Origin of the sequence: Sulfurospirillum cavolei (genome assembly GCF_001548055.1) — a bacterium.
GTDB lineage: Bacteria > Campylobacterota > Campylobacteria > Campylobacterales > Sulfurospirillaceae > Sulfurospirillum.
Map to the genome: position 1 here is coordinate 1 of NZ_AP014724.1, position 115343 is coordinate 115343.

At 44.5% G+C, this 115343-nt stretch carries 113 protein-coding genes, 6 tRNA genes, 3 rRNA genes and 1 other RNA gene (1 of these 123 running past the window's edge); 69 read left to right on the forward strand and 54 right to left on the reverse strand.

The features are described from left to right. Positions 1-159 precede the first annotated feature (159 nt). The 6 genes from dnaA (at position 160) to UCH003_RS00030 (ending at position 8047) form a co-directional block, all read left to right on the forward strand. The gene (gene dnaA, locus UCH003_RS00005) at positions 160-1485 is read left to right on the forward strand and encodes a chromosomal replication initiator protein DnaA (protein WP_060824922.1); all 1326 of its coding nucleotides are present in this window, start codon (positions 160-162) and stop codon (positions 1483-1485) included. A 154-nt stretch (positions 1486-1639) separates the two neighbouring features. Beyond that, entirely contained in the window at positions 1640-2707 is a 1068-nt protein-coding gene (dnaN, locus tag UCH003_RS00010) for a DNA polymerase III subunit beta (protein ID WP_060824923.1), read from the forward strand. Positions 2708-2732: 25 nt separating this feature from the next. Beyond that, positions 2733-5045 (forward strand): DNA topoisomerase (ATP-hydrolyzing) subunit B, encoded by a 2313-nt coding sequence (gene gyrB / locus UCH003_RS00015; RefSeq protein WP_060824924.1) that lies wholly within the window; start codon positions 2733-2735, stop codon positions 5043-5045. Further along, a complete protein-coding gene (locus UCH003_RS00020; protein ID WP_060824925.1) occupies positions 5045-6460 on the forward strand; it encodes a GGDEF domain-containing protein in 1416 nt (471 codons plus the stop codon). The genes gyrB and UCH003_RS00020 overlap by 1 nt, the downstream gene beginning before the upstream one ends. Beyond that, on the forward strand, positions 6447-6842 hold the full coding sequence (gene queF / locus UCH003_RS00025) for a preQ(1) synthase (RefSeq protein ID WP_039671798.1): 396 nt from the start codon (positions 6447-6449) through the stop codon (positions 6840-6842). The genes UCH003_RS00020 and queF overlap by 14 nt, the downstream gene beginning before the upstream one ends. After that, entirely contained in the window at positions 6836-8047 is a 1212-nt protein-coding gene (locus UCH003_RS00030) for an HD domain-containing protein (RefSeq protein WP_060824926.1), read from the forward strand. The genes queF and UCH003_RS00030 overlap by 7 nt, the downstream gene beginning before the upstream one ends. 20 nt (positions 8048-8067) lie before the next feature. On the opposite strand, the gene ffs is transcribed toward UCH003_RS00030, so the two are convergent. Continuing rightward, positions 8068-8165: signal recognition particle sRNA small type (gene ffs, locus UCH003_RS00035), an RNA gene on the reverse strand. A 51-nt stretch (positions 8166-8216) separates the two neighbouring features. Between ffs and UCH003_RS00040 the strand changes: the two genes are divergently transcribed. Then, positions 8217-8891 carry a uracil-DNA glycosylase gene (locus UCH003_RS00040; RefSeq protein WP_060824927.1) on the forward strand — a complete coding sequence of 225 codons (675 nt, stop codon included), beginning with the start codon at positions 8217-8219 and terminating at the stop codon, positions 8889-8891. Then, positions 8876-9862, forward strand: a complete 987-nt coding sequence (locus tag UCH003_RS00045; RefSeq protein ID WP_060824928.1) for an A/G-specific adenine glycosylase — start codon at positions 8876-8878, stop codon at positions 9860-9862. The genes UCH003_RS00040 and UCH003_RS00045 overlap by 16 nt, the downstream gene beginning before the upstream one ends. Here the strand turns inward: UCH003_RS00045 and UCH003_RS00050 are convergent. Continuing rightward, on the reverse strand, positions 9809-10999 hold the full coding sequence (locus tag UCH003_RS00050) for a multidrug effflux MFS transporter (protein ID WP_060824929.1): 1191 nt from the start codon (positions 10997-10999) through the stop codon (positions 9809-9811). The two genes, UCH003_RS00045 and UCH003_RS00050, sit on opposite strands and share 54 nt — an antisense overlap. Before the next feature lie 125 nt (positions 11000-11124). On the opposite strand from UCH003_RS00050, the gene UCH003_RS00055 reads away from it, so the two are divergent. Together UCH003_RS00055 and UCH003_RS00060 are read left to right on the forward strand one after the other, a co-directional pair. Next, on the forward strand, positions 11125-11793 hold the full coding sequence (locus UCH003_RS00055; protein WP_060824930.1) for a hypothetical protein: 669 nt from the start codon (positions 11125-11127) through the stop codon (positions 11791-11793). Between the two features lie 9 nt (positions 11794-11802). Next, positions 11803-12426 (forward strand): tetratricopeptide repeat protein, encoded by a 624-nt coding sequence (locus tag UCH003_RS00060; RefSeq protein WP_060824931.1) that lies wholly within the window; start codon positions 11803-11805, stop codon positions 12424-12426. Positions 12427-12508: 82 nt separating this feature from the next. Here UCH003_RS00060 and UCH003_RS00065 read toward each other — a convergent pair. The 4 genes from UCH003_RS00065 to UCH003_RS00080 form a co-directional block, all read right to left on the reverse strand. After that, positions 12509-12596 (reverse strand) — tRNA-Ser (locus tag UCH003_RS00065). A gap of 26 nt (positions 12597-12622) precedes the next feature. Then, positions 12623-12696: transfer RNA gene (locus UCH003_RS00070), tRNA-Cys, on the reverse strand. A 19-nt stretch (positions 12697-12715) separates the two neighbouring features. After that, positions 12716-12803, reverse strand: a tRNA-Leu gene (locus UCH003_RS00075). Positions 12804-12831: 28 nt separating this feature from the next. Then, positions 12832-12906, reverse strand: a tRNA-Gly gene (locus UCH003_RS00080). A gap of 128 nt (positions 12907-13034) precedes the next feature. On the opposite strand from UCH003_RS00080, the gene ilvD reads away from it, so the two are divergent. The 3 genes from ilvD to UCH003_RS00095 are packed head-to-tail and all read left to right on the forward strand — an operon-like array spanning position 13035 to position 15575. After that, a complete protein-coding gene (gene ilvD, locus UCH003_RS00085; RefSeq protein ID WP_060824932.1) occupies positions 13035-14717 on the forward strand; it encodes a dihydroxy-acid dehydratase in 1683 nt (560 codons plus the stop codon). Then, positions 14717-15355 carry a MarC family protein gene (locus UCH003_RS00090; RefSeq protein WP_060824933.1) on the forward strand — a complete coding sequence of 213 codons (639 nt, stop codon included), beginning with the start codon at positions 14717-14719 and terminating at the stop codon, positions 15353-15355. The genes ilvD and UCH003_RS00090 overlap by 1 nt, the downstream gene beginning before the upstream one ends. Positions 15356-15365: 10 nt before the next feature. Beyond that, positions 15366-15575: a hypothetical protein gene (locus UCH003_RS00095; RefSeq protein WP_060824934.1), complete on the forward strand. Its 210-nt coding sequence runs from the start codon at positions 15366-15368 to the stop codon at positions 15573-15575. Here UCH003_RS00095 and UCH003_RS00100 read toward each other — a convergent pair whose 3' ends face one another. From UCH003_RS00100 to UCH003_RS00145, 10 genes are all read right to left on the reverse strand, one after another. Beyond that, on the reverse strand, positions 15576-16244 hold the full coding sequence (locus tag UCH003_RS00100) for a TonB family protein (protein ID WP_060824935.1): 669 nt from the start codon (positions 16242-16244) through the stop codon (positions 15576-15578). It lies immediately after the preceding gene. Between the two features lies 1 nt (position 16245). Then, a complete protein-coding gene (locus UCH003_RS00105) occupies positions 16246-16626 on the reverse strand; it encodes a biopolymer transporter ExbD (RefSeq protein ID WP_060824936.1) in 381 nt (126 codons plus the stop codon). Then, a complete protein-coding gene (gene exbB, locus UCH003_RS00110; protein ID WP_039675416.1) occupies positions 16616-17041 on the reverse strand; it encodes a TonB-system energizer ExbB in 426 nt (141 codons plus the stop codon). The genes UCH003_RS00105 and exbB overlap by 11 nt, the downstream gene beginning before the upstream one ends. Next, the gene (locus tag UCH003_RS00115; protein ID WP_060824937.1) at positions 17041-17571 is read right to left on the reverse strand and encodes an FmdE family protein; all 531 of its coding nucleotides are present in this window, start codon (positions 17569-17571) and stop codon (positions 17041-17043) included. Before UCH003_RS00115 ends, exbB begins: the two co-directional genes overlap by 1 nt. After that, positions 17571-19778: a TonB-dependent receptor gene (locus tag UCH003_RS00120; protein ID WP_060824938.1), complete on the reverse strand. Its 2208-nt coding sequence runs from the start codon at positions 19776-19778 to the stop codon at positions 17571-17573. Before UCH003_RS00120 ends, UCH003_RS00115 begins: the two co-directional genes overlap by 1 nt. 130 nt (positions 19779-19908) lie before the next feature. Further along, the gene (locus UCH003_RS00125) at positions 19909-20697 is read right to left on the reverse strand and encodes an ABC transporter ATP-binding protein (protein ID WP_039675410.1); all 789 of its coding nucleotides are present in this window, start codon (positions 20695-20697) and stop codon (positions 19909-19911) included. Then, a complete protein-coding gene (locus tag UCH003_RS00130; RefSeq protein WP_060824939.1) occupies positions 20694-21737 on the reverse strand; it encodes a FecCD family ABC transporter permease in 1044 nt (347 codons plus the stop codon). The genes UCH003_RS00125 and UCH003_RS00130 overlap by 4 nt, the downstream gene beginning before the upstream one ends. Continuing rightward, positions 21734-22759 carry an ABC transporter substrate-binding protein gene (locus tag UCH003_RS00135; RefSeq protein ID WP_060824940.1) on the reverse strand — a complete coding sequence of 342 codons (1026 nt, stop codon included), beginning with the start codon at positions 22757-22759 and terminating at the stop codon, positions 21734-21736. Before UCH003_RS00135 ends, UCH003_RS00130 begins: the two co-directional genes overlap by 4 nt. Beyond that, complete coding sequence (locus UCH003_RS00140; protein WP_060824941.1) at positions 22747-23502, reverse strand: class I SAM-dependent methyltransferase; 756 nt, start codon at positions 23500-23502, stop codon at positions 22747-22749. Before UCH003_RS00140 ends, UCH003_RS00135 begins: the two co-directional genes overlap by 13 nt. Positions 23503-23586: 84 nt before the next feature. After that, positions 23587-25257, reverse strand: coding sequence for a methyl-accepting chemotaxis protein (locus UCH003_RS00145; protein ID WP_060824942.1), 1671 nt, complete (start codon positions 25255-25257; stop codon positions 23587-23589). A 269-nt stretch (positions 25258-25526) separates the two neighbouring features. On the opposite strand from UCH003_RS00145, the gene galU reads away from it, so the two are divergent. The 3 genes from galU to recJ all read left to right on the forward strand — a co-directional run bounded on the left by galU (position 25527) and on the right by recJ (position 29755). Beyond that, positions 25527-26396: a UTP--glucose-1-phosphate uridylyltransferase GalU gene (gene galU, locus UCH003_RS00150; protein ID WP_173636943.1), complete on the forward strand. Its 870-nt coding sequence runs from the start codon at positions 25527-25529 to the stop codon at positions 26394-26396. 139 nt (positions 26397-26535) lie between these two features. Continuing rightward, positions 26536-28179 carry a CTP synthase gene (locus tag UCH003_RS00155; protein WP_060826898.1) on the forward strand — a complete coding sequence of 548 codons (1644 nt, stop codon included), beginning with the start codon at positions 26536-26538 and terminating at the stop codon, positions 28177-28179. After that, a complete protein-coding gene (gene recJ / locus UCH003_RS00160) occupies positions 28172-29755 on the forward strand; it encodes a single-stranded-DNA-specific exonuclease RecJ (protein ID WP_173636944.1) in 1584 nt (527 codons plus the stop codon). Before UCH003_RS00155 ends, recJ begins: the two co-directional genes overlap by 8 nt. Here recJ and UCH003_RS00165 read toward each other — a convergent pair. The 3 genes from UCH003_RS00165 to UCH003_RS00175 are packed head-to-tail and all read right to left on the reverse strand — an operon-like array spanning position 29752 to position 32157. Next, on the reverse strand, positions 29752-30411 hold the full coding sequence (locus tag UCH003_RS00165) for a protein-L-isoaspartate(D-aspartate) O-methyltransferase (protein ID WP_060824943.1): 660 nt from the start codon (positions 30409-30411) through the stop codon (positions 29752-29754). The genes recJ and UCH003_RS00165 overlap by 4 nt on opposite strands. 2 nt (positions 30412-30413) lie before the next feature. Next, entirely contained in the window at positions 30414-31145 is a 732-nt protein-coding gene (locus tag UCH003_RS00170) for a nitrilase-related carbon-nitrogen hydrolase (RefSeq protein WP_060824944.1), read from the reverse strand. After that, positions 31135-32157, reverse strand: coding sequence for a ribonucleotide-diphosphate reductase subunit beta (locus UCH003_RS00175; protein WP_060824945.1), 1023 nt, complete (start codon positions 32155-32157; stop codon positions 31135-31137). The genes UCH003_RS00170 and UCH003_RS00175 overlap by 11 nt, the downstream gene beginning before the upstream one ends. Positions 32158-32450: 293 nt before the next feature. Here UCH003_RS00175 and UCH003_RS00180 point away from each other — a divergent pair, with 293 nt between their 5' ends. The 12 genes from UCH003_RS00180 (at position 32451) to UCH003_RS00235 (ending at position 46895) form a co-directional block, all read left to right on the forward strand. After that, complete coding sequence (locus tag UCH003_RS00180) at positions 32451-33149, forward strand: methyltransferase domain-containing protein (protein WP_060824946.1); 699 nt, start codon at positions 32451-32453, stop codon at positions 33147-33149. A 441-nt stretch (positions 33150-33590) separates the two neighbouring features. After that, the gene (locus UCH003_RS00185) at positions 33591-35930 is read left to right on the forward strand and encodes a molybdopterin-dependent oxidoreductase (RefSeq protein WP_060824947.1); all 2340 of its coding nucleotides are present in this window, start codon (positions 33591-33593) and stop codon (positions 35928-35930) included. A 2-nt stretch (positions 35931-35932) separates the two neighbouring features. Then, entirely contained in the window at positions 35933-36496 is a 564-nt protein-coding gene (locus tag UCH003_RS00190; protein WP_060824948.1) for a 4Fe-4S dicluster domain-containing protein, read from the forward strand. Positions 36497-36505: 9 nt separating this feature from the next. Continuing rightward, positions 36506-37678, forward strand: coding sequence for an NrfD/PsrC family molybdoenzyme membrane anchor subunit (nrfD, locus tag UCH003_RS00195; RefSeq protein WP_039675390.1), 1173 nt, complete (start codon positions 36506-36508; stop codon positions 37676-37678). Positions 37679-37704: 26 nt separating this feature from the next. Continuing rightward, complete coding sequence (locus UCH003_RS00200; RefSeq protein WP_060824949.1) at positions 37705-38925, forward strand: rhodanese-like domain-containing protein; 1221 nt, start codon at positions 37705-37707, stop codon at positions 38923-38925. A 101-nt stretch (positions 38926-39026) separates the two neighbouring features. Continuing rightward, positions 39027-39338: a cytochrome C gene (locus UCH003_RS00205; RefSeq protein WP_144440961.1), complete on the forward strand. Its 312-nt coding sequence runs from the start codon at positions 39027-39029 to the stop codon at positions 39336-39338. Between the two features lie 140 nt (positions 39339-39478). After that, positions 39479-40387 carry a LysR family transcriptional regulator gene (locus UCH003_RS00210; RefSeq protein ID WP_060824951.1) on the forward strand — a complete coding sequence of 303 codons (909 nt, stop codon included), beginning with the start codon at positions 39479-39481 and terminating at the stop codon, positions 40385-40387. A gap of 158 nt (positions 40388-40545) precedes the next feature. Continuing rightward, the gene (locus UCH003_RS00215; RefSeq protein WP_060824952.1) at positions 40546-40953 is read left to right on the forward strand and encodes a hypothetical protein; all 408 of its coding nucleotides are present in this window, start codon (positions 40546-40548) and stop codon (positions 40951-40953) included. Between the two features lie 377 nt (positions 40954-41330). Then, positions 41331-43715: a molybdopterin-containing oxidoreductase family protein gene (locus UCH003_RS00220; protein ID WP_231964789.1), complete on the forward strand. Its 2385-nt coding sequence runs from the start codon at positions 41331-41333 to the stop codon at positions 43713-43715. A 3-nt stretch (positions 43716-43718) separates the two neighbouring features. Further along, positions 43719-44384, forward strand: coding sequence for a 4Fe-4S dicluster domain-containing protein (locus UCH003_RS00225; protein WP_039676050.1), 666 nt, complete (start codon positions 43719-43721; stop codon positions 44382-44384). Then, positions 44372-45637 carry an NrfD/PsrC family molybdoenzyme membrane anchor subunit gene (gene nrfD / locus UCH003_RS00230; protein ID WP_039676048.1) on the forward strand — a complete coding sequence of 422 codons (1266 nt, stop codon included), beginning with the start codon at positions 44372-44374 and terminating at the stop codon, positions 45635-45637. The genes UCH003_RS00225 and nrfD (UCH003_RS00230) overlap by 13 nt, the downstream gene beginning before the upstream one ends. Positions 45638-45674: 37 nt before the next feature. Then, positions 45675-46895, forward strand: a complete 1221-nt coding sequence (locus UCH003_RS00235; RefSeq protein ID WP_060824954.1) for a rhodanese-like domain-containing protein — start codon at positions 45675-45677, stop codon at positions 46893-46895. Positions 46896-46999: 104 nt separating this feature from the next. On the opposite strand, the gene UCH003_RS00240 is transcribed toward UCH003_RS00235, so the two are convergent. Beyond that, positions 47000-47707 (reverse strand): Bax inhibitor-1/YccA family protein, encoded by a 708-nt coding sequence (locus tag UCH003_RS00240; protein ID WP_060824955.1) that lies wholly within the window; start codon positions 47705-47707, stop codon positions 47000-47002. A gap of 462 nt (positions 47708-48169) precedes the next feature. On the opposite strand from UCH003_RS00240, the gene UCH003_RS00245 reads away from it, so the two are divergent. The 10 genes from UCH003_RS00245 (at position 48170) to UCH003_RS00290 (ending at position 57247) form a co-directional block, all read left to right on the forward strand. Next, a 16S ribosomal RNA gene (locus tag UCH003_RS00245) occupies positions 48170-49678 on the forward strand. 95 nt (positions 49679-49773) lie between these two features. Continuing rightward, positions 49774-49850: transfer RNA gene (locus UCH003_RS00250), tRNA-Ile, on the forward strand. A gap of 1 nt (position 49851) precedes the next feature. Continuing rightward, positions 49852-49927: transfer RNA gene (locus tag UCH003_RS00255), tRNA-Ala, on the forward strand. A 327-nt stretch (positions 49928-50254) separates the two neighbouring features. Further along, positions 50255-53165: ribosomal RNA gene (locus UCH003_RS00260) — 23S ribosomal RNA — on the forward strand. A gap of 223 nt (positions 53166-53388) precedes the next feature. Further along, positions 53389-53504: ribosomal RNA gene (gene rrf, locus UCH003_RS00265) — 5S ribosomal RNA — on the forward strand. Together the 16S, 23S and 5S rRNA genes with 2 tRNA genes alongside form the textbook arrangement of a ribosomal RNA operon. Positions 53505-53837: 333 nt before the next feature. Further along, positions 53838-54176: a hypothetical protein gene (locus UCH003_RS00270; RefSeq protein WP_060824956.1), complete on the forward strand. Its 339-nt coding sequence runs from the start codon at positions 53838-53840 to the stop codon at positions 54174-54176. Positions 54177-54409: 233 nt separating this feature from the next. Beyond that, on the forward strand, positions 54410-54748 hold the full coding sequence (locus tag UCH003_RS00275; protein ID WP_039675552.1) for a hypothetical protein: 339 nt from the start codon (positions 54410-54412) through the stop codon (positions 54746-54748). A 37-nt stretch (positions 54749-54785) separates the two neighbouring features. Then, positions 54786-56315 carry a DUF3373 family protein gene (locus UCH003_RS00280; RefSeq protein WP_060824957.1) on the forward strand — a complete coding sequence of 510 codons (1530 nt, stop codon included), beginning with the start codon at positions 54786-54788 and terminating at the stop codon, positions 56313-56315. Positions 56316-56429: 114 nt separating this feature from the next. Next, a complete protein-coding gene (locus UCH003_RS00285; RefSeq protein ID WP_039675554.1) occupies positions 56430-56678 on the forward strand; it encodes a lipoprotein in 249 nt (82 codons plus the stop codon). A 59-nt stretch (positions 56679-56737) separates the two neighbouring features. Further along, the gene (locus tag UCH003_RS00290; protein WP_060824958.1) at positions 56738-57247 is read left to right on the forward strand and encodes a DUF4405 domain-containing protein; all 510 of its coding nucleotides are present in this window, start codon (positions 56738-56740) and stop codon (positions 57245-57247) included. A gap of 49 nt (positions 57248-57296) precedes the next feature. On the opposite strand, the gene UCH003_RS00295 is transcribed toward UCH003_RS00290, so the two are convergent. The 3 genes from UCH003_RS00295 to moaC are packed head-to-tail and all read right to left on the reverse strand — an operon-like array spanning position 57297 to position 59272. Continuing rightward, on the reverse strand, positions 57297-58550 hold the full coding sequence (locus UCH003_RS00295; RefSeq protein ID WP_060824959.1) for a DUF6781 family protein: 1254 nt from the start codon (positions 58548-58550) through the stop codon (positions 57297-57299). A gap of 13 nt (positions 58551-58563) precedes the next feature. After that, positions 58564-58821: an HP0495 family protein gene (locus tag UCH003_RS00300; protein ID WP_039676210.1), complete on the reverse strand. Its 258-nt coding sequence runs from the start codon at positions 58819-58821 to the stop codon at positions 58564-58566. Further along, complete coding sequence (gene moaC / locus UCH003_RS00305; RefSeq protein ID WP_060824960.1) at positions 58793-59272, reverse strand: cyclic pyranopterin monophosphate synthase MoaC; 480 nt, start codon at positions 59270-59272, stop codon at positions 58793-58795. The genes UCH003_RS00300 and moaC overlap by 29 nt, the downstream gene beginning before the upstream one ends. A gap of 242 nt (positions 59273-59514) precedes the next feature. On the opposite strand from moaC, the gene UCH003_RS00310 reads away from it, so the two are divergent. Then, positions 59515-59793: an RNA recognition motif domain-containing protein gene (locus tag UCH003_RS00310; protein WP_039675561.1), complete on the forward strand. Its 279-nt coding sequence runs from the start codon at positions 59515-59517 to the stop codon at positions 59791-59793. Between the two features lie 55 nt (positions 59794-59848). Here UCH003_RS00310 and UCH003_RS00315 read toward each other — a convergent pair whose 3' ends face one another. Continuing rightward, positions 59849-60901: a phospholipase A gene (locus tag UCH003_RS00315; RefSeq protein ID WP_231964790.1), complete on the reverse strand. Its 1053-nt coding sequence runs from the start codon at positions 60899-60901 to the stop codon at positions 59849-59851. Positions 60902-61001: 100 nt separating this feature from the next. Further along, positions 61002-61289 carry a Dabb family protein gene (locus UCH003_RS00320; RefSeq protein WP_039675563.1) on the reverse strand — a complete coding sequence of 96 codons (288 nt, stop codon included), beginning with the start codon at positions 61287-61289 and terminating at the stop codon, positions 61002-61004. A gap of 118 nt (positions 61290-61407) precedes the next feature. Between UCH003_RS00320 and UCH003_RS00325 the strand changes: the two genes are divergently transcribed. Beyond that, entirely contained in the window at positions 61408-62544 is a 1137-nt protein-coding gene (locus tag UCH003_RS00325) for a nitrous oxide reductase accessory protein NosL (RefSeq protein ID WP_060824961.1), read from the forward strand. Positions 62545-62547: 3 nt separating this feature from the next. Here UCH003_RS00325 and UCH003_RS00330 read toward each other — a convergent pair whose 3' ends face one another. From UCH003_RS00330 to UCH003_RS00345, 4 genes are all read right to left on the reverse strand, one after another. Further along, on the reverse strand, positions 62548-63717 hold the full coding sequence (locus tag UCH003_RS00330; RefSeq protein WP_060824962.1) for an EAL domain-containing protein: 1170 nt from the start codon (positions 63715-63717) through the stop codon (positions 62548-62550). Continuing rightward, positions 63714-64289: a molybdenum cofactor guanylyltransferase gene (gene mobA / locus UCH003_RS00335; RefSeq protein ID WP_060824963.1), complete on the reverse strand. Its 576-nt coding sequence runs from the start codon at positions 64287-64289 to the stop codon at positions 63714-63716. The genes UCH003_RS00330 and mobA overlap by 4 nt, the downstream gene beginning before the upstream one ends. Continuing rightward, positions 64289-65554 carry a 3-isopropylmalate dehydratase large subunit gene (gene leuC, locus UCH003_RS00340; RefSeq protein WP_060824964.1) on the reverse strand — a complete coding sequence of 422 codons (1266 nt, stop codon included), beginning with the start codon at positions 65552-65554 and terminating at the stop codon, positions 64289-64291. The genes mobA and leuC overlap by 1 nt, the downstream gene beginning before the upstream one ends. A 93-nt stretch (positions 65555-65647) precedes the next feature. Next, positions 65648-65872, reverse strand: a complete 225-nt coding sequence (locus UCH003_RS00345) for a YgaP family membrane protein (protein WP_060824965.1) — start codon at positions 65870-65872, stop codon at positions 65648-65650. Between the two features lie 156 nt (positions 65873-66028). On the opposite strand from UCH003_RS00345, the gene UCH003_RS00350 reads away from it, so the two are divergent. After that, on the forward strand, positions 66029-66736 hold the full coding sequence (locus UCH003_RS00350; RefSeq protein ID WP_060824966.1) for a peroxiredoxin: 708 nt from the start codon (positions 66029-66031) through the stop codon (positions 66734-66736). Here UCH003_RS00350 and UCH003_RS00355 read toward each other — a convergent pair. Further along, the gene (locus tag UCH003_RS00355; protein WP_039675577.1) at positions 66728-67135 is read right to left on the reverse strand and encodes a gamma-glutamylcyclotransferase family protein; all 408 of its coding nucleotides are present in this window, start codon (positions 67133-67135) and stop codon (positions 66728-66730) included. The two genes, UCH003_RS00350 and UCH003_RS00355, sit on opposite strands and share 9 nt — an antisense overlap. A 103-nt stretch (positions 67136-67238) precedes the next feature. Here UCH003_RS00355 and UCH003_RS00360 point away from each other — a divergent pair, with 103 nt between their 5' ends. The 11 genes from UCH003_RS00360 (at position 67239) to UCH003_RS00410 (ending at position 77243) form a co-directional block, all read left to right on the forward strand. Then, positions 67239-67700 (forward strand): GNAT family N-acetyltransferase, encoded by a 462-nt coding sequence (locus UCH003_RS00360; RefSeq protein WP_060824967.1) that lies wholly within the window; start codon positions 67239-67241, stop codon positions 67698-67700. Then, positions 67693-68148, forward strand: coding sequence for a methylated-DNA--[protein]-cysteine S-methyltransferase (locus UCH003_RS00365; RefSeq protein WP_039675581.1), 456 nt, complete (start codon positions 67693-67695; stop codon positions 68146-68148). The genes UCH003_RS00360 and UCH003_RS00365 overlap by 8 nt, the downstream gene beginning before the upstream one ends. Next, complete coding sequence (locus tag UCH003_RS00370) at positions 68145-69284, forward strand: glycerate kinase family protein (RefSeq protein ID WP_060824968.1); 1140 nt, start codon at positions 68145-68147, stop codon at positions 69282-69284. Before UCH003_RS00365 ends, UCH003_RS00370 begins: the two co-directional genes overlap by 4 nt. 4 nt (positions 69285-69288) lie before the next feature. Then, positions 69289-70614 carry an NFACT RNA binding domain-containing protein gene (locus UCH003_RS00375; RefSeq protein WP_060824969.1) on the forward strand — a complete coding sequence of 442 codons (1326 nt, stop codon included), beginning with the start codon at positions 69289-69291 and terminating at the stop codon, positions 70612-70614. Positions 70615-70720: 106 nt separating this feature from the next. Next, complete coding sequence (locus tag UCH003_RS00380; RefSeq protein ID WP_039675586.1) at positions 70721-71041, forward strand: hypothetical protein; 321 nt, start codon at positions 70721-70723, stop codon at positions 71039-71041. Positions 71042-71096: 55 nt separating this feature from the next. Continuing rightward, the gene (locus tag UCH003_RS00385) at positions 71097-71861 is read left to right on the forward strand and encodes a phosphatidate cytidylyltransferase (RefSeq protein WP_039675588.1); all 765 of its coding nucleotides are present in this window, start codon (positions 71097-71099) and stop codon (positions 71859-71861) included. Next, entirely contained in the window at positions 71862-72929 is a 1068-nt protein-coding gene (gene dxr, locus UCH003_RS00390; protein ID WP_060824970.1) for a 1-deoxy-D-xylulose-5-phosphate reductoisomerase, read from the forward strand. It begins immediately after the preceding gene. A gap of 45 nt (positions 72930-72974) precedes the next feature. Next, positions 72975-74228, forward strand: a complete 1254-nt coding sequence (locus UCH003_RS00395; protein ID WP_060824971.1) for a uracil-xanthine permease family protein — start codon at positions 72975-72977, stop codon at positions 74226-74228. A gap of 15 nt (positions 74229-74243) precedes the next feature. Continuing rightward, positions 74244-75575 (forward strand): alanine/glycine:cation symporter family protein, encoded by a 1332-nt coding sequence (locus tag UCH003_RS00400; protein WP_060824972.1) that lies wholly within the window; start codon positions 74244-74246, stop codon positions 75573-75575. Positions 75576-75585: 10 nt separating this feature from the next. Continuing rightward, positions 75586-76707, forward strand: a complete 1122-nt coding sequence (locus tag UCH003_RS00405) for a metallophosphoesterase (protein ID WP_060824973.1) — start codon at positions 75586-75588, stop codon at positions 76705-76707. Continuing rightward, the gene (locus UCH003_RS00410) at positions 76704-77243 is read left to right on the forward strand and encodes a hypothetical protein (RefSeq protein WP_060824974.1); all 540 of its coding nucleotides are present in this window, start codon (positions 76704-76706) and stop codon (positions 77241-77243) included. Before UCH003_RS00405 ends, UCH003_RS00410 begins: the two co-directional genes overlap by 4 nt. Here UCH003_RS00410 and UCH003_RS00415 read toward each other — a convergent pair. Further along, positions 77233-77844: a class I SAM-dependent methyltransferase gene (locus tag UCH003_RS00415; RefSeq protein WP_060824975.1), complete on the reverse strand. Its 612-nt coding sequence runs from the start codon at positions 77842-77844 to the stop codon at positions 77233-77235. The genes UCH003_RS00410 and UCH003_RS00415 overlap by 11 nt on opposite strands. A 404-nt stretch (positions 77845-78248) precedes the next feature. Here UCH003_RS00415 and UCH003_RS00420 point away from each other — a divergent pair, with 404 nt between their 5' ends. From UCH003_RS00420 to tsaD, 5 genes are read left to right on the forward strand one after another with little or no spacing between them, the layout of a single operon-like run. Further along, positions 78249-78848, forward strand: a complete 600-nt coding sequence (locus UCH003_RS00420; protein ID WP_060824976.1) for a hypothetical protein — start codon at positions 78249-78251, stop codon at positions 78846-78848. Positions 78849-78865: 17 nt separating this feature from the next. Then, positions 78866-79462 (forward strand): cache domain-containing protein, encoded by a 597-nt coding sequence (locus UCH003_RS13745; RefSeq protein ID WP_060824977.1) that lies wholly within the window; start codon positions 78866-78868, stop codon positions 79460-79462. After that, positions 79420-81753, forward strand: a complete 2334-nt coding sequence (locus UCH003_RS00430; protein WP_060824978.1) for an EAL domain-containing protein — start codon at positions 79420-79422, stop codon at positions 81751-81753. The genes UCH003_RS13745 and UCH003_RS00430 overlap by 43 nt, the downstream gene beginning before the upstream one ends. A gap of 31 nt (positions 81754-81784) precedes the next feature. Continuing rightward, positions 81785-82531: a M15 family metallopeptidase gene (locus UCH003_RS00435; RefSeq protein WP_041963161.1), complete on the forward strand. Its 747-nt coding sequence runs from the start codon at positions 81785-81787 to the stop codon at positions 82529-82531. Beyond that, positions 82532-83533 carry a tRNA (adenosine(37)-N6)-threonylcarbamoyltransferase complex transferase subunit TsaD gene (gene tsaD, locus UCH003_RS00440; RefSeq protein WP_060824979.1) on the forward strand — a complete coding sequence of 334 codons (1002 nt, stop codon included), beginning with the start codon at positions 82532-82534 and terminating at the stop codon, positions 83531-83533. It begins immediately after the preceding gene. On the opposite strand, the gene UCH003_RS00445 is transcribed toward tsaD, so the two are convergent. From UCH003_RS00445 to UCH003_RS00460, 4 genes are read right to left on the reverse strand one after another with little or no spacing between them, the layout of a single operon-like run. Then, positions 83530-84048, reverse strand: a complete 519-nt coding sequence (locus UCH003_RS00445; RefSeq protein ID WP_060824980.1) for an AAA family ATPase — start codon at positions 84046-84048, stop codon at positions 83530-83532. The genes tsaD and UCH003_RS00445 overlap by 4 nt on opposite strands. 21 nt (positions 84049-84069) lie before the next feature. Then, the gene (locus tag UCH003_RS00450; protein ID WP_060824981.1) at positions 84070-84843 is read right to left on the reverse strand and encodes a UDP-N-acetylmuramate dehydrogenase; all 774 of its coding nucleotides are present in this window, start codon (positions 84841-84843) and stop codon (positions 84070-84072) included. Then, complete coding sequence (gene fliQ, locus UCH003_RS00455; protein ID WP_039675611.1) at positions 84844-85110, reverse strand: flagellar biosynthesis protein FliQ; 267 nt, start codon at positions 85108-85110, stop codon at positions 84844-84846. Positions 85111-85121: 11 nt separating this feature from the next. After that, on the reverse strand, positions 85122-85985 hold the full coding sequence (locus UCH003_RS00460) for a menaquinone biosynthesis family protein (protein WP_060824982.1): 864 nt from the start codon (positions 85983-85985) through the stop codon (positions 85122-85124). Positions 85986-86141: 156 nt separating this feature from the next. Here UCH003_RS00460 and recA point away from each other — a divergent pair, with 156 nt between their 5' ends. From recA to UCH003_RS00480, 4 genes are read left to right on the forward strand one after another with little or no spacing between them, the layout of a single operon-like run. Beyond that, a complete protein-coding gene (gene recA, locus UCH003_RS00465; RefSeq protein WP_173636968.1) occupies positions 86142-87179 on the forward strand; it encodes a recombinase RecA in 1038 nt (345 codons plus the stop codon). Continuing rightward, positions 87176-88444: a phosphopyruvate hydratase gene (eno, locus tag UCH003_RS00470; RefSeq protein WP_039675617.1), complete on the forward strand. Its 1269-nt coding sequence runs from the start codon at positions 87176-87178 to the stop codon at positions 88442-88444. Before recA ends, eno begins: the two co-directional genes overlap by 4 nt. Then, positions 88444-88719, forward strand: a complete 276-nt coding sequence (locus UCH003_RS00475) for a hypothetical protein (protein ID WP_039675619.1) — start codon at positions 88444-88446, stop codon at positions 88717-88719. The genes eno and UCH003_RS00475 overlap by 1 nt, the downstream gene beginning before the upstream one ends. A gap of 13 nt (positions 88720-88732) precedes the next feature. Continuing rightward, complete coding sequence (locus tag UCH003_RS00480; protein ID WP_060824983.1) at positions 88733-89440, forward strand: AMIN domain-containing protein; 708 nt, start codon at positions 88733-88735, stop codon at positions 89438-89440. A gap of 84 nt (positions 89441-89524) precedes the next feature. Here UCH003_RS00480 and UCH003_RS00485 read toward each other — a convergent pair whose 3' ends face one another. The 3 genes from UCH003_RS00485 to topA all read right to left on the reverse strand — a co-directional run bounded on the left by UCH003_RS00485 (position 89525) and on the right by topA (position 94057). After that, a complete protein-coding gene (locus tag UCH003_RS00485) occupies positions 89525-90811 on the reverse strand; it encodes a citrate synthase (protein WP_039675621.1) in 1287 nt (428 codons plus the stop codon). A gap of 256 nt (positions 90812-91067) precedes the next feature. Beyond that, a complete protein-coding gene (locus UCH003_RS00490) occupies positions 91068-91910 on the reverse strand; it encodes a biotin synthase (RefSeq protein ID WP_060824984.1) in 843 nt (280 codons plus the stop codon). 74 nt (positions 91911-91984) lie between these two features. Next, positions 91985-94057, reverse strand: a complete 2073-nt coding sequence (topA, locus tag UCH003_RS00495; RefSeq protein WP_197653522.1) for a type I DNA topoisomerase — start codon at positions 94055-94057, stop codon at positions 91985-91987. 159 nt (positions 94058-94216) lie between these two features. On the opposite strand from topA, the gene UCH003_RS00500 reads away from it, so the two are divergent. Next, a complete protein-coding gene (locus UCH003_RS00500) occupies positions 94217-96637 on the forward strand; it encodes a flagellin (protein WP_060824986.1) in 2421 nt (806 codons plus the stop codon). A gap of 109 nt (positions 96638-96746) precedes the next feature. Here UCH003_RS00500 and UCH003_RS00505 read toward each other — a convergent pair whose 3' ends face one another. From UCH003_RS00505 to pseB, 13 genes are read right to left on the reverse strand one after another with little or no spacing between them, the layout of a single operon-like run. Then, positions 96747-98756, reverse strand: a complete 2010-nt coding sequence (locus UCH003_RS00505; protein ID WP_060824987.1) for a motility associated factor glycosyltransferase family protein — start codon at positions 98754-98756, stop codon at positions 96747-96749. Then, positions 98757-99380, reverse strand: coding sequence for a pseudaminic acid biosynthesis-associated methylase (locus UCH003_RS00510; protein WP_060824988.1), 624 nt, complete (start codon positions 99378-99380; stop codon positions 98757-98759). Between the two features lie 57 nt (positions 99381-99437). Beyond that, positions 99438-100082: a class I SAM-dependent methyltransferase gene (locus UCH003_RS00515; RefSeq protein WP_060824989.1), complete on the reverse strand. Its 645-nt coding sequence runs from the start codon at positions 100080-100082 to the stop codon at positions 99438-99440. Beyond that, entirely contained in the window at positions 100063-101130 is a 1068-nt protein-coding gene (locus UCH003_RS00520; RefSeq protein WP_060824990.1) for a hypothetical protein, read from the reverse strand. The genes UCH003_RS00515 and UCH003_RS00520 overlap by 20 nt, the downstream gene beginning before the upstream one ends. Then, positions 101127-102443: a DegT/DnrJ/EryC1/StrS family aminotransferase gene (locus tag UCH003_RS00525; RefSeq protein WP_060824991.1), complete on the reverse strand. Its 1317-nt coding sequence runs from the start codon at positions 102441-102443 to the stop codon at positions 101127-101129. The genes UCH003_RS00520 and UCH003_RS00525 overlap by 4 nt, the downstream gene beginning before the upstream one ends. A gap of 2 nt (positions 102444-102445) precedes the next feature. Beyond that, positions 102446-103402: a Gfo/Idh/MocA family protein gene (locus UCH003_RS00530; RefSeq protein WP_060824992.1), complete on the reverse strand. Its 957-nt coding sequence runs from the start codon at positions 103400-103402 to the stop codon at positions 102446-102448. Beyond that, entirely contained in the window at positions 103402-104397 is a 996-nt protein-coding gene (locus tag UCH003_RS00535) for a hypothetical protein (RefSeq protein WP_060824993.1), read from the reverse strand. The genes UCH003_RS00530 and UCH003_RS00535 overlap by 1 nt, the downstream gene beginning before the upstream one ends. Next, positions 104394-105431 (reverse strand): pseudaminic acid synthase, encoded by a 1038-nt coding sequence (pseI, locus tag UCH003_RS00540; protein WP_060824994.1) that lies wholly within the window; start codon positions 105429-105431, stop codon positions 104394-104396. The genes UCH003_RS00535 and pseI overlap by 4 nt, the downstream gene beginning before the upstream one ends. Further along, a complete protein-coding gene (pseH, locus tag UCH003_RS00545) occupies positions 105412-105900 on the reverse strand; it encodes a UDP-4-amino-4,6-dideoxy-N-acetyl-beta-L-altrosamine N-acetyltransferase (protein ID WP_060824995.1) in 489 nt (162 codons plus the stop codon). The genes pseI and pseH overlap by 20 nt, the downstream gene beginning before the upstream one ends. After that, on the reverse strand, positions 105863-106726 hold the full coding sequence (gene pseG, locus UCH003_RS00550) for a UDP-2,4-diacetamido-2,4,6-trideoxy-beta-L-altropyranose hydrolase (protein ID WP_060824996.1): 864 nt from the start codon (positions 106724-106726) through the stop codon (positions 105863-105865). The genes pseH and pseG overlap by 38 nt, the downstream gene beginning before the upstream one ends. Beyond that, entirely contained in the window at positions 106723-107412 is a 690-nt protein-coding gene (gene pseF / locus UCH003_RS00555) for a pseudaminic acid cytidylyltransferase (protein ID WP_060824997.1), read from the reverse strand. Before pseF ends, pseG begins: the two co-directional genes overlap by 4 nt. After that, positions 107409-108530, reverse strand: a complete 1122-nt coding sequence (gene pseC / locus UCH003_RS00560) for a UDP-4-amino-4,6-dideoxy-N-acetyl-beta-L-altrosamine transaminase (protein ID WP_060824998.1) — start codon at positions 108528-108530, stop codon at positions 107409-107411. The genes pseF and pseC overlap by 4 nt, the downstream gene beginning before the upstream one ends. Further along, positions 108527-109516: a UDP-N-acetylglucosamine 4,6-dehydratase (inverting) gene (pseB, locus tag UCH003_RS00565; protein ID WP_060824999.1), complete on the reverse strand. Its 990-nt coding sequence runs from the start codon at positions 109514-109516 to the stop codon at positions 108527-108529. Before pseB ends, pseC begins: the two co-directional genes overlap by 4 nt. 127 nt (positions 109517-109643) lie before the next feature. On the opposite strand from pseB, the gene UCH003_RS00570 reads away from it, so the two are divergent. From UCH003_RS00570 to UCH003_RS00600, 7 genes are all read left to right on the forward strand, one after another. Further along, entirely contained in the window at positions 109644-110363 is a 720-nt protein-coding gene (locus tag UCH003_RS00570) for a flagellin (RefSeq protein WP_060825000.1), read from the forward strand. An 11-nt stretch (positions 110364-110374) separates the two neighbouring features. Next, positions 110375-110965, forward strand: a complete 591-nt coding sequence (locus UCH003_RS00575) for a class I SAM-dependent methyltransferase (protein WP_060825001.1) — start codon at positions 110375-110377, stop codon at positions 110963-110965. Further along, positions 110962-111741 (forward strand): alpha/beta hydrolase, encoded by a 780-nt coding sequence (locus UCH003_RS00580; RefSeq protein WP_173636945.1) that lies wholly within the window; start codon positions 110962-110964, stop codon positions 111739-111741. The genes UCH003_RS00575 and UCH003_RS00580 overlap by 4 nt, the downstream gene beginning before the upstream one ends. Further along, positions 111734-112906: a class I SAM-dependent rRNA methyltransferase gene (locus UCH003_RS00585; RefSeq protein ID WP_060825002.1), complete on the forward strand. Its 1173-nt coding sequence runs from the start codon at positions 111734-111736 to the stop codon at positions 112904-112906. The genes UCH003_RS00580 and UCH003_RS00585 overlap by 8 nt, the downstream gene beginning before the upstream one ends. Positions 112907-112968: 62 nt before the next feature. Next, positions 112969-113217 (forward strand): type II toxin-antitoxin system RelB/DinJ family antitoxin, encoded by a 249-nt coding sequence (locus UCH003_RS00590; RefSeq protein ID WP_060825003.1) that lies wholly within the window; start codon positions 112969-112971, stop codon positions 113215-113217. Continuing rightward, positions 113204-113473, forward strand: a complete 270-nt coding sequence (locus tag UCH003_RS00595; RefSeq protein WP_060825004.1) for a type II toxin-antitoxin system YafQ family toxin — start codon at positions 113204-113206, stop codon at positions 113471-113473. Before UCH003_RS00590 ends, UCH003_RS00595 begins: the two co-directional genes overlap by 14 nt. A 25-nt stretch (positions 113474-113498) precedes the next feature. Then, on the forward strand, positions 113499-114125 hold the full coding sequence (locus tag UCH003_RS00600) for a DUF6988 family protein (RefSeq protein ID WP_060825005.1): 627 nt from the start codon (positions 113499-113501) through the stop codon (positions 114123-114125). 8 nt (positions 114126-114133) lie between these two features. Here the strand turns inward: UCH003_RS00600 and UCH003_RS00605 are convergent, their stop codons facing one another. The 3 genes in view from UCH003_RS00605 to dcd are tightly spaced (at most 11 nt apart) and all read right to left on the reverse strand, a layout consistent with a single transcriptional unit that may run on beyond the window. Continuing rightward, positions 114134-114589 carry a hypothetical protein gene (locus tag UCH003_RS00605; RefSeq protein ID WP_060825006.1) on the reverse strand — a complete coding sequence of 152 codons (456 nt, stop codon included), beginning with the start codon at positions 114587-114589 and terminating at the stop codon, positions 114134-114136. Positions 114590-114600: 11 nt separating this feature from the next. After that, the gene (locus tag UCH003_RS00610) at positions 114601-115239 is read right to left on the reverse strand and encodes a GNAT family N-acetyltransferase (RefSeq protein ID WP_060825007.1); all 639 of its coding nucleotides are present in this window, start codon (positions 115237-115239) and stop codon (positions 114601-114603) included. 6 nt (positions 115240-115245) lie between these two features. Further along, a protein-coding gene (dcd, locus tag UCH003_RS00615) for a dCTP deaminase (RefSeq protein WP_039675336.1) crosses the window boundary here: on the reverse strand, positions 115246-115343 show its 3' portion. Its footprint extends 463 nt past the window's final position; 98 of the gene's 561 nt are visible here — the last part of the coding sequence; its start codon lies beyond the right edge, outside the window — the gene reads right to left on this strand; it ends in the stop codon at positions 115246-115248.

Below are 115343 nucleotides of genomic sequence, written 5' to 3' on the forward strand. Positions count from 1 at the left end.
ATTTTTGTCCTTTATTCACGTCTTTTGTCACAGTGTGAATAACTTTTTTCACATTATAGCGGCACTTGCTTTAACAAGGAACTAATAATAGTTTGGTTAAAATAAAACAAACTTATTCACATGTTATTCACGATGTGAAGACTTTTTTAAGGAGATTGATTGTTAGCCGACACCGTTATTGAACTCTTAAAAGAAGAGATCTCTTCTTTAGAATTTGAACGCTACATCAAACAACTTAAATTTAACGAAAAAGCATCCAATTCAGACCAAATGGTTTTTGTCGCTCCCAATATTTTAATTTCCAATTGGGTTAAAACCAAATACGCCGAAAAAATAGCCCATCTTTTTGAACTCAAAACGGGGAAAAAACCCGAAATTAAAGTCGTACTCAAAGAACACCTCAAAACATCCAAGGTTAAATCAAGCTCCATAGAAATGATCGAAGCGATCAAAAACGTCAAAAATACGATTTTAAATCCTTCCTACACGTTTGACAGCTTCGTCGTCGGAAGTTCTAACCAATACGCTTATACTGCCGCAAAATCCATCGCCGAAAAACCGGGCATTATGTACAATCCCGTTTTTATCTACGGACCGACCGGCCTTGGTAAAACCCACCTGATTCATGCGATAGGCAATTATTGTCAAACCAAAGGAAAAATCGTTATTTACGCAACGATCGAGCAATTTATGAACGATTTTACCTATAACCTTCGCAACCAATCCATGGATCGATTTCGTGAAAAATACCGCAATTGCGATGTTTTATTGATAGACGATACCCAATTTTTATCCAACAAAATTCAAACGCAAGAAGAGTTTTTTCATACGTTTAACGAATTGCACTCGGCCGGTAAACAGATCGTTTTAACGTCCGATAAACCGCCTAAAATGATTAACGGTTTAGAAGATCGTCTCAAAAGCCGTTTTGAATGGGGGTTAATCGCCGATATCGGACTGCCCGAACTTGAAACGAAAATTGCGATTATCAAGAAAAAGTGTGAGCTTGACGGCATCAATTTAAACAGCGACATCGTCAATTACATCGCTTCCAATATGGGCGACAATATTCGTGAAATCGAAAGTGCTATTATTAACCTTAATGCCTATGCCTTATTGATGCGCCAAGAAATTACGCTTGATTTTGCGAAAAACGTTATGCGCGAACAAATTAAAGAACGCCGCGAAAATATCAGTCTTGAAGATATTATTCAGATTATTGCAAAAGACCTAAATATCAAACCGAGCGAAATCAAATCGACCAAGCGCAGTAAAAACATCGTCGAAGCCAGACGCATCGGCATTTATTTAGCCAGAACCCTAACCCCTAATTCCATGCCTTCCTTGGCATCGTATTTCGGTATGAAAGATCATACGGCGGTTTCGCACAATATTAAAAAAATTAACGAACTAATCGAAACAAACGAAGCCTTTAAACTCAAAGTTGAAGATCTTAAAAATAAAATTTTGACCAAAGAAAAATAAAAAGTTTTAGAGAAAAACGTGATGACATGTGAAAAACAAGAACCAAAACTTTCACTACAAAAAGCCCTATTTTTAGGTATAATGTATCTTGTTTTCACTCATTCAACCCAAACTACTACTTCAACTATTTTAATAAATAATTAAAGGAGACTCAATGAAAGTTTCGATTAAAAAAAGCATTTTAGAAAACATTCTTCTCAATACTCAACCTTACCTTGAGAAAAAAGATTTGAGTCAAATCACTTCACATGTACTTTTATCGACGGAAGAAAATCAACTCGTTATCAAAGCAACCGACTATGAGATTGGTTTGAGTTACCATACTCCCGAAGTTTTGATTAGTACATTCGGTCAAGCCAGTGCGAACGGAAAAAAACTCTTAGATATTATTAAAAGTTTGAAAGACGATGATATCGTACTTGAAACAATTAACGATTATCTTCATATTCAACAAAGCCATTCCAAATTTAAACTTCCGATGCTCAATCCTTCCGATTTCCCGATCTTTCCGGCAATCGACAACAAACCGAAATTTAACATCGACAGTGCGACTTTGGTACGCGCAATTAAAAAAATTGCCCCTTCCATCGATACGAACAATCCAAAATTTGAACTTAACGGTGCATTGATCGATATTAAAGACAATACGATTCATCTGGTTGCTACCGATACAAAACGTTTGGCGGTTATGAGTATTGAGCAACAAACCGAACACAATTTTTCGTTGATTATTCCTAAAAAAGCCATTTCGGAAATTCAAAAACTCTTTTTCGACGAAATCGAAATTTTCTACGATGAAAATACGTTGATTGCACAATCGAGCTATTTTACCTTCTACACAAAGCTCATTAACGGTAAATTTCCCGATTACGCACGCATTATTCCTAAAACAAAAAATTATTCACTCTCGCTCAGTCGAGAATTAATGATCGATGCAATCAAACAAATTGCAATTATTTCGGCGGAAATTAAACTCACGTTTCAATCCGAAAAGATTATTTTTGAGAGTTTAAACGACGATAACATTGAAGCAAAAACGGAAATCGATTTTCATACGGGACTTGAAAACGAAATTTACCTTGCGGTAAACAGCCGTTACGTTTTAGATTTTCTATCTCACATCGAAAACAACAGTTTTACCTTAGGTTTTAACGATAGCGGTCTTCCTTTTACCTTAGAAAGTGAAAATTTTATGACGATCGTTATGCCGATTATGATATAAGAATTATTAAAGAAGCGGAGAAATTATGAGTACTTACGGTGCAGACAATATTAAAGTTTTAAAAGGCCTTGAAGCGGTTCGTAAACGTCCGGGTATGTATATCGGCGACACGAATATCAACGGCTTACACCATTTAATTTACGAAGTCGTCGATAACTCTATCGATGAGGCAATGGCAGGCTATTGCGATCATATTAAAGTGGAATTGACACGCGAAGGATCGGCGATTATTACCGATAACGGACGGGGAATTCCCGTCGGTTGGCATGAAGGCGAAAATATGTCCGCCGCAACGGTTGTTTTAACCGTCTTACATGCCGGCGGAAAGTTTGATAAAGATACTTATAAAGTGAGCGGCGGTCTTCACGGCGTGGGCGTTTCGGTTGTAAATGCGCTTTCGTCTAAACTTGTTGCAACGATTAAGCGTGAGGGAAACGAACATCGCCAAGAGTTTGCGTGCGGTATTCCTCAAACGCCTTTAGATGTTGTTAAAACTACAAACCGAACGGGAACGACGATTGAATTTTGGCCCGATGCTACGATTTTTGAAACCGTTGAATTTCAATTTGAAATTTTAGCGCAGCGTTTTCGCGAACTTGCCTATTTAAATCCTAAAATTAAAATCGAACTTAAAGACGGACGTGACGGACGCGCCGAAACGTATCATTTTGAGGGCGGTATCAGACAGTTTGTCCTTGATCTTAACAAAAAAGAAAAAGTTGCCGAAGCGGTTCATTATACGGCAAGCGTGGAAGACGTAGAAGTCGATATCGCGATGATGTACAATTCGACCTACAGCGAGATCGTGTATTCGTTTGTCAACAATATTAAAACCATCGACGGCGGAACGCATGAAAGCGGTTTTCGTGCCGGTTTGACGCGAGCCATTACCAATTATATCTCTTTAAACGCAGGTATTCGCGAAAAAGACGCCAAAATTACGGGCGATGACGTACGCGAAGGTTTGATCGCTATTGTGAGCGTTAAAGTCCCCGAACCGCAATTTGAAGGACAAACCAAAGGAAAGCTCGGTAGTTCTTATGTAAAACCGATCGTTCAAAAATTGGTCTACGAACAGTTGGTTAAATATTTTGAAGAAAATCCGATCGAAGCTAAAGCCATTATGAATAAAGCCCTTATGGCGGCACGCGGTCGCGAAGCGGCTAAAAACGCGCGTGATTTAACGCGTCGAAAAGATGCCATGAGCATCGGTACGCTTCCGGGAAAATTGGCGGATTGCCAAAGTAAAGACCCTTCCATTTGTGAACTTTACCTCGTCGAGGGCGATAGTGCGGGCGGTTCGGCAAAACAGGGACGAGATCGCGTTTTTCAAGCCATTTTGCCGCTTAAAGGTAAAATCTTAAACGTTGAAAAAAGCCGCTTAGATAAAATTTTAAAATCGGATGAAATTAAAAATATGATTACCGCTCTTGGATGCGGTATCGGCGATGAGTTTAACGAAGAAAAATTACGTTATCACAAACTCATTATTATGACCGATGCCGACGTCGACGGTAGCCACATTCAAACGCTTCTTTTAACGTTTTTATTCCGTTTCTTGCGACCGATCGTCGATAACGGTTATGTCTATTTGGCACAACCGCCGTTGTATCGCTATAAAAAGGGTAAAAAAGAGATTTATCTCAAAGACGATACCGAAATGAATGCTTTCTTAATCGAGTCGGGTTTGGAAACGATGGAAATTGAGGGCGTCGGAACACCGGATTTAATCGATTATTTCAAAATTATTGCGGCATATCGCGGTATTTTAAAAGAGCTTGAAAAACGCTTTTCGATGATCGAAGTGGTTCGTTATTTAATTGAAAATCCGGATTTAATTTCTCTTCCTTCACACGAGCTTTTCGAAGCGATTAAAGCGTATATTCAAAAAGTCGGATACAATTTATTGAACCACTATATTACGCCTGAGAGCCTTCATCTGTTTATTCAAACCAATGACGGCTTGGAAGAGTTACTCTTAGACGATACTTTTTACGGCAATGCTTTATACGAAGAGGCACGTTATATTTACGGCAAAATTCAAGAGCGCGATTTTGACGTTTTTGAAGGACGCGACCCGATTGAAATTTTAGACGAAATTGAAAAAAATGCTAAAAAAGGTGCGTATATCCAACGCTATAAAGGTCTGGGTGAAATGAATCCTGAACAGCTTTGGGAAACGACGATGAATCCCGAAAACAGACGTTTATTGCAAGTTAAAGTCGAAGATGCCGAACTTGCAAGCGAAACCTTTACGCTTTTCATGGGCGATGAAGTCGAGCCGCGCCGACAATACATTCAAGATCACGCCAAAGACGTTAAACACTTGGACGTTTAATGCTCTATTCGGAGAAGAAAGAAAGAGAAAATCGATTTATTACCGCCTTAAAAATTGCCTTTCCTTTTCTTCTTCTCTTGGGCATATTTTTTCATGCATCACAGCTTTTTAAGCACGATACGTTCAATTTTATTCTTCTCATTTTATTAATTCCCGTTTACGTGTATTACACGGTTTATTTGATCTATTACGGTTTTCAAACGACGCTGATCGATCCGATTACTAAAACATTTAATCGAACAAAAATTCTCTCAAAAATTGAAAAGATCAAACAAAAAGATCAAACACTGATTGTTTTATTACATGTCAAAAATTTGAGTGATATTAACGATCGCTACGGCTTTAATAACGGTGATAGCGTTTTGAAAAAATTGATTGAAAAATTACAAGCGTTTTTGACTGAACATCATTTAAAAAACGTACCGATCGGTCGTTACAGTAACAGTATGTTTCTTTTTTATACGCGTTATCCTTCTTTAGAGCTAAAACACTTTATGATGCTTTTTACGAAAAGCATTCAAAATGTCGGTATCGATAATATCGAAGTTAAAATCGATTTTGCGATGATTGGAGCACATTACGACGAATCGACGGAAAACATCATTGAAAAATTGATTTTATTGAGCGAAGAAACGGATAAAAAAGAAGAAGAAACGGTAATATTAAAACCCGATGCTATGAATAAAATGATTGTTCATGCCATTCAGGAAAACCGTCTTTTTTTTAAATATCAACCCTGCGTAAAATACGACGACCGTTCCCAAAAACTGTATGAAATTTTAACGCGTATCGATTTACAAGAACAAGGTATTCTTAGTAAGCAACAAATTCAACGTATTGTCAACCATGCGGGATATGAAAAAGAGTTCGACGAAAAAGTTTTTGGATTGCTTTTAGAAGAGTTAAAACCACTTTTAGAACAAACCGATGCGTTGTTTTGCATTGAAATTTCGCCGGTTTCACTGCGAAATACCGCTTTTAAACGTTACCTTCAAACGCTTTTTAAACGTCTCAAAATCGATCCGAATCGTTTTATTCTCGAAATTATCGAAAAAAAAAGTTACGAAGAGATGGGGCGTTTTAATGAAATTGTTAAAAGTTACCGAGAATTCGGTTTTAAAATCGCACTTGGAAATTTTGGCGGAAATAACGCGAGTTTCGAGTATTTAAAATATCTTACGATTGATTGGATAAAATTTGATATTGAATTTACCAAAAATATTGAAGCGGATCCATACCGTGTTTTACTCAAGCATTATAGTGAACTGGCAAGGTCGCTTCATATACGGACTATGATAAAATTTGTCGATAAAAAGACTCTTTTTGAAAAAGCAAAAGCGTACGAACCTGATTTTATACAGGGATTTTATATCTCAAAGCCCAAATCCATAGGAGAAATAGATGAAATATGGTGAAAAAATTATTAAAGAGTTTGATGTTGAAAAAGATTTGGAAATTTGGCCCAATCAACACAAAAAAAATTACGTTATTAAATTGACCTTGCCGGAGTTTTGTTGTTTGTGTCCACGAAGCGGTTATCCTGATTTTGCAACAATTTACATCGATTATATTCCAAACGAGTGGGTGGTCGAGTTAAAAGCGATCAAACTTTACATCAACAGTTTTATGAATCGTAATATCAGCCATGAAAATTCGGCAAATGAAATTTACGATCTTTTAGACACAAAACTCAAACCCAAGTGGCTCAAAGTCGTTGCCGATTTTAATCCGCGCGGAAACGTTCATACCGTTATCGAAATCGATTCTAAAGTCGTACGAAACGAGAGCACATGTTAAATCCAAAACTCATCGAACAATTTTTCGGCGCGGCGTCTATTCAACGTTGGAACGATTATCCGCGTATGGTAGAGTTGGTGGAACTCGACAAACAAGCACACAAGTTTATTATCGCTTATTTCGTGGCGAAAATGGAAGGTGACGAAAGTATCGATATGCGTTCGTTGATTGAAGCGGGTATTTTCGAATTTTTGCGCCGTGTGGTTGTGACCGATATTCGCCCTGACGTTTTTCGAAGAGCACTTCAAAAAAAAGAAAAAGAGATTAATACGTGGGTACTTTCCCAACTGTACGATTCGCTCAGTGAAATTGAAAACGGAGCGTTTTACCGACGGTTTGAGACGTATATTAGCGATAGTTCTATGTATAAAAAAGAGCGTTTTATTTTAAAAGCAGCTTCTTACATGTCAACGCGTTGGGAATTTTCAATCGTGTATCAAACGAGCCAATTTTTAAACAATATCGACCGTGTTAAAGAAGCGGTCGAAGAGGAAATCGAGGATTATTACGAGCTGATTAGCATTCGAAAAATGGCGATGAATAAGAAAATTTCGAAAGTAATCGATCTAAGCGGACGTCTTCGTTTTCAAAAACGTTGGGCGCAAACGCCGCGCATTCCCGAAACGTCCGTTTTGGGACACATGCTCATCGTCGCGATTTTGGGTTATTTTTATTCGCTCTCGGCCAAAGCGTGCGACACTCGTTTGGTCAATAACTTTTTTTGTGCCCTGTTCCACGATCTTCCCGAAGCTTTAACGCGCGATATTATCTCTCCGGTCAAATATTCCGTAAGCGGTTTGGACGACATTATCAGCGAATTTGAAATTAAGATGATCGAAGAAGAAATTTTGCCGAATTTACCCGAGGGTTTACTCAAAGAGTTTAAGTATTTGCTCGGTTTGTACGGCGACAACCATAAAGACGAATTTATGAATCGCATTTTTGAGCATGAAATAACGGCGATCGACGATCCTTGCGAATACAACGAAGAGCGATTCCATACCATCGACGGTAAAGCACTTAAAAATTGCGATAATTTAGCCGCATTTATCGAAGCTACGCTTTCGATTTCGCACGGCGTCAAATCCAAAGAGTTGATCCAAGGTAAAGAACATATTCGTCAAAAGCTCAAAGAAAAAGGGAAAATGGGCAATGCCGATTTTTACGAGTTAGCCTTGGAAATTGAAAACTATTTTGGAGCGTAAAAGAAGTATAAAATAAAAACCCTCTTCCAGATGGCTGCGGCACACACCTTAAAAAAGTGCTCTGCTGTGTTCCCACCCTGAAGCGATGCTCTTAGAAGACGTTGCACAGGTCTAGAAGAAGGCGAAGCGTATTTTACCCAAAAATTCTTAAAAAACATAGAGGAAGCGTATGGTCGATCCTAAAATTGAAGCAAGTTGGAAGAAGGTTTTATTGGACGAGTTTCAAAAACCCTATTTTGAGACCTTAAAAGCTTTTTTGCTCGAAGAAAAAAAACATTTTACGATCTATCCGAGCGGGCAAAATATCTTTGCGGCGTTTGATCATACACCATTTGACAAAGTTAAAGTGGTTATTTTAGGGCAAGATCCTTATCATGGAACAGGTCAAGCACACGGACTCTCTTTTTCGGTGCAAGAAGGCGTGCCGTATCCTCCCTCTTTGCAAAATATTTTCAAAGAACTTCACGATGACTTAGGATGCCCTATCCCTCAAAACGGAACCTTGAGCGCATGGGCAAATCAAGGCGTTTTTTTGCTCAACACCGTTTTAACCGTACGTGCGGGCGAAGCCAATTCGCATCGCGGACAAGGATGGGAAATCTTTACGGACGAGGTTATCAAACGTCTAAGCGCGCAAAAAGAGCATCTTGTTTTTATTCTTTGGGGAAGTCCCGCCGGTGCGAAAGCTTCGCTGATCGATGCAAAAAAACATCTCATTTTGCGTTCCGTTCACCCTTCACCTTTATCAAGTTATCGCGGATTTTTCGGTTCAAAACCATTTTCCAAAAGTAACGACTATTTGATTCAAACCCGACAACAACCGATTCAATGGTGTCTTTCTTAAGCGTCGTTCACGATCGCCTTTACGCGTGGTATCAAACTAACGGTCGTCACGATTTACCGTGGCGACAAACCGACGATGCGTATCGTATTTATCTCAGCGAGATTATGCTTCAGCAAACGCAAGTTAAAACCGTTTTGGAGCGGTTTTATTTTCCGTTTTTAAAGCGATTTGAAACCCTTCAAAGTGTAGCCGAAGCTCCTTTGGACGATGTTTTAAAAGCATGGGAAGGTCTTGGATATTACACGCGGGCTAAAAACCTTCATCATACGGCACTGACATGTCAGGGGGTTTTGCCGAAAACTCCCGAAGAACTCGGTGGACTTAAGGGAATCGGAAAAAGTACGGCGCATGCAATCTGTGCATTTGCCTATCGCCAAGCGTTGCCTATTTTGGATGCCAACGTTAAGCGTGTTTTATGCCGTTATTTTGCCTTACACGTCAAGAATGAAAATGTATTGTGGCAAAAGGCATGGGAGCTTTTGGATACGAAACGCCCCTTTGAGTATAATCAAGCGATGATGGATTTAGGCTCGATGGTTTGTACGTCTAAAAATCCTACATGTAATGCGTGTCCGATGAAACTGACATGTCAAGGTAAAACATACCCCGAAAACTATCCTCAAAACATTAAAAAACCGAAAATTCCGATTAAAAAACGGTTTGTTTCGGTTGTGATTTGTGAAGGAAAATTAGGATTGATTCAACGTAAAGAGAGGCTTTTGCACGGACTTTGGGGTTTTGTGCAAACGGATGAAAAACCCGAAGGTCGTTTTTTGGGTATCGTCCGTCATACTTACAGTCATTTTAAACTCGAACTCGAAGTGTTTCAACCGGGATGTTGCACCAAAACATTTGACGGTTGGTTTGACGAAGAGGAAATAGCCTCGTTAGCTCTCTCGACGGTCGATAAAAAAATACTACGATGCTGGCGTAGCATGATGATGAAAAGCATCGTTTCGAACACCGACTAAAAAGAGCGTTACGCTGCAAAGACTTACGCCCATCATCACGCCCATAACGGGTAAAAGCGTTCCATCATGCAAAAAGCTTGCGACAAAGCCCATCAAAGCACCCATACTGTACTGTAAAACGCCGATAATCGCGTTCGCGGATGCACTGATGTTCGGGAAAAATTCTAGCGTCAATGAAACTGAGTTGGAAAAAATAAAGCCTAAAGAGCCGATGTAAAGCATAATCAACGGGAAAATAAAAGTAATGCTTTGATCGCGAAGTATAAAAAGTAAAAAACCCAAAAATGCTTGCAAAACCATACCGAAACGCAAAAGATAAAAAGGCTCGATACGTTTGACAAGATGGGCGTTGAGCCTACCTGTCAGCATCAGTAAGATGACGTTACTTGCAAAGAAAAACGAAAAAAGCGTCGCTCCGATATGAAAATGTTCCATATAAATAAACGACGAAGAGGTAATGAACGTGTACATCCCGGACGAGCACAATATTTGCGATACGATCAAAACCATCGCCGTTTTATGGCTTAAAACGCGTTTGTAATTTTGAAAAGGAGTTATTTTCGTGCTGGTTTGTACACCTTTGGGAAAGAAAAAAAAGTAGATTGTAAGAATCATAAAGGCATAAACGCACAAAAAAACAAAAATACTTCGCCATGAAAAAAGTTTTAAAAATAAAGCACCGAGCGTAGGTGCGATTAGCGGTGCGGTTAGCATAATCATAGCAATCAGTGAAAAGACGCGCGCACTCTCTTTACCCTCGTATCGATCGCGTACAGTTGCAGATACGTTAACCGTAGCAATACCGCCGCCGAAAGATTGAATCGCGCGTAAAATCCAAAAAAGCGTAATATCGTGCGTAAAAATGAGCGCAAAGCTACTGAGTCCGAAAAGAATCAATCCAATACTAATCAGCGGCTTTCTTCCGTAAGCGTCCGAAATCGGCCCACCGAAAAGCTGACCCATCGCAATACCGAAGAAAAAAAGACTGAGACTAAATTCAACGTTGGGTATGGAAGTATGAAGGTCGCTTGCGATGGAGGGGAATGCCGGTAAATACATGTCGATCGACAAAGGAGAAATTGCCGATAAAGAGGCGAGAATAAGGATTAGCTGACGTTCGCTTAAAGAGTGGGACATTCTTTTTTTCCGTAATTTTTTAAAAGATTATAGGCGATTAGGTTAAATTGAATGTTAATAAAATCCTTTTGAATGCTTTAAGTCGTTGCGTTATACAATAAAGTCAAACGTGTCAAGGAGCGTCTATGTTACGAAAATGGTTAACCCTTTTGATTACGGCATGGCTTTTGCTCGGTTGCAACGATAAAGCGGCAAACCACGCGAATGTTACGGTCGAGGGTGTGGACGCAAGTGAGCAAAATGCCATTAAATCGGTTATTTTGAACGGGAAAAATCCTCCCAAAGAGTACCTCGAACTTGCATGGAAAAAACTCAAATGTAGCGATGCAATTAGCCAAAGAATCGGAAAACGGGCGGTTTTTATTGCACATCGATTTCAAGAAAAACAGATTTACGGCGGAGAAATAACGCGCGAGGAAATCTTTTTTATCGGAAACGATAAACCGAGCAAGATTATCGATTTTGACGTCAAAACGGCATTTAGCGCATTTTTGGCGACACCGAGTATCCAAGAGATTTTTGCGTCTTCTATTTGGGATTTGAAACGGTTGCACGAATTATTTTCAACAAGTGCAAACGATGCTTCGGCCAAAGAGACGATCAAAGATTTTATTTATTCGATCAAACGTTTTTCCAAAGAGGATCAAAGCTACATTGATCAAGCGATTTCCACGGCAAATACGCCGATGTCTATTGCCAATAATACGGCGTTGTTCATCGTTATGCGCCTTTTTCCCGAACTCTTAGAAGAGCTGTTGTTTGACGAAATAACGTACAAGGGCAAATATTATTAAGGAGATACGATGAAAGCTTTTATCTTTAAAATCGCGATAGGGTTTTATTTTAGTATCGGTATGCTTCACGCCGATGCTTTAAGCGAAGGACTCGGTGCTTATGAAAAAGGAAACTACATGGCATCAAGCCTCTTTTTCGAAGAAGCCTGCGATAACAATGTGATGGAAGCATGCTATAACCTTGCGCTGATGTACGACGAAGGTGTGGGCGTTTATAAAGACGATCAAAAAGCGATGAGGTTATTGGCAAAAGCGTGTGAGGGTGGATTTGTCGATAGTTGCTATAATCTTGGCATAATGTACGAAAAAGGCGAAGGTGTTACGCAAGATACGGTAAAGGCGTTTACGCTTTATTATCAAGCTTGTGAAAAAGGGCATACGCGAGGATGCTATTCGACCGCGCTTATGTACTATAAAGGCGAAGGCGTACGAAAGAACTTTGTTGAAGCCGCAAAACTTTTTCAACAAACATGCAATGAAGGTTATGAAAAAAGTTGCTTTAATCTAGGCGTGATGTACCGTGACGGGCAAGGCGTGGTTCAAAACAGACAAAAAGCAATCGAGTTGTTCTCTCAAGCATGCACGATGGGTTTTGATCTCGGATGCAAAAACGCTCTGTTGCTCAAAGAGTGATAGAAAAATTATAAGTGTTATTTTGCACTTAAGAATTGAATTAGTATTTTAACAAGACGTATTTTAGGGGTTTTTGAAGTAGTGGCCGGGAGAGAGGGATTCGAACCCCCGGAGGTATTACCCTCAACGGTTTTCAAGACCGCCGCATTAAACCGCTCTGCCATCTCCCGAGACGAAGAAACATAGTTGCAAATTTTGGAGGCGACACCCGGATTTGAACCGGGGATCAAGGCTTTGCAGGCCCATGCCTTACCGCTTGGCTATATCGCCACCGAATTCTTAAATCAGGTGGTGCCCGGAGCCGGATTTGAACCGGCACAGGAAAAACTCCCGAGGGATTTTAAGTCCCTTGCGTCTACCAATTTCGCCATCCGGGCAACGCATTTCTTTTTTAAAAAAACTAAATGGAGCGGGAAACGAGGTTCGAACTCGCGACCCCGACCTTGGCAAGGTCGTGCTCTACCACTGAGCTATTCCCGCATTTAAAAAAGAGATGAGAGTATAGCAGTTTTTTTGAAAAATGTAAAGCCATCTTCGTTAAATTTACGGAAGGCAAATTTTTTTAGGGTGGTTTTGCTATAATTTAAAAAATTTTTTAAGGAAGATTGATGCGTAGCGATCAAGTCAAAAAAGGGTATAACAGAGCACCTCATCGGAGTTTGTTTCGGGCCACTGGGCTTAAAGACGAAGATTTTAACAAACCGTTTATCGGCGTAGCCAATTCGTATATCGATATTATTCCGGGACATTTCTTTTTGCATGAGTATGCCGTGATCATTAAAGACGAGATTCGTAAAAACGGATGCGTTCCGTTTGAATTTAATACGATCGGCGTCGACGACGGGATTGCGATGGGGCATGATGGGATGCTGTATTCGCTTCCGAGCCGCGAGTTGATCGCCAATTCGATTGAAACGATGATGAATGCGCATATGTTAGATGCGATGATTTGTATTCCCAACTGCGACAAGATAGTACCGGGTATGATTATGGGCGCGCTTAGGGTTAATGTTCCGACGGTTTTCGTCAGCGGCGGACCGATGAAAAAAGGTTATACAAAAGAGGGAGCACCGCTTGATTTAAACTCTGCTTTCGAAGCCGTCGGGAAGTTCGAAAAAGGCGATATTAGCGAAGCGGAATTGGTTGATATCGAGTGCAATGCTTGTCCAAGCGGCGGTTCGTGTTCGGGGATGTTTACCGCCAATAGTATGAATACGTTGATGGAAGCCATGGGTATTGCCCTTCCCGGTAACGGTACGATTCCGGCACTTACGCCAGAACGCGAAGCGTTAATTCGCAAGGCGGCCAAACGTATCTGTGAAATTGCCCTCGACGATCGTTTTAAATTGAAAAACATCTTGAATGAAAAAGCCGTTCGTAACGCATTTGCGATCGATATGGCCATGGGAGGAAGCTCCAACACGGTTCTTCACATGTTAGCCATCGCTAAAGAAGCGGGCGTTAATTTCGCGATTAAAGATATTAATGAAATTAGTAAAAACGTTTCGCATATCGCGAAAATTTCGCCTTCGCTTTCGACCGTTCATATGGAAGACATCAACAAAGCGGGCGGCATGAACGCCGTTATGAAAGAGGTTAGCCGACGCGATAACGGTATTTTGCATCTGGATAATTTAACCGTGACCGGCGAAACGATCGGCGAACGTATCGCTACTGCGGAAATTCAAGATACGACCGTCATTCATACCCTTGAAAATCCTTACTCCAAAGTGGGCGGATTGGCGATTTTGTTCGGCAATTTGGCACAAGCGGGATGCGTCATTAAAACGGCGGGTATCGTGGGCGGTCGCCAATTTATCGGTAAAGCGGTTTGTTTTGATTCGCAACAAGAAGCACTCTTGGGAATCGTAGGCGGTAAAGTCAAAAAAGGCGACGTGGTCGTGATTCGCTACGAAGGACCGCGCGGGGGACCTGGAATGCAAGAGATGCTTTCTCCGACCAGCTTGATTATGGGAATGGGATTAGGTGCCGACGTGGCACTCATCACCGACGGACGTTTTTCGGGTGCGACCAGAGGATTTAGCATCGGGCATGTCAGTCCCGAAGCGGCAGAGGGCGGGTTGATCGGTCTTCTTCAAGACGGCGATACGATTCAAATCGACGTTGATGCGTACAGTATCGAAGCCTTGATCGACGAGGCGGAATTGGCGCGCCGTAAAGCGGCATTTAAACCCAAAGTCAAAACGATTCAAGGAAGCTGGTTAAAACAATACCGCCAATTGGTGACCAACGCCAGTAGCGGCGCGGTTCTTCGTACCGAAGAGGCATAATGGCGGATTTTTTCAACCTCTTGTTGCAACATACCATTACGATGATGGCAATCGTTGATCCTTTGGGCGTCAGTGCAATTATGCTTTCGCTTTTGCCCCAAAATACGACCAAAGCGCACATCGATAAAATTGCGGCTAAAGCGACGATGACGATTATCGTCGCTTTTTTCGTTGTGCTTTTAAGCGGTAATTTTTTACTCAACCTTTTCGGTATCGAGATCGATTCGCTGAAAGTCATGGGCGGTATTATTTTGTTGCTAACGGCAATTAAGATGGTTCAAGGCTCTATGGAGTCGAAAAATCAAACCGAAGAAGAGCGCGAAGAAGCCATCAAAAACGATGAATTTTCGGTTATTCCTTTGGGTATTCCGATTACGTTTGGCCCTGGAATTTTTGCAACGATCATCATTTTGCGCGGGCATAGCGAAAGCGTCGCTTCCCTTGCGGCATTGATTATGGCATATCTTATCGTGGCGTTTAGCGTCTATCTAGCGTTTAAAAACAGTATTTATATCCGTCATTATTTGGGCATTACGGGGCAAAAGATCGTGAGTCGTTTGATGGGTTTGATCGTTGGAGCGATAGCGGTGCAATTTATCGTAGGCGGCATCAGCGTGCTTGCGAAACATTACATGTAAGGATGGTTTCATGAACCGAGGCGGTTGGACGTGCCCTCACGACGTCGAGGGTATTTGCGACATTATTCGCAAAGAGTGTGATCCCGGAGATCGCGGATGCGTGCTTTACGGAAAAGCCAAATTTTCCAATGAAGCCTCTCCTTCCAACGAGGCGTTTGAAAAGCGTATGGAGCGTAAAATGCGTGAAATGCTCGGCGAAGCGTACGATCATCAGGCGTAATTATTTAAGCGTATAGCTCAAAACGATACGAATTTCCACGGGCGATTCGACGCTCGGGAATGTTTCTGAAGCCTGTTTCAATGTCTCAAGGCTGTGTTCGTCTAAAAGTGCATACTTTGACTTTTGGCAGACGTGAGCCTCTTTGACCCCCGCACTCGTCCATATAAAGCATAAAGCGACGGCACCTTCCATTCCCGCACGTTGGGCTCTTTTCGGATACGTTTTTGCCGCTAAAAGTGCCGCTTGAATCTTGTGTGCAATCTGGTTTTCCTGCGCATCGGTTGTATGCTTGAGAGGTTTAGGCATCAAAGTTTCCGTAGGGATTTCTGCGGATAGAGGGCGCGCTTCTTCAGGCGGCGTCTCGTGAGGCGCACTTAGGGCAGGTGTCGGAACAACGGTTGCGATCGGTTTAGGCTTGGGTTTGGGCGGAGTCGGTTTAAGAGACGGTTGCGGTAGGGGAGTTGCGACTTTAGGCTCTTCGACGACGTTTGGTACGTTTTGGGGTACGGCGGGCGTAGGCGTCGGTTGTTGCGGCGTTAGGCAGATGTGAAAACGCTCTTGTCGCACGGGTTCGCTCGGTTTGGCACGGAGCGTAAAAAACGATATTAAAAGCATTGCGACGCTTACATGTAAGAACAATGAAAGTAAAAAAGCGCGTTTGAAGTACATGTTATTGAGGGAGTACCGCAATGTCGAGGTGTTCCAAACGGCGTGCTTTAAGACGATCCAAGAGCGTCACGAACAGTCCGAAACGGCTCTGCTCGTCGGCTTGAAGCATTAACGTATCTTGTGGGTTTAACATGTCAAGCTTTTGGTCGAGATTTTCTAAAGGAAGCGGCTCGTTTTGCCATAAAATCGTTTGGTCGCCTAAGAGCGTAATCGTATAGGCTTGTTTTTGAGACGGGGTGTTGCTTTGCGTCGCTTTAGGCAAATTGAGTTCTAAGGTGCGTTGGGCGATGAACGTTGAAAGGGTTAAGACAATCGTTAAAAGAACCAGCATAATGTCGATAAAAGGGATAATATTGAGCCCTTCGGGTCGTTTAAGCCGCACGCGATGCCTTCCATTTGGCACTCAAAACGTCGCATTTGCGCAAGCATGCGCTATAGGCCATAAGCGTCGGAATGGCGACCGTTAAGCCGAGTGCCGTGGCTTTGAGTGCAAGCGAGAGGCCGGTTAAGACCGTATCGGTTTGGATATTGCCGGATTTTCCCATATCGTAAAAGGTAACCATAATGCCTAAAACAGTGCCTAAAAGTCCGATATAAGGTGCGTTGGAGCTGATAATCGATAAGGCGGTCAAGTTGCGCGTCAAATCGGTTTCAAGCGTGTCGATATCGCGGTAAGGCGTTACATCGATGTTGCGGTAAAAGAAAAAACGTTCCAACGCATAGGTGAGAGCCAGAAGACTCATCACCCCTAAAATACCGAAAATCGCATAATCGATCCAGAATTTTAATGCGTCCATCAATTCCATCCGCGCGAATAGGCTTTAAAACAATCCAAGCAAACTTTTTTCCCCTCTTGCAAGCGCATTTTATGCTCCGGCGCGCTCTCGCCGCATACTTCGCATACTTCCGAAGCAAACAAACGTGCCGATTCGGGAAGCTCAAACGTCGGCTCTTTGAGCGTAAAAAGCTCTTCCAGCGGTGCGTTTAAGATCAACTCTTGCATGCTCGCACGATCGATCGTATGACCGAATGGGCGTTTAAAAACGATACGCCCTTTTTTGCCGTTTTTGCGATCAAAAAAACTAAACGCTTGCTTTCCCGTATCTTTATAGATGAGATTGCCTTTGCCGAAACTGCATCCTAAAAGCACTTGAATCGCGTCGACTCCGCAGGCGTCGTTTTCGGTTACGCATACTAACTCTTCGTCTTTGCTAAATCCTACCATCCCTAACCACTCGTGAGCGGCTTGCGATGCACGAAATCCGATGGCAAGTCCCGGACATGCGTGTCCGTGAAATGCGACACATTTTTCCCATAATTGTTGCATTAGAAATGTACTCCTACCGTTAACATCACGCTTCTAGGCGCGCCTTGGTAATAACTGGCCGCACCTGCTCGCGTATCGTCCGAAGCACTGATAGCCGATACATATTCTTTATCGAAAATATTATCCACTTCCAGCGCAACCCTAAGTGTCGCTTTATCGTAAAAATTCTTTTGCGTATAAGCAAACTGAGCGTCGAATAGCCAACAATCGTCGATTTTATCGTGATTGCCCGCATCGCCGTAGCGTTCGCCTAAATACCGTGCCATAGGAATCAATTCGAAACGACCGATTTTATATATTATACCCGTTTTCGCCATCCATTTGGGCGTATCGACGATTTGGTTGTCTTTGGCGTTAAGCGTCGTGCCTTGATAACTAATATCCTCGTCGTAGGTAAAGTGTACGTAGGTCGGATTGAAGAAAAACGTTAATTCGTCGTTTAGAAAAACATTGACTTCCGTCTCAATCCCGTAGCTGGTGGCTTTTCCGATATTTTGCTGATAGCTAATCGGCGAACCGCCCGAGAGCACTCTGCTATCGGAAACGTTGGTCAGAAGGTTTGTGTGTTTTCCGTAAAATAAGGTCGGTGCGATTTCGAAGCTATCGTTTTTGTAACGTACGCCTACGTCGAAATTATCCGATTTTTCAAGATCGTATCCGTCGAAAAGGTCTTGAACGCTTACTCCCGCAGCTTGAAACTGCGTGCGATAAGTATTGTATGTGTTCATGATCGGCATGTACGAGTAAGGGCGAATAAAGCTTTTACCGTAATTGGCATACGTTTGCCATGCGGCATTGAAATTATATGAGACGCCAAACGTCGGTAAAACGATCGAATAGGTTTCGCCGTCTCGATCCAAATCGCTTGCCCTAACCAGTCCGTAAGGTGCGGAAGTGCTTGTCGTATAGCCTAAACTGTCGGCATCTTCGAAACGGAAATATTTTAACCCGCCTTGCCAACTAAAGTCGCCGACGTTTCCGGAGAGTTTAAGGTAAGGACTATGAAGATAGGTATCGCCCGAAGTACCGACGACGCCCATGCCTCGATACGAGAGCCCCGAAGAGGTGATGGCGTAGTTTTCGCTTGAAATCTCCATCAGCGATTTTTCGAAATGATAGCCGACCACCGCCTTAAACAGGTCGTAACGGGCTTCAAGTTCACTCATTACACCGTAACGCTCGATGTCGCGAACGCGTTTTTGAACCCTTCCTCCGTTACTGGTAACGCCTTGGTAGATTTCGGTGTCTTCTTTGGAGTAGTAGGGCTTCAGATTTAAGGCGTAGGTATCGTTAAACGAATGCGTTAAAATCGCTATCAAGTCATCGTTTTGATATTCGCCTTTATTGTAGTCGTAGTAGTAAATATCTTGTGCCGCACTCCCCGTCAAGGCTTTGTTATAATCGACGTTGTAGTTGGCTTTAAGATTTTGGGTTTGTGCATACGAAAGCGGTCGGTATAAATTTTGGTCTTGATCGTTATGGTTGTACCATAGTTTAAGCGTCGTCGCTTCACCGATCGGTTGGACGAGGGAGAAGTTGGCGTTGACTCTAGGTCCTAAGTCGCCTTCCCCGCGCCATTTGTCGGCTTGCGCGTAGGAGACGGCTCCCGAGACACGCGTACCGCTTTCATTGAGAATACCGCTATCGAGCCTAAAATAACTTCGCGTATAGTGATCGCTTCCGATCGTTTGCGAGAGGTCAAAACCGAACGCTTCTTGTGCCCATTTGGGATGCAGCGTAATCGCACCGCCTCTGGAACCCACACCCGTGCCGATATCCGAAGGAACGCCGCCTTTATAGATCGAAAGCGATTCCATATTTTCCATATCGTAGAGATAATCTCTAGGTCCGATGGGATTTCCGCCGTAATTGGGAACGCCCTCTACCGTCAGTGCCCCCATAGAACTTCTAACGCCGCGCATCCGTACGGTACTTTGCTCGATCGCAAGACCGCTACTATCGACATTTTCGACGCTAACGCCCGGTAAAATCGATAAGGCTTCGTAAACGCTCGTTGTTGCCTTGACGCCTTGAATTTCCATGCCTTTTTGCGTCACTTCACTGCCCGTGTAGACGCTTTCTCCCGTTTGTTTCGTCGGATTAATCAGACGTTCCGCTTCCACTTCCATCGTTTCGAGATCGACACCGTAAAGCGTCGAAAGGCTCAAAGCGGCAAACGATACCTTTAGCCAATGCTTGTGTTTCAAAACTTTCCCCCTTTAATAACACGTATTTTTTTAAAATAATTCGTATTACTATAGGTTAATTAAGCTGTAATACAAATAAATTATAAATAATATTTTTGATAAATTCAAATATTATTGAGGCGTAAAAGTCTTAGTGGCGGTGCCCTTGAGCGATAGATTCATGGTGATGTCCGTAATAAACGAAGGTATGCCCTTCGCTGACATGTAAGGATGCGGCGACCTCAAAGAGCTCTTCGAGCATCGAAGCTTCAATATGCGAGGTCTCAATATCGTGCAGTAACGTGCCTTGCTTGAGCATTAAAAGGCGATCGGTGTAATGAATGGCGTGTTGAATGTCGTGCAGAACGATGAAGGTTATAAGCCCTTTTTCACGCGTTAGTCGATGGATGGCTAGAAGCATTTCAAGTTGGTTTTTAGGGTCTAAGTGTGAAATCGGCTCGTCCAGCAGTAAAATTTTCGGTTCTTGCAATAACGCCGATGCGATCATCACTTTTTGACGTTCGCCGCCGCTGAGTTCCGTGACGCTCATCTCAAGAAGCGCAAGAAGGTCAAATTGCTCGACGCTTTGTGCGATGAGGTGTTTATCGGTTCGCGAAAGTTTGATTCCGCTGTGGGCACGACGGCCGAGTTCCAAAACTTCCAACGTCGTCGCTTGCGAGGGCGTATTGAATTGAGAGACGTAGGCGATATAGCGTGCCAATTCCGCCGCTTTTAAACGACTCAGATCCACGTCGTCTAGCATCACGGTACCCAAAGGGGAGGGAATGAGCCCCACCAGATGTTTTAAAAGCGTACTTTTGCCCGCTCCGTTGGGACCGATGAGCCCTACGACTTCGCCTTCGCGTGCCGTACACGAAACGGCTTTGAGAAGCTCTTTACGTTTCAAACGGTAGGTAAGATCGTGAAGGTAAAGGCTCATCGGCGGCGTCCTTGCGATACGAGAAGGTATAATAAAAGCGGTGCGCCGATAAACGACGTTAAAATGCCCACCGGAAGCGTTACGGGATGCAAAAGCATACGTGCGGCGAAATCGGCGCCCAAAAGCAATGCTCCTCCGCATAAAGCCGAAAGCGGTATTAACGCTCCGTGCGCGCTTCCTAAGACAAGACGTACCGCATGCGGTGCGATGAGCCCGATAAAGCCGATAATCCCGAAAAAGGCAACGGCGATAGCGGTACAAAGCGTCGAAAAGAGAATGACGCCGATGCGAAAACGCTTGACTTCCACGCCTTTGTTAAACGCGTTCTCGTCTCCAAATGCCAATGCGTCGAATTTCCAATGTGCCGCCCAGAGATAAAGAAGTGATGGAATCAAAAAAAGTACCATCGCTCCAAGCGTCATAGCGTTGGCTTTGCTCAAATCCCCAAACGTCCAAAAGAGCGTTGCGGCGGCATTAATATCGCTGGTAAAGTACTGTAAAAACATCGTTCCCGCATGAAACAAAGAACCTAACCCCACGCCCGCCAAGATCAAAGTGTGCGGAATCATGCCCACAAAATGCGAAATCCATACGATGAGTAGCGCGCACACGATGCTTGCACCGAAGGCAAAAAGCGCGATATTGAGTTTGAGCCACAGAGGATGCGTCGAAATATCGGATGCACTAAGTGCGATAATCGCAAATGCCGCTCCAAATCCAGCCGCTTGCGAAATGCCCAAGGTAAAGGGCGAAGCGAGCGGGTTGCGTAAGACGCCTTGCATCGCCGCTCCCGAGAGTCCCAAAAGCATGCCGACGAGCAATCCTGCGAGTGCGCGCGGTAAGCGTATGGAAAAAAGGATCATCGAAAAGCTTCCGGAGGAAGGCTCCAGTCCTATGAGTTTGAGCGTATCGCGTACGACGACACCTCCCGTTCCGCTAATCATATTGAGCCATAAAAGGAGGATAATCGTCAGCGATAAGAACGCAAAAAGTCCGAATCGCTTGAGCGTGCGCTTGCGATACAGAAGGTGCAAACTCATAAAGGCGGATACTGCAATTGAGATAAAAGCTTCGCACCGTGTTGCGGGTAAAACGCCTCGTAGATTTTTTCCGCTTCGGCTTTGACCTCGACTTTGGCACCTAAGCCGCTTGCAATTTGCCATGCGATGACGAAGAGGTTTTCGATATTGGTGCTGTAGTAGTTATAGCCTAAAACGGTTTTGAGCTGTGCCGTTTTGTACGCGCTGAGCGAATCGTACAAGGCTTTGTGTTCTTGGTACTCCTCTTGAATTTTGGCTTGACCGAAAAGATCGACGAAAATGATTTCCGGATCGCTTTTCAAGAGAGCCTCTAGCTCGATAAACCGGTGTCCTTTGAGTTTTGTCTGTTCAAAAACGCAGTTTTTGAGCCCGAGAAGCGCAAACGGAGGATAATCCACTTCGGTACTCGTGAGCCCTTGGACGCCTTTATAGCCTACGCCGCCGACGTAAACACGTTTTTTCTCCAACGAAAGCGAACGTAAGGTTTTTTCTTGATTTTCGATAAACGCGACGAGGCTTTGCGCGCGCGGTAGCGTTTGCGTGATTTCCCCTAAGAGCAGAAGCGACTTTTTGACCTCTTCAAGATTTTTTTCTTCCGTACCGCCGTAAGACGCACCGTAGCTTAGGGCAATAATCGGTATATGCGTTTTAGAAGCGATCGTCTCGATTTGGTTTTGATCGACGAACGAAGTGACGATGAGGTCGGGTTGAAGCGTCAGCAAGGCTTCCATGTCGGGCATTTTACCAGGACCCCCCGGACCGATTAACGGAAGTTTGTCGATGGCTTCGGCGCTCATAAACGTACGGTACGGCGATAAAAAGGAGGACTCTTTTTCGATTTTTTCAATGCCGACCAAACGGGTATTGAGTCCCAAATACGTTCCCAAACGCAATGCGCCCGGACCTAAAAAAACCAATCGGGACGTTGTGCCGATTTCAACGTTTCGACCGAGCATATCCGTATACGATTGAGCGAAAAGCGTACCGGCGAAAAGCAGGCACGCAAGGATTATTTTTTCCATGAGATGAGTTTCACTCCTGAGGTAGTTTGAAAGGCGACATCGCCGTTTGCGTTTTGCATCGACGTTATGATCGACTTTAGGGCTTGCATGTTCGGATGGGTGCGGTTGATGCGAAGATGCCATAAAACCGACTCCAACGCTCTATCGTAAGGCATTACATGTAAACGCGTATCTTCCAAATAACGTTCATCATATGCGATACGATTTTGCTCTAGCCACCGAAGGATCAATTCGGAGCCTAACGGGGCCTTGAGCGTGAGTCCGTGTGCTTCAAACACGGGATTTAGTAAACCGGAGATGCGCTTTCCCGCCCATCCCAGATAAACACACGCATGTGACGAAAGGGCGTTAAAACGCTCGATATGTTCGGGCGTTTGGAGCGCGGGCGACATCGAAGAGAAGCAAATATCGAAAGTTCGGTCGGTTTGAAAATCATCCCACGTCCCGCAAAAAAAGTCGAATTTATCCCCAAGGTTTGCTTGATCGGCGTCTTCTTTGAGGACGTTTAGCATCTCTTGGGAGAGATCAAGTGCGCTTACATGTAAGGCTTTGTGTGCGAAGTGAAGCGTGTAAACACCCGTACCGCATCCTACGTCCAAAAGCGTTTTCCCTTCAAAGTCGATACCGTTTTGCGCGAGCGATTGAAAGATGCGCCGTTGAAACTCCGAGAGGTTTAAAGAAAAGCGCGGATACTGTTTGGCTTTTTGATCCCATAAGGAGCGGTTTGCGGAGGCGTTGAACATTTTTAGACCCCATAAATAATACCAATTCTATTTCGATATTATTCTAGCGTTCCTCGCGTTAATCAAACCTGAAAACCAAACCGACTAGCTTTTGGGTTTATACCCGATTCTAAATCCGCCCCAGTGACGAGCGCGTACATAGATCGGAATGGAAATATCATGCATAATATCGCCGTTTTCACGGATATAAGTTTGCAGTAAAACGCGTTTTTCGTGATTGGCTCCGCGAACGCCGCTATCGGTAAAGATACGTTTTGAGCGATTTTGGAAAAGGTCTTTTTGGTAATCGCCGCTCAGCGGTGCGCGTGCATTATGCGTCGAGATGTATCCTGATTTGTGCATGGCGACGGCATAAAAAAGCGTTTGCTGATTTTCTTTCATTAACGTATCGACAACGATCGGAAATGCCTGATCGGTAAAAGCATCGTAGCGATTGGTAAATTTTTGCGGGTCGGTACCCGCAATCGGCTTGAAATTCGTGTCGAAAATATCGTCGATACTGAGTTGTCCGCGTTGAATCGCCTCTTCAAAAATCGCTTCGATCGCTTGTTTTGCACCGAGGCATTTTTGGTACATCTGCTCGTGGTACTCGTCCATCGCAAACGCGCTAAGATTTTCGTGTGCACTTTCGGCACTGCCGATAATGGCTTGCGTTTGTCCCGAGATGGACTTCATCTCTTTCGTACCCGATTCAAGCTGGTCGCTGATTTTATCGATCGCATCGCGAATCGTGAGCAATTGGTCGCTATTATAATGCGAACTTGTCGCGATATGATCGATTTGCTCTTCGATTTTTTCGGCGTTTTGAATAAAGTTTTTGATCTCCTCTCCCACGCTTTGAACCGTTTGCGACGCACGATCGACTTCATGACGTAAGGCTTCGATGCTGCTAAAAACGTCGATCGTGTCTTGTTGAATCTCCTTAACGATAATCGTCACCTCGTTGGTCGATTTGGACGTGCGCTCGGCAAGGTTGCGTACTTCGTCCGCTACGACGGCAAATCCTCTACCGTGTTCACCCGCCCTTGCGGCTTCGATAGCGGCATTGAGTGCTAAAAGATTGGTTTGATCGGCAATGTCGTCGATGACGGTCGTGACGTTTTGAATGTTCAGCGATTTTTCTTTGAGTTCGTTAACTTTGCGCGAAGCATCGGCGGTTTGCGCATTGATATTCGCCATATTGGCGATAATCTCGCTGAGTTCTTGAACGCTTTTTTTACTTTCGCTCATGGAGAGTTTGGCAAACGAAGAAGCGTCTTGCGAATTGGTGCTGACGCGATTGACATGTTCAAAAATATTTTGAGCCGATTCGGAAATCTTACCGATAGAATGAGCTTTTTCTTCCAATTTCTTAGACATCGCGTCGATGGAAAACATCAAGCGTGCCGTCGAAATCGAATTGCGGGCGGCACTGTTGGAATAGTGCTCGCTCAACTCGATCAGCAAGGCGATGAGTTCGTAAGGCTCGCCCAGAAGTTCTTGAATAAACGGTTCATCTTTTTCGAGTGCGTTAAAAGAGTGCTTTGTTTTTTCCCGTGTGCTTTTCGCGCGTGCTTTGAGGTCAATCAACAACCGAATCGCTTGAGAAAGCGGGCGGATCATTTTGACGTATGCCGCAAGCATGAAAGAGAGCAAAAGTCCGACTTCCAAGCCAAGTGCGAGAAAAACGGGCACTCCCAACGCAACGCTTAGGGCGATGCATACCGATGTGATGATGAAAAAAGAGCCGAGCAGCCGATACGAACGTTCTAACATGTCAAAGCCTTTGCGGTTCAAAAGTGTTATGGTGAAGAAGGCATGTATTTCATGGATTTTCCGTAAAATCCGGCGCTTAAGAAGTCTTGAGAATTTTGCTTTCAAGACATGTAAGAGCTCTAAAGAGCATAACGTACTTTGTATGATAAAGATATGATAGCCGATCGTATGCCAAAGGTTGAAGCGTTTCGTGTTTAATTTTTACACTCTCAACAAAAAAAGAGCAAAATTAAGCTAAAATTTCACATTTAATTTTTTAGGAGGATACGGTGTCCGGTATCTCAAAATTTAGTAAAATCAATAATCTCAAATCCGTTAAAAAATGTCTTTTTCCCGCCGCAGGCTACGGTACGCGCTTCTTACCCGCAACCAAAGCGATGCCCAAAGAGATGTTGCCCGTTTTAACCAAACCTTTGATTCAATACGGCGTCGAAGAGGCGGTGAGTGCGGGAATCGACACGATGGCAATCGTTACGGGGCGCGGCAAGCGAGCGATTGAAGACCACTTTGACGTCAGTTACGAATTGGAACATCAGATCAAAGGAACGTCCAAAGAGAGCTATTTGACAGAGATCCGAAATCTAATCGACAATTGTACGTTCAGCTACACGCGACAAGTCGAGATGAAAGGGTTGGGACACGCGATTTTAACGGGAAAAACCCTGATCGGAGACGAACCGTTTGCCGTCATTTTGGCCGACGACTTGTGCGACAATAACGAAGACGATCCGGTTTTGAAACAGATGGTCGAAGTGTACGAAAAATACCGTTGTTGCGTCGTCGCCATCGAAGAAGTGCCCAAAGAAGAGACCAACAAATACGGCGTTATCGACGGTCGCATCGTGGACGGCAACCCTTCGGTTTTGCGCGTCTCCAATATGGTCGAAAAACCCGATCCTAAAGATGCTCCGACCAATTTGGCGATTATCGGACGCTATATTTTAATTCCCGAAATTTTTGAAGTCATCGAAAACACTAAACCCGGCAAAGGCGGCGAGATTCAGATTACCGACGCGTTGTTGGAGTTGGCAAAACAAGGCAAAGTTATCGCTTATAAATTTCAAGGCAGACGCTTTGACTGCGGTTCGATCGAAGGCTTTGTCGAAGCGACCAATTACTTTCACGATAAACTCAAATAACTCGATTTGACGCCTTATACAGGGCTTTGCATAAGGCGTCGCCCTCTTTTTCTCTTTCTTTGTTTCACAGAAGATAAACCCTTTATTAGCTTCCGTAAGTTATAATCAGAGCATTAAAAAATAATGAGGCGGAACGATGATGTCCAACCATGAGACGAAGTATATTTTCATTACGGGGGGCGTTTTAAGCTCCTTAGGCAAGGGTATTGCGGCGGCGAGTATCTCTACACTCCTTAAAAACGTCGGTTTTAAAGTCAGCATTTTAAAAGCCGATCCTTACATCAACGTCGATCCCGGTACGATGAGTCCGCTCGAGCACGGTGAAGTTTTCGTTACGGACGACGGGGCGGAGACGGATTTGGATTTGGGGCATTACGAGCGTTTCTTGGACGAGAACCTCACGCAAGCCAACAATTTTACGACGGGTCGCGTTTATTCGTCGGTTATCGAAAAAGAGCGTAGAGGCGATTATTTGGGAAAGACGATTCAGGTTATTCCGCATATCGTCGATGAAATCGCCAACCGCATCAAAGAGGCGGGCAAAGGCAAAGACATTCTCATCGTCGAGATCGGCGGTACGGTCGGCGACATCGAGGGTTTGCCGTTTTTAGAGGCGATTCGATCGTTACGAAGCGAGCTGGGACGCGGACGCGCGATGAACATTCATCTGACGTTGGTTCCGTTCATCAAAGCCGCAGGTGAGCTTAAAACCAAGCCGACGCAGCACTCCGTTCAAGAGCTTCGCCGTATCGGTATTACGCCTGACATGTTAATCTGCCGCTCCGAATATCCGCTTCCCAAAGAGTTGAAAAACAAACTTGCCTTTTCGTGTGGCGTCGAGCGTAATTCGGTCATCGAATGTTTGGATGCGACGACAATTTACCAAGTACCGCTCAATTTTTTAAAAGAAAACATCTTAACGCCGATTTCGGAAACTTTGGGGCTTGGCGAATTGACGCCGCATATGGACGAATGGGACGTGTTGGTCAAACGCGTCATTGCGCCTCGCGACGAGCTGATGATCGCTTTTGTCGGCAAATACCTTGATCTCAAAGAGTCTTACAAATCCTTAACCGAATCGTTGATTCACGCCGGAGCGCATCTCAACGCGAAAGTCAAAATTCGCTGGGTCGATTCGGAAGTGATTGAAGAGAAAGGGTGCGATGATATTCTCTCCGACGTCGACGGCATCTTGGTCGCAGGCGGATTTGGAGAACGCGGCGTGGTCGGTAAAATGGCGGCGATTCGCTACGCAAGGGAACATCAAATCCCGTATCTTGGCATTTGTTTGGGAATGCAACTTGCGATGATCGAATTCGCACGTAACGTGTTGCATCTCGAAGACGCCAATTCGGCGGAATTCAATCCTACATGTCAAAATCCGATTATCTATTTGATCGACTCGTTTATCGATGCCAGCGGTCAAAAACAGCTTCGCACCGTGCGAAGTCCTTTGGGCGGTACGATGCGCTTGGGCGGATACGAATGCCAAACCAAAGAGGGCTCGCTTTTACGCAACGTGTACGAAGGCGCTTCCGTGATTCGCGAACGTCATCGTCATCGCTACGAAGCCAATCCCGTCTATCGCGAAGCGTTTGAAAAAGCGGGACTTGTGGTGAGCGGAGAGAGCGACGGTTTGATCGAAGCAGTCGAGCTCAAAGGGCATCCGTGGTTTTTAGGCGTGCAATTTCATCCGGAATTTACGTCGCGTTTAACCAACCCCAATAAAACCGTACGTGCGTTTGCAAAAGCCGCTTTGGCGCAACGCCAAACGAATGGCTAGCCTGCTCACGAAAGAGGAGATTAGGAAGATTTTACAAAGCCGGTTTGAAAATGACGGGTGTACCCGTTTAGGAGAAATCCCTAAACCCTCCTCCTTAAAAGATATCGGACGTGCTTCCAAACGCATCGCGCAAGCGATACGCGATCAAGAGCGCATTGCGATTGTAGGCGATTACGACGTTGACGGGGTCATCTCTTCGGTGATTTTGAGTCAATTTTTGGACGATGTCGGCGTGGCGTATACGCTTGTGATTCCCAATCGTTTTACGGACGGATACGGGCTCAATCCCGATATTGTCTCAAAACTCGACGTTTCGGTAATTATTACGGTCGATAACGGCATTTCGGCGGTGGAAGCGGCGCAAATTTGTAAAGAACGCGGTATCGATTTGATTATTACCGATCACCACAGCGTTCCTTCGGTTTTGCCCGACGCTTTTGCGATCGTCAACCCCAAGCAAGCAGATTGCGATTTTCCGCATTGCGAGATTTGCGGCGCACAGGTCGCATGGTATTTGGTCGCTTCCTTAAAAGAAGAGATGGGCATCGAGTACGATTTGTCGGGGTTCTTAGACCTTTTGTGCATCGCCATTCTTGCCGACATGATGGAACTGGTCGGAATGAACCGCGTGATGGTCAAAAAAGGCATTGTCGAGCTCAACCACTCCAAACGAGCCGCATTTGAGGCGATTAAACGTTATTTCGGCAAAGCGACTTTGGAAGCGGACGATATTTCGTTTCTCATCGCTCCGCTTATTAATAGCTCCGGACGTATGGAAGACGCAAAGTTTTCCTATACGTTTTTAAAAACGCGCAATGTGGACGAAGCTTTACAAAAACTCGATTATATCGTCTCTTTAAACGAAGCGCGCAAAGAAGAAGAACGGCTTTTATTCGAGTCGACGCTTTTACATGTCAACGAAGAGGCGAACATTATCGTGGCGTGGGGCGAAGAGTGGCATGAGGGTATCGTGGGCATCGTTGCTTCACGGCTTTCCAAACGGTTTAAAAAACCCGCTATCGTTTTTTCGATCAAAGACGATAAAGCCAAAGGAAGTGCTAGAGGTGTCGGAGACGTCGACATTTTAGAGTTGATTCGCTCGCAAGAGTCGATGTTGCTCGGTTACGGCGGACATAAAGGTGCGGCGGGCGTGTCGATCGAAATTGCGAACTTGGAACGGTTTAAATACAATTTAGAGCAAGCATGTGCGCATTTTACCCAAGAGATGTTAGAATCCGATAGTGATCTTTTAGGTGAAATCAGTGCCGATCAGATCGATTTCGAGTTATTGGAGATTTTGGAGAATCAAGAGCCTTTCGGGCAAAAAAACCCGAAACCGAGCTTTTTGCTGCGTAATATCTCGGTGAAGGTCGATCGTTTGATCGGAAGAGATTCGCAACATTTAAAGCTGATTTTGCAAGAGGGAAGCAATGCCTTGGAGGCGATCTTTTTTAATTACGATCTACGCGTCAAACAAGGCGATCGCGTGGATATTTTATTTACGGTTTCGCGCAACGACTACCGCGGGCTTGTAACACCGCAACTGTTGATCAAACAGATCGTACGAAAGTATTAAAACTCTCTACCGTCTTTGACGGGAACAAAGAGGCACTCTTCAAGCGTCTCTTTGTTCAAGCCGTCGTGTGTTTTGGTGTAACGCATGATAACTTGTCGGTCGCCTTTTTCGATAGGTGCTACTAAAATACCGCCGATTTTGAGCTGATCGAAAATTTTTTGAGGCACTTGGGCGATTGAGGCGGAAAACAAAATACGATCAAACGGAGCAAACTCCCTCCAACCGTTTTGTCCGTCGTCAAAGCGCGTGTGAATCGATGAGATACCCAAAAGTTTAAAACGCTCTCTGGCTTCTTTCAAAAGTCGTTCGATGCGCTCTATCGTAAAGACGCGGCGAATAACTTTGCTTAGAATCAATGCTTGGTATCCGCTTCCGCAACCGATTTCCAAAACGCTATCGGCTCCTTGACATCTGAGTGCTTCGGTCATTTTGGCAACCGTTAGAGGCGAACTGATCCATTGATTGGATGCTAAAGGAAGTGCATCGAGCCGGTAAGCGTGCAATGCCATGCCTTGGGGCACGAACAATTCGCGTTCACTTTGGCAAAACGCCTCGTAAACGGAAGGGCTTAAGGGGAAAATTTTGGCGATTTCATCCGCCATTTTTTTGTTTTTTTGAAAGCGAATTTTGTCTTTAAAATGAGCCGTTTGAGACATACTCACGCCAATCCTATATTAATATATCGTCGCATTGTTTGAATTTCATGTCGATCAAAAGCGTGCGTAAGAACACTTTTTTGATCGTCACGGTACGCTTCGCCGAAAGGCGTAATAATCCCGCTAGAAGCCGCCATCGAATCGTCCGAACTATTTGCACATATGACGTAAGACTGGTCGGCGATCGCTAATGCCGAGCCGAGCGTTTCGAAATGGTCTTTGCGTTGTTTGCCCCAATACGCGGGAACTAAAATCACGTCTGCTCCCTTGATGCGTTCCCATAAAGCGGGAAATCGTAATTCAAAGCAAATCAATACAGCAATTTTTATTCCTTCGATTTGGACGATACGAATATCTTCGAGCTTGCCCGCGTGAAAATAGCGCATTTCATCGCCCAATGCGAAGAGCTTGGCTTTTGCTTGCGTGTAGACGAGGTGTCCGTCGCAAAAGAGATGAAAGGTATTGAAAAAACAGTTCTCTTTTCTTTCGATGAGCGTGAGACCTAAGGTTTTCAAATGCGAGAGCTTGGCAAGTTTGGGAAGCATATTATGACTAAATGCCGCCGCTTCGTGCATACGATCGTAACTGTAGCCGCTTAAACAGAGTTCCGGTGCTAAAACGATACCGTGATCGGGCGTTTGCGATACCAATGATGAGAGCGTTGCAAAATTTTCTTCAAAAGAGTGCCCTTCGTATGCAAACTGAAGGGCGCAAAGCGTGGGATTAGAAATCATCGAAAGAGAGGCTTCCTTTACTGTAGTTGGAGACGTTGCCTTCAAAGAAGTTGGTCTTTTGGTCGTTAAATTTTGAGAAGTCGTCGACCCATTTGATCGGATGCTTGACGTTGTAGCGTTTCTCAAATCCGACGGCACTTAAGCGATCGTCGATCAGGTAGTGAATATAGGTTTCGATAATGTCGTCGGTAAAGCCCATAATTTGGTTTCGCGTGATGTATTTACCCCATTCGATTTCCAACTCTCCGGCTTTTTCGAACATCTCGTACACTTTAGCTTTAAGTGCGTCCGTAAAGAGATCGGGTCGCTCTTTTCGGACGGAATTAATCATGTTTTGAAATAACAAAAGATGCGTAATTTCGTCGCGTTGAATAAAGCGAATCATCTGAGCACTTCCGAGCATTCTCCCTGCGCGCGCCAAAGCATAGATTGCCGTAAATCCGGAGTAAAAATAGAGCCCTTCCAAGATTTGATTGGCAAACATCGCTAAGACCAGTTTTTCTTCGGTCACGTCGCCTGCTAGCTCTTCGTAAACGCTGGAGATATAGTCGTTTTTACGGCGTAGCACGTCGTCGTGTTTTTCCATTTCATAGATCAGGTCGGTATTGTCGCAAATCGCTTCGACCATGACGGCATACGACTTGGAATGGTTCGCCTCTTCGTAAGCTTGTCGTGCCAAGCATGCGTTAATTTCGGGCGCACTGATGTAGGGATTGATATTGTCGGCAAGATTGTTGGTTTGGAAACTGTCCATACTGATGAGTTGCGACCATACCAAATCGTACATGCGCTTTTCCGCGTCGGTCAAATTGCGGCTGTAGTCGATGACGTCTTTCGTGGTATCGACTTCGCGCGGAAACCACGTGTTGGCTTCCATCATATCCCAAAGTTTGAGGGCCCACGTGTATTTGGCTTTGGTAAAATTTAAAATACCGTGCGGATTACCGCCGAAAATTTTGCGATCTTGTAAACTTTCATCCGAGTTTGGGTTATAAATTTTTTTGCGCTCCATCGGCATTTTCCTTGTAGTTGTGTTTGACGTTAAACGCGATAAAAACCGATACGATCGGTTCATGCCGCGATCGTAGCTTTGCACGGTCTACGATAGTATAGGGTGTTGAAATAAGAGGTTATTTTATCGAAAATTCCTTAATTCTATAGACTCGCGATGCATTAAGAGATGAAAAGAAGACCAATAGTTTGCATGTTTTGAGGCTTATATGTCGGCGTAACACTCATATTCTCTCGAACTTTTTGTGCATTAAGTGTCTTAAGTTTTAGCCCTCTCATGGTAAAATCCACGTCATGATAGCCAAGCATGTTCACGAATTTTCCAAAAACGCGTACCGTTACGATGCACATAATGCCCTTCAACAATCTATTGCCGATTATTTGATTGCCGGAATTACCGCTCGAGCCGCTCGCGTAGTCGATTTAGGATGCGGTAGCGGTGCGGTGTGCAAACGTTTGCCGTGGAACTACGAACGTTTCGTCGGCATCGACAGTGCACCCGCCATGTGCGCGTTGCATCCCAAAAACGATACGATCGAAGTCGTATGCGATGATTTTGAATCGCAAGAAGTATTGCAGGCGTTTCTGCCTTGCGATCTTTTGATTTCGTCGTCCGCGTTGCAATGGGCGAATGATCTCGAAGCCCTTTTAGCGTACGTTGCAACGCGGACGCACGAAATTGCTTTTGCCGTTTTTACCGATCGAACGTTTCAAACGCTTTACGACCTTAGCGGGTTGCCTTCGTTTCTTCCCAATGCAAAAGAGCTTAGGAAAATGATCGAGCAACGCTTTACATGTCGGTTTGAAATCAAAACCTTTGAGCTCTTCTTTGAAGACACCCTCTCTTTATTTCGTTACATTAAAAAAAGCGGCGTCAGCGGCGGTCAAAAACGCCTTAGCGTCGCACAGACCAAACAGCTCATTCAAAATTACCCGCAATGCCATTTGGAGTTTGAGGTACTTTTTGTGTGGGGTACTCCTTCCAAAGCTTAATTATTACAGTTAATTAATATAATTATAATAGTTAAAAATTATTAACTTTTTACAAAAAGAGTTTTTATATCAATTTATTTATAATAAACATAAGTAAAAGTTAGAAAAATCCCCATAACTAGGGCTTATTATTAAAAAAGCTTAAACAAATTATTTTGATTTATTACGTCATTTTTGGTAAAAATTAAAATATTTTTCTCCAAAAAGTTTATAAAAATTTACTTTTTTGAGTGAAAAAAGCAAAAAACGTAAAATTTTTTTTGTATTTCCAATCTCGATAAATAGGGCATTCCGCTCCAAACTCCTATTTTAGGGCTTTTAATCTCTCGAAATTGTAAGTTTCTTCTAAGATTTAACCTTTACAATGGAAGGACAAAGAGGCACTTTTCGGGGGAGCGGTTTTGCTCTAACCTTAAAGTCCAAAGACAACAAGGAGAAGCGATGAAAGTAGAGATCTCACGAAGGAGATTTCTTCAAGGGAGCGTAGCAATGTCGGTCGTAGGAGGAGTCAGTTTAAGCACTTCTTCTATGATTGCAAGTGCGAGTGCCCCTGCTAAGAAAATCGGCAATGACACTAAAAAGGTAGCGACGCTCTGTGAAATGTGCGTCAATAAATGCGCGGCAATTGCACATGTCAGAAACGGCGTCGTCGAAAAACTCGATCCGAACCCGTTATTTCCGAAATCCAGAAATATGCTTTGCGCACGCGGTAATTCGGGTATTCAAGCCCTCTACGATCCCGATCGTTTAAAATACCCTTTGATTCGCGACGGTGAAAAGGGTAGCGGTAAGTTCAAACGTGTTACGTGGGACGAAGCGTATGCGTACATTAACGAGAAACTCACAAAGATTTTGGACGAAGAAAAAGACAACCGTTCGACCGTCGCGTTTTGTGCGGGCGAGGGTATGGCGGAACATACGTTTAAAACGTTTTTCACGCTTTTTGGCTCTTCCCACTTTTTAAATCACGCTAGTTTGTGTTTGGCAACGACGGTTTCGGGGTATTCGCTTACGATCGGCGGTTACGGTCAAGCGGATTTGGATAACGCCAAATACGTCATTATGGCAGGTGCCAACCGTGCCGAAGCGATCGTAACACCCGATACGATGGACTTTTTCAAACGTACAAACGGTCGCGGCGCGAAGCTGGTATGTGTCGATCCTCGCTTTACGAATACGGCAGCCAAAAGCGATAAATGGTTGGCGATTAACGTCGGAACCGATTTGGCGTTTGTTTTGGCATTGACGTACGTTGCTATTAAAGAAGAGCGTTACAATAAAGCCTTTGTCGAGAATTACTTCAACGGATTCGAAACATACAAAGAGCATATCTTAAGTAACAATTATACGCCGGAGTGGGCGGAAAAAATTACGGGTATCAAAGCCAAAGACATTTACGAAGTTGCACGCGAGTTTATGGCGGCGGCTCCACAAGCGGTTTATTACCAAGGTAGACGTACGACGTGGTCGAAAAACGACTTTCAACTTCGACGTGCCATGGCACTTTTCTCTGCCCTCGGCGGCGGCGTAGACGTCAAAGGCGGTATTTGCTTCGGTAAAAGCTTACCGCTTGTCGAGCATGAAGTCCCTGCTCCGATGTATGCACAAGCCAAACCGCGTATCGAGTCCAAAGAAGCCGCGGTTGTGGGCGGTTCAGGCTCGTGGGTCGCTTTCAGAAATATGGTGTTAGAGGGTCGAAATCCTTATCCGATTCGAGCACTCTTTAACTACAAACACAACCCGATGCACAACATGCCTAATGCGAAAAAAACCGAAGAGTTTTTGAAAAAACTGGATCTCGTCGTCACGATCGATACGATGCCGAGCGATACGGTCATGCTAAGCGACGTCGTTTTACCGGAATGTAATTACTTGGAACGTACCGATCCGGTCGTCTCTTACGGCGGCATAGAGCCTTCCATCGCTCAACGTAACAAAGTCGTCGAACCGATGTTTGAGAGCAAACCCGTGATGGAAATTATGCGAGGGTTGAGCGCAAAAATCTCAAAACCGCTTTTTGAAATTACGAAAAAATACGACGAAGACGTTCAAAGCGCTATTGAAGACGATGACGAAGAGACGGTATACGCGGAATTCGACCTCACGAAAGCGTTTGCCCACGATCAAGAAGAGCTCAACGTACATGCCGTCGAAAAATACGAAGGCGCGGCGGAAATCCTCAAAGAAAAAGGCGTTTTCTACCCCAATATGAACGAATACTTCAAAAAAACGGGCGTCAACGATTACGAGTACTATCCGGAGCATAAGCGCGCGTATTCGGTTCGTAATTTGAAGTTCAATACGCCTTCCGGTAAAATCGAATGCGTGCTCGATTCGCTTACGAAAAAAGGTATCGACGCGATGCCCGTTTGGAAAAAAGAGTATGAGATGGCGATTCCGGAAGGAAAATTCCGTTTTATTACCGGACGCCACGCGCAATTTACGCAATCGGGTACGGCCAATAACCGTTTACTGCTCAATTTAGTTCCCGAAAATTACGCATGGATCAATAAAAGGGTTGCATTGAAAATGGGCATTCAGTTCGGCGACAAGCTCGAAGTATCGAGTCCGGTAGGAAAAACGACGATTAAAGCGTATCCGACCGAAAAAATCGGACCCGATACGCTCTTTTTCGTTCACGGATTCGGCGTCAGTTCCAGCGCGCTTCATTTGGCGCACAATAACGGCGGTAACGACGCAAAAATACTCGAAGACGGAATTGAACCGATGCACGGATCATCCTGTCTTCACGACACCATCGTAGCAATTAGAAAGGTTTAATTATGGCACGTTACGGAATGGCACTTAATTACAAAAATTGTATTAACTGTAGAGCATGCGAAAGCGCATGTAAAGAAGAAAACGGCGTATTGTTGTTGCCCGATCACTATCGAATTTGGGTCGGCGTCAAAGAGGCGGAGGGCGAATATCCGAATATTTCGATCGCTTCGCAAACCTATCATCCAAGCCAATGCCAGCATTGTGAAAATGCGCCGTGCCAACTGGTATGTCCGACCAATGCGACGCATTACAGTCCTGATGGAATGGTCATGGTCGATCCGACGCGATGTATTTTGTGTACGTATTGTATCAATGCATGTCCGTACGATGCACGTTATGTCGATCAACGAACGATGACCGTCGATAAGTGTACGTTTTGTTCCGATACCAGACTCGCCAACGGCGAAACGACGACGGCATGTCAAGCGACCTGTCCGACGAAAGTTCGCGTATTCGGCGATTTGGACGACCCCAATAGCGAAATTTCACAACTATTGGCCAAACACGAGTACCGCCGAGTCAAAGAGCACTTGGGTACGAAACCAAAACTATTTTATATTTTGTAGGAGCGCGCCATGAATGCGATTTCTTTAAAAAACCTCTTTTCGTTTGAAAAGACGCCTTTGAATTTACTCATGGCGTTTGTAACCGTAGCACTCGTCGCCGCTTTTTTTGCGGGAGCGGTCATCTATATTTTGCACGGACACCATGCGTATAACGTGACGCGTCAGCATCCTTGGGGACTTTTGATTTCGATGTACGTCTTTTTCGTCGTCTCCAGTACGGGGCTTTGTATTATCTCTTCTATCGGACACGTATTTGGAATTAAAGAGTTTCAACAAATCGGCAAACGCGCGATTGCGGGTGCGATTATTACGATTAGTTCGGGTTTTGCGGTCATTGGTTTAGAGATCGGGCATCCGGTGACGATGCTTATTTACAACGTCTTAACGCCCGGTTTGACGTCCGCTATTTGGTGGATGGGAACGCTTTACGGTTTGTATTTGACGTTTATTTGTTTGGAATTTTTCTTTTTAGCGATTAAAGAGAACCATACGTTTTCAAAAATTTTCGGTATTTGCGGTCTTTTGGTGGGACTTGCGGCGCACTCGAATCTGGGTGCCGTTTTTGGATTTTTGATTTCACGACCTTCCGCTAACGGCGTATTTTACCCTGTTTATTTTATCCTTTCCGCGATGATTACGGGATGTTATTTGATCTTTTTGATGTACGGATTCAAATACAAAATGAACTTCCCTGAAAAAGTGCGCGTGATGTTGGTCAAGCTCTCTAAAATTTTAGGAATGCTCTTAGCCGTCTTGATCTTTTTTGAAGTGTGGAAAATTTTAACCGCATTGTACGGCGATATGCCTGAACGTGCCGCAACGATTATGCACGCGATCAAGCATCCTAACTTTTGGTTTGGAGAATTAACCCTCGGTATGCTCATTCCTTTCGTCGTTATTTTGGTCAGTAACGCGCAAGCGATCAAAGCAACCGTTTACGCTTCGATTACGGGTATGGTCGGTATCTTCTTTATGCGTTACGGTTTGGTGCACGATACGCTTTTATATCCGATGACGACGCTTAAACGCGCCGAATACCAATTGGCTCCTAGCTTTGTCGACTACTTTCCTTCCGCGACGGAGTTTATGATCGGTTTTGGAGGCATAGGGCTTTCATTGATTATGTACTATTTCGCCGATAAAATTTTTAATTTAGACGAAAGTGAAGAGACGCATCACTAAACCCCAATCATAAAGGAGCGATAAACATGAGACTAAGAAGTATAGCAAGTAGCGTGATCGTAGCGGGGCTTTTGTTCGGAGGGTGCGCAAGTAGCCAACCCGAAGCGAGCCAAGCAGCGGTAGAGAAAGTACAAACAGAACCCAGCGCAAAAGTTAAAAGCTTGATCGAACAATACCGCTTGGAGAACGTAACGTACGATTACGTAGCAGCAGCGATCGGAAACGGAACGCGAGGCGGCGCAAAAGCACTCTTGATCGATGCAAGACCGCACCCAAAATACCTAGCAGGGACGATTCCCTCTAGCCTTAATATTCCCGATACCGAAATAGAGAAATATATCGGACAATTGGAGAAAGTAGCAAAAGATAAAGAGATTATCGTCTATTGCGGCGGCTGGGAATGTGAAAAAAGCCCGATCGTTGCAGGATACCTTAAAGGTAAAGGCTATACCAACGTAAAACTTTACCAAGCCGGTGAACCTGAATGGAAAACAAAAAGTTACTTAGAAGTAGGAACGCCCGTAGCTCAAGCAGCATTTAAAAACGAAAGCGCACTCTTGATCGATGCACGCCCCTACGCTAAATACCTTGCCGGAAGTATTCCCGGAGCGATGCATATCCATGACGCCGATGTCGATAAATTTATCGGACGCTTGCCAAGCGATAAAACAACCTCGATTATCACCTTCTGTGAAGGATACGATTGCGCAAAATCACATAACTTGGCAAAAAAACTTGAAACCTTAGGCTACAAAAAAATAAGCGTCTACGCCGGAGGATACCCGGAATGGAAAGAATCGGGTAACCAAACAACCGCAGGCGGTGTAAAAAAAGTAGAAGCTAAAGCAGAAACACCTAAAAAAGATGCCTTCGTTGAAGGTATAAAATTAGGAGCTGATGAAGGAACCGTGGACGGTGAATGGTATAAAGCCCATATCATGGCAGGAACCGTACCGAGTAATGTCGCAATCATTGACGTGAGAAGCCAATCCGAATACGCCAACGGACATATTAAAGGCGCGATCAATATCGAAGCGGGGAAATTAAGCGCACAAGAATTTGCAGCAAAATTACCTAAAGGAAAAGTCGTGATTCTGAATTGCTCCGCAGGCGGAAGATCGATGGAAGCCTTTTTGAAATTACAAGGCGCAAAAATAGACGTGAGTAAGATATTCTATTTTGATGCCAATATCAAATGCGATAAATCAAACCAATGCGACATCAAGGTCAATGAACCTTTAGGGTAAATCTCGGCTTTACATGTAAGATGGCATGTCAAGGAAAAAGAGGTGAGGGCAAGTCGATGATTTGCCCTTACATGTTACGATTGAACAGTAAAGAAGAAACCATGAAACGATATACTACCGCTTTTGTTACCCTCTGTCTTATCGGCACCATTTCCCTTTTTGCGGACATCAATCAAGGTGCTACTCTTTATAAGAGTTACTTTCGCACGGCTTGCGGTTTTAGCGGCAACGTGATGGCGAAGAAACATACGCAAAATGAATGGCAGTCTTTATTCGACGCGAAGCAACTTGCGAACGAATTGCAAACCTTATGTCCTTCGGCAAAGCCGTTGAAAGAAAATGACGTCGCACATCTTTACGAATTTTTGTATCATTACGCTAGCGATAGCGGTAATACGGCATTGTGTTATTAACATGTAGGCTTCTTGTCAAAGAGGCTAAGGTGCGTGGGCTTCCTGCCGAAGGAAACTTGGCGTTAGCATAGCTTTTTAGGCGATGCCTTAGAAGCGTGAAAAGAGTTTTCTAAGAACTCTCTAGAGTGATAGGTCAATCTATGTTTAAAGATTTTGGCAAAGTTGAGACGTTTTTAACCGTCGTAAGAGAACGCAGTTTCTCCAAAGCTTCTAAAAAGTTGGGGATTAGTCAGCCTGCCGTAACGCAGCAAATCAAATACCTTGAAGATTATTTGAGTATTCAAATCGTCGATCGTAAAAAAAACGGGATCAATTTGACGAAAGCGGGAGAGGCACTTTATCAAGCCTTGCTCAAGCTTGAGAAGCAAATTTTAGAGACGGAAAAAGAGGTTTTACGCCTGATCAATAAAGAGATGCTTTTTATTTTAGGCGCATCTCCGGTCATCGGCAATTATATTTTGCCCGACTTTTTAAACGATATTCAAGAAGTTATTTCCAACCGCGTACTGACAAAAGTCGCGACCTCTTCGGAATTGACGGAACTTTTACTGCAACAAAAAGTCGATCTTGCGCTGATCGAATCGCCTATCTTCAATCCCAATATAACGTATAGAGAATGGATGGAAGACGAACTGGTCGTCGTGAGTCGAAGCAAACTTCCGACGCTTTTAAAGAAAGAAGATTTGTTTACGTTTGATTGGATTTGCCGTGAAGAAGAGTCCAATACGCGCCGCGTGATTTACGAAATGTTCCGTCAAATAGACGTGGATTGTAAAAACTTTAACGTCAAAGGAATTGCTACCAGTTCGACGACGATCAAACAGACGCTCTTAAAATCTCCGCTCAACGGAGTGCCTACGGTTTCGATATTGTCTAAGTATATTATCGAGGACGAAGTCAAGCAAGGACTCTTACATGTAGCGCAAATTAAAGATATTAGACTCTTACGTCAGTTTTACCTCTGCTGTCTTAAAGATCGCGTCCAAGACGCACTGATCGATAGTACGACCGATTTTCTTACCCATAAAAGCATTCAACCCTCTTTTTAAGTCGCGTAAGGGCAAGATTTTTGCTCTTACACGAAACGGCTTTTTCGCTTTTGCGTCTTTTTTCTACGGAACGCTATGGTGTTTCTTCCAAGATAATTAATAAAAGTAAATATTTTTATAATTTTATTATATAATGGTAAAAATTATAGGAGGAAAAGATGAAAAAAGTTATATTAACTTTACCGATTATCGTTCCATGGATGCTCGCCGCCGACCAAGCCCGCATCAATGATTGCGTAGAGACTTTTCAAAAAGAAGTCTCAGACATCATTTACGCCAATCAACACGATCAAAACGGCTCGTTGGAAGTGCTCAACGAAAAAATCAATCGATTGCTCGAAAAAGAGTGCGATCTCAATGCCAGCGAAGCCGCTCAAACGAAAGCCGAAACGCGCGTATTGATTTTAGATACCACGAAAGGGAAGAGCGATTGCATTGAAAATTTCTCCAACGACATTAAAGCGATCTTGTACGAAAACGATGCTCAACCCAAAAAAGCCAAAAAGATCAAAGTCGAACTCAAAGGCGACGGTAGTAATTGCACCAAAGAAGCCGCGCAAAAATAATCTCTCATCCATCAAAAGAGGCATTATGCCTCTTCTTGTTTTTTCCTTTTTCTGAATTCAATACATTAAAAAAATGCAAAAATGTCATTAAAATTTTACTAAAATGGTAAAAAATACTAAAAAGTTTACCTAATATTATAAAAGAGATAAATTTTTTTTATTTTTATGATAAGCCCTTAAAATCGAGCCTCAGATTCTACTTTAATTTAAAAAACTTATAAAAGTAATTCTTCTTAATAATAATCTAAAGAAACAGCCTCTACAATGTGCCGTGAAATAGTTATTTCTAGGGCATTTAAGCCCTTTTATCTCAAATCATAGCGGAGAACCATAAGATGAAAGTAGAGATCTCACGAAGGAGATTTCTTCAAGGGAGCGTGGCTTTAAGTATTGTCGGGGGAACGGCGTTAAGTCAGACGTCTATTCTTGCTGAAAATGCAAAAAAGTCCAAAGAACTTCCTTTGTTGAAACAAGTTCCGACGATTTGCGAAATGTGCGTCAATAAATGCGCCGCGATCGCAACGGTTAAAAACGGCATTGTTACGAAACTCGATCCTAATCCGTATTTCCCTAAATCGCGCAATATGCTATGCGCTAGAGGGGTTGCCGGCATTCATGCGCTTTACGATCCCGATCGTTTGAAGTACCCTTTAATCCGCACGGGACAAAGGGGTGATGGAAAGTACCGTCGTGCAAGCTGGGACGAAGCTTATGCGTTTATCCAAGAAAAACTCGTGAAAATTTTAGACGAAGAAAAAGACAATCGCTCGTGTATCGGATATTGTGCGGGCGAGGGTTTGGCGGAACATACGTTTAAAACGTTTATGGCGGATAAATTCGGTTCGTCGAATTTCTTGAACCACTCGACGATTTGCCTTCAAACGGCGGTATCGGGTTATACGTTAACCATCGGCGGTTACGGACAAGCAGATTTGGAAAACGCCAAATACGTTATTATGGCGGGTGCAAACCGTGCCGAAGCGATTTTAACGCCCGATACGATGGATATGTTCAAACGAACGCGCGGACGCGGTATGAAACTCGTCGTCGTCGATCCTCGCTTTACCAATTCCGCCATGCATGCGGATACTTACGTGCCCATTAAACCGGGAACCGATTTGGCGTTTGTTTTGGCGTTAACCTACGTTGCGATCAGCGACCAAATTTACAATCGTAGTTATGTCGCCAAAAACTTCGTCGATTTCGATAAATACAAAAAACACATTATCGAGAACGAATACACTCCCGAATGGGCGGAAAAAATTACAGGCATTCCTGCTGCGACCATCTGTAAAATCGCTCACGATTTTATGGCGAATGCGCCGCAAGCGGTTTATTATCAAGGCAGACGTACGACATGGTCGAAAAACGACTTCCAACTTCGTCGGGCTATGGCACTCTTTAGTGCGCTTGGCGGCGGTATCGATGTTAAAGGCGGTATCGTGTTCGGTAAAAAGCTTCCTTTGGGTGAGCATACGACGACCGCTCCGATGTATGCACAAGCCAAACCGCGTATCGATAAAAACTTGGCAGCCGTCGTCGGCGCAACCGGAACGTGGGTCGGCTGGCGTAATATGGTTGCGGAAGGAAAATCTCCGTATCCGATTCGCGGCATGTTCGTCTATAAACAAAATCCGATGCTCTCCGTTCCCAATACGGCAAAAACGCGTCAGATGTTTGAAAAAATGGACTTGGTCGTCGTCATCGATACAATGCCGAGCGATACGGCGATGATGGCAGATGTTATTTTGCCGGAATGTACCTATTTGGAGCGCGAAGATCCCGTTCAATCGTTTGCGGGAATCGAACCGGCTATTGCGGTACGCGAGAAGGCGATCGATCCGATGTATGAGACCAAGCCTGTTATTGAAATCATGCGAGGATTGGCTCAAAAACTTTCCAAACCGCTCTGGGAAATTACGAAAAAGTATGACGAAGACGTTCAAGACGAACTCGAAGATGCCGACGAAGCAGAGTTTTACGAAGAAAACGGTTTTGATCTTTCCGAGCCGTTTATGCATTCGCAAGAAGAGACGAATAAGCATCTGTTCGTGGAAAAATACGGCGAGGAAGCATGGGGGATTTTGCGCGAAAAAGGCGTTTTCTATCCGAATATGCTCTCTTATTTTAAGAAAATCGATAACAACACCTATCAATGTTATCCCAAAGACAGGAAGTTTTATTCGGTACTAAAATTGGAAGAAGAGTACGATGCCGAGACGTTTTTACATGATTTATGCGTCAATCCCGTCGATATCGCCGATTTGAAACGTTCGTTTAATACGCCGAATAAAAAGGTCGAATGCTATTTGGGAAGTATGGAAAGTCGCGGCGTAGACCCGATGCCGACATGGAAAGACGAAGAGTTTGTGAAAGTTCCCTCCGGTCAGTTCAAATTTATTTCCGGCCGTCACGCGCAATTTACGCAAAATTCTTCTCAAAACAACATTATGCTTTTGGAGTTGATGCGCGAAAATTATATCTGGATCAACGACCAAGAGGCCAAAGCACTCGGTATTGCATTCGGCGATACGGTAGAAGTGAGCAGTCGTGTAGGACGCGTGCGCATTAAAGCGTATCCGACGCCTAAAATCGTTCCGCAAACCGTTTTTTACATTCACGGATTCGGTGCGAAATCCGAAGGGTTAACGTTTGCACACCGAAACGGTGCGAGCGATAACGAGATTATAGAAGATACGATCGAACCGGTTCACGGTTGTGCGAATATGCACGACACGATCGTCTCGATTAAAAAGGTGTAAGCTATGAATTACGCAATGGCATTAGATTATCAAAACTGTATCAATTGTAAAGCGTGCGAAGTTGCATGTAAAGAGGAAAACGGTGTTCAGCTCGGTGCGGACAAACAACGTATTTGGATCGGTGTGGTTGAGGGTACGATTTTCGGGAAACCGTTTATCAATCTTTACCCCTCTCAATGCAACCATTGTATCGACGCGCCGTGCGTCAACGTTTGTCCGACCAATGCCAGCCATTTTGCAGGGGGAGGAATCGTCAAAGTCGACGCGCACAAATGTATTTTGTGTAAAGGTTGTATGGAAGCATGTCCGTACGATGCGAGGTTTGTCGACGATACGATGGTTGCGGTCGATAAATGTACGTTTTGCGATCACCGCTCTTTAGTTGAAGGCGGAACGACGGCATGTCAAGCGACCTGTCCGACGAAAGTTCGCGTATTCGGCGATTTGGACGATGAAAACAGCGATATCGTGAAGTTGTTAAAAACCAAACGCTTTTTCTTCCAAAAAGAGCATACCGGAACGCTTCCGAAACTGTTTTATATTTTACCCGATGACGAAACGTATGCCAAACAGAGCGTTTCGCATCACACGAAAATTCATACGTGGGACGAAATCCAACCCTTGTATGCGCAAGCTCGCGAACGAAGGAGTAAAGAATGGAGAAAATAAGCTTTATCGGTCTTGACATTAACAAGACGACGATCGGAGGGCTATTATTGAATAAAACGATGCTATTTGCTTACGTGCTTTTAGCATTGGCGGCGTTTGGAATTTACGAAATTTTCGACGTGCGTTATTTCAGTGCGGCGGCCAATGCGCATGCTTCCGGACTCAATCCGACGAGTTTAGAGCTTAAAGAAGCGATGCGACTTGCGGTTTTCGGAGACGTCGGAGAGGTCAACCGCAACATTCCATGGACGCTCTTTATCGTCAATTACATGTACATGATTTACACGGGAAGCGGCATCATCTTCTTGGTCGCTTTAGCGGAACTGATGAACTTTCATTTGGTCGAAAAAGCGGCGGCAGGTTTTATGGTTGCCGGTATCGCTATGGTCTTTGCGGGTCTGTTTACGATCGCGACGGATCTTAACATGTTAAATATGGTGTGGATGGTGCTAACGCCCAACGTTGGTGCGGGTATGTGGCTGATGTTACCGCTTTATTGTACGTACATTCCTTTTGTTTTGTTTGAAATCTATTTGGTGCTCACGCATAAAAGGGCATGGGCAAAACGTCTGGCGTTACCGATCTTGGTCTTAAGCATTATCGTTGATTTGATCGAATATTACATTCAAGCGAAACTCTTTTCGATGAATACGGCACGCCATCTATGGACGGAATTCCCGTTCCTGACGTTTTATTTCATCATTTCCGCTTTTGTTTCATCTTTAGGCGTTATGGGAATCGTCAGCTTTTTGGCTCATCGTCAAAAACACGAATACGGTGCATTAATGGAACTTAATCGAAAAGCGATGTTATTTTTTGTATCGATTTTAGGAGTATACGAAATATTTGCCTATATGACCGTTGATAAAGATTGGGCATTTTTAATCCTTTTTGGGCCGTTTCGTTACGTCTATTTTATCGGTTACATCTTTCTAACGTTGACCTTACCGTTTTTATGTATTGTTAAGCCTAGAAAACCTATATTTACCTTAATAGCCTCGATTTCGGTCGTTATCGGCGGTTATGTCGGACGTTACCTTTTTGTTTACGGAGGTAATGCCAATCCTATGTCCAATCGCTTCGGCGTAGGGTATGAAAAATATGATTTTTATGCGCTTTCAAAGCCTTTTAACTATGTGGCTCCTCATCTCGGAGAAATTTTGATCGTAGTAGGCTCTATCGGTGTTGCTGTTGCAATCTATAAACTTTTCGATGTTTTTTTATCGGTCGGCGAGTTGCGAGAACATCATTAAAGAGACGAAAAATATAACCATATTATAAGGAGAAAACATGAGACTAAGAAGTATAGCAAGTAGCGTGATCGTAGCGGGGCTTTTGTTCGGAGGGTGCGCAAGTAGCCAACCCGAAGCGAGCCAAGCAGCGGTAGAGAAAGTACAAACAGAACCCAGCGCAAAAGTTAAAAGCTTGATCGAACAATACCGCTTGGAGAACGTAACGTACGATTACGTAGCAGCAGCGATCGGAAACGGAACGCGAGGCGGCGCAAAAGCACTCTTGATCGATGCAAGACCGCACCCAAAATACCTAGCAGGGACGATTCCCTCTAGCCTTAATATTCCCGATACCGAAATAGAGAAATATATCGGACAATTGGAGAAAGTAGCAAAAGATAAAGAGATTATCGTCTATTGCGGCGGATGGGAATGTGAAAAAAGCCCGATCGTTGCAGGATACCTTAAAGGTAAAGGCTATACCAACGTAAAACTTTACCAAGCCGGTGAACCTGAATGGAAAACAAAAAGTTACTTAGAAGTAGGAACGCCCGTAGCCCAAGCAGCATTTAAAAACGAAAGCGCACTCTTGATCGATGCACGCCCCTACGCTAAATACCTTGCCGGAAGTATTCCCGGAGCGATGCATATCCATGACGCCGATGTCGATCAATTTATCGGACGCTTGCCAAGCGATAAAACAACCTCGATTATTACCTTTTGTGAAGGATACGATTGCGCAAAATCACATAACTTGGCAAAAAAACTTGAAACCTTAGGCTACAAAAAAATAAGCGTCTACGCCGGAGGATACCCGGAATGGAAAGAATCGGGTAACCAAACAACCGCAGGCGGTGTAAAAAAAGTAGAAGCTAAAGCAGAAACACCTAAAAAAGATGCCTTCGTTGAAGGTATAAAATTAGGAGCTGATGAAGGAACCGTGGACGGTGAATGGTATAAAGCCCATATCATGGCAGGAACCGTACCGAGTAATGTCGCAATCATTGACGTGAGAAGCCCCTCCGAATACGCCAACGGACATATTAAAGGCGCGATCAATATCGAAGCGGGGAAATTAAGCGCACAAGAATTTGCAGCAAAATTACCTAAAGGAAAAGTCGTGATTCTGAATTGCTCCGCAGGCGGAAGATCGATGGAAGCCTTTTTGAAATTGCAAGGCGCAAAAATAGACGTGAGTAAGATATTCTATTTTGATGCCAATATCAAATGCGATAAATCAAACCAATGCGACATCAAGGTCAATGAACCTTTAGGGTAGATCTCGGCTTTACATGTAAGATGACATGTCTATGAAATGAAACTAAAAAGGGGCGAGAAGCACAGAATGCCTCCCACCCCTTTTCCTCTCAAGCACTACAAAGCTTATTCGTCGCGTGAGCCGAAAATTCCAAGAATTTGCAAAAGTGAGATAAAAAGATTTAAAAAATCTAAATACAATGCTATTGCACCTTCAATCGGTGTTTCGTAAGCACCTCTGATAATATTTTGCGTATCGTAAAGAATAAACGCACTAAACAAAATAGAGCTAATGCTCGCAATTGCCAACTGTAAAATAGGGCTATGAAAGAAGATGTTAATAATACCCGCAACCACAATGACGATCAGGGTAATGAAAAGCATTTTCCCCATTGCAGAAAAGTCGCGTTTGGTATTCATCGCAAATACGGAAAGTCCGCCGAAAGCGACCGTCGTCAAGATAAAAGCGTTGGCTACGATACTTGAACCGCCTTTTAAACCCAGAATAGAGGAGAGAAGCGGTGTTAATGTAAGACCGGTTAAAAATGTGAACGCAAAAAGTAAGATCATATTTAAACCGGCTTTTCGTTTTGCCGCATAGAGTCCGAATAAAACGATAAACTCTAAAATAACGAGTCCCCAATACCAAGAAGCGATGGCACTTGCCATACCGATTCCGACATATGCACCGGCACTTGCGGCTAATAATGAAGCGGCAAAAAGCTGGTAGGTTTGCTTAATAAAAACTCCTAAGGAGCTTTCATTGATCCTTGTATGCTCATAAATACCCTCTTGAGAGTGTTGTTGTATGTAGTCTCTGTCATACAGTCCCATAGTGTTCTCCTTGTCAATTAAACATAAAATCAAAAGCGCATTTTACCTCAATCAAATCAGAAAATGCAATTTTTCGATTTACTATTATATGGAAAGAGGTTAAACAAAAAATTAATCATTCTGAACAAGAATAAAAAAGATGCCGAAAGCCTCTTTTCTTTAACCTTCTTTTAAGGAGTCTGGGTATATAATTTCGTCCTCGTTTGAGAGAACGGGGTTAAAGAGAAGCCCCCAAAGTAGGGGATTAGCTTCACGTTCATTACCATTTTAACAATGTCAAATTCAATCTTTGAAATCTAAATAAGCGACCGAGCTAGGACGCAAACATGTAAGAGATTATCAACTCTTCGGAATAAAAGAGATAAATCAAACTTCATTTATGAAGGATACAAAGGACAGAAGCTTTGCTTCGTGCTTTAGTATTTGGTTCTTTAGCAAAGGTTTCCTTTGCTAAAGAACATTTTAATGGAGAGTTTGATCCTGGCTCAGAGTGAACGCTGGCGGCGTGCTTAACACATGCAAGTCGAACGGATGAAATAAGCTTGCTTATTTCGTTAGTGGCGCACGGGTGAGTAATGTATAGCTAACCTGCCCTTTAGTGGGGGACAACAGTTGGAAACGACTGCTAATACCCCATACTCCAGCCTATCAAAAGGTAGGTTGGGAAAGATTTATTGCTAAAGGATGGGGCTTTATGGTATCAGCTAGTTGGTGGGGTAACGGCCTACCAAGGCAATGACGCCTACCTGGTCTGAGAGGATGATCAGGCACACTGGAACTGAGACACGGTCCAGACTCCTACGGGAGGCAGCAGTGGGGAATATTGCACAATGGGGGAAACCCTGATGCAGCAACGCCGCGTGGAGGATGACGCATTTCGGTGTGTAAACTCCTTTTATAAGGGAAGATAATGACGGTACCTTATGAATAAGCACCGGCTAACTCCGTGCCAGCAGCCGCGGTAATACGGAGGGTGCAAGCGTTACTCGGAATCACTGGGCGTAAAGGATGCGTAGGCTGTAATATAAGTCAGAAGTGAAATCCAACGGCTTAACCGTTGAACTGCTTTTGAAACTGTTTTACTAGAATATGGGAGAGGTAGATGGAATTGGTGGTGTAGGGGTAAAATCCGTAGATATCACCAGGAATACCGATTGCGAAGGCGATCTACTGGAACATTATTGACGCTGAGGCATGAAAGCGTGGGGAGCAAACAGGATTAGATACCCTGGTAGTCCACGCCCTAAACGATGCACACTAGTTGTTGCGATGCTAGTCATTGCAGTAATGCACTTAACAGATTAAGTGTGCCGCCTGGGGAGTACGGTCGCAAGATTAAAACTCAAAGGAATAGACGGGGACCCGCACAAGCGGTGGAGCATGTGGTTTAATTCGAAGATACACGAAGAACCTTACCTGGGCTTGATATCCTTGGAATCTTGTAGAGATACGAGAGTGCTAGTTTACTAGAACCAAGAGACAGGTGCTGCACGGCTGTCGTCAGCTCGTGTCGTGAGATGTTGGGTTAAGTCCCGCAACGAGCGCAACCCTCGTGATTAGTTGCTAACAGTTCGGCTGAGCACTCTAATCAGACTGCCTTCGCAAGGAGGAGGAAGGTGAGGACGACGTCAAGTCATCATGGCCCTTATGCCCAGGGCTACACACGTGCTACAATGGCGCGTACAAAGAGAGGCGATACCGCGAGGTGGAGCAAATCTTAAAAACGCGTCTCAGTTCGGATTGGAGTCTGCAACTCGACTCCATGAAGCTGGAATCGCTAGTAATCGTAGATCAGATATGCTACGGTGAATACGTTCCCGGGTCTTGTACTCACCGCCCGTCACACCATGGGAGTTGAATTCACCCGAAGCCGGAATACTAAACTAGTTACCGACCACGGTGGGTTCAGCGACTGGGGTGAAGTCGTAACAAGGTAACCGTAGGAGAACCTGCGGTTGGATCACCTCCTTTCTAGAGTATAAGAGACACTATCTCACAATGGTGTCTCGGCGAGAATAGCTTGGTTGCTTATTTAGTTTTGAGAGATTGAAGAAATGAATGAAAAGGGGCTTATAGCTCAGGTGGTTAGAGCGTACCCCTGATAAGGGTAAGGTCAGAGGTTCGAGTCCTCTTAAGCCCACCATGGGGAATTAGCTCAGCTGGGAGAGCGCCTGCTTTGCACGCAGGAGGTCAGCGGTTCGATCCCGCTATTCTCCACCAGTTACTTGTGCTAGACGTCATCAACATCGTTGAGTGCGTTTGATTGTTCGGTCATGTACTTTATGTACACTCCCGTCACAAGCAAACTTCTCGCCTCGTTGCTAACGCCAATCACTGCGTAACGCCGATCTTTTTAAAAGACATTGTTTAAGAAAGAAGAAGTTTAATATCAGTTCTTACATGTAAGAGTTGATATTAGACTTTTTTAGTCTAAAGTTATTTAATTTAATATTGTCAAAGTCAACAAAACGCAAAAAAACAATTTACAACTTGTTGAATGTTTCATTACATTTAATAAGGGAGTGAAATGTGCATTAGAATACAAATAGGTAAGCTATTAAGAGCGAATGGTGGATGCCTAGGCTGTAAGAGGCGATGAAGGACGTACTAGACTGCGAAAAGTTACGGGGAGCCGTCAAGAGGCTTTGATCCGTAAGTATCCGAATGGGGCAACCCAGCTGATAGTGATATCAGTTACCCTGCGGGGGGCGAACCTGGCGAAGTGAAACATCTCAGTAGCCAGAGGAGAAGAAATCAAATAGAGATTCCGATAGTAGCGGCGAGCGAACTTGGAAGAGGGCAAACCTGTTGCTTGCAACAGGGGTTGTAGGACTGCGTTGTAGAATGATGATAGATAGTAGAGTAACCTGGAAAGGTTAACCATAGCGGGTGATAGTCCCATATACGAAATCTAGATTCATCTTAGCAGTATCCTGAGTAGGGCGGAACACGTGGTATTCTGTCTGAAGCCGGGAGGACCACCTCCCAACCCTAAATACTACTTACAGACCGATAGTGAACCAGTACCGTGAGGGAAAGGTGAAAAGAACCCCAGTGAGGGGAGTGAAATAGAACCTGAAACCATTTGCTTACAATCATTCAGAGCCCTATGATTTATCAGGGTGATGGACTGCCTTTTGCATAATGAGCCTGCGAGTTGTGGTATCTGGCGAGGTTAAGAAAACTCGGAGCCGTAGCGAAAGCGAGTCTTAATAGGGCGAATTAGTCAGATGCTGCAGACCCGAAGCGAAGTGATCTATCCATGAGCAGGTTGAAGCTGGTGTAAGAGCTAGTGGAGGACCGAACTCGCTGACGTTGAAAAGTCTTGGGATGACTTGTGGATAGGGGTGAAAGGCCAATCAAACTTCGTGATAGCTGGTTCTCTCCGAAATATATTTAGGTATAGCGTCATGTTGTAGTATACGGGGGTAGAGCACTGATTGGGCTAGGGCCTATACCAAGGTACCAAACCCTGTCAAACTCCGAATACCGTATATGTAATCATGGCAGTCAGGCGGCGGGTGATAAAATGCGTCGTCAAAAGGGGAACAACCCAGACTACCAGCTAAGGTCCCTAAGTGATAACTCAGTGGAAAACGATGTGGAGTTGCTTAAACAACCAGGAGGTTGGCTTAGAAGCAGCCATCCTTTAAAGAAAGCGTAACAGCTCACTGGTCTAGCGATTCTGCGCGGAAAATATAACGGGGCTAAAGTTATCCACCGAAGCTGTAGATTCTACATAGTAGAGTGGTAGGAGAGCGTTCTAGTCAGCATTGAAGGTGTACCGGTAAGGAGCGCTGGAGCGGCTAGAAGTGAGTATGCAGGCATGAGTAGCGATAAAAGGGGTGAGAATCCCCTTCGCCGAAAACCCAAGGTTTCCTACGCGATGTTCGTCATCGTAGGGTTAGTCGGGACCTAAGACGAGTCCGAAAGGGGTAGTCGATGGAAAGTTGGTTAATATTCCAACACCAATAATAGAGCGCGATGGAAGGACGCTTAGGGCTAAACGAGGCAACTGATGGAATAGTTGTTCGAAGGGTGTAGATTAGATGACAGGCAAATCCGTCATCTTATATTCGAGACCTGACAGGCACTTGATGCTCTTCGGAGTGGATGGTGAATCGTTGATGCCGTCGAGCCAAGAAAAGTTTCTAAGTATATCTATTATTGCTCGTACCGTAAACCGACACAGGTGGGTGAGATGAGTATTCTAAGGCGCGTGGAAGAAATCTGGTTAAGGAACTCTGCAAAATAGCACCGTATCTTCGGTATAAGGTGTGCCTCCTTCTGTATATGGACTTGCTCCAAAAAGCGGAAAAGGTTGCAACAAAGAGTCCCTCCCGACTGTTTACCAAAAACACAGCACTCTGCTAACTCGTAAGAGGATGTATAGGGTGTGACGCCTGCCCGGTGCTGGAAGGTTAATTGATGTGGTTAGCGCAAGCGAAGCCATTGATCGAAGCCCCAGTAAACGGCGGCCGTAACTATAACGGTCCTAAGGTAGCGAAATTCCTTGTCGATTAAATATCGACCTGCATGAATGGCGTAACGAGATGGGAGCTGTCTCGACCAGGAATCCAGTGAAATTGTAGTGGAGGTGAAAATTCCTCCTACCCGCGGCAAGACGGAAAGACCCCGTGGACCTTTACTATAGCTTGACACTGCTGTTGGGATAAAGATGTGCAGGATAGGTGGGAGGCTTTGAGGGTGTGACGCCAGTTGCACCTGAGCCATTGTTGAGATACCACTCTTCTTTATTCTGATAGCTAACTGGGACATATTATCTATGTTCAGGACAATGTCTGGTGGGTAGTTTGACTGGGGCGGTCGCCTCCTAAAAAGTAACGGAGGCTTACAAAGGTTGGCTCAGAACGGTTGGAAATCGTTCGTAGAGTATAATGGTACAAGCCAGCTTGACTGTGAGAGATACACCTCGAGCAGAGACGAAAGTCGGTCATAGTGATCCGGTGGTTCTGTGTGGAAGGGCCATCGCTCAAAGGATAAAAGGTACCCCGGGGATAACAGGCTGATCTCCCCCAAGAGCTCACATCGACGGGGAGGTTTGGCACCTCGATGTCGGCTCATCGCATCCTGGGGCTGGAGCAGGTCCCAAGGGTATGGCTGTTCGCCATTTAAAGCGGTACGCGAGCTGGGTTCAGAACGTCGTGAGACAGTTCGGTCCCTATCTGCCGTGGGCGTAGGAAAGTTGAGGAGAGTTGACCCTAGTACGAGAGGACCGGGTCGAACGAACCACTGGTGTACGGGTTGTTCTGCCAAGAGCATCGCCCGGTAGCTATGTTCGGATGTGATAACCGCTGAAAGCATCTAAGCGGGAAGCCAACTCCAAGATGAACTTTCCCTGAAGACCTCATGAAGACTACATGTTTGATAGGCTGGGTGTGTAATGGGTGAGAGCCCTTTAGCTGACCAGTACTAATAGGTCGTTTGGCTTATTCTATATTAACCTACTTTTAACGCTTGAACGAAGTCCAAGCTAAAGTAGCAAATACTAAAGCACAAAAAAGCTTCTGCTTTTTCGTATGAAGTATATTGTATGATAATGCTATTTCACTTCCTTATTAAGTGTAAAGCGCTTTGTTGACAGACAATACTAAAATCACCAAAAGAATGGTGAATTAAGCCTATTTCGCTATAATGCGACAATAGATTTAATTCACGATTCTGGTGGCTATTGAGAAGAGGAAACGCCCTGTCCCATTTCGAACCAGGAAGCTAAGCTCTTCATCGCCGATAATACTTTCCCTTACTGGGATGGAAACGTAGGTCGCCGCCAGTTCCGTGATTCCCTCACTCGATTATCCACTATTTCGTCTTCTACAAAGGCGGTCTTTCTTGGAAAAAAATCAATTAAAAGCTTATTTATTCGCTTTCTTATCTGTCTTTCTTTGGTCAACAGTAGCATTATATTATAGGCTCTTTCTTTTAACTTTAGCTTTTTCAACATTGTCCAGATTTTAACGATTAATTTGCATGATAAAATAGTGTATTTTAGTGATAAAGATAGTAAATTTATTATATTTTTTTATTATATATATTACTTTTTATCTTCAACTAGCTTTTAGCCTCTTTGCGTTACTATAATTTCACAACTAAACATAAAGGAATTTCTATGAAAAAGTTTATCGGTTTCGTAGTTTCAGCATTTTTACTTGTGGGACTTATGAGTACCCATGCAATGGCAGATGCGGCGAAAGGTCAAAAGTACTATCTTAAGTACATGAAAGAGGGTGCCGGCATGAACGGTGCTAAATTTGCTACGCAACATACGCAAGCAGAGTGGAAAGCTTTATTTGACGGAAAAGGCGAGAAATTTGTTGCAGAATACAGCAAAAAATATCCCGGTCTTGAGTCCTTTTTAAAAGGCGATAAATTTGAGAAGTTTATGGCAGATATTAAAGATTTCTGCGTTGAGTTTGCAAGCGACAGCGGTAACGTTCCTTCTTGCTAATCTCAAATTTCTTTAACTTTGATCGTTTTAAAACGATCAAAGTTTGCTCTATATTGTAAAGTTTAATTAACCTAAAAATTCCCAAAAATTAGACATTCTCGTGCATTCTTTAAGAAAAGTAAAGAAAAGTAGACATAATAATTCCTTATTTTTTTGCTATTACTGTTTTTTAAATTAAAATTTATTTTACTTTTGTTATGATGGCTCTACATTAAAAATGCAAAGGAGAGATGATGAAAAAAGTCATCAGTTTATTGGTTTCTGCGTTTTTTGTATTGGGACTTATGAGTACCCATGCGATGGCAGATGCGGCGAAAGGTCAAAAGTACTATCTTAAGTACATGAAAGAGGGTGCCGGCATGAACGGTGCTAAATTTGCTACGCAACATACGCAAGCAGAGTGGAAAGCTTTATTTGACGGAAAAGGCGAGAAATTTGTTGCAGAATACAGCAAAAAATATCCTGGTCTTGAGTCCTTTTTAAAAGGCGATAAATTTGAGAAGTTTATGGCAGATATTAAAGATTTCTGTGTTGAATACGCAAGCGACAGCGGCAACGTTCCTTCTTGCTAATCGGGTTTAAAAATCTTACTTAAAAAGGTAAAAAAAGATGAAAAAATTCATCGCTCCACTGCTCGTCGGAGCAGCTCTTACATCGGCTTTCGGTGCCGATGAGTCGTTAAAGCAAGAAATCGAAGCTTTAAAAGCACAAATGGCGGAGCTTAAAAGTGCCCAAGCAAAAGTAAACGTTGAAGCACTTAAAAATCAGCTCTCTGAAGTCAAAGCACACGATGCCGGCGATAATATCAAATGGACCGTCGATTTTAGAACGGCATATGACTATGTTGATTATAAAATCCAAGGTTCTGAGAAACAAGATAACGGTATTTGGACGAACAAGTTAATTTTGGGTATGGCTTCGCAACCTGTCGATAATTTAGTCTTCAAAGGCTCTCTTGCAGCATATAAAGCATTTGGTCAAAATAACGTTGCTAATACAAGTTATTTCCAAAATTTTGACTGGTACGATTCACAAAAACCAAATGACTCAACTATTCGTTTGCGAGAAGCTTATTTTCTCTATTTCGGTGATCTCGGTGATGTCCATTACAGTGCTAGTTTCGGTCGTAGACCATCGGTTGACGGATTTTTGGCTAACTTGAGAAACGACAATGAAAATCCGGCTTCGCCGATCAGCCATAATATCAATATGGAATTTGACGGTGCAAGCTTCAAATTTGATTTTGATAAGGTAACGGGTATTTCCGGTCTTTATGCAAAACTCTGCTTGGGTAGAGGATTTTCAGATACTACCGGAGCGTATTCTATGAATATGAATACGATGGGCTTCAATCCTGCGTACATCAATGATGAAAATAATCCTGATATGGATTTAGCGGGCTTGATTATTCAATTTTTTGACAATGGCCAATATAAATTAATGGCTAATTACTTTATTGCAAAAAATATGATGGATATGAACATTCATGGCATTGGTGGAATGTATATGACAGACCCAAGTAATCCATTTGGATCGTTAACAGCTATGACTCCAATATATAATTTTAAAGATGTTGGAGATATGACCGGAGGTGCATTATCGTTACAAGTTAACGGTATCGGTGACGGTATTAGCGATTTCTTAGATGACAGTATTTTCTTCCTCTCTTATGCATTTAGTCAAACAGATCCTAACGGAAACGCTGCAAAAGGTATGATGGGTACTACAACCCCTCCATACATGGCACTTGTTGATATGCCTGGTATGCTTGGTTCTACGGATAAAAAATTTGGTTCGTCTATTTATACGGGCGTTCAAGTTCCCGGTATTATGAAAGGTCAAAGACTTGGACTTGAGTATAACCACGGTAGCAAATACTGGAGAAGCTTTACCTACGGTGAGGATACTTTAGTCGGTTCAAAACTTGCTGCACGCGGCGATGCTTATGAAATCTACTACATTATGCCGGTTGTCGGAAAGAACTTGACGGCACAGCTCAGTTACGTGTATATCGACTATGATTATACCGGTAGCGATACCTTCTTCGGCTGGACCGGAACGCCTATGGATGTTGATACGACGGCAGGTGCGGTTAAAACGGCACAAGATATTCGTTTGTCTTTACGCTACAGATATTAATCTATCTTCTTCACACAAGAGAGGTTTTAAAACCTCTCTTTTTTCTTCTTAAAACAAAGCCGCAAAACAGTCAAACTATGTTAAGCTATAGCATCTTCGAGCAAAGGAAGTTTCATGCGATGGATCAGTCTTGCCTTGCTTTTACTTTTTTTGAGCGGATGCTCAAATCTTACGAAAGAGAAGTACGATAAAATTGAGATCGGTATGAGTTATGCTCAGGTGATCGATATTTTAGGTAAAGCAACCGAGTGTAACACGCTTGCGGGTATGAGCGATTGTACTTGGGGTGATGAAAAACGTTACGTCAAAGTTAAATTTATCACCGATAAAGTGATGTTGATGCATGCGCAAGGTATCGAGTAGTTAACAAAAGATTAACATCTCTCATCTATAATTTCGAATACATAAAAAAGGAATGTTAGATGAATGTTATAGCTCGAAATATTGTCAGTAGTCTCTTAATGATACTCTTTAGCGTCGTATCCGTAACCGGTGTGATGATGTTTTTTAAAATCCGAATACTTTCCGGCGAAGTGCTGCACATATGGTTAGGTTTTGTTTTTGTGTTAATATCGTGTTTACATGTAATGAAAAATTGGAATAACGTCCGTATCTATTTTACGAAGCGCTCAACGCATTTTACTTTTTTATTAGGACTTTGTGTCGTAGTAGTGTTTGTAGCGATGCCGTTGTTTCAGCCGCAAGAGCGTACGATCAACCCAAAAGGATTGATTTTTCAAACGATGATGAGTGCGCCGCTTTCTAAACTAGCCGCCTTTACGGATATCGATGAAGAGCTTATGGTTAAAGAGTTAGCCAATAGGAACATATCGGCTTCCGGCAGGCAATCTATCTTGGAAATTGCAAAAGCTAACGATACGACCAACGACGCTATTTTAAAGATAGTCTTTAGCGTTCCCGCGATGCACTAATGCAAACTGACATGTAAGAATTATTCTTACATGTCAGAATTTACGAAGTCTATTTTTCTTCTTTTTTCATCGCTTCTTTGGCACTTTTTACGGCGCCGTCGACCATATTTTTAGCGACTTTCCATGCATGAAAACCTAATTTTTTAGCCTCTTGCGCCACTTGTTTTGCTTTTTCGTTCTCAAATTCGAATTGTTTCAAAGACTCGACTTTGGATGTTGCGATTTTTTCAAACTCGTTGACGTCTTTTTTGAAGGATTCGAGTCTTTTTTCGGCTTTTTCTTTGAACGTTTTTTCTAAAACAAACGCTTCGGCTTTAAGTTGTTCGATGCGCTCGCTAATCGCTTCTTTTGCTTCGTTTGCCGCACGCATCATTTTGGCGGTCGAGCTGTTCATCTCTTTTAAAATTTCTTGAATAAGCGAAGCGGAGATACCTTCGTTTTGTGCGGCAAGTGCTTCGAGAAGTTTCATAAATTGCTCATCGACTTTGAGTAACTCTTTGCGCAACTGCGTCAAATCGGTTTCCAAAAGACCTTCAATCTCTTCCGTTGGAGCAAATTTCAAATCATTTTTAAATTTATCGATGGCTTTAGCGATGCCCTCTCTTACGCCGTTAATCGTGCCTTCTAAAATATCTTTGGCATGCCCTAAATCTTCGTCGGCAATTTCGATAGCTGCGGAAATAACGGTATGTGAAATATCCATCATACGCTTTTTACTCAATTCGCGTTCGCTAATCGCTTGAAAAGAGAGATTTTTTGTAATTTCGTAAATCGTATCGACGATATCGCTTCCTTTCTCAAGTGTCGTGAGCAAGGCTTCACTGGTTGTTTCATGCAAAATACCGAGCATTTCGATACCTTTGAGCTTAGCATCGCTGAGTGCCGATAAAGCATGAAGTTTTGTTTCTTCTTGCATCGATTCGATATGATGTTCAAGCGTATCGAACATTTGAGTTAACGTGGCGCGAATGTGTTGTTTTTGGTGAAAAATACTCTTTTCCAATTGTTCTTTTTCGTAAATCGTTTTGTATAGAAATGCCTCTTGTTCATAGCTAGAAGCTTTTAAAAGACCGTCAATAACGCTATTGAGGGCTCGCGTATTTTTGAGTCCTTCTTCATGTAACGCTTTTGCGTAAAGCTCAAACAATTCGCCCAATCGATTGTAAATATTGTGCTCATCTTTAAGGCGTTGAATTTTTTTACGCGAAAGTTCAAAACAGAGTTCGGAAATCAGCGGGTAAAGTTTGGGACTGTCTTTGTTTTCCTTAACGGTTGCCAAAAAAATGGTGTACGTCGATTCCATATAAACCTCTCTTTTACAATACGAATTTAATGTGTTGGTGTGCTTTGAGTAAATGATAAAGCATTTTTCGATCGTCTGTTCCGTGGACTAAAACACGCAAAGTGTAACTGACATAGTTGCCTTGTTTGCTCTTTTGCGATTTGGCGATTTCATGAACGCGCTCTTCTAGAAGTTCCGTAACGATAGCACGAATATCATGTTTAGCGTCCAAAACCAATTTGTATTCCCAATGGCAAGGGTAATCAAGCTGGAGTTCTGGCGTAGTTTCCACTTTTTCCTCCGCTTTTGGACTCCAAGCAAACGGCGTTGATAATCATCGATTTGTCGATCGCTTTTGCCATATCGTAAATCGTCAACAATCCGATGCTTACACCCGTAAGTGCTTCCATCTCAACGCCGGTTTGTCCTTTGAGTTTTGCCGTTACGCGTAACCTAAACCCCGGCAATTCCGGTAGCTCTTCGACGTCGCAGTTAACCGACGTGAGCATTAAGGGATGGCACATAGGGATTAAATCGCTGGTACGTTTGGTTCCTATGATCGCGGCAACGATGGCGGTTTGGAGCACGGGACCTTTTTTGGTTTGCTCTGAAATAATCATCTCGTATGCATGCGGGCTCATCGTGATTGTACCGCTAGCGACCGCAACGCGAAATGTCTCTTCTTTGTCGCTGACATCGACCATTTTAGGGCGATCTTTTTCATCCAAATGGGTTAATTTCATGGTCTTATCTCTTTTGTTTTTAATTTATTATAGCACCATTTTTCTTAATACCGTTCGTAAGCGCGTGATAAGAGTGTGTCATTTTTTCTCACTTGGCGCATCAAGGCGTTATTCTAAAGTATATAAAACGAAATTATATGCTACAATGATTTTGCAAAGTCATTCAGTGTTTTCTTCATAATAACGTAGTTACGGGCAAAAAAGATGACGTGAATGATTCAAACACGAGGAGTATGGTAACGATGAACATTTACGTAGGTAATGTTAAGTATGAGATGACGGGAGAACAACTTAAAGAGATGTTTTCCGCATACGGTGAGGTCAGTAGTGCACGCATTATTAGCGACAGGGAAACCGGTCGTTCTAAAGGATTTGGTTTTGTCGAGATGCCAAACGATGCGGAAGCTAAAGTGGCTATCGAGTCGACAAACGAAAAAGAGGTCGGAGGAAGAACGCTTAAAGTCAATGAAGCGAGACCTCGCGAAGAACGCCCGAGAAGATCCCCAAGAGAGTTCAACTAAGACGTTTCCCGCTCAAAAGATTCGCGCCGAACGGTCGCGAATCTTTAACGCTTTTTTACCTCGATAAGGCAAAGCCTATACCGATACGATCGCTTCGTTTATTATAATCGATTAAACTTTCCGCATAACCGCTGTAGAGTTGAATGTAACCGAACAGATTCTTCTCCCATAACGGAAATGTCCAATCTGCTTGAACGGCACCTCTATTGTCGTCACGATGAAAATTGTTACGCACTAAAATTTTAAACGTGTGTTGTTTCCACGGGTACATCAGCTCCAAATCCGCAATACCTAAATAATCGTCGATATCGGGATTGTCGTCACTGTTGGCATCTTCGGGGATGCGGTACCATATGCGTGGAGAAATGACCCAATCGCCCGCTTGCAAATAGGTTTTGGCATAGACGCGATTCCACGAACGCGATTTATCGCCTCCTTGGCCGTTGGATTCGTGTAGTACGCCGATTTGGTAAGCTTTGATAAAACTATCGTCGCTAAAATGCGGCATAATCATAAAAAGTTCGGGTTGATAATTGGTCTCTCTAAATGGAGCGGAGTCGTCCGTCGTTTGCCACCATGAGGTTTGCGTATAGGCAACAACGAAACTTTCGTGTAACCCTAAGAGATTGTCGGAAAGTCCTTTTTGAAGACTGAGCTGAAATTTGGTTTCGGCGTGTTTTCTATCGTCGTGAGAGACTGCATCGTAAGTCATCGGCAAAAGATAGTTGATTTTATAGGGTGCGATGTCAAACGCTTGAGTCAGCATCTGTTTCATCGAAGCTTTGGTTTCGTCGTCACCGTCGTACGATCGCAAGAAAGAGCCGTAGACGGCTTCGGTACGTTCGATTCTTTGCAGTCGCTCGACGGTTTCAGGCTCAGACGTTTGTTGGGTTAGCGGCGTTTTCTCGATACTCAGCGTTGCGGCATGTTTGTACCATAGCAGTGCTCTGTCTTTGTCGTCGTGCGCTTCATAATACTTAGCGAGATTTAAAGCCGCCGAGGCATCGCCGCCGAGGGCTTTTTCTTCTAAGAGCGACGTTGCTTCCGTTGCATGAAGAAGCAAAGACGTGCTAAAGAGTATGAAAAATGTGATAAGGGAGTGTTTCATAAGAGGTACCTTCTAAAATTAAAACACAATTATAGCGCAACTATGCGTATTACGGGAAGGATTTCGACCGCGCGGGTAACGAGGCCGAAAGAAAAGAGGTTTAATATTCGTAATCGACGACTTTACTCAGTGCGTTGAGGGATTTAATAAACGCAACGACTTCAAGGTGAATCGGATGGGTTGCATAGGTTGATAAATCTTCTTTGGTTTCAAAATCGCTGATGAGTGCAACATCAAAGGCACGTTCTTCAGGCGAGAAGTTAAGTCCGACTTCCAAATGTTTGACGATATCCAATTTCCCCTGCATGCTCATAATGCGATCGCGCATCGCTTGTTTATTCGTTTCGGAATTGTCGGGAAGCTTGAAAAATACGATATGGCGAACCATCGTTACTCCTTTTTAAGAGCTATTATAGCAAAACTTTATCGCAAATCTACGAAGGAATTTAACGTTAATTTAACACTTCATGACTACACTGTGACAAATTATTTCATAGGGAGTAACGATGGTAAAGTTTATCGTATGGAGTGTTCTAGCACTCTTCTTGACGCTCGGATTGCATGCCGAGGAGTTTAACAAAGCGGCTTCGGGCGAGCCTGAGTTGATTCAGCAAGGCGATACGAAAGCCTATTGTCCGATATGCGGTATGAGTTTAAAGCAGTTCTATAAAACGTCTCACGGGGCTATTTTAAACGACGGAACCGCGACGCAATATTGTTCGATTCGATGCCTTGCGGCGGATTGGAATGCCATCGAAGCACGTGTTAAAAAAATCGTCGTTACCGACGCCAAAAGTGAAAAACTCATCGATGCGAAAGACGCGTTTTACGTCGTCGGCTCTAAAGTTCCCGGTACGATGAGTCAAGTCAGTAAATTGGCATTTGCTCAAAAAACCGACGCCGAAGCGTTTATGAAAGAGTACGGCGGCGAGTTGATGAGCTTTGATAAAGCGTTTGCATCGGCAAAAGCCTCTTTAGCGCAAGACGTGGATGCTTTTATTCAAAAGAAGCAAAAAGGCATGTACCCGATGGGTGAGAAAATCTATAACGCAGCATGCGCGAAAGATCAAATTCATTTAGACGATTTTACGACGATTAGCGCATTGAAAGTCTTTTTGAAAAATAACAAAGTATGCGGCGAACTCGACGAACAAAAGTTGCAAGCCGTTTCTTTGTACGTGTGGGAGATTTTGCGCGAGGAGGCACACGGACATGCCCATAAAAATATGATACATGTCGAAAAAGATGAAAAATGTCCCGTGTGCGGTATGTTTGTTTACAAATACCCGCGTTGGGCGGCGCGTATGAACTACGTCGATAACGGTAAAAACGTCAGCCATGCCTTTGACGGCGTGAAAGATATGCTCAAGTTTTACCACAACCCTTCCAAATGGGGTAACTATGCAAAACAACCCGATGATAAAGTCGCTTTATTGGTGACGGATTATTATACGCAAGAAGCGATTGACGGCAAAGCGGCTCTTTACGTTGTTGGAAGCGACATGTACGGTCCGATGGGCAGAGAATTTATTCCGTTTAAAGATGAAGCAAGCGCGCAAAGCTTTTTGAAAGATCATAAAGGAAAACGCGTTCTTCGCCTCAATGAAATCGACGAGGCACTTGTGTACGAGCAAGATAAATAGTTTTTACGCGATGTCGTGAGGTTGTTCGACGATAAAGCCTTGGAAAAGATCACAGCCGAGGGTTCGAGCAATCTCGCGTGCGGCGCGCGAGTTGAGTTGCGAAGCAATTGTTTTGATGCCCTGCTTACGGGCAAGATCGATCATCGCATTGCAGGTTGCTTGTGCTTTAGGATCAATCGCAAAATCACGGATAAGACGGCCGTGAAGCTTCACGTAATCCACGCATCCTTGCGGAAAATAGGCAAGATATTCCGCACTTTTCACGTTATCCAAAATCAGCGTAAACCCCTCTTGTTTCAGCGTACTTAAGCTCTTTAAGAGCAATTCGCACGGCGTTTTTCCTTCACATTCAACCTCAAGCCATACGTTTTTCGGATCGACGCGGTGTCGTAAAAATGCCAAACGCTCCGCATCAAGGAGATCTTCGTACGAAAGATTGAGCGCAATACGGCGATGCGCGGTTTGGGTTAATTGGCACGCTTTGTGGACGATACTGCGAAACAAAGCATCGTATAAACCGCGTTCGTGTGCGATTTTGAGGAAAAGTTTCGGCGACTGTAACGTTTGGCGATCACACAAGCGCAAAAGACCTTCGTAATAGCATGCCTGTTCTGAAAGATCGACGACGGCTTGGCAATGAAGCGTAATATTTTCGCGTTCGATCGCTTGTTTCATCATCGTTTCTACCGCTTCTTCGCTTTCGCTAAGGAGCGTATTGGCAAATTCAGAGTAGGTTACGAAAGGTTGATCTTCCGTTTTGGCAACGCGTAGTGCTTTTTGGGCTTTTTCCAGAGCGTTGAAATGATCGAAACTGATGCCGATAACGGTTTCGACGCGAATGGTCTGATCGTTATAATCGTAGTCGAGATTTTTAAGCGTATCGAGCAGTGCAAAGATGAGGTTTTCCATTTTTGAAAGTTCAAACGGAGCATTTTGCAAGAGTATAAATGTGTCGTCGACGAAGCGATAAAGCGTCATTTCGTACGATAGGGCAAAAGTTTGGAGCGTTTGGGCAAAACGACGCAAAATAAAATCGCCGCCTTCGTCGCCGTGCGCGATCGTAATAGCTTTAAAGCGTTTGATATCGACGAGAAACAGCTTCGGGCTCTTACATGTCATCATCGCTTCTGAAAAAACATCGAGCGAAGCGACGTCGGTTAACCGATCTTTCATAAGCGTCTCTTTGCCTCTTCGTATTCGTCGGGATGATTGACGTTGAAAAAAAGTGCGTCGTCTTGAAACGAAACGAAACGTGTACGGCTTTGTGCTAAAACCGAACGTATTTTGTGTTCGTTGTGCTCCAAAAGCGTTCGAATGACGGGAATGATCGAGGGCGAATAGATCGCGCACAATTGATGCGAAGACGAAGAGGACGTCGCAACGAGCGCATCGGTTTCGTCATTGAGGTTCGCATACAGCGTTTCAAAGACTTCGGGGGTGACAAAAGGCGTATCGACGCTTAAAATGCACACGGGAATTTGGAAATATTCCAAAATCGATAAAAGTGCCACGAGCGGCGAATGCTCTTGGTACGAAGCGGTATCTTCGATAAAAGAAGCATCAAAGTTAAATTTTGCGCGGCTTTTGGCACTGACATGTAGGCTTTGAAAAAAAGGTTTTAAACGTTGCAGTTGAAATTGCGTGAGCGTTGCGCATCCTCCAAAAGGAAGCAACGCTTTGTCGCTTCCCATGCGAGAGCTTTTCCCGCCGGCAATAATGACTAAAGGCAGCGGGATAAAGACCATTAAAGCGTTCTTGGATCGGTAATTTTTCCCATAACGGCACTGGCGGCCGCTACGGCGGAGTTGGCAAGGTAAATCTCGCTGGTGCGCGCTCCCATGCGTCCTACGAAGTTACGATTGGTCGTTGCGACGCAACGTTCGCCTTCGCCTAAGATACCCATGTATCCGCCCAAACAAGCGCCACACGTTGGGTTACTAAACACCGCGCCCGCTTCGACGAAAATATCCACCAAACCTTCTTTTTGGGCTTGCAAAGAGATCTTTTGCGTTGCCGGCGTGATGATAAGACGTGTTTTTCGAGCAACTTTACGACCTTTTAAGATGCTTGCCGCGATGCGTAAGTCTTCCAATCGACCGTTGGTACAACTGCCGATAAAAACTTGATCGATCGCTAGATCGTCTTTGACCGCTTCGTTAATGGACTTGCCGTTAGAAGGTAAAAACGGATAGGCAATGACCGGATCAAGGTTCGCGACATCGATATGAAGGACGTGAACATACGTCGCATCGTCGTCGGAATAGAAAAATTTCGGCTCACGCGTAAGTTTTTTATCGCTTAAAAAGGCTTTGGTCGTTTCATCGACGGCAACGATACCGCTTTTGGCTCCCGCTTCAATTGCCATATTGCACAATGAAAAACGATCGTCCATGCTAAGGTATGCAACGGTATCGCCCGTAAATTCGAGCGTGCGGTACAAGGCACCGTCGACGCCGAGTCGGCGGATGACTTCCAAGATGAGGTCTTTGCCGTAGACGTGGCGTTTGGGTTTGCCGCTAAAGACGACCTTGATGGATTCGGGAACTTTAAACCAATTTTCGCCCGTAATCATCGCAAACGCGAGGTCGGTTGAGCCCATACCCGTCGCAAACGCGCCTAACGCGCCGTGCGTACAGGTGTGTGAGTCTGCGCCGATAATGACGTCGCCCGGAACGACCAGCCCTTTTTCGGGAAGTAGTGCATGTTCGATGCCCATGTCTTTTTCATCAAAGTAGTGTTTGAGATCGTGTTTGTAGGCAAAATCACGGCTGATTTTGGCTTGGTTGGCACTGGCAATATCTTTGGCGGGAATATAGTGATCCATAACGATACTAAACCCGTCCGGATTGGCAAGTTTGGTCGCGCCGCTCTCTTCAAACGCTTTAATGGAAATGGGCGTCGTGATGTCGTTGCCTATGACCATATCGATCTTGCATTTGATAATTTCTCCGGCATATACCGCGTGTCCGACGTGTTCGCTGAAAATTTTTTCGGTGATGGTTTGTCCCATGATAAAACCTTACATGTAAGAATAATGGGAAGATTGTAACACAAAAAGGTTTAAGAAAAAGAAGAGTTGCTTATGCAACCCTTCTCGGACGCTCTAACGTCCGCAACCGCAACCGCCGCCGCAACTGCTAGAATCGTCGTTTTTAGAGGTGTCGATTTTGAAAGGAAGATACGCGGGGCAAAAGTGGATGATCGCACTTCCTAATACGATAACGCCGATGATTCCGAACCAGCTTTGATACGCTACGCCTGCTAAAATAATGGCAATTCCTACGATAAAACGAACGGCTCTATCGGTTTTTCCTACGTTGCATTTCATGAATGACTCCTTGATTTTGATAATTTAGGAGTTATTATATCCTATTCTAAAAATAAATCGGTTAAAAATTTAAATAATAAAAATTACTATTGACAAATATTTATCAGTTTGATATACTTCCATCATCAAAAACAAAAATAAACATAAGGAGCAATTATGGCATGCGATACCAATAAAGTTGAAGCAATCGCTTCTGAAACCGTGCAAGACAATTCCAATAACGAAATGAAAACACAGGAGAAAAAAAACATGAGTTCCTCTTTAGTTCTACAAAAAGCACCGTCATTCAAAATGGATGCGTATAACGCCAAAACAGGTCATTTTACGAGCGTAAACAGCGAGGATTATCAAGGCAAATGGCATGTCGTCTGCTTTTATCCGGCAGATTTTACCTTTGTATGTCCGACGGAAATTGCGGCGATGAACGCCAAATACGACGAATTTCAAGAACTTGGCGTCGAAATTTTGGCGGTTTCGACCGATACCAAATTTTCGCACAAACGTTTTGTCGAAACCGAACCTCTTTTGGCGGGTTTAAAACTGACGATCGGTGCGGATCCGACCGGTACGGTTAGTCGCGCTTTCGGCGTGATGATCGAAGAAGAGGGAATCGCACTTCGCGGACGTTTTCTTATCAATCCCGAGGGCGTGTGCGTTGCACAAGAAGTACAAGCACCGATGGTAGGACGTAACGTCAATGAATTTTTACGCCAAGTCAGAGCATGGCAACATGCGAGCAAAACGGGCGAAGTATGTCCTGCGGGCTGGAGACCGGGCAAAAAGACTTTGCCGGTAGCAACCGACGTTGAGAAGATGACGGGACGCGTAGGCGATTACATTACGATCGAAGAGATCTTATCGTAAAAAGCCCTTATAGTCACTCAGAAAATTATGGATACCCTCTTGTGCAAAGAGGGTATCGCTCCACGGTTTCGTATCGATCAAATCAAAATAGGCTTCTTTTAAAACATACGCCGATGCTTTGACGTAACGACCTTCTACAAGAAGCTCCACCTCTTTACGCTCGTAATACTCGCCTTCAAAAGTATCAAGGATGACCAAATCTTCGTCGCACACGTCGTAGTAAACGACGCCCTCGACCGACGCGTCTTTTAGCGGAAAAATGACGGGATAAACGTCGTTTTTGATCGCGCGCCTTTCGTAATGGGACAAAGTCGCTTTTTGGGCAAGGTAGTTGCCCTTTACCAGTCGGTGCCAGACGTCTTCAAACATTAATGATCCGTACGTAAAGAGGTGTGTCATTGCGTGCTCCTTGGTGAAAATCATACCACGATACGCGCCGAAACCGTGATCAAAAAGTAAACAAATGAGGGTATAATAATAAGAAAATCATTCAAGGCTTGACATGTTAATCCGTCAAACAAGCAATGCGCATGAAGATTTTCGTGCCTTAACGCGTGCGTTGGACGCCGAATTAAACGCGCGTTACGGAGCGATGCAAGCGGCATACGACCGCCATAACGTCATCGATCCGATCGAGACGGCGTTGGTCGGTTATGAAAGCTCAACGCCTATTGCCTGCGGATGTTTCAAAATCATCGATGCTCAAACGGTCGAGATCAAACGCATGTTCGTGATGCCGGCGTATCGAAGGCGCGGCTTTTCGTCGCGTATTTTAGCGGAACTTGAATCGTGGGCGTGTACGCTTGGGTATCAACGGGCGCGATTGGAAACGGGCAAATCCCAACCCGAGGCGATCGCCTTGTATCGCAAATGCGGTTACGAGGTCGTCGAAAACTTTCCACCTTACGTGGGCATGGACGACAGCGTGTGCATGCAAAAATCTCTAAGGAGCAACGATGGCTAAGTGTACCATAGACTCTCCCGTGGGGAGATTGATCGCCGAGGTCAACGACGACGCACTCTTAGCGTTGGATTTTGAGCAAGACGGCGAAGTTTACCGTGACGAACATCCGCTTTTAGACAAACTTAAGAGTGAGTTACGCGACTATTTCGAAGGAAAACGCAAATCCTTTAGCCTGCCTCTTGCACCCAAAGGAACGCCTTTTCAAAAAACGGTTTGGCAAACGTTGACGCGTATTCCTTATGGAGCGACGGTCTCTTACAGTACCGAAGCGTCCATGTTGGAACATCCCAAAGCCGTTCGAGCGGTGGCAAACGCCAACGGCAAAAACAAAATTGCGATTATTATTCCCTGCCACCGCGTGATTGCCAAGAACGGCGGTATCGGTGGATACAGCGGCGGACTTTGGCGTAAAGAGTATCTGCTTGCATTGGAGGCAAAGTATCGATGAAAGTTGTTTCGGTCATCGATTCGTTTAAAGGGTGTGCGAGTTCTTCGGAACTCTCTTCGTGGGTTCGCGAGGCGATTTTAGAGGTCTTTCCCGATGCAAGCGTGCATTCGTGTATGATCGCCGACGGCGGAGAGGGAATGATCGACGCTCTGCTTGCCAACGTTGAGGGTACACGCCTTACATGTCAGGTTCACGACCCTTTAATGCGTGAAATCGAAGCGCATTACGCCATTTTAAAAGACGGTACGACGGCCGTTATCGAGATGGCGCAAGCCGCAGGGTTGCCTTTGGTTCAAGCGTCGCAACGAAATCCTTTATTAACGACGACGTACGGCGTGGGTGAACTCATTCACGATGCGCTTGCACGAGGATGTAAAAAAGTGATTATCGGACTTGGCGGAAGTGCGACCAACGATGCAGGGATCGGCATGCTTCACGCCTTGGGTTTTCGTTTTCTCGACCGCGAAGGTCGCGTGCTTTTTCAAGGCGGAGAGGTTTTGGAAAAGATTCATACGATCGATCGAAGCGGTGCGCTTAAAGCATTGAAATCGTGCGAGTTTATTGCCGCGTGCGACGTGGAAAATCCAATGACAGGCGTTAACGGTAGCGCGCGTGTCTATGCGGCGCAAAAAGGGGCGGACGCTTTGATGATAGAACGTTTGGAATCGGGCATGCAACACTTCGCGCAATGTTTGGAGCGGGTGCTGGGGCACGACGTCGCGTCGCAAAAAGGTTCCGGAGCCGCCGGCGGTATCGGTGGAGGTTTGCGTGCTTTTTTAAATGCGCGTTTGGCGTCCGGAATCGACATTTTATTGGACGAGATGCGTTTTGACGCACTGATCGAAGATGCCGATCTTGTGATCAGCGGCGAAGGACGCATCGATGCGCAATCGTTGATGGGCAAAGTCCTCAGCGGCGTTGCCAAGCGGTGTCAAAAAGCGCATGTTCCGCTCATCGCTTTGGGCGGCGGTATCGACGACGCGTTGGAAGAACATGTCGGTATTGACGCGCTTTTTTCGATTATGCGCTACCCGATGTGTTTGGACGAGGCGATGGACAAAGCCAATGCGCAAAAGCTGACGCGCCAGAGCGTTAAAGAAATTTTTCGGCTGATTCAAGCCGTGCGACGAAAGTAGGATTATGAAATACCAAGAGTTGGTTTTACTGAACGATTTTTTACGCAACTATCGTAAGATCTCGTCCATTCATCGGGTAGACGATAGCGTGCTTCGCATCGTTTTCGAATCGGGAGAGCCTTTATTTATCGACCTGTCTCGGAATGATTCGTACCTGTTTTACAAAAGCGATTTTAAACAATCCAAACGCTATAGCGCGCCTTTTGACGTCTTGTTGAACAAGCGTTTTGCCAATGCGACGATCGAGAAGATTGCGGTTGAAAAAAATAATCGGATCTTACGCTTACATGTCAAAGCAAGTTCCAGCTACAAAGCACTTTTAACGACCTTGCAGTTGGAGTTTACGGGACGCAATACCAACGCGATTTTGTTGGACGAAAACGAAGTCGTGCTGGAAGCGTTACGGCACATCGACCCGAGCGTTTCGTTTCGAAGCGTTAAAGTGGGCGAAATTTTGGAGAAACTGCCGCCCAAAGAGATGAAAGAAAAGCCGTTTGTTTTGGAAGAGCCTTTTGAGGAGTATTTGAAACATGCGTATGAAAAAAGGTTACATGTCAAGCTTTTCGAGCTTAAAAATCAAAAAATCGCGCACTTACGCAAGAAAATCGAAACTTTAGTTACGGCGATCGAGGCATTGGAAAACGAAGAAGAGCTCTTAGCGCGAAGTACGCAGGCACAAACGCAAGCGTCGATTGTACTTGCCAATTTGCATGCGGTTAGGGCGTATCAAGAAAAAGTACGTTTGTACGATTTTGAGGGGAAGGAAGTTGACATCGAATTACCCTTGGCGCATTCGCCTCAGCACGCCGCCAATCTTTTGTTTAAAAAATCGAAAAAATTGCGGCAAAAAGCACTTTCGATCCATCGTCAGCGTGAAAATCTCGAGGAGAAAAAGCTCTTTTTGGAACGCATGGTCAGTGTCGTCGGTGCGGCGCGCGACGTAGAAGAGATCGGTATTTTGACGCCGAAAGTAACGAAAAGCAAACAAAAAGGGGACGATAAAAACTACGAGACGTTCTTTTTGGAAGGGTATCGCATTTTGCTCGGCAAAAACGAGAAAGGCAATATCGCGCTTTTGCAAGAGGCAAAAAAGAGCGATATTTGGTTACATGTCAAGGACGTTCCGTCCGCACATGTCATTATTTGTACCGAAAAACAGAGCGTTCCGGAGACGGTTTTGGTCTTTGCCGCAAAGGTGTGCGTTGATTTTAGTATGACGCAAAAGGGCGGTTATTTAGTCGATTATACCCCGCGCAAAAACGTTAAGCCGTATGATGGAGCAAATGTTGCTTATGAAACGTATCAGACCTTAAAGATTTACAAAGCATAAATTCCGGCTCGTAAGAGCCGTATTGGAGAAGAAGAGCGATTCACGTGCCGTAGCGGCTGAAACGGGGGCGTTTTAAAATGCCCGTTACACGCATTGGGAGGCGAACATGGCGGTAGGTCCCATCGGTAGTCTGATTTATGCAAATCAGATGATGCACATTCAAGCCTCGAAAGAGGCGGATTATAACAGCAGTGCGCAGATGCAGCAAACCTTGGCGGCGGCGATGCAAAACGAGAAAGAAGAGGTCGTTCAAGAAGTGCGCCCTGCCGAAGAGAGTTACAAGATCGACCCTGAAAACGAGCATGAGCGTCAAAAGAGCGACGAAGAGCAAGAAGAGCAGGCGCAACACCGCGAAGAACACGCCAAAGAGTCCAAAGAGGAAGAAGAGGTGCCGTTGCATCAAGGTCTTTTGGATGTCAAAGCTTAACTTCACGTCCGCTTTGCTATGATTCGTGAACATAAAATCGACATAAAGAGTACTTATGAACTTTAAAACGTTGTACGAAAGCAATAAAGAGCGCGTCGTCACGGGATTTGGCCTCTTGGCACTCGCCGCCGTGATCGCTTTTGTCAATAGCACGCTATTGACGTGGGCCATTTTAGGTGTCATGTATCTGTTTGCGTTTCATGAAGCGATGGCACTTTTTAACGTGAAAGACGTGAAGCTTTACGTTTATGCCGTCTTGTTGTGGCTTGCGGCGTTTTTCTACCCGAACCCAGACGATTTGGTGTACCTCTCTCTCGTGCTTTATCTAGCGGTAATGGCGTACCGTAAAGAGGTCGATTATAAACTCCTTGCGCCGTTTTTTTACCCTTCGATTTCGATGTTGTTTTTGTATACGCTCTACCATGATTTCGGCATGAGTGTTTTAATTTGGTTGGTGATTATCGTAGCGTTAACGGATACGGGAGCGTATTTTGTCGGTAAGAGTATCGGCAAGACGCCTTTTAGCGCAACTTCTCCGAACAAAACATGGGAAGGTTTTTTCGGCGGTGTAGGCAGTGCAACCGTAGCAGGAGCGTTGTACGGCACACTTTTCGTTCCGTTATGGCTCTCCTTGGCGATTGCGTTATTCAGCTCGGTTGCGGCCATCTTCGGCGATCTTTTCGAGAGTTACCTTAAGCGTGAAGCGGGTGTGAAAGACAGCGGTACGCTATTCCCCGGACACGGCGGAATGCTAGATCGTTTGGACGGTTATCTTTTCGGCGGCGTCGTGATGGTAATTTTGCTTCGAGGACTCGCATAAATGGTCATACTAGGCTCTACCGGCTCTATCGGCGTCAATGCGCTGATCATTGCGGAGCGTTTTAACGTTTACGTCGAAGCGTTGGTTGCCGGAAAAAATATCGCACTTTTGAACGAACAAATCGAAAAATTTCATCCCGAATACGTTGCTATCAGCGATCCGAAAGATCGCCCTTTCGTGAAACACGCGCACGTGTTTGTCGGCAAAGAAGGGATTTTGGAGCTCTTGGGCAAATGCAAAAGCCACATCGTTTTGAACGCGTTGGTCGGCTTTGTCGGTTTGGCTCCCAGTATCGAAGCGTTGCGTTTGGGTAAGCAACTCGCCCTTGCCAATAAAGAATCCTTGGTCGTAGCGGGGCACCTTTTGGATACCGCGCGTATTACGCCGATCGATAGCGAGCACTTCGGTTTATGGTATTTGCAGGGCAAACGTCCCGTAACGCGGATGATGATTACCGCAAGCGGCGGTGCGTTTCGCGATACGCCGTTGGAAGCTTTGCCTCACATGTCGTTTCAAGACGCGCTCAAACACCCCAATTGGAGTATGGGTGCGAAAATTACGATCGATAGTGCTAGTATGACCAATAAGCTCTTCGAACTGTTAGAAGCCCGTTGGCTTTTCGGATGCGAGCAACTTGACGCAATGATCGAACCTAGCTCGCTGATTCATGCTTTCGTGAGCTTTAAAGACGGCAGTACGACCGCACACTTGGCGCAAGCGGATATGAAACTTCCTATCGCGTTTGCGATGTTGGGCGAAATCAAAGAAGAGATACTCCCTCCGCTTGATTTGAGTACGCTTCAGGGCTTTTCGTTCCAAGCGATCGATCCGAGGCGTTATCCGATCTGGGAAATTAAAGAGGAAATTTTAGCCAATCCCACACGAGGCGTCGTGATTAACGCCGCCAACGAAGTGGGCATTACGAAATTTTATAACCGCGAAATTAACATCGTCGAGTTGGCGGAATTGAGTAAAAAAGCCTTTTTCCGTTTTAAAGAGGTTTCTCCGAGCAATTTACAAGAAGTTTTTGAAATTGATCGGGAAGTACGGGCTTTTTGTTTACGCTAAATTTCAAAAATCGTGTGTGAAAAAATCTATCGCAAAGAGGTGTGAATGCTAAGTCGTACCGACTATAACTTTCGGCTTAAAGACAGTATTATCGGGCTTCAGTTCTTATTTGTTGCCTTTGGGGCATTGGTGTTGGTGCCGATTCTCACGGGGCTTGATCCTAACGTGGCGTTGTTTACCGCGGGGCTTGGAACGCTTTTGTTTCAATTGACGACGCGTGAGCAAATTCCTCCGATCTTTCTTGCTTCGTCTTTCTCGTTTATTGCTCCGATTATCTACGGACTCAAAACGTGGGGCTTACCCGGAACGTTATGCGGTCTTGCGGCGGCGGGACTTTTCTATCTTTTTCTGAGTATTCTCGTTCGCTTAAAAGGAACGGAATTTTTACATAAAATTTTTCCGGCGGTCGTCGTCGGCCCCGTCATTATGACGATCGGCTTAATTCTCTCTCCGGTGGCGGTCAATATGGCGATGGGAAAAACGGGAGACGGAGCTATCGTTCTCGTGCCGCTCCATCAAGCGATGGCGGTTTCTTCTGCGGCATTGTTGGTGACGTTGCTGGTGGCACTTTTGGGCAAAGGCGTGCTTCGGTTATTGCCTATTTTATGCGGTATCGTTGCGGGGTATAGCGTTTCTTTGTTTTTAGGTATCGTCAATTTTGACGCGGTTGCCAAAGCTGCGTGGTTTGCGATTCCCCATTTCGTGTTTCCCGAATGGAACGCGGAAGCGATCATCTATATTTTACCGATAGCCATCGCTCCGGCGGTCGAACATGTCGGCGGTATTTTGACAATTAGCAACGTGACGAAGACGGATTATTTGAAAAAACCGGGTTTAAAAACGACGCTTTTAGGCGATGCGATCGCCACAAGCGCGGCTTCATTGCTCGGAGGACCGCCGAACACGACCTATTCGGAAGTGACGGGTGCCGTAACCATCACGAAAGCGTTTAATCCCGCGATTATGACGTGGGCGGCGATTTTTGCAATTATTTTGGCATTTGTCGGAAAACTCGGCGGACTTTTGGCGACGATCCCCGTTCCCGTTATGGGCGGTATTTTACTGTTGCTTTTCGGCATTATCGCTTCTATCGGTATCGGAACGATGGTCCGTGAAAAAGTCGATATGAATAACCCGCGCAATATGATTATCGTCTCGATGATCTTAGTCCTTGCCATCGGCGGCATGGTCGTCGATATGGGCGGCGTCGCGTTTAGCGGTATCGGTTTGGGTGCGATCGCGGGCATCGTACTCAACTTGGTTTTGCCGCAAGGGCATTATACGAACGAACACGAATAAATTAAAGGAAGAGGAATGGAGTTGATTGAAAAAATCGTATCGACGCTCTCAGGTATCGTCTGGGGTGCTCCGATGTTGGTCTTGCTCGTCGGAACGGGCATTTATTTGACGGTAATTTTAAAAGGCATGCAGTTTTGGGCATTACCGCATGCCATGAAGTTGATTTTCCACAAAGAACATGACGGCGAAGGCGAAATTAGCCATTTTGCGGCATTGATGACGGCACTTGCCGCCACGGTCGGTATCGGAAATATCGTAGGTGTTGCAACCGCGATTTCCCTTGGCGGACCGGGTGCGGTTTTTTGGATGTGGATGACGGGTCTTGTGGGTATGGCGACCAAATATTCCGAAGCGGTTTTAGCGGTAAAATACCGCCAAAAAGGGCATCACCACGGCTTTAAAGGCGGACCGATGTACTATTTGACCTACGGATTAAATATGCCCAAACTCGGTATGGCGTTTGCTATTTTTACGGCGTTGGCGGCATTCGGTATCGGTAATATGACGCAAGCCAATGCGGTTGCGACGATTTTGGAAACGCAAATGAGCGTTCCGACATGGGTCACGGGCGTCGTACTTTTAACGTTGACGGCGGTCGTTATTTTGGGCGGTATCAAATCCATCGGACGTTTTACGTCGTTTCTCGTTCCGTTTATGATTTTGGTGTACGTTGCGGTTTCGTTGGTGATTTTATGTATGAACCTCGATAAATTACCGCATGCGTTGAGTTTGATTTTTTACCATGCTTTTAATCCGATAGCCGCAGGCGGCGGATTTGTGGGTGCGACGATGGCGGCGGCAATTCGCTACGGCGTAGCGCGCGGCGTTTTTTCGAACGAATCGGGTTTGGGTTCTGCCCCGATTGCGGCGGCAGCGGCAAAAACGAACGATCCGGTACGCCAATCGCTGGTCAGTATGACGCAAACGTTTATCGATACGTTGGTGGTTTGTACGATGACGGCACTGATTATTTTGATTTCCCCGTTTTGGGAACAAGGCGTAAGTCCCGGCGTGATTACGATGCAAAGTTTTACGATGTATCTTGGTTCGTTCGGAACGATTGTCGTCGTTCTTTCGACGGCGTTGTTTGCGTATTCGACAATTTTGGGATGGAGTTATTACGGCGAAAAGGCGTTTGAGTACCTTTTGGGCGAACGCTTTATTCGTTTGTACCGCGTTTTGTTTATTGCAGGCGTTATGGTCGGTTCGATGATGAAGCTGGAGTTCGTGTGGAACTTCTCGGATTTAATGAACGGTATGATGGCGATTCCGAACTTGATTGCCCTTTTATTGCTTTCCAAAGTCATCTCGTCTGAAACCAATCGTTATTTTACGAGTAGAAAATAGGACGTTTTGAATGTTTCGCCTCTCCTTTGCCTTGGCCGCCGTTGCGGTTTTAACGTTGATCAACGTCTATACGTATCGGAGGTTTTTACGACGTTTAGAGCTTTTCGCGCGCTTGGGCAAAGGTATGATGTGGGGGACGATTGCGGTAACGCTTTGCGAAATTCTCTATTTCGCGGTGTTACGCCTCGATGCCCTCAATCCGCTTCTTTTCGGTCTTTTTTCGTCGCTCGTCGGCATTTCGTTTATGCTCTTTTGCGTGGCGATCGTGTACGATCTGGTGCATGTTCCGTATGCCAAAATTCCGCACGATTATTCCAGACGTCTTTTTCTCAAAACGGTGCTCGACGTAACGATGTTGCTTTTGGCGTTTTCGTATATGTTCAAAGGCTTTATCAACGGCTTTAAAGCACCCGTTTTGAACGAAAAAGAGGTTTTCATCGACGGATTGGGCGAGCCATTGAGTATCGTACAGTTAAGCGACGTGCATTTGGGCAAAAGCTTGGGCAAAGCGTTTTTGGACGATTTGGTCTTACGTATCAATTCGTTGGATGCGGATATTGTCGTTATTACGGGCGATTTGGTCGATATGCCCGTCTCCAAAATCGGCGATCAACTGGAGAGTTTACGAACGCTAAAGAGCCGTTTCGGGGTCTATTTCGTTCCGGGCAATCATGAGTATTTTTACGGGGTGCATACGATTATGGAGCGTTTGGAAGCTTTAGGCGTCACGGTGCTGAAAAACCGATCGGTTCTCATCGATGGGCGCATCAATCTGGTGGGCGTAACCGATATGATGGGAAAACGTTTTGATTTTTTACCGCCCGATTTACCGCAAGCTTTCTTACATGTTAGAAACGATTTGCCGACGGTTTTGCTCTCACATCAACCTAAAATCGTTCAAGACCTTACCGACGAAAAGGTCGACTTGATCATTAGCGGGCATACGCACGGCGGGCAGATTTTCCCGTTTGGGCTTTTGGTGCTTTTAGATCAGCCCTACTTAAGCGGTTTGTACCGCCATTCCGCCCGTACGCAGGTTTTCGTGAGTAACGGAGCGGGATATTGGGGCCCGCCGGTACGCGTGATGGCACCGAGCGAGATCGTTACATTAAGGTTAAAGGCAAAGGTATGAGATTTTTTTGGATCATCGCTTGCGTGGTTTTCTTTGCCGGATGCAGCGCGAAAGTCGAGGGCTTACATGTAGAGCCGCAAAACGTGGCACAATTAACGTCGGACTTACAAGCGTTGGGTGATAACGTCGAGTATAGCGAAGCGCGTCTTTTTGCTTATGAAGCGTTGTCGTATCCGCAAACTTTGGCGGAGCGTTACGGCTTAGTCTATCCTCCTACACTTCACAATCTTTTAATCAATACGGGACTGAAAGAGCGTGGACTTTGCTATCAATGGAGCGAAGATATGATGGCGCATCTGAAAGGCTTGCACCTTCAAAGTTTCGATTTACGTTGGGGTGTTGCGAATAAAGGCGAGTTAAACGAACATAATTCGGTGGTTGTCGTAGCCAAAGGCGGCACGTTTCAAACGGGTATTTTAATCGACCCTTGGCGACATTCGGGCGTGTTGTATTGGGCGAAAGTCTCGGACGATCCGGAATACCGATGGATTGAAAATCTCTCTCGTAGCAAATATTTCGGTACGGTTACGCAGTAAGGTTTTTTTTCAGAATAATACGAATCACGCTGGCACGTCCGACATGTTGCGTGCCTTCGTTGAGCATAACGATCTCTTGAGAGAGCTTGAGCACTTTGCACGGCAAGCGTTTAATCCAAGCGATAATCGCATTAATATCGTACAGTAACAGTGCGTTTTTCGGGCCCCCGCTGTTGAAGTGAATTTGACTTTCGCTGAAAAGTTCGGCAATAAAAATTCCCTCCGGAGCCAATGCGGCAACGGCTTTTTCAAAAAGCATCATCTGCTCGTTTTTTGCCAAATCCAAATAGGTGCAAACGACCGCATCGTAGATGGGCTCTGGCTGCCAATATTCTAAAAGGGTATGACGTGTTTTGATCGCGACATAGTGCTCTTTGGCGCGTTTTCGCAGTTTGGCAAGCGCGACGTCGGAAGCGTCAAGAGCTTCGACGTTTAAACCCAAATCGGCAAGGTAGACCGCATTGCGACCTTCGCCTTCTCCTAAACAGATGCACCGTTTAGCGTGCACTAAGAGGTCGACATGTTCTTTGATAAAAGCATTGGGCGTTTCACCGTAGATCATTTGGGGTGTTTGAAATTTTTCATTCCAAAATGCTTGCATCGACTTCCTTTTGTGACGTTAAAATTATTGTAACACAATTTAAATCAATGCAATCCTTTTTGAAGTACGTTATACTCAACTTCTCACAAAATGAGTTTTACAGAAAAAAAAGCACCGAAGGTGCGCGGGCACTCCGTCTTGGAGAACCCAGCGTTAGCATAGCTTTTAGAGCTTAGCTCTAAAGGCGTGTTAAAGATAAAAAAGCACCGAAGGGTGCGCGGGCACTCTGCCGAAGAGAACTCAGCGTTAGCGTAGCTTTTAGAGCTTAGCTTTAAAAGCGTGTTAAAGATCAAAAAGTACCGAAGGGTGCGCTGGCACTCTGCGTGAGAGAACCCAGTGTTAACGCAGTCTTTGGAGCTTTGCTCTAAAGGCGTGTCAAAGATAAAAACACCAAAGGAGTCACCATGAAATACCCTCTTTTTTTCGAAGCGATCGAGGGCATTTGCCTTTACGATGCCCTCTCCGAAGCGTTAGGAACGTTTGAAGACGGTATCGTTTCGTTCACGTATCTAGACGTCGTTAAAAATGCGGGACACAGTTGTCCGACGATCGCCGGTGCGTATCTTAGCGTGCGTGAAGGGCTGAAGGCGTTGTACGAAGGAACAATGCCCGAGAGAGGCAATATCGCCGTTTTTTTTCGCGACGCTCAAGAACACGGTACGACGGGCGTGGTCGCCAACGTTTTTTCGCTGATAAGCGGTGCAACCGATACGTGGGGATTTAAGGGCATCGGGACGCACTTTTCACGCACGAATCGCCTCTTTTTTCAAGCCAATATCGCGACGCCGATCCAAATCGAACGGCTCGATACGCATCAAAGCGTAGGTGTTACGTACGATCCTTCCTGCATTCAGGGCGATTTGCGTTTGCCGCCGCTTATGAACAAACTTGCGCAAGAGAGCTTGTCGTTTGAAGAAAAAACACTGTTTCAGACACTCTGGCAAGAAAGAGTTCGAAAAATTTTAGAAAATTTTGATAAAGTAATAACGCTAAACCTAGATTAACATTGTCGGAGAAGAGGTTGCTAAACCTTAGGAAACAAAATATTACGAAATGGATTGTTTTTTTACCCGCTTCCGCCATTTTCTTGACGTTCTTAATGATCGTAACGATCGTGGTTTCGACCGAACGTACCGAATATAAAAAAGCGTTGGAAGCGGCTCGAATCGATTATGTGAAACGCTCGAAACTGCAAGCCAAAGAGCGTATCGATAAAATCGTCGAGTACGTCAATGAAAACGAGAAAATTTTGATGAGCGAAGTGCAAGAAGATGTGAAAAATCTTGTGAACCTCGCCTATCAAATTAGCGAAGATACCTACCGAGAAAACACCCGCCTTCCTCGAGACGAGATTCTCGAAAAGATCAAAACCAAGCTCCGAAACACGCGTTTTTTCAATGACCTAAGCGGCTATTACGTCATCTTTGGTCTGGACGGTACCTGTGAAATGAACGGGATGGACCGTAGTTTGGAGGGAAAAAACTTTATCGATTTGCAAGACTCAAGCGGTCGCTACATTATGCGTGAAGGGTTGGCGCGCCTGAAAAAAGAGGAGGCGTTTGCAACGACGTACGAGTGGAAAAACTCGACGGACAAAGCACCTCGAAAAAAAAAATAGGCTATATTCGCAGTTACAAGCCTTTAAACATTTACATCGCCAGCGGAAGGTATGAAGACGAAGTTCGCGAGCGTATCAAAAAAGAGACGCAAAAATTTCTTTTAAGTACGCGTTACGGCGAATACGGCTATATTTTTGCCTACGACTATTACGGCAATACGATTTCGCACGGCGATCACGCTTTGATAGGGCAAAATCGACTGAACGTCACGACCAATAACCAGTACATTATCCGCGACATCGTGGAAGGCGGAAAGCGCAACCTTGAAGGGTTTTTTATGACTTACGAGGCTTCGTACCACCCTGATAACCAAGACAAACGTAAAATCTCTTTCGTGCGCTCCATTCCTCAGTTTGAATGGGTTGTGGGTACGGGCGTTTATCTGATGGAAGAGAACAATGCGCTCGTGCAGCAAGAAGAAGCGTTAAAGACGAAAATGCAATCGACGCTGGTTAACATGTTAGCGGTTTCTATCATCATTATGCTCTTGGTAATGGGCGTAATGTTTTTTATTTCGACCAAACTGCGTTCGGTTTTGGCGCGCTACGAAAACCATCTCTTGCTCAATAATAAGCAAATCAAAGAGCAAAAACAGGTTTTTGAAACGCTCTACCAAAAATCGGCGGACGGTATTTGGCTGCTCAAAGAGGGGATTTTCGTCGATTGTAACGAAGCGATCGTGAAGATGTTTAAAGCCAAAAACAAAGACGTGCTCGTGAACGTGACCTTAGCCGATCTCTCTCCTAAAGTTCAACCCGACGAGCAAAGTTCGTACGAAAAAGCGTTGTGGATGAACGAGTTGGCATTAAAAAACGGTACGCATAAATTTGAGTGGCAAGTACGCGATTGTGAAGGAAAACTTTTTTGGATCAGCGTTATGATGACGACGATTCATATGGATAAAGGCATCATTCAGCACTGTTCGGTTCGTGATATTACGATTCGAAAAGAGCTTGAAGAGGAGAATAAAAAACAAAAAAACCTTTTAATGCACCAAGTCGAACACGATACGCTCACGGGACTGCCCAATCGTAACTTATTGCAAGATCGTTTGACGCAAGCGATTAAAAAAGCGAGTCGCGACAACAAAGTCTTGGGCGTGATGTTCGTGGACATCGATAAATTTAAAAATATTAACGACTCTTTGGGGCACGACGCCGGCGATATGCTTTTGAAGATTATAGCGGCAAGAATGCGTCAGAACGTTCGCGACACCGATACCGTCGCACGCTTGAGCGGAGATGAGTTTATCGTACTTTTAGACGGTTGTAAGGACGTTAGCGATATTTTTGTCGCTATCAAAAAACTCGTTTATTCGTTCCAAGAACCTTTTATTTTCGGAAACGAAAGTTTTCAGATCACGACCAGTATCGGCGTCAGCGTCTATCCGCACGACGGCGAAGCGGCAAGCAAGCTTTTAAAAAATGCCGATATTGCGATGTACAAGGCCAAATCAAAAGGGCGTAACCGTTACGTCTTTTTCGATCAAGAGATGAACCAAGAGACCAACGAGCATTTGGAAATCGAAAAAAACTTGCGCAAAGCACTTGAACGCGAAGAATTCGTCATATATTACCAACCGCAGATCAACTTGCAAACGGAACGTATCGTCGGACTGGAAGCTTTGATTCGCTGGAATCATCCGACGCGCGGGCTAACGACACCGAATTATTTTATTCACGTCGCCGAAGAGAGCGAACTGATCGTCGAAATCGGCAATTGGGTCATCATCGAAGTCATGAAACAGATGAAATCGTGGTACGATCAAGGATTAAATCCGGGCAAAACGGCGATCAACATTGCCGGAAAACAACTCGAATCAAGCGAGCTGATTAGCTTTTTAATTCAAAGTCTGCGTCAAAGCGGCTGTCGCCCCGAATGGCTCGAAATGGAGATCGTCGAGCGTTTTATTATGAAAGATACGATCAAGTCGATTGCTTTATTGAAACGCTTTCGCGAATTGGGGCTTGATATCTCGATCGACGATTTCGGTACGGGGCACTCCTCTTTGGCGTATCTGAAACAATTGCCGATTACCAAGCTGAAAATCGATCAAAGTTTCGTACAAAGCCTTGAAGAGAGCAAAGAGGATCGCGCGATCGCCCGAACGATTATCGAGCTCGGACGCGGTTTGGGGCTCAAAGTCCTTGCCGAAGGCGTCGAGACGAAAGAGCAAAAAGAGTTTATCTACGCAAGCGGTTGCGAATTGATGCAAGGGTATCTTTTTAGTCGTCCCGTATGTGCGGAGGAGATTGAAACCATGCTCAAAAATCAAGGGCGTATGTTATAATCATATAAAACGATGCAATAGGTTTATAACGATGGTACGAAGAGCATTTTTAGGCTGGATGGGAGCGAGCGTTTTAAGCGGTACGGTGATGGCCGATGAGATCAAGCACCCCGATATTTGGCTACGCGACGATCAGAAAGAGGTTTTTAACACGGTGCTCAAAAAGCTCGATCAGATCGAAAAGACGGTCGGCTATGCCAATTTTAATATCTTAAGTTTTGACGAAGCATTAAAAATCGCTAAAAATTTCTCCAAAATCGGTGCTTTTAGTCCGAGCGAACTTGCCTATATCGAAGAGGTATTTTACACCGATCCCGTGATTTACGGCTTTTACGGTAAAAAAACGGTTGAGAAACTTACCAGCGTCGTTGACGAAAAAGAGGTCGTTAAAATTCAAGGAAGCGGGCATTATCTCTTTAAAGGCGAATCGCAAGCCGCGCTTGAACGCATCGTCAAAGACATCGGTAAAACCGTTATTTTAACTTCCGGCGTACGAAGCGTCGTCAAACAACTCAATTTGCATTTGGAAAAAATCCGCGACGAAAAAGGCAACATTACCGTTGCGACGCGCTCTTTGGTGCCGCCGGCATACTCATACCACACCGTAGGCGACTTTGACGTCGGTAAAAAAGGGTGGGGTGCTCAAAATTTTACCGCCGAATTTGCACGTACCGAAGAGTTCTGGAAGCTTCAAAAATTGGCGTATATCTCCATGCGGTATACGCTTGGAAACGGAGACGGAGTGCGTTTCGAGCCGTGGCACGTGAAGATCGTATAGATGATTTTAAGCATTGAAAGTAGCTGCGACGATAGCTCGATCGCGATTACGCGATTACGCGATAAAAAACTTCTTTTTCACAAAAAAATTTCTCAAGACGCGGAACACGCGAAATACGGTGGCGTCGTACCCGAACTTGCCGCACGCTTGCATGCGGTGACACTTCCTAAAATTTTAGAAGAAGCAAAGCCTTATTTTAACGAGCTTAAAGCCATCGCCGTCACTAATGAGCCGGGACTCTCCGTGAGCTTGGTGGAAGGTGTGAGCATGGCAAAAGCCCTTAGCGTTGCGCTTGAACTTCCTCTTTTGGGGATTAACCATCTCAAAGGGCATATCTGCTCTTTGTTTATCGAAGAGGAAACCCTGTTTCCGATGGATGTTTTACTGGTCTCTGGCGGACATACGCAGCTTTTACATGTAAAGAGTTTGAGTGAGATAAAACTGCTTGCAACCACGATGGATGATAGCTTTGGCGAGAGTTTTGATAAAGTGGGAAAAATGCTAGGACTTCCCTATCCTGCGGGTTCTATCATCGAAAAATACGCCCAAAGAGGCGATGCGAAGCGGTTTGATTTTACGATTCCTTTGCAAGGCACTTCGTCAAAACTGCTTGCGTTTAGTTACTCGGGGCTTAAAAACCAAGTGAGGCTTTGCATCGAAGCATTGGGAACTTTGGATGAGCAAACGCTCTGCGATGTGTGCGCTTCGTTTCAACGAGTCGCCGTGGCACACCTGATGCAAAAGATCAAAAAAGCGTACAAAGAGCGAACCGTGGAGCATTTCGGCGTGGTGGGAGGTGCGAGTGCAAACCTCTACTTGCGCGGCGAGCTTGAGGCTTTTTGTGCCGCTAAAAAAGCAACGCTACATACCGCAAAAATGGAATTTTGCTCCGACAATGCCGCGATGATCGGGCGATGTGCGGTTGAAGCCTATGCGCAAAAAGCGTTTGTCCGTCTGGAAGATTTGAAAGTGCGCAGTACGTCGAAAGATATTTTTTACTAGTTCTCAAAATAAACTTTAAGTTTATTTTCTAGCTCTATGCATGAATCGTGTAACGATTTATGAGCGGTATCAATGATGATATATTCTTGTTCCCACGGATGGTATTCTCGTTTAAATATATCTTGCCAAGTCGGGAGATGAAGATTTTTGATATCGGTTTTTCGTGTCTCAATACGCAAACGATGTTCTTTTGGATCCGAACATATTATTTCGATATTGACAAATAAAGCGTTATGCGATAAAGCAACGGCTTCCCATTCCTCCCGAGTCATTTTCCATGGATTGCAACTATCGGCAATGACGCTTTGCCCAAGCGCAAGATTATCTCCGGCGATACGATAGGCTAGCCGATAGCCTTCTCCTTGAACTTTGTAATTGCATAAATCTTGTATGCCTTGCTCTATGGTATCAAGCCTAAGATAAGCGGCTTGCGTCGTGCGAGCCAATTCTTTTGCAATCGTCGTTTTACCGGCACCCGGAAGTCCTGAAAAAATATACACTATAGGTTGTTGCATGGGTGCTACTTTATGTAAAAATTATAAAATAATAATCTCTTCTTCCAGTCGGATGCCGAAACGTTTTAAAACTTCCTCTTTGACTTCGGTTATCAGCATGATAGCTTCCTCGTAGGTTCCACCGCCGAGATTGACCAAAAAGTTGGCGTGGACGTTGCTAAACATCATATTGCCAACGCGTTTGCCTTTAAAGCCTGCCTCTTCGATCAGTTTACCTGCAAAGTGTCCCACGGGGTTTTTAAAACAGCTTCCGGCACTGGGTTCTTTGGGTTGATTGTCACGCATTTTTTTAAACATGGAGAGCAGATTTTCATCAAAACCGTTTTGACATGTAAAGGTGGCTTCGTAGATGACACCTTCTATTTTAGCGAAGCGGTAGCCGTGTTCTATCTGTGATTTTTCCACCCAGCCGTGCTCGGTGCGAATGGCGATGAGGTTGTTGAAAATTTCCCACTCTTTAAGCCCCGCATTCATTGCTACCATGCCGCCAAGCGTTCCTGGAAGTTTTTGCATCAGTTCAAAGCTTGAGAGATCATGCTTTTTGGCAAAGGAGAGGATTTTCCCGCTCGGCGTCGCACCGCCTACATGTAAGATATTTTCTTCCAAACGGATAAAGTCAAATGTTTTGCCAAGCATTGCTAAAGGCGGCGGCGTAGGGCTTACCAAAAGATTATTTGCGCCGCCGATAATGGTGCAACCTTTGGGGCGCGGCGTGATGGAATCTAGCAGTAAGACATCCAGCGTGGGGCCGATTTTGATGCTGGAAAAGGTGGAAAAATTGATGGATTTTGTCATCTAAAAAACAAACGAGGGAATCATCTCGATCATACGGGTCGTAAACTCGATCATCATGTTCATCATCCACGGCATCGTAAAAATGGCGACCACGATCGTGATAAGAATTTTAGGAACAAAACTCAGGGTCGATTCGTTGATTTGCGTAACGGCTTGGAAAATGCTGATCGCAAGACCCGCCACCATTCCCGCAAGCAGCATCGGCAACGAGAGGTAGAGCGCGATTTTAAACGTTTCGACGCCCAAGCCGATGAGTTTTGCTTCCATAAACTTTTCCCTCAATCGTTTCGCAACGCTTCGTACTCTTTGGGGATCAAAAAGTCGCGCGCATGGATTTTTTGGTCGAAAAAGCCGTGGGTATATCCCAATGAAAAAAGCAAATCGATCGCTTCGTATTGGGCGTCGTTCATCTCGATAGAGTGTTCGTTGGCGTAAAGCCCGAGATACGTTTGCAGCGTGGCATGATCGACGCGTACGAGACGGCGTTCTAGAAGCATTTTTGAAAGCATATTTTGGTGCGTATGGGCGATCTCTACGGCTCGGATCAGTGCTTTTTCGCATTCGATGGCGCACAGTAGCGGCATTGAACGACGCAACGCCATACCGCCTAAAGGAAGCGGTAACTCTTTAGGGCAAAGCTCTTTCCAAATATCCCAAAGCTCTTTTTCGACGACGAGGGTATCGTCGTAGCCGAGAATGCTTTCGTGAATCAAAACGCCCGCGTCGACTTCGCCTTGCAAAACGGCTTTTTCAATCTCTAAAAAGTTTTTGTAAACGATGCGAGCATCCGGATAAGCGATTTTGAAGAGCAGCGCGTTGGTCGTATGCGTTCCGCTCAGCGCGACTTTGAAATTGCGTTTGAGTTGGGTCTCTTTTTTCTTAATGAGCTTCGGTCCGTACCCTTCGCCGAAACTGACCGCCGTGCGAAGGAGCGCGTAGTCGTTTCGAATTTTAGGATAGAGCGCAAAGCTGATTGCGGTGACGTCGTAAGTGTTTTTGAGTGCCTCAAGGTTCAGCGTTTCGATGTCTAAAGCGATGTTGTCAAAGCGCATATCTTTAAGATCGACCCAACCGAATTTAATCGCGTAATACATAAAAATATCGTCGGCGTCGGGGGAATGCGCTACGGTTAATCTCCTCAAAACGATCCTTTAAAAATAGAGTGGCTTATTTTAGCATATTGCAGATTGAAATATTTTGAGAGAGGGTTTTAATTTTTCACTACAATCCGTTCAAAGGGCTTTTTCAAGCTCGAAATGCTACAATAATATCATTACGGAAAAGGGTCATTCATGCAAATTGACGAAAATAAGAAAAAAGCGTTAGACTTGGCGATCAAGCAGATCGATAAGGCGTTTGGAAAAGGTGCGCTCGTTAGACTCGGCGATCGCGTCGTCGAGCCGATCGCGTCGATTAGCACCGGTTCGCTCGGATTGGATTTAGCTTTGGGAATCGGAGGGATTCCTCAGGGACGTATTATCGAAGTGTACGGACCGGAAAGCTCGGGTAAAACGACGCTTTCGCTTCAAATTATCGCCGAAGCGCAAGCCAAAGGAAGCGTGTGTGCGTTTGTGGACGCAGAGCATGCCTTGGACGTAAAATACGCGGGCAATTTGGGCGTGGATATCGAAAACCTTTTGGTATCGCAACCGGATTTCGGCGAACAAGCACTCGACATCGTCGAGACCTTAGCCAGAAGCGGCGCGGTCGACGTGATCGTCATCGACTCCGTTGCGGCGTTAACGCCTAAAAGCGAGATCGAAGGCGATATGGGCGATTCACATGTAGGGCTTCAAGCGAGGCTGATGAGTCAAGCACTCCGAAAGCTAACGGCGGTCGTTCATAAAATGAACACGACGGTTATTTTTATCAACCAAATTCGTATGAAAATAGGAACGATGGGATACGGATCGCCCGAGACGACTACCGGCGGAAACGCTTTGAAATTTTACGCATCGGTACGGATCGACGTACGCAAGATCGCAACGCTGAAACAAGGCGAAGAGCAAATCGGTAACAGGGTCAAAGCAAAAGTCATTAAAAATAAAGTAGCGCCTCCGTTTCGTCAAGCAGAGTTCGATATTATGTTTGGAGAGGGTATCTCTAAAGAGGGTGAACTCGTCGATTACGGCGTTAAGCTCGATATTATCGATAAAAGCGGTGCATGGTTTAGCTACAACGAAACCAAACTCGGGCAAGGGCGTGAAAACGTGAAGGCCTTTTTGAAAGAAAATAAAGAACTAGCCATAGAAATCGAAGAAAAAATAAAACAAGCGATCAACGGCAATGCCATGGTCATGGCATGCGGAGCAGACGACATAAAGGACGATGAATGATTTATATTGAAGATATTGTAGCAGACGAAGTGCTAGACAGTAGGGGCAATCCTACCGTACGCGCTACGGTCACCTTGAGTGACGGTACGTGCGCAAGCGCAATCGTTCCAAGCGGTGCAAGTACGGGCAAACGCGAAGCGTTAGAGCTTCGAGACGGCGATAATCGCTATATGGGCAAAGGCGTATTAAAAGCTTGCGAAAACGTGAACGGTGAAATTTCGGACGAGCTAATCGGGCTTAGTCCGTTTAATCAAGCCGTGATCGATCAGGCGATGAAAACGCTTGACGGTACGGACAATTACGGACGTTTAGGCGCCAATGCGGTTTTGGGCGTTTCAATGGCGGTCGCACGTGCGGCGGCGTTGAGTTTGGATATTCCTTTGTACCGCTATTTGGGCGGTAGCAATGCGATGACGCTTCCTACACCGATGTTTAATATTATCAACGGCGGTAGCCACGCCAACAACAGCGTCGATTTCCAAGAGTATATGATTATGCCTTTAAATTTCGAGAGCTTTACCGAAGCGCTTCGTGCGGCGACCGAAGTGTACCATCATTTGAAAAAATTAATCGCGGCAATGGGCGAGAGTACGGCTCTGGGCGACGAGGGCGGCTTTGCTCCGAATCTTAAAGATAACGAAGAGCCGATTAAAGTGATTATGGAAGCGATTGAAAAAGCGGGCTATAAACCCGGTATCGATATTGCGATTGCACTTGATGTTGCGAGCAGCGAGCTGGTCTGTGAAGGCGGTTATCGACTCGAATCCGAAAAACGAACGCTCAGCAGTGCCGAAATGGTGACGTATTATGAAAACCTCTGCGCAAAATATCCGATCGTTTCTATCGAAGACGGTTTGAGCGAAGACGACTGGGAAGGCTGGAAACTTTTGACCGATAGACTCGGTGCTAAAGTCCAACTCGTCGGCGACGATCTTTTTGTTACCAATAAAAAAATCTTAGCCGAAGGTATCGCTAAAGGTATCGGTAATGCCATTTTAATTAAACCGAATCAAATCGGTACCGTGACCGAGACGATGCAAACCGTTCGCTTGGCGCAACGCAATAACTACAAATGTATTATGAGCCATCGAAGCGGCGAGAGCGAAGACGCATTTATCGCCGATTTCGCGGTAGCTCTTAATACGGGTGAAATCAAAACGGGCGCGACGGCGCGCGGCGAGCGAACGGCAAAATACAATCGCCTGCTTGCGATCGATAACGAACTCGTCGTAGGCGAGTATATCGGTAAAGAACTCTTTGTTTAATGAGCGATGTTTTAGACGAATTTGAAGATGAAAAAGAAGAAGAGGGCGGAACGGCTCTCTTCTCTTTGAAAATTTTGGGTTTGGTCGTCGTCGTAGTGGGTTTCGGTCTTTACATCGGAGACGTGCTTTTCGGTAAAAGTTCGTTAGACGTCTTACTCAATCTTCAGGCCGATAAAGATACCCTAAGCGTTAAGATTCAAAGCCTTAAAGAAGAGAATGCGGTGTTACAAAAAGAGTATTTCGAGCTTAGGCAGTTAGACCCCGATAAACGCTAAATAAGGAGAGCAGATGCGCAAGGTTCTTTGGCTTTTACTATCACTTTTTATGATTGCAGAAGCGAGGGAAAATCCTTTCGAATCCGCCGAATCCAAAACGATCGGGAAAGCAACGCAAGTCGAAGAAACGCGTACGGATTTTTCCACCGCCTCCGTTACGCTTCCCTCCAGTGCGCGTATTTTACGCAGCCTTACCCTTACGTTCCAAAATCTTGACGGCTCGATCAGTGAAGAGATCGTCGCCGTTGATCAAAATATCGATTGGCACCAACCCTTAATCCTCTCGGCGCAAAAAGCAGTACCTTTGAAAGAAACCAAAGAGTCCAATACCACGCAAGCTCTTGTTAACGCCATCAAAGAGAAAAAAGAAGAAACTCCCAAAAGCGTTACGTTGCCGAAGATAACGACTCCTAAAAAAGAACCCGATCCTTTAAAATTTAACACTACGTTGGCTTTAAGCGTGAACGGTAACGAGATTTCTATTTTTACGCAAGATGCGAAAGTGCGCGATTTTTTGATTGCCGACCCGTATAAAGTCGTGGTTGATTTTAAAAAGAACAATACGCTTGCCACGCAAACGCTGACGATTGCGCAAGCACCTTTCGTTTCGGCGACGCTTGGCGGGCATGACGGATTTTACAGGGTGGCGATTTTGCTAGACGGGCATTATCGTTACGATATTTTGCCCTTTAACGGCGGGTATGTGATTAAACTCAAATAAGTTTACGTTGATTCTTTTTGACATGTCGGAAAGAAAATAAAAAAGAGCGCGTAACATGTAAGGGGAATCCTTACATGTTACTTTTTAAAGTTCGTATTTGGGTGTTCTCTCAAGCGGTCCTAAATAGTGTTGTCGCGGTCGGGCGATTTTCATATCGGGTTGTTCTTTGAGTTCGATCCATTGCGCGATCCATCCGGGCGTTCGACCGATAACGAAAATAACCGCAAACATCTCTTTGGGGATTTTGAGCGCTTGCAAAATGAGTCCGGAGTAAAAATCGATATTCGGATAGAGCTTGCGTTTGATAAAATAATCGTCGTTTAAAGCGATCTCTTCGATACGGTGCGCAACCGCCATTAATTCGGTATCTAACGCTAAATCGCTCACCAATTGTTTTTGAAGGTTTTTCAAAATCGTCGCACGAGGATCGAAGTTTTTATACACCCTGTGTCCAAAGCCCATCAATCGAAACGGATCGTTAGGGTCTTTGGCTTTCGCGATAAATTTATCGACGTTTTCGACTTTGCCGATCATCTCCAATTGGCGAATGACCGATTCATTCGCACCGCCGTGGGCTCGACCCCATAAGGCTCCGATACCGGCACTGATAGCCGCGTAAGGATGCGCATGGGTGGACGCAACGACGCGAACCGCCGTCGTGGAAGCATTTTGCTCATGGTCGGCATGCAAGGTAAAAATCGTATCGAGCGCTTTGACTTCGATCGGTTTGAGATCGATATGATGATGCGGGTAGCCTCGCAACATGTACAAGAAGTTTTCGGTAAATCCTTTATCCAAATCGGGATAGATAATCGGAAGCCCTTGCGAATAACGGTACGAAAATGCCGCAATTGTAGGAATTTTTGCAACGACGCGGTGCGCCATCTCTTTCACTTGATCGGGCGAATCCAAATCCAAGTGATCAAAATAAAAAGCCGAAAGTGCTGAGACTGCGGCGGAGAGAATCGCCATCGGATGCGCGTTGTCCGGAAACGCGTCGAAGAGTTTTCGCATACTTTCATGAATAAACGAACGTTTTTTGAGTTCCATTAAAAAGTTTTTGTATTCGTCTTTAGAGGGTAACTCTTTGTGCAAAAGCAGATACGCCGTATCCAAAAAAGATTTTTTCGTCGCCAAATATTCGATATCGTATCCTCGATACATCAATTTGCCGATATCGCCGTCGATGTACGTGATGCGTGAGCGACAGCTTGCGGTCGAGGTAAATCCGCGATCGAGCGTAAACATTCCCGTTTCGGGATAAAACGTAGAGATATCCACGACATCGGGTCCCATCGTAGATTTTAAAATCGGAAATTCAAAAGTTTTACCCGTACGGTTGTCGGTCAGGCTAATAGAATCTTTACTCATACGCATCCTTTTTCAAATAATAATTTATTATATCAAATCTTTCGTTTCGCAGATAGTCTAAATTGTAAGCACAATTGAATTAGAGAGAAGATGATTTAAAAAGTTAGTTCAAAAATTTTAGAATAGGCTTCGCGCAAAATGGAGTATGAGTACAATCAACGCATGCGACACAGGCATAAACCGTTGCGCACAAAGCCTAAAATGTCTCTTTCAGGCATTGCGCGCAACGGTTTATCGTGCATCGTTTTTGAAGGTTTTAGGCATGACATGTACGGGCGATTTCGTAGCCTAAGCGTTCGATCATCGCACGATCGCGCTCAGGCAGTTCCCCTTTGGTCGTGAGGTAATCGCCGATGACGATCGCGTCCGCACCCGCTTCAAAAATATCACATTCGGGCGAAAAGGTCGTCTCTCTCCCGCCTGCAATCATTAAGCGCGTTTGCGGAAGGGCTTGGCGTATTTGCCGAAGAATAGTCAATGCCTCTTCTTCGCTCAGGTGCGCCGTTTGAAGCGGCAATGCCGCATTATGGATAAAAAAGTTGATCGGCATCGTAAAAGGATTGAGCGATTGAACGCTTTGAATGAACGCTTGGCGGTCTTCTTCGCTCTCTCCCAGCCCGAAGATGCCTCCGCTACAAAGTGCTAGTCCCGCTTCTTTCGCATTAAGACAGGTTTGGTAACGCGCTTCCCACGAATGCGTCGTGCAAATACGTTCGTAAAAGGCTTGAGAGGTCTCGAGATTATGGTTATACGCATCGATGCCGGCACCTTTCAGTGTTTTGAGTTGATCGACGCTGGCGATGCCGTTACAGGCGATGAGATGAATGTCTTGAAGTTCCGCCTTGATCGCACGTGCAGCTTCGCAGACGTAGGCGAGTTTTTTATCGTCTAAGCCTAAGCCCGAAGTGACCAAACAAAAGCCGATCGCTCCGTTTTTTGCCGCATTTTTTGCTTCAAAAACGATTTGCTCGATCGATTTGTATTTGTAATGCGCAATATCGGCTCGATGATGCGCACTTTGCGTACAAAAGCCGCAATCTTCCGCACAACTTCCGCTAGAGATATTACTAATAGCACATAAAAAGATGGATTTTTTCATAGACGGTATTTTCCTTCATCATTCATAGAGTTTTGCAAGGAGACGCATTGAGCTAAAGAAGCCAAAGACGCTTGTTAGGCGTCTACTTTATGCTTGCATTTAATGCACTCAAAAATCTCTTTTTTACGCAGTTCGCGTTTTGCCATAATGTAGCCGCATTCGGGGCATTTTTTATCGGTCGGTTCGTAGTTGGAGATAAATTTGCACTTAGGATAGTTTCCGCAACCGAAAAATTTTCCGCGACGGGAACTTCGCTCGATAATCTCGCCTCCGCATTCGGGACACGGAACGCTTAAGGTAATTTTCTCCTTCGGCGCGGCGGCGGTCGTTTTTTTGAGGTTTTGGGTGTACTTACATGTTGGATAGGTACTGCATGCGATAAACTCGCCGAAGCGTCCTTTGCGTCTGACGAGTTCTTTGCCGCACTCAGGGCACATTTCGCCGGTGAAAACGACCACTTTTTGGCTTTCGATGCCCGTTTTACCTTGAGCGACTTGCGCCTCAAACGGTTCGTAAAACTCCCATAAAATCGATTGCCAGTCCTCTTTATCTTCGGCGATAAGGTCTAAACGCTCTTCCATTGTCGAGGTAAACGAAGAATCGACGATTTGCGGAAAATGTTTTTCCAAAAGTTCGGTGACTTGAAACGCAATTTCAGTAGGAACGATCTGCTTTTTCTCGATGCCGATGTATTCGCGTGCACTCAATACCGAGATCGTCGGTGCATACGTCGAAGGACGACCGATACCCAAACTTTCGAGTTTTTTGATCAAGCTTGCTTCGGAGTAGCGTGAAGGCGGTTCGGTAAAATGCTGATTGGCATCTAGTTTACTGAGCGTGACGGTTTGCTGGAGTGAGAGGTTCGGAAGCAGTTTGTCTTTGTCGTTATCGCCGTACACTTTGTAAAAGCCGTCGAAAAGAAGTTTTCTTCCCGTTGCTTTAAATTTACCGTGCGTGCTTTCAAAGATGAGTGTTTGCGACTCGAAACGCGCGTTGGTCATTTGAGACGCTAAAAAGCGATTGTAAATCAGTGCGTAGAGCTTGAACTCGTCGGGTTTAAGGTACTCTTTGGCAATTTCGGGCGTAAACGATAAAATGGTTGGACGAATCGCTTCGTGCGCCTCTTGCGCTCCTTTACTTTTGTTGGCATAGAAACGGGGTTTCTCCGGCAAATAAGCTTCGCCGTAGGCTTTTTGAATCGTTTCGCGCGCCGCATGAATCGCCTCTTGTGCAACGTTTAAAGAGTCGGTTCGCATGTACGTGATGACGCCCATCGTGCCTAAGTGCGTTTGCACGCCCTCATAAAGCGTTTGCGCCAAAATCATTGTTTTTTTCGGAGAGTATCCTAGTGAACTCGAAGCACTTTGTTGAAGCGTCGAGGTCATAAATGCCGGACTCGGAGAGCTTTCGCGCTCTTTCTTCTCGATTAACGCAACTTGAAAACTTTCGTGCACCAGCGTCTCTTTGATTGCCTTAGCGCGCGCCGCGTTCTGGATGCTCATTTTTTCGATTTTTTCGCCTTCAAACTCGATTAACGAGGCTTCGACGGTTTTGTTAAAGAGCGCATCGATACTCCAAAACTCCTCTTCTTTAAACGCGCGGATCTCTTTTTCGCGATCGACGACGATTTTAAGTGTGGAGGATTGTACCCTGCCGGCACTGAGTCCCTTTTGGATTTTAGAAGAGAGTAGGGGCGAGAGTTTGTAACCGACGATACGATCCAGCAATCGTCTGGCTTGTTGCGCGTTGATGCTGCTTTCGTCTAAGACGCGCGGATGCTCCAACGCATGCGTGATGGCGTGTTTGGTAATTTCGTGAAAAACGATGCGCGGCAAGCTTTTGGGATCTTTTCCGATCGCCGTAGCGATGTGAAAGCCGATCGCCTCTCCTTCTCGGTCCTCATCGGTCGCGATATAGACTTGATCCGCTTCTTTTGCCAACTCTTTGATCTCTTTGACCACGCTTGCGTGATCTTTGGAGACGCGGTACTCGGGTATAAAGGCTTTATCTTCGATTTTGATACCGAAACTGCTTTTGGGAAGATCGCGAATATGACCCTTAGATGCGACAACCGTATAGTTTTTGCCTAAAAAATTCTTAATCGTTTTTGCTTTTGTCGGGGATTCGACGATAATGAGATTTTTCACTAATTTTTCCATCTTTACATGTAAACATTTTTGCGTATTCTATCGAAAAAAAAATCTTTTGAAAACTATGCGTTAAAACTAAAGTTTTTTTTGAGGGTGTCGATCTTGTTTTCATCAAAGGCAAGGATGCCTGCGAAATTACAGATAAAAGGATTTATCATGGGTTTCCGTATTAATACTAACACCGCTGCCTTGACGGCTCACACAAGTGCAACGATGAACAACAGAAGTTTGGACAACTCTCTTGCCAAACTTTCTTCAGGTCTTCGCATCAATAAAGCGGCAGATGACGCTTCAGGTCTTGCAATTGCAGACTCTTTGAGATCACAAGCAAGTTCTTTGGCTCAAGCGGTCTCTAACGGTAACGATGCGATCGGTTTGATTCAAACGGCGGACGGTGCTCTTAACGAGTACTCTTCAATTCTTGATACCATCAAAACTAAAGCTACTCAAGCTGCAAGTGATGGTCAAAACTCTACAACACGTTTGGCGATCCAAAAAGATATCGATAAGTTGATGGAAGAACTTAACATCATCGCAAAAACGACGTCTTTCAACGGTCAAAAACTTCTTTCCGGTACATTTACCAACAAAGAATTCCAAATGGGTGCAAGTGCAAACGAGAGCGTAAAAGTCAGTATCGCTTCTGCACAAACAAGCCAAATCGGACAAGTTAGTACAGCTGATTTGTCACTTGCCAGTGCAGGCGTTAATCAACTTACGCTTAAAAGTGCTACTTCAGGCAAAGAAATTCAACTTGCCTCCGTTAATATTCAATCCGACAATGACCCAGAACACGGTATGGGAAAACTTGCCGACTTGATTAACCAATACACGGGTGACACGGGAATTTCCGCAAAAGCGGTTGTTACGAGTACGACGGCGGCCATTACTGCCGGTACGACAGGTAGCGATTTTGCAATCAACGGCGTTAATATCGGTTCTATCAATGTTACGGTAAACGATGCAGACGGTACGCTTTTAACGGCAATCAATAACAAATCAACCGAAACGGGCGTAACGGCAAGCAAAACGACAGACGGCAAGATTAAACTTACGTCATCAGACGGTAGAGCTATCAGTGTTACGGGCGATCTTTCCGGCGTAACGACAAGCACCAATAAAGACTTAAGCACCGTAGGACATCTTGAAGTAACACAAGCCGGTTCTTCTACGTTCCAAATTACGGGTTCTAAAATGGGTGCAGCCGTTGGAGTAGACTTTACGACCGCTGCTACTGTCACAACGGTTGAAGACTCCGTTCTTGCAATCGGTAGTTCGTTTGCGGCAGAGAGTACTTTAGCTGCAGGCAGTTCTTTGGGCGGTGATTTTACGTTAACGGCGTCTTTTACTGCAAGTACGGACACCTTGTTGAAAACAGGTTCTACGATAGCTTCCGGTTCAACTATCAGCAAAGATACGACATTAGGTGCTACGTTAAATACGAATGCAGACGCCACGCTCAGCAGTGATATGCTGATTAAAGCCGGTTCCGTTCTTGCGGCAGGTTCTGTTTTAGATGCTGGTACGACCTTGATGCAAGATATCGATAACGGCGGTACGTTGTATAAAGCCGGAACGGTTCTTCATACCGATCTTATTTTGTCCGATCAAGTAACGCTCTCAAAAGATATGTTGATGAAAGTAGATGTTCTTGATGCGGATGCTATGATCGCAGCAGGCAGTAAGCTTTTAGCCGGTACGGTACTCGGAGCGGATATCGTTGTTTCTTCTCAAGTGACGACAAGCCAAGATATGGTTATTAAAGACAATACGGTTCTCGTAGCCGGTAGTATCATGAAAGCCGGAACGGTTCTTGGCGATAAATTAGCGCTCGGAGCCAATACGCTTACGACGACGATCGAGTCTAAACTTGCCGGTTCATCTGTTTTAAGTACGGGTGCTTCGATTAAAGAAAACTCTACACTTGGAGCATCTGTTCAATTTGCTGCTGACAAAAATATTAACCAAGATATGGTTATTAAAGAAGGCTCTATTTTAGCAACGGGTAGTATCTTAAAAGCCGGTACGGTTATCAATCAAGACCTTACTGCCGCACAAGTCGGTTCAGGTAGCGGTCCTGGAATTAAAGCCGGTACGACTTTAGGTACAGACGTTACGTTGACGGCAAGTATGGTTGTTACCGACGACTTTACGATGATCAAAGGAACTTCAGGAACAAATGCTACTATTAAAGCTAATTCTACGATTGCTATGAACTCTAAAGGTGGACAAGATAGCGTTGAACTTAACAATGAAGCGTTTACCAACCTTTCAAAAATTGACGTTACGACTTTAGAGGGCGCTATGAAAGCGATCGACATCGTTACTGCGGCGATTACCAACCTTGATAGTATTCGTTCCGATCTCGGTTCTGTTCAAAACCAAATCACGAGTACGATTAACAACATCTCCGTAACGCAAGTAAACGTTAAATCAGCGGAATCTAATATCCGTGATGTTGACTTTGCTGCCGAGTCTGCAAGCTTCTCAAAATATAACATCCTTGCACAATCAGGAAGTTATGCGATGAGCCAAGCAAACTCTGTACAACAAAACGTTCTTAAACTACTTCAATAGTTTTAGATAAGTTTTTGCGAAAACGTTCTTCAATGAATATCCAAGGTTCTAAAGAACCTTGGATAGACACTTCAAACCCGCGTTGCATCATTTCGCAACGCGGGTTTTTTTATGCCTTTAAAAAACTTTCTAATTTTGAAACGTATGTCGTAGAGATTTTAAGCAATTGACGTATTAGGAGCGTATTAAGCGGTTGAATATGTTTAAGAGGCTGCTCGAGCTCTTCGGTGTTGAAGAAGTCGTAGATATAACTGAGAATAATTTGAAAGTATTGATAATAAACTTCCGCCAAATTCGAGCCGGTTTTATTCTCCATATCGCTTAAATCCCATGAAAGCTTTGCTAGCGTCGTGAGATATGCTTCGACGGTAGCGTATTTTTTCTTTTGGAACGTTTTGACGACTTTCTCAAGTTTTTTAGCTTCGTTGACTTGGTAAAGCATTTGTGCACGGTCTTCTTGGTTAAAGCGTGCTTCGGAAATCGTACTGAAAAAAGTACCGAGTTGTGCTTGGGTTGCCGTGTAGTTAAGCGGTTCAAACTTTTGCCAGTCGTACGTTTCGACATGTAAAGGTTCGCAGTCTTCCAAATAAGCACCGTTACTCAAGTTGTAGATGTGATGATGCTCTTTTTTGAGCCGCTCGGTAAATAAAGCAGCTTGTTCGATAGAGAGTTTATAAGCCTCAAGCGTAGGAATGTGCTCCAAAAAATTGCCTTTGACATACGTTGCGGAGGCGTTAGGATCTAAAGACGCATTGTGCGTTTCTACGGCACCTTTTGCTTGATACGGATGATATCCGCCGTGCGTTTGCATGGTATCGGGATCCAGTGCTAAGTCTACACCTAACATGTACATGTCGGAGATACCCAAAATCATCATAATTCCAAGCGTATATTCGCCGACGCTCGGTGCCGAAAAATAGCCGAATCCTTTTTTGTACTCGGTTCCTTGCTCGATAAAATAGATACGATCCTTATGAAAGCGACTAACGGTTTTCTCATCGACATTGGAAGCAAGAATAGCGATAACGTCATGAAAATAGGTTTGCGGATCTAAGCCTTCAAAGAGTAAAGCACTGTTTTCACCCGGATCGATGTGTACGACGATGTTCGGCTTAATCCCGTGTGCGTGTAAAAGTCGACATGTCGAAAGTGCGGAAACGATGATGAACCGATCGCGATTGGCGGTGAGCCATTCGATATTCTTGAGGGTCGAAGGGCCGGAAAAAACCATCAGAACAGGCTTGTCGCTCAAAATGTTTCCTTCTCTGCCGTGATAACGCATCATAAGATTGATAAAAGCATAATTTTGAACCAAGTATTTCGGGGAATCGACGTAGCGCAATAAAATGGCACTGTAACCGTAATTGATATAATCTTGCGAAAGTACATGTCCTTGCAACCTTTGCAATTCGCTTTGGTAATGAACCATAAAAGGAACATGTTTGATGTTAAGGTTGTGATTGTTGCCGGTATTTAAAAATGCCACGAAGAGTTCCCTCTCCGCCACTTCATCGTCCGTAAGCGAAAAAAAAGCGATACGATCATTTAAAACGTGTGCATAATCCGTGACGAACAAGGATAATCTGAAAAGTTCTAAATTTTTTTCTTTGATGAAGATAATTTTCGACTTTAATTTTTTGATAATTCCTTGAAGGTACAGCCCTAATCCGACGCCTAAAAAGATGACTTTCGCGGATTGTTTCATATGCGTCGTATCCGGCGCATATTTTTTCGTATAGTTGATAATTTTAATGGTTGCCCATAAAGCGTTATGAAAAGAGAGTTCGCTTTTGTCGATGAGTTCGGCTTGTTCTTCACTGGCTCGACAATATTTTTGTGCTTTAAAAACACCGCCCGTTTTTTTGAGATCGTATGCATCGATTATTTTTTGCGCACTACGTAGGCTATTCTCATTATAAAGGTATTGCAAAGAAGAGAGCTCGCAAACGTCGAAATACCCTTCGTCTTTATACTCTAATGCGTATTGTTCCGCATATTTTCCTTCTTCGATTAGCATGTTTAAAAGAGCGATTTTGTCATAGACGGCTTTATGAGAGGTTTGGAAATACGCTAAATTTTTTTGAAACGTAGTGAGTGCTTGCTGTTCGATGTTTTCCATTTAGCCTCTTTTTTCCATTAAAAACCACGTTAAATCTCCTTGAATAAAGACGGGATCTCTACGGTATACAAAGCCATAGTCGATTAACTGTAAATCAGGATACGTATCCATGAGCTCTCCGGCAAAATCGCGTTTATACATTTTTTCGCTAAAGCCTCTATAGGGAATTTCCATCGGCGTCGGATTGTAATATTCGATCAGGCAGATGTAGCGTCGAGAGCTCTCGTACATTGTTTGATAGACGTGCGGAAGGGCTTGAGGGTCAATATGAATCAAAACGCCTTTGGAAAAGACGAGGTCATAAGGCGAAGGTGCCGAAAAATCTAAAATGGATTTATGGTGTACGTGAAGGTCGTGAATTTTTTTGAGTTCGTTGACCGCCGTTTCGTTAATTTCGACGGCATTGAGCTGCGCATGCGGTAGGAGAGTTTTTAAAGCATGGATATTCATACCGATATTGGCACCGAATTCGATGACGGATTGAACATGATTCGTGCGTTTCAAAATCGATGCAAAAAGTGCCGTATTAGAGGCTAAAAGCCATGCCCCTTGGTTTCGTTGAATGTATTCATCGCCAAATTTTCCAGCCCAAAATTTTTCTTGCTCTGTTTGATACGTTTTCATCTAATAGCTCCATCCTCATCAAAGTTTAATCTAGTAAGCAACAAGTATTCCGAGGTATTATGCGTTGAGCGATTTCCACGCCGCCTCTTTGGTAATGCTGATTTGAAAATTATAAGGGAGTTGTCCGTGTTCGACGATGATCTCTCGTGAAAAGTTTTGAATAATAAAATCCGAAATTTCAAACGGATTGATGTAGAACATAGTCTCTTCTTTAAAATTCGTATAGGTTGAAATTGCGTTAAAAATAACTTTTTTGTTTGCCAAAGCGTACATTTTTTCAATAAAAGAGCAAATCCATTGAAAATCTTGTCCGTAATTACTGTTAAAAAGACCGCTAAGAACGACGTAATCAAATGTATCGTTGAGCGTATCGTTTAAAATATCAACCACGCTAAAACGCTCGCTATACTTTGGATAAAGCTCTTTAGCACAATCGATTAAAAGCGCGTTGATATCGTAGCCGTTGTATGTTCCTCGAAAACCAGAGTAGTTCAAATGCCTCAATAAGCCACCGTTACCGCAACCGATATCTAAAACGGAAACATTACTCTCATTTGGGATGTGTTTGGCAATCAGATGATAACGATAAAGAGCTTTTTGTTCGTCGTCCCAGTGTACGGACGCTAAGGTATGCGCACCGAATTTGTGAGCCGAATCGTTGTAAATAGCAATAGCGTTTTCTTTAATGTTTGCAGAATGCATTCGTGACCTCCAACTTAAATTGATCAATGAGTCGAATCAAAGGCTCATAGTGATAGAATTTGATAGCTTGCATATGCGAGATCGTCTGGGCACCCATGCCTCGCTTAAAATGCGAGATATTGAGCTCTTTTTCGTCCGCATAATCGGTAAAACCGTTAATTGCATTTAAAATACACGGCTCTCCGAATCCGAAAGTCGTGAAATTTTGTTCTTTGAAATAGACGATAGCATGCCATAGCAAGTAATGATTTAACGGTAAATGGTGAAAAAGTTCACGTGTGTCGTAAGCACTACTGGCGTAAATAACGTTGCGGGTGTCGTGGAAAAAATAGTTTGCCATTACGATGGAGTCTTGATAACAAACGGCAATGACGGTTGCTAAGCGGTTTTCGATAAGGGTAAATTGCTTGCGGTATATTTCATCGCTTTTTGGAATTTTACCGGCATTTTGCATATGAATTTTATGAAAAGCGACATACGTCTGATGCATGGTTTGCGCATTGGAATGATCCGAGTAAAGAATGGAAAACGCATCGTTTTTAATGACGGAGTTGATGAAAGATTTGTAGCGTTTTCGAAGGTTTGTCCAAAGCTCTTCTTTCGAGGTTTGCAGATCGAGCGTACCTGTCGTGCTCGTCGTATCTATAAAACCGTATAATCGTAGTCGATTAAAGCGGCTGTCTTCGAACGCCGAGAGTTTAAATTTGACGAGTGAAATATTGAAAAGTGCACAAATAGCGTCAATTTTTTCAAAAATCGCTTCTTCGTATTTATGAGAGCATGCCAAGGGTGCTATGACGTATCCTTCGGCTATCGAAATCGATAACCCGTCGTGCGTACTCGTCTCTATCGGCAGAAAGCAAATACCCACGCATCGGTTATTTTCTTCTACAACGAAACTTTGATCCATATGCAACCGACTGCTATAGGAGAGCGCGTATTCTATGAGTGCTAAGGCGTAATGAAAGTCGCTACGATGTGTGCCGAGGTACTCGTTCCATAATCGTTCAAACGTCGGTGCATCTTCATGCTTAAAAATAAAATTCATGAGTGTCGATCCGTGAACAGTTCCTCTTTGTTTTCCCATACTTTGCGAAACGCTCTTACCACATCGTCCATATCGTCTTTGCTCATACCCGGGCGCATCAGCTCGTGGGTAAAAAGGCGCTCAAAATGCAGGCTTTCGCACACAGGGCAGTTGCCTTTTTGGTAGGTTACAGTGGAGAGGTTAAACGGATAGCCTTTGCTTCCAAACGCGATTTTGTGCGCAAAAAGCGGTTGCAAGTAGATCGGTTTTACATATCCGCATCCGATTAAAACATCGGAATCATCACGCATAATGGTGCGAGGAAGTTCCGCTTTGACCGCTTTGATGAAAACATCGCGAGAAACGCCCGCTAACGTGGCATCAAACTCTAAAGGATGAACGTAAAAAGCGTGTTTGGCGTGCTCGCGAATCGTGGTTGTTTTGAGGCACGGAATGCTTTTAAGTGCTTCGTTGATGTAGGCGACATTTTCTTGACGCGTTTTGAGTAAAGAGGGCAGTTTTTTAAGCTGTTCACGCGCCACTGCACACTCCATCTCGGTCATACGAAAGTTAAAGCCGACCATGTTGACAAGGTCATTTGGTGTGTCAAAGCCTTTATTCGCGATGACCGATTCGGCGTGGTTGCGGATGAGTTGGAGTTTATTGGCAAGGGCGTCATCATTGGTGACGATGACACCGCCTTCGCCTGAGTGGATGTGTTTGTGGTAATTGAGTGAAAAAACACCCATATCGCCAAGCGTGCCCGCAAATTCATTTTTATACATGGCACCCGGGGCTTGCGCCGCATCTTCGATGACGATGAGGTTGTGCTTTTGTGCCAGTGCATTGATGGCTTCCACATCGTAAGGTTGCCCAAAAATGTCAACAACAATGATCGCTTTGGTTTTGGGGGTAATCTTTTGCTCAACGCTTTTAGGATCCAAGCAGTAAGTATCTTTTTCCACATCGGCAAAAACAGGAATACCACCGTAAAAAAGCGGGGCAACAGCGGAGGCTGACATGGTGTAGGGGCTGACGATGACTTCATCGCCCGCTTCAATTCCAGCCGCTCCTACCGCGCAGATGAGTCCTGAGGTAGCGGAGTTCACACTGATGGCATGTTTGACGCCAAAAAACGCTGCCCACTCTTTCTCAAAAGCGCGCACTTCATTTCCGCCGTAAAAATCCTCATGCCAAGCACCCAGATACGTGGAGAGTTTTCCGCTACGAAGCACACGAAGCACGGCTTCTTCTTCCTCTACGCCTATGGTGTTGTACGCGGGGAAAGGGGTGGTTCTGAGTTTTTCTGCACCATTAATCGCTAATTTTTTCATTTTCATTTCTCTTTTGCAATGGTTTCAAAAATTTTCGCATGAACATCGATCTGTTCTTGCAAGATCTGTTTGCAGGTTATATCGTCGTTTTGGAGCAAAAATTCAAGGGAATGAAGCGCGTAGTGTTGCAAGGTATTGGGCAGGGTTTCTTCGTGCTCCAAACTAAAATAGCCTTCGTACAAAGGGGAAGGTTTTTTGACAAACGACTCGATGCGAGAGCCACCCTCTTTGATCTCCACTTTACCACCTTCAAACCAGAGAATCAGCTCAAACGCCGAATAAGGAAGCTCTTCCATGCAACTAAGAATACCTCTCGCCTCTTTACATGTAACCTCAAAATCACCACTGATGTCTTCGTGTAAACGTTTTACATGTAAAGATTTTATGGTCTCTATCTCTCCGAAAAAGTGGCTCAAAACGGCCAACATGTGTACACCATTGTGCAGAAGCCCTTTGGTGAAAATGCCTTGAAAGCGTACGATTTTTCCCCATTTTTGAGCGGCAATATCATGGGCAAGTTTGATAAACGAAGGGTCATACCTGCGCATTAGATGAATCAAGACTTTTTTCTCGCTAGAAAGAAGTAGGGGTGCGATGCGAGCGAGCTCTTTAGCCGTTGCGACTAATGGTTTTTCACAGATAATGGCTTGCAAATTTTTTACATGTAAAGCCTCTTCCAATGCGTTGGCATGAAATTGTGTCGGTGAAGCGATGGCGAGCAGGTCGATGGTTTCGTACTGCAACAAAGCGTCCAGCGAATGGTAAACACCCATTTCGCCCCAACGACCAATAAACGCGCTCTGGTTGGTGCTGTTTGGCTCACAGATGGCGACCAGTTTGCAGTGAGGGTGTTTGGAAAATGCGTGAGCATGCGAGGCGATGTTCGCACTCTTAGGCGAGTCGATCAAACCGCCGATGCTTCCTGCTCCAACGATGGCACATGAGAGGACTTTTTGCATTAGTTTCCTAGCTGTTTTTCTAAGAATAAAGCAAAATCCATACCGAAATCTTCGGGGTTTTCGCCAATGATGTGAAGTTGAGACAGTGTGAAATTTTCAAAGCTTTTCAGCTGGTTGGTTTTGGGCAGAGGAACGCAACACTCTCTTTGGTTTGAAGGGATGTAGGAGATCACTTTTTTACCCAAGAGGTATGCGGTATAAAGTGCGATGGTGTCGATACCGATGACCACTTTGGAACACGCAATGTCTTCTAAAAGCGTGGCGTGGCTAAAGGTGGCACTTGGATCAATCGCGTGGTAACATTCGGGAGTATCGGAAGGATGAAGGCGAATGAGGATATTTTTGCACCCAAATTTTTCTTTACATGTAAGGATGTCTGTAAACACTTCTTTCTCGGTAAACCCCCAACCGTAGGCATCGCCAAAGATGCGTGTTGCTACTTTAGCGGTGGGTTCACTTAAAAAAAGCAAGGTGTCACTCTCTAGAATACTTCCTAAAACATTTTGCGCCTCTTTGAGTTGCGTCGCCAAGGCATAATTTTTGATGGCGATAACGTTAGGAAGCCCAAAAGATTGGGCTTTGTCAAAACTCGTTTGATCGTGCGCCGCGATGAAAGAGGGCAGGTTGTTCTCCCAATTTTTTTCAGGGTATCCGAAGCGTTCACGGTAGTTTGTCCAGTGGTCTAAGAAGGCAATGCTAGGAATGTTGTGTGCTTTGGCATAAGCTAAAAAGTGGTACTCAAGGTGATTTTGCCAACCTGTGCCATAGAGGATGATAGAAGGGGTAAATGAAGAAAGTTTCGCTTCTATATCGCTTTTCTCTGGCGTTATCTCACACCAAAAATGCTCCAGTTTTTTAGCTTTGATGAGCGTGTAGCAGGGTGAATCGGCTAAAGCAAAAATGCGAAATTCTCCTACAGGCAAAGAAGCTTTCAAAAGTTCTAAAAGTATCTCAGCCCCTCCTGCATCGTGGGCAAAAAGAGCGATTTTTCTCACTCGAAATCTTCCTTGCAAAGTCGCTCTCCAAAGTTTAACGCTTTTGTGGCGCATTTGCCTAAAACCTCTTTGAGATATTTTGGATGCAGTCCATACCCGGGGCGAATAGAGCGGACGTTTTCTTCGCTTAACACTTCGCCTTTGGCAATCTCTTTCGCCACATAAAGACTGCGTGAAAATTGCCTGCCTTTGATGCTTTTTTCATCGGTGTTGTAGGTGGGTTTCCCTAAGAGTTTTTCTGTGTCACGCACCGCTTGAACCATTTGTGTAAACGCTTCCACATCGAGCGAAAAAGAGGCGTCCGCACCACCGATGCTTTTGTCTAAAATGAAATGTTTTTCGATGACTTTAGCCCCCAGTGCTACGGCAGTAATGGGAGCGGTAATGCCTAATGTATGGTCTGAAAACCCCGAGATAACGCCAAAATGTTTGGCAAGATCGGGTATGGTTAAAAGGTTCGCACCCTCAAGTGGGGCAGGGTATGAGGAGGTGCATTGCAATAAAATAATGTTGTCATTTCCCTCTTTTTTGCAAATCGCTACCACATCTTCGATCTCACCTAGTGTTGCGATGCCCGTGGAGATAATCATAGGTCGTTGTTTGGAAGCCATATAGCGTACCAACTCATAGTCTGTGATCTCAAAGCTCGCCACTTTGTAAGCGGGTGGATCAAATTGCTCCAAAAAGTCCACAGCGCTTTTATCAAACGGTGTGGAAAAACAAAGCAGTCCTTCCTCTTTGGCAACCTTGAAAAGCTCTTTGTGCCACTCCCACGGGGTATAGGCATCTTGGTAGAGCTCATAAAGGGTTTTGTTATCCCACAGCGTGCCGCCTTTGACAACGAAGTCCTCTTTATCACAGTTAAGCGTTAAGGTATCGGCGGTGTAGGTTTGAAGTTTGATGGCATCAGCGCCCGCTTTTTTAGCCGCCCGTATGGTCGCTTTGGCAGTCTCAAGGCTGTGCCCATGGTTGGCGGAGAGTTCGGCGATGATGAGTGTTCGCGTGCCATCTAAATTAAAATGACCGATGTTCATGACTTAGCTCCATGCAAATAACCTCTTTTTCATTGACCATTTTACGCCCTTTTTCGCAAAATCCAAATTTTTCATACAACGTTTTAGCCTTCGTGTTGCTCTCAAAAACTTCCGCTTTAAGTGTGTGCACGTTTAAAGTCTTAAACGCGTACGCCACAATGGCGTCCATCAAAAGTGAACCGACGCCTTTTTGATGAAGCGTGGGGTTGGCGTAGAGTCCCATCACGGCACTCTCGTTTGAAATGTCGTTAAAGTCGATCACGCCTATATCAACACCTTCATGCTGCACTAAGAAGTAACGTCTATCTTTGCGTGTTTTTAAACTCTCAATAAAGCTAAAATGCTCAGCTTCGCTGATGGCGTTTTCATTGTACATGTACGCTCTCACCTCTTCATGGTTGCGCCATGCCAAAATCATCTGTTTTTGAACTTTACTCAGCGTTGTAAAGTTGCATAAAAGAAGACGCATTCCACTCCTTTAAAACAGGGTATCCCTGCTTTTGAAGATATGCAAACATATCGTCTTGATTGTTTGCCACTTTAATGGCGATGAAAGGCACTTCCATAAAAAGCACCTCATGCACCATGACGCTGGGTGTTACAACGGCAAGACGGCTTTGATGAAGCAGTTTAGCGACTTCCTTGGAGTTTACATGTAACGCAATGTTGGGTTTATCTTGGACGTAGTTTTGAAGCTCGCTTAGATGTGCGTTTGCACCAGTCGTGAGTACGCTTACATGTAAAGAGTGCGGAAGCGTTTTTAAAATGTCGAGAGTGATGTTAGACGCGTCCGTTCCACCCATCGCGACTAAAACATCGTAGATTTTCTCGCGTGTCTGTTTTTTTTCTTCTTTAAATTCATCGCGAATGAGCGTGTATAAAATCCCGCAACGAAGTTCACACCGTGGCGGTACTAAACCTTTGTAGCGCTTTTTGTCGGCTGAAATATTGTGGTTGAGTAAGATGTCACAGTGATGCGCTTGGTAGGTGTCATCAAAGCTTAGGATTTTCACCCCAGTAGCCTCTTTGACTTTACGCTCAAAATCGGCGTCAATACCGTAATGATCGATCACCAAAAGGTTTACATGTAAAGATTTGATAAGGGCTATAAGTTCGTCTGCGTTGTTTGAGTTTAAAATTTTGACTTCGTAAGGAATCGAAGCGATGATGTTGCCCTCTAGATTTTGGCAGGCAAAGATGACTTCACCCTCAAAACTTTTAGCAAGCACCAAATCACGCATGATATGCCCAAGCCCGATGGTGCTTGAGCTGTCACTTCGAATCAAGGTTCTCATGCGAGATTCAGTGCTCTCATCATAAATTCGGCTCTTATCCAATCTTCTGGCGTGTCGATGTCTTGCACCAAATGGCGCGGTAACAAAACAGCGGTAGAGTGGGGTGCAAAGATGACTTTGCCCTCTAACCACGCTTCTGGCGTTCCCCAGTAAAACTGTCCCGCATCGTGGTACGCCTCTTCCAAATCTTGGCTACGTACGGCAAAATTTTCAGGCGAGAACATCTCAACACGGTCATCGTTGGTGAGCCTGATGGCGCGCTGGATCGGGAAAGGAAAACTGGTGGCACTAAAGCAATACGCGGCTTTACATGTAAGCAGTTTTTGGTAGGCTTCTTGAATGTAAGTTGGTTGCACAAAAGGGGCGGTGGCATAGATACAACAGACCGCTTCAACCTCGCTGATGTCGCTAACAGAAGCGTTAATTGCATGGGCGATGACGGGAATGGTCGCCGTGTGGTCATCACTCAGCTCTTTGGGGCGCATAAAAGGAACGTCGGCTCCAAGGGAGCGAGCGTACGCGGCAATCTCTTCATCGTCAGTGCTCACAACAATTTTATCAAAACAACCGCTTTTTTGGGCGGCTTCAATGCTATAGGCGATCATCGGTTTGCCACAAAATGCTTTGATGTTTTTACGAGGAATGCGTTTGCTACCGCCTCGTGCGGGAATAATGGCAAGTCTCATAGATGGCATCCTTTGATGGAAACTAGCACTTCAAGCAAGGTATCGGCGACCATCTTCGCGTCATCCATACTCATACCTTGATGGCAAGGAATAGAAAGTTCTGCTTTGTAAAAATCTTCCGTGGTCTCTAATCGTTGTTCGCCAAAACGCTCTTTGTAGTAGCTAAATTGGTAGACGGGCTTGTAGTGAACTTGCACGCCTAAACCCTTTACATGTAACGCTTTGAATATCTCTTCTTTGGAGCACCAAAGCGAGCGATCGAGCAAAATAGGGTAGAGATGGTAGGCACTTCGTTTGGTTTTATCGATGGCAATGGTTGTAAAAAAAGGATTGTTTAAAAAGCGTTCATCGTAATAGTGCGCGATCTCGTTGCGTTTGGCGATGAAACGCTCCAAACGTTTAAGCTGCGAAAGCCCAAGAGCACACGCTACATCGCTCAGGCGGTAGTTTTCACCCAGCATCACCATGTCCGAATTCCACAGCTCTTTTTTGACAATGCCGTGACTTCGTAAGAGTTTAGCTTGCTTGTAAAACGCGGTATTGTTCGTGGCAATCGCTCCGCCTTCAAAGGTGGTGATGGGTTTAATCGCATGAAAACTAAAGATGGTCATATCAGCAACCGTGCCCACTTTGTGTCCGTTTATCTCACTGCCAAGCGCATGGCTCGCATCTTCGATAAGAAAGAGTTTATGTTTGTCACACAGTGCTTTGATGGTGTCAATAGGCAGTGGATTTCCGCCAAAATCCACAGGCGCTATTGCCTTGGTTCGAGGAGTGATTAACGCCTCTAGTTTGCGCTCATCTATATTTCCATCGTAACGGATGTCGCAAAATACAGGGGTTGCGCCGCATTGGATGGCAGTGTTGGAAGTGGCGGAAAAAGTCAGTGGTGTGGTGATGACTTCATCACCCTCTTTAAGTCCGATGATCTGATACGCAACATGCAACGCCGACGTGGCAGAGTTCATCACACAGACATGCTTGACTCCGATGTAGCGTGCGAGTGCCTCTTCAAAGTCACTCACTGTTTTCCCACCCGTTAAAAAATCGCCTTTGAGTGTTTCAACAACCGCGTCTATATCGCCCTGGTCAATGCTCTGTCTGCTGTAAGGAATCATGCGTTTATCATCTCCATTAAGCCTTTGGCGTCTAGCCATTGGGTATTGGTCTCTGAGCTGTACTCAAAGCCGTATTTGACGGGAGTTCCTCTCTCTCCAAGCACGTTACATGTAAAGTCATTGCGTTGGGTAAACGCGATGCTCGGCTGAATGACATAATGGTCGTGAAACTCCAGCGTTAAGTGGCTGTCATCTTTGGGAACCATCACTTCGTGCATCTTTTCACCGGGGCGAATACCGATGATCTTCACGCCCAACTGCGGCGCCATACTTTTTGCCAGATCGACCATCTTCATCGAAGGAATTTTAGGAATAAATATTTCGCCACCTTGCATACGCTCAAAGTTTTTAAGGACAAAATTAACTCCTTGCTCCAGCGTAATCCAAAAGCGTGTCATCTCTGCTTCGGTGATGGGAAGCTCTTTTACACCTTCGGCAATCAGTTTTTTAAACAGAGGCACAACGGAGCCACGGCTTCCTACAACATTGCCATAGCGTACAACGGCAAACTGCGTTCTTCTCGCACCTCTGATGTTGTTCGCGGCGATAAAGAGTTTATCGCTCGCAAGTTTGGTCGCACCGTAAAGATTGATGGGGTTAGCAGCTTTGTCGGTGGAGAGTGCTATGACTTTTTGCACACCGCATTCAAGTGCGGCGTCGATGACGTTTTGCGCTCCGTAAATGTTGGTTTTGATGCATTCCATCGGGTTGTATTCGGCAATAGGAACGTGTTTGAGTGCTGCGGCGTGAATCACATAATGTACGCCGTACATCGCATTTTTCAAACGATCGACATCGCGCACATCGCCGATGAAAAAGCGCATACAAGGATCGCTGAATTGCTGTGCCATCTCGTACTGTTTGAGCTCATCTCTGGAGTAGATGATGATTTTATTGGGTTTGTAATTTTTTAAAAGAATCTCGGTATATTTTTTGCCAAAACTGCCTGTTCCGCCCGTGATAAGAATATTTTTTCCGTTAAACACGATCAGCCTTTCTCGAAAGAATTCAATGTATTAAAATTTTAAAAAGCAATTTTGATTCCGCTTCGTCATTTGACAAGCGTATCTTTGGAGTAGTATAATAAAGAGATCTTTACAAAAGGAGCCTGTGATGACCATTTCAAGCAGTTCCAATAACCAAATTTTAAACCTCATTTCTCAAAATAAAAACTCTACCGACACGACCTTGGAAAAACTTGCGGCAACACGCGAATTAACGGGAGCCGATAGTGCAAGCCTGATCTTTTCCGATGCGCTCGCTTCACAGATTTCGTCTATCAGTCAAAATGTCCAAAATGCCAACGAAACGGTTAGTATGTACCAAATCGCAGATAGCTCTTTACAAGCGATCGGTGCGGGGACGGAGCGACTGAACGATCTTTCCGTACGCTATAACAGTGCTTCTTTAAACAGCAATCAAAAAGCGATGCTCCAAGAAGAGTTCGACGCGATCAACCAATCGATGCAAGACATCGCGAACCAAACGACGTATAACGGCATTAATTTGCTTTCGCAAAGCTACGGGCTCGACGTCTCGGGATTAAGCACGTTAAGCATCGACGATCAGCAAGGCATTAACGATTTTTCGCAAAGTATTGCTTCGCTTTCCGCAACGGCAAGTTCGCGTATTAACGGTGCGGCTAGCGATATTACCAACGCGTTAACGACGATTACGAATTTGAGCAGCGCCGATTCTCAAATTTCACAAACACCTTTAGATCAAAAGATCGCACAAATGAACAGCGACGAGATCAAACTGACAAGCTCCGTTTTGTCTCAGATTCACCAAAACAGTATGATGCAACAAAGCATTTCGGCACTGTTGGTCTAACCTTTTTTTGAATGCCCCGTATTAACAATCAAGCATTTTACGAAAAAGCCATCAAGCGGTACGGATGTACCGCGCGAGGCTTGAACTGGAACTCTAAATACTCCCAATACCTTCGATTTGAGATGATTCACGATCTTGTGGGCGATGCGCTATCCTCGTCAAAAATCGTCGATGCCGGTTGCGGTTTCGGGGATTTGTATTTTTTTCTGAAACAAAGAGGTTCGCTTCCGCGTTGTTACGTCGGGTACGATCTTGTGGACGAAGCCGTTTTCGTGGCACATAAACGCACAAAGCAACGCATCGTCAAATGCGATATTTTAAACGACGTGCTCGAAGATGCCGACTTTTACATCGCCAGCGGTTCGATGAATATTTTAAACCGTTTCGAGACTTTTTTGTTTATTCGTCGTTGTTTTGAAGCTTCGCGCAAAGGCTTCGTGTTCAATTTGCTCAAAGGCGAAGACAAAGAGGGGCATTTTAACTATTTTTTGCCGCACGAAATTGAAGCGTACGTGAACGAATTCGCTTACGACGTAAAAATTAAGGACGATTATATGGAGGGAGATTTTACGGTGTTACTTTTAAAAGAGGCGGCGGAATGATCTTGCGTATACTCGCAGGCGTAGCGGTACTGTATGTGCTTGCCATAGGCTATATGTATTTAACGCAAGACGATCGGATTTTCCCGATAAAGCATGTCCTCAAAGAAGCACCGCCGATGAGCGATGCGATCAGCCCTTTGACCTTACATGTCGCAGACGGTGCGGTTTTGGACGGAGTGTTGAAAAAAGACGAAGAGCCGAATGCGCCGCTGATTCTCTATTTTGGAGGAAACGGCGACGACGCGACGCATTTTGCCGTGCAATCGCCGCAAGGTTACGATATGATCGCGTTTAACTATCGCGGTTACGTCGGAAGCACGGGCAAGCCTTCCGAAGAAGCCTTGTTTCACGATGCCCTGAAAATTTACGACCACTACGCCAAAGGGCGTAAGGTATTTGTGATCGGGCGGAGTTTAGGAACGTGCATCGCAACGTTTTTAGCAAGCAAACGCGTCGTAGACGGGTTGATTTTGATCACGCCGTACGATTCGATTCTCTCTTTAGGTCAACGCAAATACCCGCTTTTCCCGGTTGCTTTGTTATTAAATTATCCTTTTGAGACGACGCGTTATCTGCCTTTCGTGAGTGTGCCTATCGGCATTATCGAAGTGGAAAACGATGGGATGATTCCGCGTTATCATTTGGAAAAACTGCTAGAAGCAATGCCTTGCGAGCCTATGCATGTCGTATTGACTCAAACGACGCATCAAAAGGTCTTAGACGACCCGAATTTTACCCCGCAATTACAAATTTTATTAGGAAAAATGGATGAATAAAGTATACGTAAAACACTCCATCGTCCCCAAACTCAGACGCTTTACGCCTTGGGTCTATGCCAATGAAATCGACTCCGATCCGGAAGAGTTTCAAAGCGGCGAAGTCGTTGCGCTTTTTTCCAAAAAAGACGGCTTTTTAGGAACGGCGTACGTCAATCCCAAGTGCGCTATTTTCGCACGAATCCTTAGTTTTGGCAAAGAGGAGATCGGCAAAAAGTTTTTCCATAACCGCATCAAAAGAGCCATTGCCAAACGCGAAGCGCTTTTACATGTAAACAACGCGGTTCGCCTCATTCACTCTGAAGCGGACTTTTTACCAGGGCTTATCGTCGATAAATATGGCGACGCGCTTTCCGTTCAGATCAACACCGCGGGTATGGAAGCATTTCGTGAGCTGATCATCAGCACCCTTAAACACTTGATGAACCCCTCGTGGATCGTTGAAAAATCTGACGTACATTCACGAGAAATCGAAGGCTTGGAGAGCAAAAACGGCACGCTGTTTGGTACACCGATGAAGCAGTTTACTCTTCTCGAAAATGGTTTGAACTTTTTAGTCGACATCGAAGATGCCCAAAAGACAGGCTTTTACCTTGACCAACGCAAAAACAGAGCCATCTGCGCTAGCTACATCAAAGAGAACGACACCGTGCTTGACCTCTGCTGTAACGCGGGTGGTTTTGGCATCTACGCGCTCTCAAAGGGCGCAAAAAATGCCGTGTTTGTCGACATCTCCGAATCAGCGATAGAGCAAACCAAAGCCAATTTAGAAGCCAACGCGATGGAGCATTTCGAAGCCTATGCCGCCGATGCGTTTACCTTTATGAAAGAGAAAAAGTACAAAAATAGCTTTGATCTGATCGTACTAGACCCGCCATCGTTTGCCAAAACCAAAGAACAAGCCAACGGTGCGAAACGAGGCTTCAAACACCTTTTGATGGAAAGCACCAAAGCAGTAAAAGATAGCGGTCTAATCGCCCTTTTCTCCTGCTCCTTTCACGTCGGCAAAAAAGAGCTTTTAGAGATCGCGATGGAAGTCTCCCACGACCTGAAAGTGCAGTACATTTTACTAGAGCAAATGCAACAAGACTCAGACCATCCCTGTTTGATTAACGCAAGTGCGTCGTTTTATCTGAATGGGTTATTGCTCCGGGTTGAGAAGTAATTGACAAGCTTTTGTGATCGCTGTATAATACTATGGTATTATACAAAACAGGAGGTCGCATTATGAGACAGACCACAAGCATTAAGCTAGATCCCACTGTCAAACAAGAAGCACAAGAAATATTTGCAACCCTTGGCTTAACACTTGGCGAAGCAGTCAATCTTTTTTTACATCAAGTACGCCTTAGAAAAGGCATTCCTTTTGACATCGAAATCCCCAATGCTAAAACGCAGCAGATACTCCAAGAGATTCGAGAGGGTAAAAATGTAGAAGCATTTTCATTGGATGCGTTAAAACGTGCCCACGCTTAAACGGCATAAAGTATTTTTGAAAGATTATGCCCATGCCAAATTAACAGACACGCAGTTTGAAAAACTTGTCTTATTTTTAGCGCTTCTTAAAGAGGGTAAAGAGCTCCCACCCGAATCCAAAGACCATGCGTTAAAAGGGAATTGGAAGGATTTTAGGGAGTGTCATTTGGGTGGTGATGTATTGCTGGTATATCAAAAAATTGATGATGAAATTGTGTTGGCAAGACTTGCAACGCACAGTGAGCTTTTTGGGTAATTTGAATGATAAAAAGGATGTGTCAATGAACAGAATAAAAGCATATACGAAGTGTAACCGTGAATTTTTAGAAAAACTTGAAGCATTATTAGTCAAAATAGAAATTTTTGACAGCAACCAAAGAAATATGCTTTTAATAGGATTTGTGAGAAATGCTTTAAGCCATTATCTTTCGATAAATATTTTGATTGAAAACAAGTTGTATAACTCGGCGTTTGCATTGGTTCGTGTTTTATTTGAAGGTGTTGTTCGAGGTCGCTACATGTATTATATTTTAGATGACATAGATATATCTAAAATGTACACAAGTCAGGATTGGGATAAATTTTTTGGCAAGTTTGGAGGGATGTGTCAAGCGTTAGATAATCATTATGGTGGGGATTTTTTTGTAAAAACGAAAAAGACTGCATGGAAAACGATGAATGATTACACCCATACAGGAGCCAATCAAATTGCTCATAATTTCAATGAGGCACAAAATAAAATTGAAGCAACTTTTAGTGAAGTTTTAATTTGTAATACTTTGAAAAGCAATTTTGAAGTATTTAAAACCTTTGTGATTTTGTTTTTAGAAGTTGGGTTACATCAAGGAAATATTACCAAAGAGGAATTGGAAGAAATAGCTGATTTTGATTTGAAAGAAGAGGTGTAGAAGTAGCTTTATGCTACCTCAAACTTCCCTTTATCGATAAAACTCAAAAATTCCGCTTTGAATTTCGTGCGATTTTCTTTTTCTTGAATCCATGCAAGGTGAATGGAGCGTTCGGCTTCGATGATGGGAAACCATGTTTTTTGTAGATCGTGATCGAGCATACAACGATCGTAAATGGACTCTAAAAAGTTCCAGACGATAAACGCGTAAAGACGGTATTCGGCTTTTTGTTCGTCGTTTCTTTCGAGCTCTTTGCGCACGAGATGCGGTTTGCTAAGGGCTTCTTTGAGAATTTCAAAATACATTTTATCCAATTCGCCGTAGTGCATAATTTGCATCGTTTTTCGGTAGGTGCGCATCGAGTATAAAAGCGCAAAAATTGCAAGCAACGTCGCAACGACGCCCATCATCGAACTAATGGCCGTCCACATGGTTTCATATTCGTCATTCAGGAAAATTTCCATCGATTGTCCTTTTAAATCAAAGTAAAAGAGTGCGGGGCGTCTTTGAGCATAAGCGCGATGCGAGCGTCGTTTGATTCGCATCCGTAAACGTTCGTGTAGAGTTTTTCAAGCCACGTTTGAAGCCTCTCTTTCGAAACTTCGCGCAGGCTTGGATGGTACACTAAAAGCTCCATCGGCGGAGCGTCTTCTTTTGTTTGTGAAGGCAAAATATAATCAAACGGGTCGATTTTCAACGCGCCCAAACGGCGGTAAAACATTTCCCTTTTTTCACGAATTTCTTGCTCCGCGGAGCTCTTTTCCGGCGAATCGATTTCGATCAAAAGCGCACGAACACCGTAGTTTTGATACAGAGCGTCGACGCTTTGTTTTAAGAGCGTCGAGCCAAGACCGATGCCGCGAAGTGTCTCATCGACCGCCATATATTCCAACAAAAAAAAGTCTTCGTTCCATGGATGATACATAATGCAAAATCCAACAATTTTTTCGTCGTTATACGCAAGGTAAATGGTGTAAAAAGAGGCACGGCACATTGCCAAAAGCACCTCACGAGGTTTTTGTTCGCTTGGAGGAAACGCGGTCGAGTAGATGGCGTAAAAGCCATCGAACTCTTGTGTATGATCGTGCTCTAAAGCTTTAACATGTAAAGGCATGGCACGTTATTTTAAGATGCGCGGTAAAGTGATGCCCGTTTGACCTTGGTACTTACCGTGTTTGTCTTTGTAAGTGGTTTCACATGCGGTGTCGCCTTCTAAAA

Excerpts from the sequence above, each read along its gene's own strand:
- UCH003_RS00020 (WP_060824925.1), top strand. The coding sequence starts at position 5,045 with ATGCTCTATTCGGAGAAGAAAGAAAGAGAAAATCGATTTATTACCGCC.
- UCH003_RS00315 (WP_231964790.1), bottom strand. The coding sequence starts at position 60,901 with ATGAAACACTCCCTTATCACATTTTTCATACTCTTTAGCACGTCTTTG.
- fliQ (WP_039675611.1), bottom strand. The coding sequence starts at position 85,110 with ATGGAAGCAAAACTCATCGGCTTGGGCGTCGAAACGTTTAAAATCGCG.
- UCH003_RS00480 (WP_060824983.1), top strand. The coding sequence starts at position 88,733 with ATGCGCAAGGTTCTTTGGCTTTTACTATCACTTTTTATGATTGCAGAA.
- UCH003_RS00200 (WP_060824949.1), top strand. The coding sequence starts at position 37,705 with ATGAGACTAAGAAGTATAGCAAGTAGCGTGATCGTAGCGGGGCTTTTG.
- UCH003_RS00360 (WP_060824967.1), top strand. The coding sequence starts at position 67,239 with ATGTTAATCCGTCAAACAAGCAATGCGCATGAAGATTTTCGTGCCTTA.
- pseH (WP_060824995.1), bottom strand. The coding sequence starts at position 105,900 with ATGCGTCTTCTTTTATGCAACTTTACAACGCTGAGTAAAGTTCAAAAA.
- UCH003_RS00115 (WP_060824937.1), bottom strand. The coding sequence starts at position 17,571 with ATGCAACAATTATGGGAAAAATGTGTCGCATTTCACGGACACGCATGT.
- UCH003_RS00585 (WP_060825002.1), top strand. The coding sequence starts at position 111,734 with ATGAATAAAGTATACGTAAAACACTCCATCGTCCCCAAACTCAGACGC.
- UCH003_RS00375 (WP_060824969.1), top strand. The coding sequence starts at position 69,289 with ATGAAATACCAAGAGTTGGTTTTACTGAACGATTTTTTACGCAACTAT.
- UCH003_RS00240 (WP_060824955.1), bottom strand. The coding sequence starts at position 47,707 with ATGGGACTGTATGACAGAGACTACATACAACAACACTCTCAAGAGGGT.
- UCH003_RS00590 (WP_060825003.1), top strand. The coding sequence starts at position 112,969 with ATGAGACAGACCACAAGCATTAAGCTAGATCCCACTGTCAAACAAGAA.
- UCH003_RS00350 (WP_060824966.1), top strand. The coding sequence starts at position 66,029 with ATGGCATGCGATACCAATAAAGTTGAAGCAATCGCTTCTGAAACCGTG.
- ilvD (WP_060824932.1), top strand. The coding sequence starts at position 13,035 with ATGCGTAGCGATCAAGTCAAAAAAGGGTATAACAGAGCACCTCATCGG.
- UCH003_RS00135 (WP_060824940.1), bottom strand. The coding sequence starts at position 22,759 with ATGGAAAAAATAATCCTTGCGTGCCTGCTTTTCGCCGGTACGCTTTTC.
- UCH003_RS00505 (WP_060824987.1), bottom strand. The coding sequence starts at position 98,756 with ATGGAAAACATCGAACAGCAAGCACTCACTACGTTTCAAAAAAATTTA.
- UCH003_RS00410 (WP_060824974.1), top strand. The coding sequence starts at position 76,704 with ATGAGATTTTTTTGGATCATCGCTTGCGTGGTTTTCTTTGCCGGATGC.
- tsaD (WP_060824979.1), top strand. The coding sequence starts at position 82,532 with ATGATTTTAAGCATTGAAAGTAGCTGCGACGATAGCTCGATCGCGATT.
- UCH003_RS00165 (WP_060824943.1), bottom strand. The coding sequence starts at position 30,411 with ATGTCTCAAACGGCTCATTTTAAAGACAAAATTCGCTTTCAAAAAAAC.
- nrfD (WP_039676048.1), top strand. The coding sequence starts at position 44,372 with ATGGAGAAAATAAGCTTTATCGGTCTTGACATTAACAAGACGACGATC.
- UCH003_RS00145 (WP_060824942.1), bottom strand. The coding sequence starts at position 25,257 with ATGTTAGAACGTTCGTATCGGCTGCTCGGCTCTTTTTTCATCATCACA.
- UCH003_RS00050 (WP_060824929.1), bottom strand. The coding sequence starts at position 10,999 with ATGTCCCACTCTTTAAGCGAACGTCAGCTAATCCTTATTCTCGCCTCT.
- dnaN (WP_060824923.1), top strand. The coding sequence starts at position 1,640 with ATGAAAGTTTCGATTAAAAAAAGCATTTTAGAAAACATTCTTCTCAAT.
- UCH003_RS00395 (WP_060824971.1), top strand. The coding sequence starts at position 72,975 with ATGCTAAGTCGTACCGACTATAACTTTCGGCTTAAAGACAGTATTATC.
- UCH003_RS00210 (WP_060824951.1), top strand. The coding sequence starts at position 39,479 with ATGTTTAAAGATTTTGGCAAAGTTGAGACGTTTTTAACCGTCGTAAGA.
- UCH003_RS00040 (WP_060824927.1), top strand. The coding sequence starts at position 8,217 with ATGGTCGATCCTAAAATTGAAGCAAGTTGGAAGAAGGTTTTATTGGAC.
- UCH003_RS00170 (WP_060824944.1), bottom strand. The coding sequence starts at position 31,145 with ATGATTTCTAATCCCACGCTTTGCGCCCTTCAGTTTGCATACGAAGGG.
- UCH003_RS00180 (WP_060824946.1), top strand. The coding sequence starts at position 32,451 with ATGATAGCCAAGCATGTTCACGAATTTTCCAAAAACGCGTACCGTTAC.
- UCH003_RS00365 (WP_039675581.1), top strand. The coding sequence starts at position 67,693 with ATGGCTAAGTGTACCATAGACTCTCCCGTGGGGAGATTGATCGCCGAG.
- UCH003_RS00045 (WP_060824928.1), top strand. The coding sequence starts at position 8,876 with ATGGTGTCTTTCTTAAGCGTCGTTCACGATCGCCTTTACGCGTGGTAT.
- UCH003_RS00475 (WP_039675619.1), top strand. The coding sequence starts at position 88,444 with ATGAGCGATGTTTTAGACGAATTTGAAGATGAAAAAGAAGAAGAGGGC.
- UCH003_RS00450 (WP_060824981.1), bottom strand. The coding sequence starts at position 84,843 with ATGACAAAATCCATCAATTTTTCCACCTTTTCCAGCATCAAAATCGGC.
- UCH003_RS00380 (WP_039675586.1), top strand. The coding sequence starts at position 70,721 with ATGGCGGTAGGTCCCATCGGTAGTCTGATTTATGCAAATCAGATGATG.
- UCH003_RS00400 (WP_060824972.1), top strand. The coding sequence starts at position 74,244 with ATGGAGTTGATTGAAAAAATCGTATCGACGCTCTCAGGTATCGTCTGG.
- queF (WP_039671798.1), top strand. The coding sequence starts at position 6,447 with ATGAAATATGGTGAAAAAATTATTAAAGAGTTTGATGTTGAAAAAGAT.
- UCH003_RS00280 (WP_060824957.1), top strand. The coding sequence starts at position 54,786 with ATGAAAAAATTCATCGCTCCACTGCTCGTCGGAGCAGCTCTTACATCG.
- UCH003_RS00205 (WP_144440961.1), top strand. The coding sequence starts at position 39,027 with ATGAAACGATATACTACCGCTTTTGTTACCCTCTGTCTTATCGGCACC.
- UCH003_RS00580 (WP_173636945.1), top strand. The coding sequence starts at position 110,962 with ATGATCTTGCGTATACTCGCAGGCGTAGCGGTACTGTATGTGCTTGCC.
- UCH003_RS00225 (WP_039676050.1), top strand. The coding sequence starts at position 43,719 with ATGAATTACGCAATGGCATTAGATTATCAAAACTGTATCAATTGTAAA.
- UCH003_RS00415 (WP_060824975.1), bottom strand. The coding sequence starts at position 77,844 with ATGCAAGCATTTTGGAATGAAAAATTTCAAACACCCCAAATGATCTAC.
- UCH003_RS00490 (WP_060824984.1), bottom strand. The coding sequence starts at position 91,910 with ATGAAAAAATCCATCTTTTTATGTGCTATTAGTAATATCTCTAGCGGA.
- UCH003_RS00055 (WP_060824930.1), top strand. The coding sequence starts at position 11,125 with ATGTTACGAAAATGGTTAACCCTTTTGATTACGGCATGGCTTTTGCTC.
- UCH003_RS00510 (WP_060824988.1), bottom strand. The coding sequence starts at position 99,380 with ATGAAAACGTATCAAACAGAGCAAGAAAAATTTTGGGCTGGAAAATTT.
- UCH003_RS00330 (WP_060824962.1), bottom strand. The coding sequence starts at position 63,717 with ATGAAAGATCGGTTAACCGACGTCGCTTCGCTCGATGTTTTTTCAGAA.
- exbB (WP_039675416.1), bottom strand. The coding sequence starts at position 17,041 with ATGGACGCATTAAAATTCTGGATCGATTATGCGATTTTCGGTATTTTA.
- UCH003_RS00405 (WP_060824973.1), top strand. The coding sequence starts at position 75,586 with ATGTTTCGCCTCTCCTTTGCCTTGGCCGCCGTTGCGGTTTTAACGTTG.
- UCH003_RS00215 (WP_060824952.1), top strand. The coding sequence starts at position 40,546 with ATGAAAAAAGTTATATTAACTTTACCGATTATCGTTCCATGGATGCTC.
- UCH003_RS00175 (WP_060824945.1), bottom strand. The coding sequence starts at position 32,157 with ATGGAGCGCAAAAAAATTTATAACCCAAACTCGGATGAAAGTTTACAA.
- UCH003_RS00345 (WP_060824965.1), bottom strand. The coding sequence starts at position 65,872 with ATGAAATGCAACGTAGGAAAAACCGATAGAGCCGTTCGTTTTATCGTA.
- moaC (WP_060824960.1), bottom strand. The coding sequence starts at position 59,272 with ATGAAATTAACCCATTTGGATGAAAAAGATCGCCCTAAAATGGTCGAT.
- mobA (WP_060824963.1), bottom strand. The coding sequence starts at position 64,289 with ATGGTCTTTATCCCGCTGCCTTTAGTCATTATTGCCGGCGGGAAAAGC.
- UCH003_RS00515 (WP_060824989.1), bottom strand. The coding sequence starts at position 100,082 with ATGCATTCTGCAAACATTAAAGAAAACGCTATTGCTATTTACAACGAT.
- UCH003_RS00385 (WP_039675588.1), top strand. The coding sequence starts at position 71,097 with ATGAACTTTAAAACGTTGTACGAAAGCAATAAAGAGCGCGTCGTCACG.
- UCH003_RS00420 (WP_060824976.1), top strand. The coding sequence starts at position 78,249 with ATGAAATACCCTCTTTTTTTCGAAGCGATCGAGGGCATTTGCCTTTAC.
- pseF (WP_060824997.1), bottom strand. The coding sequence starts at position 107,412 with ATGAGACTTGCCATTATTCCCGCACGAGGCGGTAGCAAACGCATTCCT.
- UCH003_RS00485 (WP_039675621.1), bottom strand. The coding sequence starts at position 90,811 with ATGAGTAAAGATTCTATTAGCCTGACCGACAACCGTACGGGTAAAACT.
- pseI (WP_060824994.1), bottom strand. The coding sequence starts at position 105,431 with ATGAACATCGGTCATTTTAATTTAGATGGCACGCGAACACTCATCATC.
- UCH003_RS00185 (WP_060824947.1), top strand. The coding sequence starts at position 33,591 with ATGAAAGTAGAGATCTCACGAAGGAGATTTCTTCAAGGGAGCGTAGCA.
- UCH003_RS00500 (WP_060824986.1), top strand. The coding sequence starts at position 94,217 with ATGGGTTTCCGTATTAATACTAACACCGCTGCCTTGACGGCTCACACA.
- UCH003_RS00060 (WP_060824931.1), top strand. The coding sequence starts at position 11,803 with ATGAAAGCTTTTATCTTTAAAATCGCGATAGGGTTTTATTTTAGTATC.
- UCH003_RS00125 (WP_039675410.1), bottom strand. The coding sequence starts at position 20,697 with ATGAGCCTTTACCTTCACGATCTTACCTACCGTTTGAAACGTAAAGAG.
- UCH003_RS00600 (WP_060825005.1), top strand. The coding sequence starts at position 113,499 with ATGAACAGAATAAAAGCATATACGAAGTGTAACCGTGAATTTTTAGAA.
- UCH003_RS00285 (WP_039675554.1), top strand. The coding sequence starts at position 56,430 with ATGCGATGGATCAGTCTTGCCTTGCTTTTACTTTTTTTGAGCGGATGC.
- UCH003_RS00530 (WP_060824992.1), bottom strand. The coding sequence starts at position 103,402 with ATGCAAAAAGTCCTCTCATGTGCCATCGTTGGAGCAGGAAGCATCGGC.
- leuC (WP_060824964.1), bottom strand. The coding sequence starts at position 65,554 with ATGGGACAAACCATCACCGAAAAAATTTTCAGCGAACACGTCGGACAC.
- UCH003_RS00525 (WP_060824991.1), bottom strand. The coding sequence starts at position 102,443 with ATGAAAAAATTAGCGATTAATGGTGCAGAAAAACTCAGAACCACCCCT.
- UCH003_RS00030 (WP_060824926.1), top strand. The coding sequence starts at position 6,836 with ATGTTAAATCCAAAACTCATCGAACAATTTTTCGGCGCGGCGTCTATT.
- UCH003_RS00140 (WP_060824941.1), bottom strand. The coding sequence starts at position 23,502 with ATGTTCAACGCCTCCGCAAACCGCTCCTTATGGGATCAAAAAGCCAAA.
- gyrB (WP_060824924.1), top strand. The coding sequence starts at position 2,733 with ATGAGTACTTACGGTGCAGACAATATTAAAGTTTTAAAAGGCCTTGAA.
- UCH003_RS00445 (WP_060824980.1), bottom strand. The coding sequence starts at position 84,048 with ATGCAACAACCTATAGTGTATATTTTTTCAGGACTTCCGGGTGCCGGT.
- UCH003_RS00605 (WP_060825006.1), bottom strand. The coding sequence starts at position 114,589 with ATGGAAATTTTCCTGAATGACGAATATGAAACCATGTGGACGGCCATT.
- UCH003_RS00575 (WP_060825001.1), top strand. The coding sequence starts at position 110,375 with ATGCCCCGTATTAACAATCAAGCATTTTACGAAAAAGCCATCAAGCGG.
- UCH003_RS00100 (WP_060824935.1), bottom strand. The coding sequence starts at position 16,244 with ATGTACTTCAAACGCGCTTTTTTACTTTCATTGTTCTTACATGTAAGC.
- UCH003_RS00275 (WP_039675552.1), top strand. The coding sequence starts at position 54,410 with ATGAAAAAAGTCATCAGTTTATTGGTTTCTGCGTTTTTTGTATTGGGA.
- UCH003_RS00190 (WP_060824948.1), top strand. The coding sequence starts at position 35,933 with ATGGCACGTTACGGAATGGCACTTAATTACAAAAATTGTATTAACTGT.
- UCH003_RS00270 (WP_060824956.1), top strand. The coding sequence starts at position 53,838 with ATGAAAAAGTTTATCGGTTTCGTAGTTTCAGCATTTTTACTTGTGGGA.
- UCH003_RS00570 (WP_060825000.1), top strand. The coding sequence starts at position 109,644 with ATGACCATTTCAAGCAGTTCCAATAACCAAATTTTAAACCTCATTTCT.
- UCH003_RS00325 (WP_060824961.1), top strand. The coding sequence starts at position 61,408 with ATGGTAAAGTTTATCGTATGGAGTGTTCTAGCACTCTTCTTGACGCTC.
- UCH003_RS00295 (WP_060824959.1), bottom strand. The coding sequence starts at position 58,550 with ATGGAATCGACGTACACCATTTTTTTGGCAACCGTTAAGGAAAACAAA.
- UCH003_RS00155 (WP_060826898.1), top strand. The coding sequence starts at position 26,536 with ATGTCCAACCATGAGACGAAGTATATTTTCATTACGGGGGGCGTTTTA.
- UCH003_RS00090 (WP_060824933.1), top strand. The coding sequence starts at position 14,717 with ATGGCGGATTTTTTCAACCTCTTGTTGCAACATACCATTACGATGATG.
- pseG (WP_060824996.1), bottom strand. The coding sequence starts at position 106,726 with ATGAGAACCTTGATTCGAAGTGACAGCTCAAGCACCATCGGGCTTGGG.
- UCH003_RS00130 (WP_060824939.1), bottom strand. The coding sequence starts at position 21,737 with ATGAGTTTGCACCTTCTGTATCGCAAGCGCACGCTCAAGCGATTCGGA.
- eno (WP_039675617.1), top strand. The coding sequence starts at position 87,176 with ATGATTTATATTGAAGATATTGTAGCAGACGAAGTGCTAGACAGTAGG.
- UCH003_RS00370 (WP_060824968.1), top strand. The coding sequence starts at position 68,145 with ATGAAAGTTGTTTCGGTCATCGATTCGTTTAAAGGGTGTGCGAGTTCT.
- nrfD (WP_039675390.1), top strand. The coding sequence starts at position 36,506 with ATGAATGCGATTTCTTTAAAAAACCTCTTTTCGTTTGAAAAGACGCCT.
- recJ (WP_173636944.1), top strand. The coding sequence starts at position 28,172 with ATGGCTAGCCTGCTCACGAAAGAGGAGATTAGGAAGATTTTACAAAGC.
- UCH003_RS00435 (WP_041963161.1), top strand. The coding sequence starts at position 81,785 with ATGGTACGAAGAGCATTTTTAGGCTGGATGGGAGCGAGCGTTTTAAGC.
- UCH003_RS00320 (WP_039675563.1), bottom strand. The coding sequence starts at position 61,289 with ATGGTTCGCCATATCGTATTTTTCAAGCTTCCCGACAATTCCGAAACG.
- UCH003_RS00310 (WP_039675561.1), top strand. The coding sequence starts at position 59,515 with ATGAACATTTACGTAGGTAATGTTAAGTATGAGATGACGGGAGAACAA.
- UCH003_RS00610 (WP_060825007.1), bottom strand. The coding sequence starts at position 115,239 with ATGCCTTTACATGTTAAAGCTTTAGAGCACGATCATACACAAGAGTTC.
- pseC (WP_060824998.1), bottom strand. The coding sequence starts at position 108,530 with ATGATTCCTTACAGCAGACAGAGCATTGACCAGGGCGATATAGACGCG.
- UCH003_RS00520 (WP_060824990.1), bottom strand. The coding sequence starts at position 101,130 with ATGAATTTTATTTTTAAGCATGAAGATGCACCGACGTTTGAACGATTA.
- UCH003_RS00095 (WP_060824934.1), top strand. The coding sequence starts at position 15,366 with ATGAACCGAGGCGGTTGGACGTGCCCTCACGACGTCGAGGGTATTTGC.
- dxr (WP_060824970.1), top strand. The coding sequence starts at position 71,862 with ATGGTCATACTAGGCTCTACCGGCTCTATCGGCGTCAATGCGCTGATC.
- UCH003_RS00235 (WP_060824954.1), top strand. The coding sequence starts at position 45,675 with ATGAGACTAAGAAGTATAGCAAGTAGCGTGATCGTAGCGGGGCTTTTG.
- UCH003_RS00290 (WP_060824958.1), top strand. The coding sequence starts at position 56,738 with ATGAATGTTATAGCTCGAAATATTGTCAGTAGTCTCTTAATGATACTC.
- UCH003_RS00355 (WP_039675577.1), bottom strand. The coding sequence starts at position 67,135 with ATGACACACCTCTTTACGTACGGATCATTAATGTTTGAAGACGTCTGG.